Annotated in this window: 89 protein-coding genes and 4 pseudogenes (2 of these 93 running past the window's edge); 45 read left to right on the top strand and 48 right to left on the bottom strand. The window is 65.1% G+C overall.

From position 1 onward, the window contains the following. From ACDI39_RS04770 to ACDI39_RS04735, 8 genes are all read left to right on the top strand, one after another. Positions 1–905 carry the end of a phage tail protein gene (locus ACDI39_RS04770; RefSeq protein ID WP_486537818.1) on the top strand. 1423 nt of this gene lie to the left of the window's left edge, so the window shows 905 of its 2328 coding nt (coding positions 1424–2328); its start codon lies off the left edge, out of view; its stop codon occupies positions 903–905. After that, positions 886–1362 carry a hypothetical protein gene (locus ACDI39_RS04765; protein ID WP_486537816.1) on the top strand — a complete coding sequence of 159 codons (477 nt, stop codon included), beginning with the start codon at positions 886–888 and terminating at the stop codon, positions 1360–1362. Before ACDI39_RS04770 ends, ACDI39_RS04765 begins: the two co-directional genes overlap by 20 nt. Then, positions 1350–1823, top strand: a complete 474-nt coding sequence (locus ACDI39_RS04760; protein WP_368816394.1) for a virion core protein, T7 gp14 family — start codon at positions 1350–1352, stop codon at positions 1821–1823. Before ACDI39_RS04765 ends, ACDI39_RS04760 begins: the two co-directional genes overlap by 13 nt. A 2-nt stretch (positions 1824–1825) precedes the next feature. Further along, positions 1826–4252 carry a hypothetical protein gene (locus ACDI39_RS04755; RefSeq protein WP_486537814.1) on the top strand — a complete coding sequence of 809 codons (2427 nt, stop codon included), beginning with the start codon at positions 1826–1828 and terminating at the stop codon, positions 4250–4252. Further along, the gene (locus tag ACDI39_RS04750) at positions 4249–6003 is read left to right on the top strand and encodes a hypothetical protein (RefSeq protein ID WP_486537812.1); all 1755 of its coding nucleotides are present in this window, start codon (positions 4249–4251) and stop codon (positions 6001–6003) included. Before ACDI39_RS04755 ends, ACDI39_RS04750 begins: the two co-directional genes overlap by 4 nt. Further along, complete coding sequence (locus ACDI39_RS04745) at positions 6003–8570, top strand: hypothetical protein (RefSeq protein WP_486537810.1); 2568 nt, start codon at positions 6003–6005, stop codon at positions 8568–8570. The genes ACDI39_RS04750 and ACDI39_RS04745 overlap by 1 nt, the downstream gene beginning before the upstream one ends. 37 nt (positions 8571–8607) lie before the next feature. After that, positions 8608–9096 (top strand): hypothetical protein, encoded by a 489-nt coding sequence (locus ACDI39_RS04740; protein WP_486537808.1) that lies wholly within the window; start codon positions 8608–8610, stop codon positions 9094–9096. Between the two features lie 177 nt (positions 9097–9273). After that, the gene (locus ACDI39_RS04735; RefSeq protein WP_486537806.1) at positions 9274–12255 is read left to right on the top strand and encodes a tail fiber domain-containing protein; all 2982 of its coding nucleotides are present in this window, start codon (positions 9274–9276) and stop codon (positions 12253–12255) included. Positions 12256–12463: 208 nt separating this feature from the next. On the opposite strand, the gene ACDI39_RS04730 is transcribed toward ACDI39_RS04735, so the two are convergent. From ACDI39_RS04730 to ACDI39_RS04700, 7 genes are all read right to left on the bottom strand, one after another. Continuing rightward, a complete protein-coding gene (locus ACDI39_RS04730; protein WP_486538951.1) occupies positions 12464–13159 on the bottom strand; it encodes a site-specific integrase in 696 nt (231 codons plus the stop codon). Continuing rightward, complete coding sequence (locus ACDI39_RS04725) at positions 13107–13982, bottom strand: hypothetical protein (RefSeq protein WP_253081749.1); 876 nt, start codon at positions 13980–13982, stop codon at positions 13107–13109. The genes ACDI39_RS04730 and ACDI39_RS04725 overlap by 53 nt, the downstream gene beginning before the upstream one ends. Before the next feature lie 136 nt (positions 13983–14118). Further along, positions 14119–14259, bottom strand: a complete 141-nt coding sequence (locus ACDI39_RS04720) for a hypothetical protein (RefSeq protein ID WP_253081750.1) — start codon at positions 14257–14259, stop codon at positions 14119–14121. Between the two features lie 199 nt (positions 14260–14458). Then, positions 14459–14689 carry a hypothetical protein gene (locus tag ACDI39_RS04715; protein WP_253102640.1) on the bottom strand — a complete coding sequence of 77 codons (231 nt, stop codon included), beginning with the start codon at positions 14687–14689 and terminating at the stop codon, positions 14459–14461. Positions 14690–15079: 390 nt separating this feature from the next. Then, complete coding sequence (locus ACDI39_RS04710) at positions 15080–15250, bottom strand: hypothetical protein (RefSeq protein ID WP_253080519.1); 171 nt, start codon at positions 15248–15250, stop codon at positions 15080–15082. Positions 15251–15389: 139 nt separating this feature from the next. Continuing rightward, on the bottom strand, positions 15390–15692 hold the full coding sequence (locus tag ACDI39_RS04705; RefSeq protein ID WP_186663749.1) for an XRE family transcriptional regulator: 303 nt from the start codon (positions 15690–15692) through the stop codon (positions 15390–15392). Beyond that, positions 15689–16045, bottom strand: coding sequence for a type II toxin-antitoxin system RelE/ParE family toxin (locus ACDI39_RS04700; RefSeq protein WP_225787733.1), 357 nt, complete (start codon positions 16043–16045; stop codon positions 15689–15691). The genes ACDI39_RS04705 and ACDI39_RS04700 overlap by 4 nt, the downstream gene beginning before the upstream one ends. Positions 16046–16339: 294 nt before the next feature. On the opposite strand from ACDI39_RS04700, the gene ACDI39_RS04695 reads away from it, so the two are divergent. Both ACDI39_RS04695 and ACDI39_RS04690 read left to right on the top strand, forming a co-directional pair. Beyond that, a complete protein-coding gene (locus ACDI39_RS04695) occupies positions 16340–16576 on the top strand; it encodes a hypothetical protein (RefSeq protein WP_253080520.1) in 237 nt (78 codons plus the stop codon). A 580-nt stretch (positions 16577–17156) separates the two neighbouring features. Further along, the gene (locus tag ACDI39_RS04690; protein WP_225787734.1) at positions 17157–17387 is read left to right on the top strand and encodes a hypothetical protein; all 231 of its coding nucleotides are present in this window, start codon (positions 17157–17159) and stop codon (positions 17385–17387) included. Here ACDI39_RS04690 and ACDI39_RS04685 read toward each other — a convergent pair. Both ACDI39_RS04685 and ACDI39_RS04680 read right to left on the bottom strand, forming a co-directional pair. Then, positions 17384–17560: pseudogene (locus ACDI39_RS04685) on the bottom strand (transposase); the annotation flags it as partial. The gene ACDI39_RS04690 and the pseudogene ACDI39_RS04685 sit on opposite strands and share 4 nt — an antisense overlap. A gap of 173 nt (positions 17561–17733) precedes the next feature. Further along, complete coding sequence (locus ACDI39_RS04680) at positions 17734–18168, bottom strand: nuclear transport factor 2 family protein (RefSeq protein WP_253090760.1); 435 nt, start codon at positions 18166–18168, stop codon at positions 17734–17736. A gap of 202 nt (positions 18169–18370) precedes the next feature. Here ACDI39_RS04680 and ACDI39_RS04675 point away from each other — a divergent pair, with 202 nt between their 5' ends. Both ACDI39_RS04675 and ykgO read left to right on the top strand, forming a co-directional pair. After that, entirely contained in the window at positions 18371–19720 is a 1350-nt protein-coding gene (locus tag ACDI39_RS04675; RefSeq protein WP_486537801.1) for a dihydroorotase, read from the top strand. A gap of 245 nt (positions 19721–19965) precedes the next feature. Continuing rightward, complete coding sequence (gene ykgO / locus ACDI39_RS04670) at positions 19966–20112, top strand: type B 50S ribosomal protein L36 (protein ID WP_253102638.1); 147 nt, start codon at positions 19966–19968, stop codon at positions 20110–20112. Positions 20113–20235: 123 nt separating this feature from the next. Here the strand turns inward: ykgO and ACDI39_RS04665 are convergent, their stop codons facing one another. The 6 genes from ACDI39_RS04665 to ACDI39_RS04640 are packed head-to-tail and all read right to left on the bottom strand — an operon-like array spanning position 20236 to position 24945. Further along, positions 20236–20613 carry a termination factor Rho gene (locus ACDI39_RS04665; protein ID WP_225787737.1) on the bottom strand — a complete coding sequence of 126 codons (378 nt, stop codon included), beginning with the start codon at positions 20611–20613 and terminating at the stop codon, positions 20236–20238. A 17-nt stretch (positions 20614–20630) separates the two neighbouring features. Then, entirely contained in the window at positions 20631–21059 is a 429-nt protein-coding gene (locus ACDI39_RS04660) for a hypothetical protein (protein WP_225787738.1), read from the bottom strand. A 28-nt stretch (positions 21060–21087) separates the two neighbouring features. Beyond that, on the bottom strand, positions 21088–22047 hold the full coding sequence (locus ACDI39_RS04655; protein WP_253090761.1) for a lysylphosphatidylglycerol synthase domain-containing protein: 960 nt from the start codon (positions 22045–22047) through the stop codon (positions 21088–21090). Then, positions 22047–23249 (bottom strand): cardiolipin synthase ClsB, encoded by a 1203-nt coding sequence (clsB, locus tag ACDI39_RS04650; RefSeq protein ID WP_253090762.1) that lies wholly within the window; start codon positions 23247–23249, stop codon positions 22047–22049. Before clsB ends, ACDI39_RS04655 begins: the two co-directional genes overlap by 1 nt. Next, a complete protein-coding gene (locus ACDI39_RS04645; RefSeq protein WP_253080524.1) occupies positions 23246–24031 on the bottom strand; it encodes an endonuclease/exonuclease/phosphatase family protein in 786 nt (261 codons plus the stop codon). Before ACDI39_RS04645 ends, clsB begins: the two co-directional genes overlap by 4 nt. Beyond that, entirely contained in the window at positions 24028–24945 is a 918-nt protein-coding gene (locus ACDI39_RS04640) for a DUF72 domain-containing protein (protein WP_486537797.1), read from the bottom strand. Before ACDI39_RS04640 ends, ACDI39_RS04645 begins: the two co-directional genes overlap by 4 nt. A 269-nt stretch (positions 24946–25214) precedes the next feature. Here ACDI39_RS04640 and ACDI39_RS04635 point away from each other — a divergent pair, with 269 nt between their 5' ends. Genes ACDI39_RS04635 through ACDI39_RS04625 form a run of 3 tightly spaced genes read left to right on the top strand, consistent with a single transcriptional unit; the run spans position 25215 to position 26379 of the window. Beyond that, the gene (locus ACDI39_RS04635; RefSeq protein WP_225787743.1) at positions 25215–25355 is read left to right on the top strand and encodes a hypothetical protein; all 141 of its coding nucleotides are present in this window, start codon (positions 25215–25217) and stop codon (positions 25353–25355) included. Positions 25356–25384: 29 nt separating this feature from the next. Continuing rightward, positions 25385–25780 carry a low affinity iron permease family protein gene (locus ACDI39_RS04630; RefSeq protein ID WP_225787744.1) on the top strand — a complete coding sequence of 132 codons (396 nt, stop codon included), beginning with the start codon at positions 25385–25387 and terminating at the stop codon, positions 25778–25780. 47 nt (positions 25781–25827) lie between these two features. Further along, the gene (locus tag ACDI39_RS04625; RefSeq protein ID WP_225787745.1) at positions 25828–26379 is read left to right on the top strand and encodes an ATP-dependent Clp protease proteolytic subunit; all 552 of its coding nucleotides are present in this window, start codon (positions 25828–25830) and stop codon (positions 26377–26379) included. A gap of 152 nt (positions 26380–26531) precedes the next feature. Here ACDI39_RS04625 and ACDI39_RS04620 read toward each other — a convergent pair whose 3' ends face one another. Both ACDI39_RS04620 and ACDI39_RS04615 read right to left on the bottom strand, forming a co-directional pair. After that, positions 26532–30674 carry a CheR family methyltransferase gene (locus ACDI39_RS04620; protein ID WP_486537794.1) on the bottom strand — a complete coding sequence of 1381 codons (4143 nt, stop codon included), beginning with the start codon at positions 30672–30674 and terminating at the stop codon, positions 26532–26534. 86 nt (positions 30675–30760) lie between these two features. Next, positions 30761–31018 carry a hypothetical protein gene (locus ACDI39_RS04615; RefSeq protein ID WP_225787747.1) on the bottom strand — a complete coding sequence of 86 codons (258 nt, stop codon included), beginning with the start codon at positions 31016–31018 and terminating at the stop codon, positions 30761–30763. A gap of 341 nt (positions 31019–31359) precedes the next feature. Here ACDI39_RS04615 and ACDI39_RS04610 point away from each other — a divergent pair. The 3 genes and pseudogenes from ACDI39_RS04610 to ACDI39_RS04600 form a co-directional block, all read left to right on the top strand. After that, positions 31360–31515 (top strand): annotated as a pseudogene (locus ACDI39_RS04610) (con-10 family general stress protein); the annotation flags it as partial. A 225-nt stretch (positions 31516–31740) separates the two neighbouring features. After that, positions 31741–32067 (top strand): DUF6555 family protein, encoded by a 327-nt coding sequence (locus ACDI39_RS04605; protein WP_225787749.1) that lies wholly within the window; start codon positions 31741–31743, stop codon positions 32065–32067. 189 nt (positions 32068–32256) lie between these two features. Then, a complete protein-coding gene (locus tag ACDI39_RS04600) occupies positions 32257–33132 on the top strand; it encodes an AEC family transporter (protein ID WP_225787750.1) in 876 nt (291 codons plus the stop codon). 29 nt (positions 33133–33161) lie between these two features. Here the strand turns inward: ACDI39_RS04600 and ACDI39_RS04595 are convergent, their stop codons facing one another. The 5 genes from ACDI39_RS04595 to ACDI39_RS04575 form a co-directional block, all read right to left on the bottom strand. Beyond that, complete coding sequence (locus tag ACDI39_RS04595) at positions 33162–33794, bottom strand: hypothetical protein (RefSeq protein ID WP_225787751.1); 633 nt, start codon at positions 33792–33794, stop codon at positions 33162–33164. Positions 33795–33915: 121 nt separating this feature from the next. Next, the gene (locus tag ACDI39_RS04590) at positions 33916–35247 is read right to left on the bottom strand and encodes an MFS transporter (protein ID WP_225787752.1); all 1332 of its coding nucleotides are present in this window, start codon (positions 35245–35247) and stop codon (positions 33916–33918) included. A gap of 88 nt (positions 35248–35335) precedes the next feature. Further along, entirely contained in the window at positions 35336–36274 is a 939-nt protein-coding gene (locus tag ACDI39_RS04585; RefSeq protein ID WP_225787753.1) for a hydroxymethylglutaryl-CoA lyase, read from the bottom strand. Continuing rightward, on the bottom strand, positions 36271–37464 hold the full coding sequence (locus ACDI39_RS04580) for a CaiB/BaiF CoA transferase family protein (protein ID WP_225787754.1): 1194 nt from the start codon (positions 37462–37464) through the stop codon (positions 36271–36273). The genes ACDI39_RS04585 and ACDI39_RS04580 overlap by 4 nt, the downstream gene beginning before the upstream one ends. Positions 37465–37598: 134 nt before the next feature. Beyond that, positions 37599–38510: a LysR family transcriptional regulator gene (locus ACDI39_RS04575; protein ID WP_225787755.1), complete on the bottom strand. Its 912-nt coding sequence runs from the start codon at positions 38508–38510 to the stop codon at positions 37599–37601. A gap of 170 nt (positions 38511–38680) precedes the next feature. Between ACDI39_RS04575 and ACDI39_RS04570 the strand changes: the two genes are divergently transcribed. Then, positions 38681–40441: a SulP family inorganic anion transporter gene (locus tag ACDI39_RS04570; RefSeq protein ID WP_486537789.1), complete on the top strand. Its 1761-nt coding sequence runs from the start codon at positions 38681–38683 to the stop codon at positions 40439–40441. 38 nt (positions 40442–40479) lie between these two features. Here the strand turns inward: ACDI39_RS04570 and ACDI39_RS04565 are convergent, their stop codons facing one another. The 4 genes from ACDI39_RS04565 to ACDI39_RS04550 all read right to left on the bottom strand — a co-directional run bounded on the left by ACDI39_RS04565 (position 40480) and on the right by ACDI39_RS04550 (position 44847). Then, positions 40480–41610: an HlyD family secretion protein gene (locus ACDI39_RS04565; protein WP_486537787.1), complete on the bottom strand. Its 1131-nt coding sequence runs from the start codon at positions 41608–41610 to the stop codon at positions 40480–40482. Then, entirely contained in the window at positions 41607–43256 is a 1650-nt protein-coding gene (locus ACDI39_RS04560) for an MFS transporter (protein WP_486537785.1), read from the bottom strand. The genes ACDI39_RS04565 and ACDI39_RS04560 overlap by 4 nt, the downstream gene beginning before the upstream one ends. A gap of 85 nt (positions 43257–43341) precedes the next feature. Further along, positions 43342–43917 (bottom strand): antibiotic biosynthesis monooxygenase, encoded by a 576-nt coding sequence (locus ACDI39_RS04555; protein ID WP_225787759.1) that lies wholly within the window; start codon positions 43915–43917, stop codon positions 43342–43344. An 84-nt stretch (positions 43918–44001) separates the two neighbouring features. Further along, positions 44002–44847 carry a helix-turn-helix domain-containing protein gene (locus tag ACDI39_RS04550; protein WP_486537783.1) on the bottom strand — a complete coding sequence of 282 codons (846 nt, stop codon included), beginning with the start codon at positions 44845–44847 and terminating at the stop codon, positions 44002–44004. 199 nt (positions 44848–45046) lie between these two features. On the opposite strand from ACDI39_RS04550, the gene ACDI39_RS04545 reads away from it, so the two are divergent. From ACDI39_RS04545 to ACDI39_RS04525, 5 genes are all read left to right on the top strand, one after another. After that, positions 45047–45982, top strand: a complete 936-nt coding sequence (locus ACDI39_RS04545) for a LysR family transcriptional regulator (RefSeq protein ID WP_368816264.1) — start codon at positions 45047–45049, stop codon at positions 45980–45982. Positions 45983–46125: 143 nt separating this feature from the next. Next, the gene (locus tag ACDI39_RS04540) at positions 46126–46779 is read left to right on the top strand and encodes a hydrolase (RefSeq protein WP_225787762.1); all 654 of its coding nucleotides are present in this window, start codon (positions 46126–46128) and stop codon (positions 46777–46779) included. Positions 46780–46951: 172 nt separating this feature from the next. Next, a complete protein-coding gene (locus ACDI39_RS04535) occupies positions 46952–48931 on the top strand; it encodes an amidohydrolase (RefSeq protein WP_486537780.1) in 1980 nt (659 codons plus the stop codon). Positions 48932–48996: 65 nt separating this feature from the next. Further along, positions 48997–50292, top strand: coding sequence for an OprD family porin (locus ACDI39_RS04530; protein ID WP_368816274.1), 1296 nt, complete (start codon positions 48997–48999; stop codon positions 50290–50292). Between the two features lie 3 nt (positions 50293–50295). Next, positions 50296–51888 carry an MFS transporter gene (locus ACDI39_RS04525; protein WP_225787764.1) on the top strand — a complete coding sequence of 531 codons (1593 nt, stop codon included), beginning with the start codon at positions 50296–50298 and terminating at the stop codon, positions 51886–51888. Between the two features lie 88 nt (positions 51889–51976). Here the strand turns inward: ACDI39_RS04525 and ACDI39_RS04520 are convergent, their stop codons facing one another. The 12 genes from ACDI39_RS04520 to ACDI39_RS04465 all read right to left on the bottom strand — a co-directional run bounded on the left by ACDI39_RS04520 (position 51977) and on the right by ACDI39_RS04465 (position 76784). Then, positions 51977–52567: a hypothetical protein gene (locus ACDI39_RS04520; RefSeq protein ID WP_253080535.1), complete on the bottom strand. Its 591-nt coding sequence runs from the start codon at positions 52565–52567 to the stop codon at positions 51977–51979. A gap of 36 nt (positions 52568–52603) precedes the next feature. Then, positions 52604–53644, bottom strand: a complete 1041-nt coding sequence (locus ACDI39_RS04515) for an AraC family transcriptional regulator (RefSeq protein ID WP_486537777.1) — start codon at positions 53642–53644, stop codon at positions 52604–52606. A gap of 86 nt (positions 53645–53730) precedes the next feature. Further along, the gene (locus ACDI39_RS04510; protein WP_225787767.1) at positions 53731–54399 is read right to left on the bottom strand and encodes a DUF3313 domain-containing protein; all 669 of its coding nucleotides are present in this window, start codon (positions 54397–54399) and stop codon (positions 53731–53733) included. A 65-nt stretch (positions 54400–54464) separates the two neighbouring features. After that, positions 54465–55838: an OmpP1/FadL family transporter gene (locus ACDI39_RS04505; RefSeq protein WP_486537775.1), complete on the bottom strand. Its 1374-nt coding sequence runs from the start codon at positions 55836–55838 to the stop codon at positions 54465–54467. Positions 55839–55901: 63 nt separating this feature from the next. Further along, positions 55902–56696, bottom strand: coding sequence for a hypothetical protein (locus ACDI39_RS04500; RefSeq protein ID WP_486537773.1), 795 nt, complete (start codon positions 56694–56696; stop codon positions 55902–55904). A 572-nt stretch (positions 56697–57268) separates the two neighbouring features. Next, positions 57269–58288: an AraC family transcriptional regulator gene (locus ACDI39_RS04495; RefSeq protein WP_253080538.1), complete on the bottom strand. Its 1020-nt coding sequence runs from the start codon at positions 58286–58288 to the stop codon at positions 57269–57271. Between the two features lie 197 nt (positions 58289–58485). Next, positions 58486–60585, bottom strand: a complete 2100-nt coding sequence (locus tag ACDI39_RS04490) for a site-2 protease family protein (protein WP_253080539.1) — start codon at positions 60583–60585, stop codon at positions 58486–58488. Next, complete coding sequence (locus tag ACDI39_RS04485; protein WP_253080540.1) at positions 60585–61925, bottom strand: efflux RND transporter periplasmic adaptor subunit; 1341 nt, start codon at positions 61923–61925, stop codon at positions 60585–60587. Before ACDI39_RS04485 ends, ACDI39_RS04490 begins: the two co-directional genes overlap by 1 nt. Positions 61926–61931: 6 nt before the next feature. Continuing rightward, positions 61932–62711 (bottom strand): efflux RND transporter periplasmic adaptor subunit, encoded by a 780-nt coding sequence (locus ACDI39_RS04480; protein ID WP_253080541.1) that lies wholly within the window; start codon positions 62709–62711, stop codon positions 61932–61934. After that, on the bottom strand, positions 62695–64233 hold the full coding sequence (locus ACDI39_RS04475; protein WP_253080542.1) for a TolC family protein: 1539 nt from the start codon (positions 64231–64233) through the stop codon (positions 62695–62697). Before ACDI39_RS04475 ends, ACDI39_RS04480 begins: the two co-directional genes overlap by 17 nt. Positions 64234–64271: 38 nt before the next feature. Beyond that, the gene (locus tag ACDI39_RS04470; RefSeq protein WP_486537769.1) at positions 64272–75581 is read right to left on the bottom strand and encodes a VCBS domain-containing protein; all 11310 of its coding nucleotides are present in this window, start codon (positions 75579–75581) and stop codon (positions 64272–64274) included. Between the two features lie 66 nt (positions 75582–75647). Further along, a complete protein-coding gene (locus ACDI39_RS04465) occupies positions 75648–76784 on the bottom strand; it encodes an AI-2E family transporter (protein ID WP_253080544.1) in 1137 nt (378 codons plus the stop codon). 545 nt (positions 76785–77329) lie between these two features. On the opposite strand from ACDI39_RS04465, the gene ACDI39_RS04460 reads away from it, so the two are divergent. The 16 genes from ACDI39_RS04460 (at position 77330) to ACDI39_RS04385 (ending at position 98542) form a co-directional block, all read left to right on the top strand. After that, positions 77330–78946, top strand: coding sequence for a mechanosensitive ion channel family protein (locus ACDI39_RS04460; RefSeq protein ID WP_486537767.1), 1617 nt, complete (start codon positions 77330–77332; stop codon positions 78944–78946). 65 nt (positions 78947–79011) lie between these two features. Then, entirely contained in the window at positions 79012–81294 is a 2283-nt protein-coding gene (locus ACDI39_RS04455) for a tetratricopeptide repeat protein (protein ID WP_486537765.1), read from the top strand. Positions 81295–81490: 196 nt separating this feature from the next. After that, entirely contained in the window at positions 81491–82471 is a 981-nt protein-coding gene (locus tag ACDI39_RS04450; protein ID WP_225787770.1) for an AAA family ATPase, read from the top strand. 13 nt (positions 82472–82484) lie between these two features. After that, on the top strand, positions 82485–83426 hold the full coding sequence (locus tag ACDI39_RS04445) for a DUF58 domain-containing protein (protein WP_486537763.1): 942 nt from the start codon (positions 82485–82487) through the stop codon (positions 83424–83426). Further along, the gene (locus ACDI39_RS04440; protein WP_225787772.1) at positions 83423–83929 is read left to right on the top strand and encodes a DUF4381 domain-containing protein; all 507 of its coding nucleotides are present in this window, start codon (positions 83423–83425) and stop codon (positions 83927–83929) included. Before ACDI39_RS04445 ends, ACDI39_RS04440 begins: the two co-directional genes overlap by 4 nt. Next, the gene (locus ACDI39_RS04435; protein WP_486537760.1) at positions 83916–84911 is read left to right on the top strand and encodes a vWA domain-containing protein; all 996 of its coding nucleotides are present in this window, start codon (positions 83916–83918) and stop codon (positions 84909–84911) included. Before ACDI39_RS04440 ends, ACDI39_RS04435 begins: the two co-directional genes overlap by 14 nt. A gap of 1 nt (position 84912) precedes the next feature. Further along, complete coding sequence (locus ACDI39_RS04430) at positions 84913–86511, top strand: vWA domain-containing protein (protein ID WP_486537759.1); 1599 nt, start codon at positions 84913–84915, stop codon at positions 86509–86511. Continuing rightward, on the top strand, positions 86508–87815 hold the full coding sequence (locus ACDI39_RS04425) for a hypothetical protein (RefSeq protein ID WP_486537758.1): 1308 nt from the start codon (positions 86508–86510) through the stop codon (positions 87813–87815). The genes ACDI39_RS04430 and ACDI39_RS04425 overlap by 4 nt, the downstream gene beginning before the upstream one ends. A 36-nt stretch (positions 87816–87851) precedes the next feature. After that, positions 87852–88865, top strand: a complete 1014-nt coding sequence (locus ACDI39_RS04420) for an HAD family hydrolase (RefSeq protein ID WP_368815675.1) — start codon at positions 87852–87854, stop codon at positions 88863–88865. 101 nt (positions 88866–88966) lie between these two features. Next, positions 88967–90544 (top strand): arylsulfatase, encoded by a 1578-nt coding sequence (locus ACDI39_RS04415; protein ID WP_225787777.1) that lies wholly within the window; start codon positions 88967–88969, stop codon positions 90542–90544. A 166-nt stretch (positions 90545–90710) separates the two neighbouring features. Continuing rightward, on the top strand, positions 90711–93185 hold the full coding sequence (locus ACDI39_RS04410; protein WP_253080549.1) for a fused MFS/spermidine synthase: 2475 nt from the start codon (positions 90711–90713) through the stop codon (positions 93183–93185). Beyond that, positions 93182–93772 (top strand): paraquat-inducible protein A, encoded by a 591-nt coding sequence (locus ACDI39_RS04405; RefSeq protein WP_225787779.1) that lies wholly within the window; start codon positions 93182–93184, stop codon positions 93770–93772. Before ACDI39_RS04410 ends, ACDI39_RS04405 begins: the two co-directional genes overlap by 4 nt. Beyond that, positions 93769–94395 (top strand): paraquat-inducible protein A, encoded by a 627-nt coding sequence (locus ACDI39_RS04400; protein WP_225787780.1) that lies wholly within the window; start codon positions 93769–93771, stop codon positions 94393–94395. Before ACDI39_RS04405 ends, ACDI39_RS04400 begins: the two co-directional genes overlap by 4 nt. After that, entirely contained in the window at positions 94396–96030 is a 1635-nt protein-coding gene (locus ACDI39_RS04395; protein ID WP_253090777.1) for a PqiB family protein, read from the top strand. A gap of 18 nt (positions 96031–96048) precedes the next feature. After that, positions 96049–96606, top strand: a complete 558-nt coding sequence (locus ACDI39_RS04390) for a PqiC family protein (protein ID WP_253090778.1) — start codon at positions 96049–96051, stop codon at positions 96604–96606. A 28-nt stretch (positions 96607–96634) separates the two neighbouring features. Beyond that, positions 96635–98542 carry a diguanylate cyclase domain-containing protein gene (locus ACDI39_RS04385; protein ID WP_225787783.1) on the top strand — a complete coding sequence of 636 codons (1908 nt, stop codon included), beginning with the start codon at positions 96635–96637 and terminating at the stop codon, positions 98540–98542. Between the two features lie 407 nt (positions 98543–98949). Here ACDI39_RS04385 and ACDI39_RS04380 read toward each other — a convergent pair whose 3' ends face one another. The 10 genes and pseudogenes from ACDI39_RS04380 to ACDI39_RS04335 all read right to left on the bottom strand — a co-directional run bounded on the left by ACDI39_RS04380 (position 98950) and on the right by ACDI39_RS04335 (position 110666). Further along, entirely contained in the window at positions 98950–99303 is a 354-nt protein-coding gene (locus ACDI39_RS04380; protein WP_225787784.1) for a hypothetical protein, read from the bottom strand. Positions 99304–99349: 46 nt separating this feature from the next. After that, a complete protein-coding gene (locus ACDI39_RS04375; RefSeq protein ID WP_486537757.1) occupies positions 99350–100747 on the bottom strand; it encodes a TULIP family P47-like protein in 1398 nt (465 codons plus the stop codon). Positions 100748–100778: 31 nt separating this feature from the next. Next, positions 100779–102953, bottom strand: coding sequence for a TULIP family P47-like protein (locus tag ACDI39_RS04370; RefSeq protein WP_486537756.1), 2175 nt, complete (start codon positions 102951–102953; stop codon positions 100779–100781). Positions 102954–103017: 64 nt separating this feature from the next. Then, a complete protein-coding gene (locus tag ACDI39_RS04365) occupies positions 103018–104370 on the bottom strand; it encodes a TULIP family P47-like protein (protein WP_225787787.1) in 1353 nt (450 codons plus the stop codon). A gap of 458 nt (positions 104371–104828) precedes the next feature. After that, a pseudogene (locus ACDI39_RS04360) lies at positions 104829–104957 on the bottom strand (LysR family transcriptional regulator); the annotation flags it as partial. Positions 104958–105174: 217 nt separating this feature from the next. After that, positions 105175–106002, bottom strand: coding sequence for a phosphonoacetaldehyde hydrolase (gene phnX, locus ACDI39_RS04355; protein WP_253101494.1), 828 nt, complete (start codon positions 106000–106002; stop codon positions 105175–105177). Between the two features lie 80 nt (positions 106003–106082). Beyond that, positions 106083–106964: a LysR substrate-binding domain-containing protein gene (locus tag ACDI39_RS04350; protein WP_253080114.1), complete on the bottom strand. Its 882-nt coding sequence runs from the start codon at positions 106962–106964 to the stop codon at positions 106083–106085. Between the two features lie 65 nt (positions 106965–107029). Further along, positions 107030–108325: an MFS transporter gene (locus ACDI39_RS04345; protein ID WP_486537754.1), complete on the bottom strand. Its 1296-nt coding sequence runs from the start codon at positions 108323–108325 to the stop codon at positions 107030–107032. A 111-nt stretch (positions 108326–108436) separates the two neighbouring features. Continuing rightward, positions 108437–109525: an iron-containing alcohol dehydrogenase PsrA gene (gene psrA / locus ACDI39_RS04340; RefSeq protein ID WP_486537752.1), complete on the bottom strand. Its 1089-nt coding sequence runs from the start codon at positions 109523–109525 to the stop codon at positions 108437–108439. Between the two features lie 268 nt (positions 109526–109793). Continuing rightward, entirely contained in the window at positions 109794–110666 is an 873-nt protein-coding gene (locus tag ACDI39_RS04335; RefSeq protein WP_368815684.1) for a LysR substrate-binding domain-containing protein, read from the bottom strand. Between the two features lie 132 nt (positions 110667–110798). Here ACDI39_RS04335 and ACDI39_RS04330 point away from each other — a divergent pair, with 132 nt between their 5' ends. The 5 genes and pseudogenes from ACDI39_RS04330 to ACDI39_RS04310 all read left to right on the top strand — a co-directional run. Next, complete coding sequence (locus ACDI39_RS04330) at positions 110799–111857, top strand: agmatine deiminase family protein (RefSeq protein ID WP_486537749.1); 1059 nt, start codon at positions 110799–110801, stop codon at positions 111855–111857. Next, positions 111854–112762 carry an N-carbamoylputrescine amidase gene (aguB, locus tag ACDI39_RS04325; protein ID WP_225787794.1) on the top strand — a complete coding sequence of 303 codons (909 nt, stop codon included), beginning with the start codon at positions 111854–111856 and terminating at the stop codon, positions 112760–112762. Before ACDI39_RS04330 ends, aguB begins: the two co-directional genes overlap by 4 nt. A 2-nt stretch (positions 112763–112764) precedes the next feature. Next, complete coding sequence (locus tag ACDI39_RS04320) at positions 112765–113868, top strand: extracellular solute-binding protein (protein ID WP_225787795.1); 1104 nt, start codon at positions 112765–112767, stop codon at positions 113866–113868. Positions 113869–113966: 98 nt separating this feature from the next. Further along, positions 113967–115086 (top strand): annotated as a pseudogene (locus ACDI39_RS04315) (agmatine deiminase family protein). A 162-nt stretch (positions 115087–115248) separates the two neighbouring features. Then, positions 115249–115343, top strand: partial view of a GNAT family N-acetyltransferase gene (locus tag ACDI39_RS04310; protein WP_410045657.1) — the beginning only. The gene runs 385 nt beyond the window's last position; only the first 95 of its 480 coding nucleotides appear in the window; the start codon lies at positions 115249–115251; its stop codon lies beyond the right edge, outside the window.

Genomic DNA, 115343 nt, shown 5'->3' with positions numbered 1-115343 from the left:
CGGAAGGCGATGAGGATGCTGTCTATGCCATCGCGCGCCGGACCATCAATGGCGCGACTAAGCGCTACGTGGAGCGCCTGGCGTCCCGCGAACTGCGCCGCTTCGGTTCCGGCGAGTATTGGTTTGACCGAGCGTTCTTCGTCGACTCTGGGCTGACCTACGATGGCCGCCGGTCTGGCACTGCCGTGCTCACCGGCGGAACCGACTGGAAGTACCCGAACCCGCTGACGCTCACCGTCGGTACATCGACGTTCAACGCGGGCATGGTGGGGCGCAGCGTGATCCTGTACGGCGGCGGCACGCCCAGTCGCATTGGGGATCTGCTGACTGTGAAGATCCTTGCTTACACGTCGCCCACGGTGGTCACCGTTGAGCCACAGACGGTGGTGCCGGCGTCGTTGCGTGGAATCTCTGCCACCCGCTGGGGGTTGGCGGCCACGATGATCTCCGGCCTTGACCACCTGGAGGGCAAGACGGTCAGCATCCTGGCCGACGGCAACGTTGCGCCGCAGCAGGTGGTGAGCAGTGGCGCGATCCAGCTCGATGGACCATCCCTTGTGGTGCACGCCGGCCTGCCCATCGTGGCCGACTTCGAGACCCTGGACGTTGCGCTGCCGAACAATCCGGCGTTCCTGGGCAACCGCAAGCGGACCAACGAACTGACTGTCTTCTGTGAAGAGAGTCGCGGCTTCTGGGCCGGTTCAGACGCCGACCACCTGCGCCTGTACGAGTACAAGCAGCGATCAACCGAGAACTATGGCGAACCGATCGAGCTGCTCACTGGTAGGGCGCCGATGAAGATTCCTAGCCCGTGGGGCGACTCTGGGCGCGTCTTCATTCGCCAACTTGACCCTCTGCCGCTGTCCATCCTGGGAGTGATGACCAATGTCCAGGCTGGCGGCTGAACTCGTCCCCGTGCTGGAGGAGCACATTCAGGCCCTGCTGACCGACATGCGCGAGGCAGACCTGGTGGAGCTTCGAGCCATTCGCGGCTGGGCGCCAGAGCGCGAGGTGCGCCATGCCGTGTCCACCGCTTCGCATTGCGCGGCCTGTGTCGTCGGCGGGAAGGTTGTGGCGATCTTCGGTGACAGCCCGCATGACGCCGTGTATGGCCTGCCCTGGATGGCCAGCACGACCTGGATCAACCAGTACCGCCGTCAGTTCCTTGCCGAGTGCCCCCCGGTCATCGAGGGCATGCGCAGCCGGCACCAGGTGCTGCTGAACTTGGTGGATGTCCGCAACACCCTGGCCATCCGCTGGCTCAAGTGGCTGGGCTTCCAATTCCTGCCGGCGGTGCCCTACGGCATCAACGGCGAACTCTTCTACCCATTCCAGATGGAGGGCACTGCATGTGCGCAGTAGCTGCTATCCCGTTCATTGCCATGGGCGCCTCCGCGTTGATCGGCGCCCAGCAGGCGCAGCAGCAGGGCGCTGCTACCGCCGAGGCCAACCTGCAGAACGCCGCCTTTGCCGACGCGGCCGCCAGCGACGCCATCAAGCGCGGCGAGTTCGAGGCTGATCAGTCGCGAATCGACACCAGGGCCATGATCGGCGCCCAGCGTGCTGGTTTCGCTGCTAACGGCATCGACGTCAACAGCGGGTCGGCTGCTGATGTCCAGGACGATACGGCTGCCCTGGGCGAACAGGACGCCCTGACCATCAAGAACAATGCTGTGCGTGAGGCATGGGGTTATCGAACCCAGGCCCAGCAGAACCGGATGGCCGCGAGCAATGCTCGAAGGTCGGGCCAGGCCGGCATGTTCGGCTCCCTGCTCACCGCCGGCGCCCAAGGCGCCAGGGCATATGGCGCACTGAGGGGCTGACGATGGCTACCGTACCAACCTGGCAACGTCGGGTCGCCCAGCAGGGATTGCCGCAGGTCCGCGCCACGCCGCAGTTCGTCGACAACAGCGCGCTGCAGCAGGGCCTGCAGGATATTGGCAATGTCGCCGTCGACATTGCCGTGAAGCAGCGCGAGGAGGCGGACACCACCGCCGTGGTTGGCGCCGACACCAGCCTGTCGAAGTGGACCAATGACACGCTGTTCAACCAGCAGACGGGCGTCTACTCGCGCAAGGGCAAGAACGCCCTGGACGTCACCAACACGACGCTGGACGCTTATGACCAACAGGTGCAGGCAACGCTCGAGTCATTGACCAATGACACCCAGCGCAAGCGCTTCCAGGTCATCGCGGCCCAGCGCCGCGAGTCGCTCAACTCGAAGCTGAACCAGTACGAGTACGGCCAGATCCAGCAGTACCAGAACGACACGGACGAGGCTGCGCTCAGCACCGCAGTCGACACCGCCACGCTTAACTTCGCCGACCCAAACGAGATCGGCCGCCAGCGCCAGAAGGCTATGGCCATCGTCCAGTCGCAGGCCGAGCGCAATGGCTGGTCTCCTGAGCAACTCCAACAGGCCCAGACGCAGATCAGCAGCCGCATTCTTTCCGGCGCCATCACCCGTATGGCCGAGACGAACCCGGGGCAGGCCAAGCAGTATTACGAGGCATCCAAGGATGGGTTGGATGCCAGGGCGCAGATCGGCTTGAGTAGCACCATCGAACAGGCCTTCCGGCGCCAGGAGGCCGAGGCCAGGCAGCGCCAGATTGCAGCACGCCAGCTCCAGGCCATCGCCCGGGTTGAGCTCCAGTCCCGCGTGCAGGATGCTCAGGCCGCCTACCTGCAGGGGTATGAGTTCGACAACCCGCCGAACAAAGCCGAGTTCGAGGCTGCTATGGGTGCTGAAAAGGGCGCTCAGGCCTATGAGTCGTTTGCCAAGTACCAGGCCATGGCCCCAGCAATCCGTGAGTTCGCGACAGCTACCCCTGCCGAGCGCCAGGAGATTCTGGCCAGTTTCAATCCAGCCTCGGCACAGCAGCCGTCGCCCTTCTACGGCAAGCCCGCGCAGGGGATGCTGGAGCAGGGCAACATCGACCTGAACAGTCGTCCGCGCGTCAAGAATGAAGATGGCTCGATCAGCACCGTTCGCTCGATGTCAGCGAACTTCGATGGTCAGGAGGTCCTGATCCCCACCGTCAGCGATGACGGTCGGATCATGAGCGATCAGGAAGCGATCGACACCTACCTCAAGACCGGGCGCAACCTGGGCAAGTTCGACACGCCAGAGCACGCCACGGCCTACGCAGAAGCGCTGCACAGCGACCAGGCAAAGCAGTATGTCGACGGTGCGACAACGGTCGGGGCCGGCTTCAAGGAGGATGCGCAGCTTTACCGACACCTCGTCACAGTTGGCTCTGCGCTGATGAAACAGCAGCAGGAAGACCCTGCCGGCTACGTGGCCAAGTACAGTGCACCGGTGCGCGAGGCATTCGCCGCGGCCCAGCAAGCCGGAACGCCAGAAGCCTTCCAGGCCTATGCCGATGCTACGCTGGCCGAACAGCAGCGCCTGGGCGTGCAGTCGCCAAAGCTACTTCCTGATGCAGCGGCAGACCAGATCGCTGCCGGCTTCAACGCGCAAGTTGCTGGCGGGGAGAATGCCGCGACGTTGATCGAACAGCAGCAGGCTCAGTGGGGCAAGAACTTCCCGCTGATCGCTCAGCAGCTCGGCAAGAAACTGCCGCCCGAGGCCCAGGTTATCGCCACGTCCTTGCCCAAGGACCTTGCCGAGCGCATGGCTTCGGTTGCCAACTTGAGCGAGGCGGACCTTAAAAAGGGCCTGGACAAGGGTGTCGCATCTAGCGTGACAGAGGCAGTGCAAAGCGCCATGGGGCCTTTCGCGCAGTCGCTGCAAGGCCAGGCCGGCGGCATCAACACCTTCAACACCATGTTCGAGGCTGCCAACAAGGCGGCACTCTCCTATGTCCGCCAGGGCATGGATCCGCAGAAGGCCGCGCAGCGCGTGGTCGACGGGATGGTCAACGACAAGTACGACTTCTTCGATACATACCGCGTGCCGAAGGAGCTGAACACGGCCGCCATCAAGCGCGGCGCTGACTCAGCCCTGGAGAGCATTGGTGCCGCCGACCTGATGGCATTGCCTGGGCTGATCGGCGTAACCGATGAGACCAACTTGGAGCAGTTGCGCGAGGCGGTGGTATCTGGCGGTCAGTGGGTTCCGACCAATGATGAGTCCGGTTTGTCGCTGACGCTCAATGGCTACCGGGTCCTGGGCAGGGATGGCCGCCCGATCACCCGCACCTGGGATGAGCTGACCGCCGAGGGTCTTGCGCGGCGGGAAAGCAACGCTTCACGCATTGGTCGCGTGCGCGGCCTGGGGATCAACAATTGACCATCTACGCAGGCGACGCGCCGGCGCTTGACCGGCGCACGCTGCTCGATATCCCAGCCGACAGCGGGGATGTGTTCGGTGCAGCGTTCGACGAGGCCTTCTCGACCAACCCTAGTACCTCGGCCTTCCGCCTGGAAGAGCTTGCCCAGCAGCAAGAGGGGCGCGCCGTGGTCATGGGGCCCGAGTCTTATCTGGCACCCAATGCTGGCCGCCTGGAGCCTGAATCGCCACTGATCAGTGCCGAGCAGGCGCGCAACCAGGTGGCTGATGCTGGCCTCGACATCAAGATCCCCGACCAGGGTATCCGACAGGGAGCGCTCGATGTCCTGATCGAGCGTCACCGCGAACAGCTGGCGCGCCAGCAGATCATGGTCCGGGCAAACGGCGGCTCGCTCCCCACGAAGATCGCCGGCAGTCTGGCAGCTTCGCTGCTGGACCCGCTCAACATCGCATCGGCCTTCGTGCCGGTGATCGGCGAAGCGCGCTATGCGCGGTTGCTGGCGGGCGCGGCAACCCCTCTCGGACGTGCCGCGGTGCGTGGCGGGGTAGGGGCGCTGGAGGGTTCGGTAGGTGCCGCGATTCTGGAGCCGTTGCCGCTGCTGGCTGCCCAGGCCGACCAGACGGAGTACGGGTTGTCCGACTCCCTGGCCAACATCGCCTTGGGCGGCCTGCTCGGGGGAGGACTGCATTCCGTGGGTGGCGCGGTGACCGATGCGCTGCGCCGCCGGATAGCGACCGAAACACCCCAGGCCGAGACATCGCTGAACGCGGGAACAGCGGTGCGCGGGGCGGATCTTCCTCGCGATATTGATCTGGGCCGCCTGTTCGATGAGGACCCCGACGTGGCCTTGCGTGCCGGCATGGTCCGACAGCTGGAGGCTGACCAAGCCGCCCTGTATCGGTCGGCAGAGCAGCAGGCCCTGGACGAGATCCGCCCAGCCCTGACCGGCGAGCGAATCGGCAACATCGCAGACCTCAAGGCCGAGCGCATTGGCCTGGTTCAGCGGGTCATGGACCTGGACGGAGCATTTCGCGACCGCGCCAAGGCATTCCAGGCTCAGCGCATGACCCGCAAGCAGGCTGAGCGTGCCGCACGCGACTCGATCGCCGCCGAGCGCGAGCAGCTCCACGCACGCACGGCCGAGATCGACACGCTGATCGAGCGCAACCGCGCCGGCGAACTTGACCGGCGCGACCTTGGCCTGATCGAGCGCGGGCAGATTCCGGAGCGCTTGGCGCCACAGGTCCAGGCCCGGGCCCGACAGATCATGCAGGGCTACCAGCAGCGTCCGCTGGGCGCGGCCATTCGCACCGCTCGCGAAACCGCCGAGGGCGCCGACTGGACGATTCGCAATAACGCCCTGCGCGCCGCTGTGGCCCAAGCCATGACCGGGCGCGACATCGACGTGGCCAAGCTGTTCGAACTGGAAGAGCCGGCCAAGGCGGCCAGTGCATTGGAGTACCTGAAGCGCCCGCAGGCCCGCCGCGTTGATCCAGAGGGCCAGGCAGAGAGCCGGCGCATGGATGGTCAGGCCCAGATCGCAGACGACCTGGAGGAAGCCCGTGCAGCCCTGGCCGAGGATGAGGCGCTGTCCCGCGAGGTGCTGGATCAGTTGCCAGAGGACCAGCGCGCCCAGGTCATGGCCCTGGGCCGGGACGAAATGACCGCAGCCGATGCCGAGGCAGCGAAAGCCGAGCAATACGCCAAGGCCTACCGGGCTGCGGCCATCTGTGAACTGGGGAGAGGGTGATGGCACTTCCATCGGGTATCAGCCCATGTGCTGACGCGGTTCGTGCCGCAGCTGGCGACATGGAGTCGAGCGAGATTCAGGAGATCTTCCAACTGCTGCGCGGGCGAACCCAAGAGATCCTGGCCCGAGAGGGGGCGCTGAGTAGCGAGCAGGCCGCCCTGCGCGCCGCCGACGAACTGGCCAAGCAAGCCGAGCACGCCGCCATCATCGAGAAACGCAATGCGCTGCTGAACGTGCGCGCCCGCGCCCGCTTGGTGGCCTTTGTCCGCGACCAGTTCGCGGACCGCCCTGACCTGGGCGTCGAATCGTTCCTGGTAGGCACCAACCTGGCGCGGCAGGGCTCCCGGCTGTCGGTGGCCGCGGAGCAGAAAGCCTTGGGCGATGCCTACATTGGCGGCCTGCTGGCCGACCTGGACCGTGCCGACTTGACCGCCGTGCTTGCACGCGGCGATTCCGACCAGGACATTGCTGACGCCCTGTGGCGCATCGGCAAGGAGCTGGACACGAAAGACCTCAACCCGCAGGTCGTCGAGATCGCCAGGCTCATCCAGAAGTACCAGGAAGGCGCCCGCATCGACGCCAACCGTGCCGGGGCCAGCATCGGCAAGATACCTGGCTACATCACCCGTCAGAGCCACGACAGCGAGAAGATCGGCGCGGCCGGGTTCGACAGGTGGGCTCAGGAGATCATGCCGCGTCTTGATCCGGCTACCTTCCGGGGCGAGGGAGATCCAATGGTGTTCCTCAAGGGCGTGTACGACGGCCTGGTCTCGGGCGACCACCTGAAGTCGCAAACAGACGTGAAGCCCAGCGGCTTTCGCGGCCCGGCCAACTTGGCCAAGAAGCTGAGCCAGGAGCGCGTCCTGCACTTCCGCGATGGTGTGGCCTGGCACGAATACAACCAGCTGTTCGGTACCGGAAACCTACGCGAGGCAGTGCTGCGTGGTCTGGACCTGTCCGGGCAGAACACCGCCTTGATGCGCCGCCTTGGCACCAACCCGGAGGCCAACCTAAACATGGCACTGGACATCATCAAGGAAGATGTGCGCAAGAGCGGTGACCCGGCAGCCCTGGCCAACTTCAACACGGCGCGCCGAGGCGTGATCGACAACCGGTTCAAGGAGGTCAGCGGCCAGACCCGAATCCCTGGCAACGCCACCCAGGCCCGCGTGGCGGCGAACGTCCGTGCCTGGCAGTCGCTGTCCAAGCTGGGCGGCGCGCTGCTCTCCAGCTTCACCGACCTGCCGGTGGCGGCCAGCGAGATGAAGTACCAGGGGCGCAGCTTCCTGGGCAGCCTCGCTGAGATGGGCGCAGGCCTGTTGAAGGGCAGGGGTAGCGCCGAGCAGCGCCAGATCCTGTCGGCCTACGGCGTCTACGCCGACTCGATGCGGGGTGAGATCATGCGCCGCTTCTCGGCCGATGACTCGATCGGCGGCAAGATGTCGCGAGGCATGAGCCAGTTCTTCCGTCTCAACGGTCTTTCTTGGTGGACCGACGCCAACAAGGCCAGCGCCGGCCTGATGATGGCCCACCACCTGGCCCAGAACAAAGGCAGAGCCTGGAGCTCGCTGAATGCCGACTTCAAGCGCGCCTTGAGCCTGTACGACCTGGATGCGGGAAAGTGGGATCTGCTGCGCGAAATGGACATGCGCATGGCTGACGGCCGCGACTACATGACACCAGACGGCATTGCTGCGATCAGCGACGAACGCATCGGCCAGTACCTGGCAGAGCACAACCGACCGGTATCCGCTGGTGCGATCCGTGAAACGCGCCAGGACCTTGAGCGAAGCCTGCGTGCCTACGTCAACGACCGTGTGACCTATGCCGTGCTGGAGCCGGACGCGCGCACCCGCTCGATCATGAACCAGGGCACCCAGCCCGGAACCGTGCCGGGGGACCTGCTGCGCTTCATCACCCAGTTCAAGAGCTTCCCGGCAGCCTACATGCAGAAGACCCTGGGCCGCGAACTGTACGGCAGAGGCTACACGCCGACGGCGCTGGGCAACAGCTTCCGTGGCGGCCGCGACCTGATCCAGGCCCTGCGGAATGGCAATGGCGAGCGCTTGGCCTTGGCCCAGCTCATCCTGTGGACGACGGCTTTCGGCTACCTGTCGATGGCTTCGAAGGACGTGACCAAGGGGCGCGAGCCCCGCGACCCAGACGATTACAAGACCTGGCTTGCAGCCATGGTTCAGGGCGGCGGCCTCGGCATCTTCGGCGACTACCTGTTCGGCGAGGCCAATCGGTTCGGCAACACGGCGCTGGAGTCGGCAGCCGGCCCGGCCCTGGGCACCGCAGCAGACTTGATCAACCTGTGGGCCAGGGCAAAGGAGGGCGATGATACCGCTGCGTCGGCGCTGCGCCTGGCCCAGAACAACACGCCATTCATGAACCTGTTCTACACCAGGATCGCGCTTGACCACCTATTCCTATTCTCGGTTCAGGAGGCTTTGAATCCTGGCTCGCTACGCCGCACCGAGGAACGCATCAGGCAGCAAAATGGCCAGGAGTTCTTGGTTAGGCCGTCACAGAGTTACCAAGACCCGCTTGGAATTGCGCGCTAATCTAGCGTCCATTCAACCAATAGCAGGGAAGGGAATAATGAAGCTACTCGTGATTGTGGGGCTCACCATTATGGCGCTGGCAGGATGTGGGCATAAGCCAATCGATTACAGTCCTGCGCCACCGCTAGGAATGACCAGAGAGCAGGCGATGGAAACCGTTGAGCAGGTCTTCTATGAGGACTTCAGCAAAACCAAGCCTCAGTCTGTAGTAGTCACTGAAAAGTTCATCTGGTTGTCGCAGGGTCTGGTATCGAAAGGAACGACCGTTGCGACAGCGGATGTTATCGGCAACAGCGCTATCGGTCTCGGTACCTCGACTGTTGCCACCCGGGAAGTTGGGCAGCGCATCTACTTCAACTCCATCGGCAAAATCGGCGTGTTTCAGCGCAAGATGAAATCCGGTCAGTTCGCAGTGGTTGTTCGAGCTACAGATGGTAGTGAATTGCGAGCAGTCAGGATGCGCAGCCTGGAAAAAGCTCAGCGATTTGCAGATGCCCTTGAATACCTTCGAGCACATAGCTCATAGGGTACTCCTCAACCCAAATCAAAACCCCCGGACGCTCGCAACGTGCCGGGGGTTTTTGTTTCCACCCCATGCATAGCCCCATGAGGAAGACGTAAATGCAGTTTACCTAACCCAGCCGAAATCCCCCACAGAGAGCCCCGCACATGCGGGGTTTTCGCATTTCTGGAGCACAGAAAATTGACCGTCTCGACCATTGATAACGTTATCGAATACGTCTCCGGCGGCCCGGCGTTCCCGATCCCGTACCGGTTCCTGCAGAACTCCGATATCGAGGCCGTACTGGTCCGGCAGAGCGGCGTCTCGGAAACGCTGGTGCTGGGCACCCAGTACACGCTGACCGGCGCTGGCTCGCAAAGCGGAGGAACCCTCACCTCTGCCTACGCTGCTGGCGTGCTGGCTACGCCCGGCGCCACACTGACGATCTCCAGAGTCATGGATGCGGTCCAGCCAACGGACCTCCGCAACCAGGGGCGCTTCCTAGCTGAGACGCATGAAACGGTATTCGACCGCCTGACCATGCTGATCCAGCAGGCATTTGGCATCTTGCGCCGCGCCCTACTGATGCCGATCGGCAAGAATTACTACGACGCCAAGGGTCGACTGATCAAGAACCTGGGCGATGGCCAGGCCGATCAAGATGCGGTCAACATCCGGACCATGCGGGACTATGTCGATGCTGCCATCGCTGGAGTAGTTGGCGGCTTCGGATGGTTCATCCAGTCGGGTACCGGTGCGATCTACCGTACCTTCCAGAGCAAGATGCGCGATGTGGTGTCGGTGAAGGACTTTGGGGCCACGGGCAACGGGGTTACAGACGACACTACGGCATTCCTGCTGGCAGGGAAGGGGGCCTATGTCCCAGAAGGGACCTACGTGGTCGACACCCTGCAGCTCAACATCCAGGACTACACCGGCCCTGGAGTTCTGCACAGCAAGTTCGGCTCGGTGATCCGCCTTGATACCGATCCGGTCACTTGCCATTACGTGCAACGCAAGGTGATGGCCCCGCGCTTCGGCTGGGGCGACACCGAGATCTATCCCGGCGCACAGTTCGCCCCACAGGGTACGGCTTACTTCAGGCATCCGGTTACTGGTGAAGAGTCGATCTTCATCAATCAGTCCGTGGGCGATGGGGCCGATTGGGGGCCTGACGAGTACTGCCGAACTTCAAGAATCCCGCTCAGGGAGGACGGTGCCCAGCAGGAGGTCGCCGAGTTCACCCCGGAGATGCGTCAATCGCACGCGCACCTTTCGGTGCTCTATGAAAACGGCCAGATCTGGGCGTACTCATCGTATGTAGCGCCTATTGGCGCCCCTGACATCACCGTATCTACCGGCAAGGGCTGGTCAAAGTTTCCATGGAAAGGGGCGGCCAACACCTCATCGGACATCATCAACTATCAGGTGTGGGGAAACCCTGGGTCTGGCCACCGGTACGAGCGATTCGGTAAGGGGTGCGCACAGGTATCCCAGTGCGGGAAGTACATGATTCTGGTGGGCATCGATTATTCAGGGGCAGCGGGCGGCCGCACTCTGTTCGTGTACGACCGCCTCCAGGTAGAGTCTATGCTGAACCCCCTGGATGCTGAGCCGATCTTCACTAGCCGAACCCTCTCTGCCGCGAATATCGATGCCACGACGGGCTACCAGGGCGAAACTTGCGACGGTCGCTACATCTACATCCTGTGGGGATCGACCCCGGTGTACGGGAAGCGAGTGGTAACCGTGCACTCGCTGACCGGCGAAAAGCTGCGTGAGATCGCGTTCGAAGGGCCCGCTGCCGAGTACACGAACGCGCAGCTTCGCAACGGGCATCCGACTCTTGGCGACGCCCTGTCGTTCGAGCCGGAAGGAATAACTATCAGAGGGGATGAGATTTTCGTCACCTTCGTTGACTACTGGCGAGCTGGTGCTCAGGTCGTTTCGTACTACGGCACGAACTACGTGAATACGTTCACCAATAACGTGAACAGTCCGCCCGACCAGTACCCGGACCGCTGGCGCCCAACTGACCGGGCACCCACCCATGGGGCATGGAACAGTGGCACCACGTATGCGCTGGGTGCCATCACGCGACGCGAGAAGAAAATCTATTGCCTGACCCCGCCAAAAGGTAACCCGCTGGAGAGCCCGGCTATCAGCCGGTACACCTATGCGGATTCCGTTGCGCAGTATCCGGGAAAGATCGCCGACCTGATCCAGGTGTCGATTCCGCACGGGGACAATTGGCGCGCTTCGGTGCACCTGCCGGGATCGAATGAGTACCGGCCTGCAATGGAGTTCGCGTTTGGATATACCTTCAACGTCAGGGATACCCGAACGGGCTCCGACAATAGCGAGCGTGGAGGAATTCGCTACACCGCCATTGATGGCGGCGATCACCATACCCAGCTGTTCGCCGGAGACGGCACCGCGGCCACCAGCCCCAACATCACGATGTACCCAACTACCTCGAACGCCAATGCTGGCGATGTGTGGCTGACGTCCCGTGGCCCCAGCTCGATCTTGCGCCTCATGCAGGACGGGGCCACCAAATTCGCTGTGAACGACACATATTGCACGTTCTACCAGAACGCCCGATTCATCACGGACGCCAGCTACAACTTCGGCTCTGCGGCATTCAGGACGAACAACATCTACCTGGTCAACGCGCCGATCGTCACGTCTGACCTGCGGTACAAGATTTTGCGCGAGGGCGGCTTGGATGACGCGGTGCTCGATGTGATCGAGGATGTGGTCTACCGTCAGTACACGATGCTTGATGACATTTACTCTGTTGGCGCAACAGCCCAATGGCGATTCGGCGTCATCGCCCAAGAACTAGTGGCCGCTTTCGATGCTCATGGACTGGACTGGCGCCAATACGGCGTTATCCAATACCACGAATGGGATGCAGAGCCCGCGCAGTATGAGCGCAAGCTGATACAGCCAGAGGTCCTTGGCATTGATGATCTCGGCAAGGAAATTGTGATTCAGGATGCGGTGTATGAGGATGTGCTGATCCGTCCCGCAGTAGAGGCTGGGTACCGATACTTCGTGACTTATGACGAGCTATATGCCCTTGAGTGCGCCCTGATGCGGCGTGAGCGGAGCAAGCTGGCTGCTACGATTGTGGAGCTTTCCGGCCGAGTCGCAGCGCTTGAGGGAGCAGGCATCTGAAGTCGTTTAATATCGGAAGAGCGCTAGAGCGGGGGCATCCCTGGGACACTGGATGTCCCAACTAGACCAGAAAAATGCCATTGGTTGATTGTCTAACATGGTGTGATTGGGTGGATCGATATGCCGAACCGGCATGGATGAGGGGCGCAGACTGCCGGACCAATTTCCGAACCAGTCAATGCGTTTTGGTGGGGGATAGAGAGGAGTTTCAGCCAGTAAAACCTACACATCTCCACCCAATAACCCCCATTGCATAGCGCATGGTGATATTGGCGGTAGAAATCAAGTGCTTGTCCTGCGGGGGTTCCAGAGGTGTATTTAGGCCCCTCTCGTGCGTTTTGGGCCAATTTCGGGCCAATTCGACTCGGGGCGGCAGCTTCTCCAGCTCCCTCCAGTCCGAGGAGGAGCTGATCCATTTCGCGTAGGTAGAGAGCAACATCTCGACGCAGTGGCTGAGCGGGTTGGCGATGAACGCGAGGTTCATTCCAGCTATCAGGCACAGGGGTGCGTAGGTGTGGCGGGTGTCGTACTGCCGGCGTTCACGGATGTCCAGCGCCTTGGGCGCTGCTTTGAAGGGGCGGATTGTAACACTTGGCTCGTTGATCCACAGCCCACCTTTGCTTGGCTGGAAGACGAAGGGGCTGACCGGATTGGCCGATTTGGAAGCCATGCGCTTCAAGTTTGCCACTCGCCGGGCCTGGCTGACGGCATTGAGCGCCCGCTCGTTGAGCAGGATGGTTCGGTGATTCTTGGTCTTGGTGCGCTCTTGTGGCGCTCGATTGATGATGATCCGGCGTATGACTGCAGTTCGCTCCTCCAGATCGACGTCATCCCACTGAAGGCCCATTGCCTCACCAGGCCGAACCCCCGTGAAGAAGCAGAACTCGAAGAAGGCTGCGTAGATTTGGGAGTACTTGCGCAGGCTGCCGTAAAGGTGAGCAATGATCGCTTCCGCCTCGGTCCTGGTGTATGGATCGACGACCTTCTTTACGGCCTTTGGCTTGTCCAGGGAAGCAGTCGGGTTCTTGGCGATCAGCCCGTCCAGCACGGCCGTTTTGAATACGCTCGACAACTTGATGATCGCGTTTCGCTTCACACCTACTGAAGTCCACTGAATCTGCGAGATGACGCTGCGGAGCAGGGTCGTTGCCCTTTGGTCGCGTCCAGGCGGTCGGGCTGATGCCGAACTCCTGGATCTGCTTTGACGCGATGTGACCCTGCGAGCGCATCAAGGCGATCACCCGTAGCGCGGCCTCCTTCCAGGGTGTGAGGCTCACCGGCGAGGGGACTCCGGCCTGATGCGCGCCAACCACCATTGGCACTCGGCAACGTTCTGCCGGGTTCCAGTCGAACAGGTGCAGGTACTCTTCATTGACGAAGAAAGACATCCAGTCCCGGTTATTCAGGCAGCGGATATCGAACTCCCATCCGGACTTGTCGCCGCCACGATGCATCCAGCGGGGAAGCAAGACCGGAACACCGAGCAGGCCCAGCATGCGGCCGATACCGTGACTGGCATCGCTGGCCTTGCCGACGATCACCAGGCGGTGGTCAGGGCCTGGGCGGCCGTAGAAGTTTTCGTAGTCCTTCGGCAGGATCTGGTCGGCCACCTTCGCATTGAGGGTCATCTTCGCCTCGATGCCGATCTGCCGACCGCTGGTGTGCACGGCGAGGATGTCGAAGCCTGCAGCCTCGGGATAGCAAGTCCAATCGGCCTGCTTGTTCATCGACTGAAGGCCGCGCACAACTCGGCCTCCGTCTTGATCGGTGTCCTTTCGAGCATGTCGATTCCTTGGCCGCCATATCGCGGCAGTGAATGGAGGGGAGAGGGGCTACAGCAGAAAAGAGTACGGATGTACTCCTTCAGGGTTCGTCGTACTCAGCCAGCGGGGTGTGGACGATGCCGATCAGCTTTGTGTCGAGCGCTGGCTTGCGCTCCAGGGCGCCCCGGGCGTTCCACAGCTGGAGGGCCAGGTCGATGGGATCATCCCATCCGGTTTCCATGGCCTTCTGGAACGCGGCGTTGAAGGCGGCGAGGTCGGCGTCTTTGTCTGTTGTGCTCGGCCCCGCGCTGGTGGATAGGCCGCAGGAGAGTAGCCATGAAGCTTAAATTTGAAACTACCAAAAGTGGCCATGTTGTAGTCGTCGGCATCGGCCTGGGTGAGCAGGCGCCTGTTGCTGTCGCAACGGCGCCGATCAGAACTCAGAAAATTCGCGATTGCAAGAAGGTCAGCATGTCCAAGTAGTTGGCCTGATTACCGCCCTGAACCTGCGTTGCCTTATAGGATTCCAGATTTTCCCATAGGGATTGTCGGTCAATGGAGTCAAGCTTAGTAATTTCGTTAATGATCGCGCCGAGGGTATTGAGAGTCACCGCCGATACTGTGTTGGCAGCCTGCTCCAAAGCGGTGAGACGGTTTTCTATGTTTTGCATTTGACCTCCTAGGTCATCATGCCCCAGTCCATGGGCTTTCCGGCAACGGACTGGGGCGGTTCGTTGGAGGCACAACGCTACTGCGCCTGGATCCAATCATGTCAATGACGGTATGAATGTGAATCCTGACCGGACTAGAAACGTGTTGCCAGCTCAGGCGCCGAAGGCTCCGCCACCTGCTCCGAGCCCCAAGAAAGATTGATCGTTTGAAGCCCAGCCCCGCGCTGGGCTTTTTGCGTCTGGCGCCGGCCCGCGCCTAGCTGTCGCCGCGCCACGAGATGGCTTAGTCGAGGCTGTTCTCTCGCTCTGCTTCAGCGTCCTGTGCATCGAACATCGCAGCCATGGTCTCGGTGTGCTTCTTCTGAGTGGTCGAGTAAAACATGCATCGGTTTAAGAGAAATCTTTCATGCTTCGGGCCGAGACGAGGTGATCGGGCTCTACCTCCAGTACCTCAACTCGACCATTACGCGAGCTGGTCACCTCAATCGTGTAGCTCGCGATCGTGCCGTCGACGCGCTCAGTGTGGCCGAGGCATTTGAAGGTGAGGGTGGGTTCGGTCATGCTGGGCTCCAGAGGCTGCCGTAGGGCTGGCCGTGTATACACATGGACCCCATTCTATAAGCTATAGAATGGGGTCCATGTGTATAGGGCGAGTGGGAAAGATCCGGCGCTTGGCCGGGCTCACTGGAGCAGGGCGAGGTTATGCGTGAGCAGCCTCTTGCTCCGGCACCAGTCGCACCTCAACGCGTTGGCCCAGTGCACGAGCGGCGCTGGCTAGGGTCGCCAGCGTCATGCCTGGGTCGTCTTGGTCTAGTGCGCGGTCCACTGCGGTACGACTGGTGTGCATGCGCGCAGCCAGGGCTTTCTTTGTCACCTTCTGGCTTTTCATGGCTTCAGCGATTTGCCAAGAGATGACTCGCTTGAGGGCAGCAGCGGACACTTCCTCTGCGAGACCTTGCTCTGCAAGGAAATCGTCGAAATCGGAGCCGATGTGCTGGTTCATTGCTTGTTCCTCTCTAGTGTTGCTTTGCGTTGCCTGGCGGTTTCCAAGTCAGACGCGGGTGTTTTCTGGCTCTTCTTGATGAAGCCGTGAAGCAGAACCATGACGTTCCCGTCCACGGTGAAGAGCACGCGGGCGATGGTATCGACTAGGTTGACCCTGACCTCCCAGAGGCCTTTATCAAGCTTTCTGACAACTGGCATTCCGATTGGCCAGCCGATCTGGACCGTTTTGATTTCTGTTCCGATCATCCGCTTGTGATCGCGAGGCAGGTCGGTCAGCCATTCGCGCACCGGCTCATTGCCCGCTTCCGTGCGATAAAAACTGACGTGCAATGTTGGTGGGATTTCACTCATGTGTTGAGTGTACCAAAAATGGTGCGTTACGCAACGTTCGGCGGGAGTTCGTCAAGGATATGGGTGGATTCGGCAGGAGCAGGGCGGCCCGGCGCTTGGCCGGGCTTGGGGTTACCGGAAATTTCTCTCGACAATCAGGTCGTAACAGCGGCGAGCGACGGTCGCGAAGTACAGGCCGCTTAGCCAGAGCAGACCTACAAAGCCAGCGGCAAGCAATGCACCGAGGCTTTGTCCACCTCCGGTCCGAAAGGACGGCGGTGGCAGGCTCGGGTCGCTCCCGAAAGTGAACGCGACATGGCCAGCCCTAGCCAGGCCGATGCTGATCCGACCATCCAGCTGGCCGACGAGATCATGGCTCGCGTTGAGGATATTCGGCTGCCAACGGGGGCGCTGGACAATGAAGGACTGCCGGTCACTGTCTCTGCCCGCGAGCTGCTGGTCCAGGCCGACGAAAACATCAAGGCTGCCCAGCAGGATGCCCGAGGATTAGCCGCTGCCGCCGCCTGCTTCCTGCAGCGTGGTTTAGACTGAGCTCAATCTGCCACCACAATGAGAAGAAACCATCATGAAATGGCTTCCGCTGCTAATGCTCCCGCTCATGGTGTCCGGGTGCGCTACGACCGGTAAATATGAGAAGGTTCTACAAAGCTGGGTTGGCTCTAGTGAGCTGGATTTGGTGCGAAGCTGGGGGCCGCCGCAGCAAACATATGAAGCAAGTGACAGGAAATTTCTGATCTACTCGAGTAGCAATGACATGTATCTGCCAGGTAGTGCGCCTACGTACCAGACCACGGTCGTGGGCAACACCGCATACACCAACTCGTATGGCGGAACCCCCGCTATGAATATTCAGCTGTCCTGCACCACTACATTTGAGATCACCGCCGATGTCATTACCAGCTGGCAGTGGCGGGGTAACAATTGCGTATCCAGGTAGCTAAATAGTTGGGAAACCGTCTACTTCCGACCCATAGGCTTGCCCCATCCACAAAGGAGCAAGCCTATGCGTTTCGAATGCATCAAGGCTGTCGTTCAGGCAGCTGTACCACACTTTCTGACCCTTCTCTTGTCCGCGCCCCATCGCTGGGCGCCGCAGTAGGAGGCCGTTGATATGTTGACCGCACAACGCCTGCGCGAACTCCTGCACTACGACCCCATCACTGGCATTTTCACTAACATCGCTCCGCGCAAGAAGGTGGTGGTGGGCAGTGTTGCTGGATCAGGTGCGCTATTACCAGAGCGAAGCTGGGGGGCGCTGCGTCTCTCCCGGCCTGGTCAAGGGGATAGCCACGGTGACGGTGAGTTATCAGTGAAATTTGTCAAATGTCACTGGCAAGTTTAATAGGGCGATAGGCATGGATGGAGGAAGGCACTTGCCTGTCGTAGACACCGCCGCCAGCAGGCTAGCGTGACCATTGCGGCATAGCTTTTCGCAAGCTTGCAGTAACGGGTTGCTAGGCGGCGATGCTCCTTCAGCCAGCCGAACAGCCGCTCGATAACGTTCCGTTCCCTGTAACCGCTTCGTCCTGTTTTCTGCCACATCGGCACGAGACGAGGTGGTCGAACGTATCTATTGCGTTCGGCGCGTCGCCGGCTAGGCGTTGCAACGACGGCCCAGGCCATCACCATCGCCATTGGCAACGGGGATCTGGAGCGCTGAGCAGGCAAGCAGGGCTGCTGAGTCGCTTTCAGGCTTCGATGGAGGAATGATGGCCGGTAATCAGCCACTGCTGTTCGATCCGCTCGAAGGTGAAGAGAAAGCGGGCGGGCACGATCCGCTGCTCGCCCGCCTCGCGGAATACGAACGTGTACTGGCCGCCGACGACCACGGTGCCCAGCTTGCGGCTGACGCGTTTCTTGAAGAAGCGGATGTCGCAGACCAGCCCTTCGTTGGCGAAGAAACTTTCGAAATAACTGCGCCGGCTATCGTCGCAGTCGCGGACCTCGTTGGACAGGGTCGGTACAAGGATCGCGTCCGGGGCGTAAAGCGCCAGGACTTTGTCCACATCCCGCGAGGCCACGGTGGCAGCCCATCGATAGAGCGCAGCCTTGGCGCCTGCCAGGCAGGCCAGTTCGACGTCGGCGTAGGGCTGAGTGTTGGCTGAGGTTTGGGCTTCATTCATGGCGGATACCTGCACAGGCGGAAAGCGGTGGTCTATTTTTAATTTGTGTTACGTTATAACGAAATTATTCAGGACGCCATCCCATGTTTTCAATGCTCGAACAGGTAGCAGCAGGCCCCCGCTTTGTCGGCCATATCGGCCGTCGAAGCGGCTTTTACAACGTCATCCAGGCCGATCACGTTATGGGGAGCGGGGTGAAGGCATGAGTAGCGTCATCATTCGCAACGCTCGCCTGGTCAACGAAGGGGCGGTCGAGGATGCCGATGTACTGGTCGTCCACGGCTGGATCGAAAAGATCGGCCGCAGTATCGAAGGCATCAATGCATCCACTGAAATCGATGCCTGTGGCCAGTGGCTCGTGCCCGGCATGATCGATGATCAAGTGCATTTCCGCGAGCCTGGCGCTGCGCACAAGGGGACGATCGCCAGTGAATCGCGCGCAGCGGTCGCCGGAGGCATTACCAGTTTCATGGACATGCCCAACACCAGCCCACCCACCCTGGACCTTGCCGCGCTGCAGGAGAAAAAAGCGCGCGCCTCCGCGACCTCCGTTGCCAACTACGGTTTTCACTTCGGGGTAAGCAAGGACAACCTCGATATCGTGGCATCGCTCGATCCAGGTTCCGTGGCGGGGGTGAAGGTGTTCATGGGGGCATCCACCGGGGACATGCTGGTGGATGACCCGAGAACCCTCGAACGGCTGTTCGCCAACGTGCCGACGATCCTGTTGGCGCATTGCGAGCACACGCCGTCGATCCTGGCCAACGAGGCGCGACTGCGCGAGCGATACGGTGATTTCATCCCACCGGCCATGCACCCACTCATTCGGGACGCTGCCGCGTGCCTACGTTCCTCGACACTGGCCGTTCAACTTGCCAGGCAATTCGGCACCCGCTTGCACGTGCTGCACCTGACCACAGCACAGGAACTGCAACTGTTCGAACCTGGCCCCGTGGCAGGGAAGCGGATCACCGCGGAAGTGTGCGTGCATCATCTGCTGTTCGATGACCGCGACTATGCAAGCCTCGGGCACCTGATCAAATGCAACCCCGCCATCAAGACCCGGGCAGACCGCGATGCCCTGCGCCAGGCGCTGCAGTGCGACCGTATCGATGTCATCGGGACCGATCATGCACCGCACACACTGACGCAGAAGCAACGCTCCTACGCGTTGGCGCCCGCTGGATTGCCGCTGGTCCAGCATGCATTACCGGCACTGTTGGAGTTGGTCGAGGAGGGCGTGCTGTCGGTTGCCCAACTGGTGCGCAAGACCAGTCACTCGGTCGCTGACCTGTTCGCAATCCAGGGCAGGGGATATTTGCGCGAAGGCTACTGGGCAGACCTGGTCTTGATCGAACGCCTGCCCGAGCCTCGGGCCGTCACCCTCGATCCGGTGCTGGCCCACTGTCAGTGGACGCCGTTCATCCAGCATCGGTTTCATCATCGGGTGACCACCACCCTGGTGTCCGGTCAGCTTGCCTGGCATGGCGGCCGGGTGGTCGACAGCTGCCAGGGGTTGCCGTTGGTGTTCCACTCGCAACGGTCTGGTTGAGGTTGCACAAGGGACGGTCTTCCTCGAGGGCGCGAACATGGGCGAAGCCCGTGCCATACAGCTCGGTGTCCTCTTCGCGGGTAATTCAGATAAAAAATGCTTCTAAATCAATTAAGTATTCAAAGTTCTATAGAAAGTAGTTGAAGATTGGATCTTGCAATGGCAAAGGATGCGCTGTGACGGGGTGATTGCGAGATGGGAATGATTTGCGTTAATGTTATGTTATTACGTAATCGGAGACTCCCATGCAAGTACTGTCGTCACTCAAGCAAGCCAAGCGCCGTTATCGTGATTGCCAGGTAGTCAAACGCCGCGGAAGGATCTATGTGATCTGCAAATCCAATCCTCGTTTCAAGGCGCGACAGGGAGGAGTGAAGAAGAAGCGGGGCTAGCCGATGGGCCGCCCGTTTTGGCCCTGCAAACCGCATCATGCGTGATCGACTCAGACCCTGTGGGTCGCGATGGGCTGCAAAGCAGCCCCAATGCCGCTCGGCGGGCAGGCATTGGGGCCACCGTCACGCCGCACGGCGCAGCGCCTCGACCAGCGCCGCCTTGCGCATGGTCGAGCGTCCGGCGATGTTCTGCTTGCGCGCCCGGTCCATCAGCTCGGCCTTGCTCATGTCCTCCAGGCGCTGGCCGGGCCGTGGCACGCCGCGGCGGGTGGCGGCGGCGCGCTTGGCCGAGGACTCACGAGCCTTCTCCTTGGCCTGCGGGCTTTTCTTCTGCCCGGAGCCGCCCTTGCGCTCGCCACCGCCGGACTGCTTGTTGACCGTCGCCCAGGCCCGCGCCTCGGCTTCGTCCTTGGGCACGCCCTTGGCCTCGTAGCTTTCCTCGATGTGCTCGGCCTTGCGTTTTTGCTTGTCGGTGTACTTGTCTTTGTCTCCACGTGGCATGGTCGTTCTCCTTCGGTTCAATGGGTCTGCCAGATGCCGTCGTTGCGCTCGCAGTCGGTGCGGGCCTGAGCCAGGCTCGGGGTGTCGTAGTAGTAGGTGATGACCCGGGCGTCCTTGGGCACCGCCGGGTGGGTCGGGGGCTGGTCGCGACCGATGGATTTCGGGTTGGCCAGCGATTCCTGGGTCAAGGGCGCGATGCAACTGCCGACGCTGCCATCGGCGCAGCGCGAAACCGGGTGCTTGCGGGTATTGACCATCTCCTTGCTCTCGTTGCTGCACGACCAGGCGATGGCCTCGGCGGGCATGTCGCTGAAGCTGTAGCAGGTGCGCCGCTCCACGGGCGTCACCGCATCGCTGGAGGAGCGGGTGAAAACCTCGCAGGCCTCGGCCAGCACCTGGGTGCTGACCAGGCTGCCCAGCATCAGCAGCAGAACGGGAAAACGCATGGCACACCTCCTGGCCTCGCGGCCGTCGTCAGGTCTTGCGCAATGTCGCCTTGCCGCGCCGGCGCATGGCCTTGGCGCGCTTTTCCAGCACCAGGTAGACCAGCACCGCCAGCAACAGCGGAATCAGGTAGTACAACGTGCGGTAACCCAGCAACGCGGCCACCAGGCTGCCCTGGCCGAGCTGGCCGTGGAGCAGGGCGAGGAACACCGCCTCCAGCACCCCGAGCCCGGCGGGAATGTGCGCCACCACCCCGGCCACGCAACTGATCAGCAGGATGCCCAGGATCGATGGGAAGAACAGCTCTTGGGGCAGCAGCCAGTGGATCAACGCCGCCATCAGCGCCCAGTTGCTCGCGCCCAAGGTCACCTGGCAGAGCGCCAGGCGCAGCGACGGCAGGGTGATTTCATGCGCGCGCAGACGCCAGGTGCGCCGCTTGGCGAAACCGCAGGCCAGCAGGTAGCCCAGCGCCACGGCCAGCAACAGGAAACCGATGAGTTGCAGGCCGACGACGCCCACCGCCCAGTCGTCCGGAAGCTTGACCAGGCGCAGGGCGAACACCGTGCCCGCCAGCAGCATGTAGCCGACCCAGTTGGTCAACAGCCCCAGGGTCAGGATCCGCGTGATGGTCGGCGTGTCCAGGCCCAGGCGGCTGTACAGCCGGTAGCGCAGGGCCACGCCGCCGACCCAGGTGGTGAAGTTGAGGTTGAAGGCATAGCAGACGAACGCCACCGGCAATACCTGGCGCACGGGCAAATGGTGGCCGGTATAGGCACGGCCGAGCAGGTCGTAGCTGGCGAACACCAGGTAGCTGGCCAGGGCCAGGGCCAGGCCCACCGCCAGAGTCGCGGGCTTGTAGGCCAGCAGCGACTGGCGCACTTCGCTCCAGTCCAGGTTGCGCGCCAGCATGTACAGCAGCGCCGGCACCAGCACCAGGAACGCCAGGGTGAGCAGGCGCTTGCCCCAGGTCTGCCATGGTTTTCGCTCCATCAGGTCTTGCCCTCGTGGTAGGTGGACTCGTCTTCCTGGGTCGGGCGCAGCGATTGCAGTTCCTGGCGATGGGCCGGGAACCAGCCGGCGATCCGCGGGAAATGGCGGATGATGTGGAAGCACAGGAAGATCAGCGGCGCCCGCCACCAGTAGCCACGGATCATCCGCTCCAGGGTGACCGCCCTGCATTGCTGGCTGGCCAGTTCGCTCAGGCGCCGATACAGCTGCTGGTTGAACGCGCGGTCGCGGATCAGCAGGTTGGCCTCCAGGTTGAATGACAGGCTCAACGGGTCGAGGTTGCTCGAACCCACCGTGGCCCACTCTTCGTCCACCAGCGCGACCTTGCCGTGCAAGGGGCGCTGGCAATATTCGTGGATGCGCACGCCGTCGCGCAGCAGGTAGTTGTACAGCAATCGCGACAGGGCCCTGACCCAGCGCATGTCTGGCTGCCCCTGGAGGATCAAGGTCACCTCCACGCCCCGTCGGGCGGCATTGCGCAGTTCGCGCATCAACCGGTAGCCGGGGAAGAAGTAGGCGTTGGCCACCAGGATGCGCCGGCGCGCCAGGCGAAAGCCCTCCAGGTAATAGGCCTCGATGTCGTTGCGATGACGGCCGTTGTCGCGTTCGGCCAACACGGCGCTGGCCTGGCCGCAGGGCTGGGTGACCGGGCGCACCTGGCTCGGCGGCTGCAGTACTGGCGCCAACAGGCGGCGGCTGGAGGCATGCAACTGGGCGACCACCGGGCCGGTGACTTCCACGGCATAGTCCTGCTTGGCCATCGGGCCATAGTCGCCGAGGTGGTCGGCGCTGTAGTTGATGCCGCCGATGAATGCCCGCTTGCCGTCGATCACCACGATCTTGCGGTGCAGGCGGCGGAACAGGTTGGTGCGCATGCCCGCCAGGCGCGGGTGCGGGTCGAAGGCATGGAAGCGGATGCCGACCTCGGTCATGGCCGAGACGAAGCTATCCGGCAGGTCGGCGGTGCCGTAGCCGTCGGCGGCCACCTCGACCCGTACACCTCGCCGGGCGGCATCGATCAGCACCTGCTGCAGCTGTTGGCCGACCTTGTCGTCGTAGATGATGAAGGTTTCCAGCAGGATCTCTTCCCGCGCCTGGGCCATGGCCTCGAACACGCGCGGGTAGTACTGCTCGCCGTTGATCAGCAGCTCGACATGGTTGCCGTCCACCCAGGGTCTGTTCACAGGCTCACCTCTGCCGCCAAGGGCGCATGGTCGGAGAGGTGCGACCAGGGGTACTTGGACAGGACCTGGGCCGCGCACGGCATGGCGTTGCGCAGGTAGATGCGGTCCAGGCGCAGTAGCGGCAGGCGCGACGGGAAGCTGCGCGCCGGTGTGCCGAAGTGTTCCCCGAAGGCTTCCACCAGGCGCTGGGACAGCACTGCATCGGCCTTCAGCCGCCAGTCGTTGAAGTCACCGGCGACGATCACCGGGGCCTTGGGCGGCAGGCTGTCGAGCAGCTCCAGCAGCAGGCGTACCTGGCTCTGCCGGTGGGCCTCGCGCAAGCCCAGGTGCACGCAGACGGCATGCACTTGCTCGTGCCCGGGCACCTCCAGCCGGCAATGCAACAGGCCGCGCTGCTCGTTGCCTTGGATCGACACGTCGAGATTGTGGTACTCGGCGATGGGAAACTTCGACAGCAGGGCATTGCCGTGGTCGCCGTGGGGGTACACGGCGTTGCGCCCATAGGCGAACTGCGGCCACATGCTGTCGGCGAGGAACTCGTACTGGGGTGTGGCCGGCCAGGCCGGATGGCGCAGGGCGTGTTCCTGGTGGCTACCGTGTACCTCCTGGAGAAACACCAGGTCGGCGCCGGTGGCACGCACCGCCTCGCGCAGCTCGGGCAGGATGAAGCGTCGGTTGAACAGGGTGAAGCCCTTATGCACGTTGATGGTCAGCACGTTCAGCCGATGCACGGCGGTGACCCGGTCGATGATGCAGCGGGGGGCGGGCAGGGTCTTGTTCACAGCTCGACCTCCGGTTCCACGCCCGGCTCGGTGAGCAGCTCGCCGTCCAGCTTGAGCCTTTCCAGCAAGCGCCGGGCGTCGTAGGGCGCGTGGACTTTCTGGTCGTTGTCGAAATAGCAGTAGACGTCCCGCGAGGCCCGCTTGCGCGGGGCGCGCTGGACGACCAGCTGGGCATCGTCGGGCTGTCCGCCCCGGCTCCAGGCTTCGATGCGCGCCTTCCAGCGGCGCAGGGCACGGGCGGTATAGCCGCTGCTGTAGAGCTCGACGTCGCCGTGCAGGCGCAGGTAGACGAAATCGGCCGTCACATCCTCGACATAGGGCCACTTGCCTGCACTGTCGGCCACCACCAGGGCGACGTTGTGGCGGCGCAACAGCTCGACGAAGGCCGTACAGCAGAAGCTGTCGTGGCGGATCTCCACGGCATGGCGCAGGGCCCCGTCACCCTTGAGCGCGGTGGCGCCGTTGCCCTTCAGCTGTTCGCTGCACTGCTCGGCGCAAGCCCGTGCGGCCTTGCGCCGGTGCGGCAGCAACTCGAGGAAATGGCTGAAGCGCGCCTCGTCGTACCTGAGGCTCGGCGGAAACTGCCAGAGGATCGGCCCCAACTTGTCGCCCAGCAGCAGCGGCCCGGAGGCGAAGAAGTTGGCCAGCGGCTGCTCGATCTCCTTGAGCCGTCGCACATGGGTGATGTAGCGCGGCGCCTTGACCGAGAAGACGAAGCCCTCGGGTGTCTGGTCGTGCCAATTGCGGTAGCGCTCGGGTGTTTGCAGGGCGTAGAACGAGCCGTTGATCTCGATACTGTTGACCGCCCGCGAGGCGAACGCCAGTTCGTCGTCCTGGCGCAGGCCGGTGGGGTAGAAATCCTTGCGCCAGGGGCCATAGCGCCAACCGGAAATGCCAATGCGGATCTCGCTCACGGTGCCTTCCTTCGCTCGTGGAGGATATCGCCCGCGTCCTGGAAAACCTGGCCACGGATGCGGGCAGCTCTTGAATGTGCGACTGGGCAGGCATGGCCAGGTTCAGCAGGATTGACGAGTGGCCTTTCGGTCGTGGCTTGGGGTTGGGCTGCAAAGCAGCCCCTGGGTTTCAACCACGGCGCTCACAATTGGAACTTTGCCGTGGCCTGTCTCTCCACCGGATGCCGGGGCCGCGAAACCGCGCCTCGTCAGCCAGAGGAGAACCTGCGATGAAGACCGACGACGCTTTCGACGAACTGCACGAACTGCCCGGTACGACCCAGCCGCAGCCGATCGACGATGAGCCGGAGGTCCTGCCGGACGACCCCGACCTGCAAGGCCTGCCCGGCGAGGACAAGCTGCCGGGCTGAGGCCCAGGCAGCGCGGGAGGACCGCCAACATGAAATTCGACCGCTTCGCCCAATGGCTGGCCAACTGGTCCGGCCGCCCGCTGACCTTCGCCATCGCCCTCGTAGTGATCCTGGCCTGGGGCGTGAGCGGGCCGTTGTTCGACTTCAATGACACCTGGCAACTGGTGATCAACACCTCGACCACCATCGTCACCTTCCTCATGGTGTTCCTGATCCAGAACACCCAGAACCGCGACAACGACGAACTGCACATCAAGATCGACGAGCTGCTGCGCACCACCCGCAAGGCGCACAAGGCCTTGCTCGACCTGGAAGACATGGACCCGGCCCAGCTGCATGCACTGCGCAAGCAGTACCAGCGCCTGGGCGAGCAGGGCGAGCGAGACGATGCGGCCCACCCGCCTCGCGATGGCGAAGCGGGCTGAAGGCCAGCCCGTTCCACTGGAATGATCTGCCAACCCTGGAGGCACGCATGGCCAGACACATCATCCATTACACCGGCCCGATCAACTCATCCACCTGCGGCAACCTGATCAACACCTGTTCCCGTGCCCTGCAGCAGGGCGCCGAGGTGCTGCAGGTCAACATCGCCACCATGGGCGGGGAGTGCAGCTACGGTTTCACCCTGTACAACTTCCTGCGCTCGCTGCCGGTGCCGGTGCACACCCACAACCTGGGCACGGTGGAGTCCATGGGCAACATCCTGTTCCTGGCCGGCGAGCGCCGTACCGCCTGCGCCATGAGCAAGTTCCTGTTCCATCCGTTCCACTGGACCCTGCATGGTTCGGTGGACCATGCCCGGATGGCCGAATACGCCATGAGCCTGGACTACGACCTGCAGCTCTACGCGCAGATCGTCGCCGAGCGCACCCAGGGCGCCACCGAGGTGCTCGACGTGCCCCGCTACCTGATGGCCTATCCGCGTATCCTCGGGGCCAAGGAAGCGTTGCAGAGCGGGATGATCCATGCCATCGACGAGATGCCGATCGCAGCGGATGCCTGCCAGTGGAGCGTGCATGCCTAGGGGCCTCGGGAGTTCATTCTCGGGCCGCGCCCATCGCATCCTGTGCCTTGGGCTCGCGAACTCCGCTTGTGGGTTTTCTTGCCATGACGGCAGATGACGGTGGCGCGATGCCCTGAATGTCGTGCCCGATCCGCCACCGGCCGGATGAGCGGTCAGTAGGGCACCGAGCCGCTCAACGCCTCGATCGCCTCCACCAGTTCGTCATAACCCACCGGCTTGTTCAGGTGGCGGTCGAAGCCGGATTGCCGCGACTTGTACTGGTCGGCGCTGGCGCCATAGCCGGTCAGGGCGATGGCTGGCGTGTAGCGCAGGTGGGCATGGCCGCGTAGCGCCTTGATCAGGGCGTGGCCGTCCATGCCCGGCATGCCGATGTCAGAGAGGATGATGTCGTAGCGCTCGCCGCCGGCGGTTTCCAGCGCCGCGCGTGGGTCGCTGTAGGCCTGCACGTCGGCGCTCTCCATTTCCAGCAACTGCTGCATCACCTCCAGCACCTCGATCGAGTCGTCCACCAGCAGCACCCGGATACCGCTCAAGCGGCCCTCGGCCTGCTGCTCGCCGGCCGGGGCACAGGCGGGTTGGTCGGCGTCGCACAACGGCAGGCACACGACGAAGGTGCAGCCCTTGCCGAGCCCCGGCGAGCTGGCCTGGACGCTGCCGCCATGGGCCTGCACCAGCTGGCGCACCAGCGAAAGGCCAATCCCCAGCCCCTCGCGGCTGTGGCCGACCGGTTGCGGGACCCCCTGGTTGAACAGGTCGAAGATGCACTCCAGGCTCTGCTCGCTCAGGCCGATGCCCTGGTCGATCACCTGCAGGCAGGCCTGCTCGCCCTGGCGGCCCAGCACCAGGCGGATGTCGCTGCCAGTGGGGCTGAACTTCAAGGCATTGTTGAGCAGGTTCCAGATGATTTGTTCCAGGCGCGTGCTGTCGCCCTCGATGAACAGCGCCTGGTCATCGGCCGGCATCTCCAGCACCACGTTGCAGGGGTGCTGTTCGCTGACCACCACCGCATGGATGCCCCGCAGGATGGCGCACAGGTCCACCGGCTCGGTCTTGAGCTTGAGCTTGCCGGTGCGGATGCGTGCCACGTCGAGCAGGTCGTCGATGATCCGCGCCTGGCTGGACACCGCGTCGCAGATGGTGCCAACCGCCTTGCTGGCGGCGCTGGTGTGCTTCACCGACGGCAGGCGGCGGAGGATCTCGGCGTTGAGCTGGATCAGGTTCAGCGGGTGCTTGAGCTCATGGGACATGATGGCGAAGAACTCGTCCTTCATGTGGCTGGTGTTCTGCGACTCGGCCAGTTGCTTGCTCTGCTCGTCGTGCAGGCGCTTGTGCCCGGTCAGGTCGCGGGCGATCTTGACGTAGCCGCGCAAGCTGCTGCCCTTGAGCAGGGAGATCTCGCCGCTGCAGTAGAACCGGCTGCCATCCTTGCGCACCTGCCAGCGCTCGTCCTGGCCGCGACCGTTGAGCCGGGCCGCGCGCAGCTCACGCTCCGGCACGCCCTCGCGGCGGTCCTGCTCGGTGAAGATCAATGCGTAGTGGCGGCCGATCACCTCGGCCTTGGCGTAGCCGAAGATCAGCGTCGCGCCGGTGTTCCAGTCGGTGACCAGGCCGTGCTCGTCGAGCAGGATGATGGCGAAGTCATGGGTGCTCTCGGCCACCAGGCGCATGCGTTCCTCGCCCAGGCGCAACCGCTCCTCGGCGGCGCGGCCCTTGCTGATGTCGATGAAGGTCAGCACCGTGCCGTCGATCTTCTGCTCGCTGGAGCGGTAGGGCAGCAGGCGTGCCAGGTACCAGCGCTGGTTCTCGCCGCCCACCTCGCGCTCGATGGTGGTCTCGCCCTGGGCCACGGCGCGGGCGTCGTCGGCCAGCTCCGGGTAGTCCAGGCGGTGGGTGATGTCGAGCAGGGAGCGGCCGGTGTCGACCGGCAGCATGTTGAAGATGTCGGTGGCGCGTGGGGTGAACCAGCGGATGCGCAGGTTGCGGTCGACGAACACCGTGGCGATGGCGGTGGAGGCGATCAGGTTGCTCAGGTAGTCGTTGACCTTGTCGGTTTCCTCGACCTTGTTCTTGAGTTCGTAGTTGACCGTCAGCAGCTCTTCGTTGATCGACTGCAGCTCTTCCTTGCTGGTCTCCAACTCCTCGCTGGCCGAGCGCAACTCCTCGTTGATGGCTTGCATCTCTTCGTTGGAGGCGGTCAGCTCCTCGCTGGAGATCTCCGACTGCTCGATGGTTTCCTGCAATTGCAGGCGGGTGCGTTGCAGCTCGCGCTCCAGGTTGGCCAGGACCATGCTGTCGGTCTGGCGGATGCCGCTGGCCGGCAGCAGTGATGGGTCTGGCAGGCGCTCCTCGAAGACCACCAGCAGGTACTCGCTGGCACTGGGCTCGTCCTTGTGCGGCTGGACCACCACTTCCACCTGCAGCCTGCGCTCGCCCTCGACCAGCTCCACCGGCCGCGAGGTGACCGCCTGGGAGCCCTGGCGGGCCTGGAACAGCGTGCTGCGCAAGGCCAGGCGCAGGGGTGGCAGGACCAGGTTGAGCAGGTTGCGGCTGGGTTCGCCGCCTACCAGGTGCAGGAAACGGCCGACCCCTTCGCTCATGTGCAGGATGTTGCCGTCGCCGTCGACGATCAGGCTCGGAGGCGTGCGCCGGGCCAGGGCACGGTGGTGCACCTCGGCGTAGGACAGTTTGCGCCCAGGGCGGGCCTTGGTGCGGTTGTCCGGGATCGGTGCCTGCACCTCGGCGCCGGGCAACTCGCGCCCGGAGCGCCGGCTGGCGGGGTTGGTCGCACGGGCCCGGAAGATCCGGTTGCGCTTGTCCACCGGGGTGAACAGCTCGCCGACCACGTCGGCCGACTCGGACGAACCGAGGAACAGGTAACCGCCAGGGCGCAGGGCGAAATGGAACATCTGCAGGATGTCGTGCTGCACCTCGCGGTCCAGGTAGATCAGCAGGTTGCGGCAGACCACCAGGTCGATCTGCGAGAAGGGCGGGTCGGACAGCAGGTTGTGGCGGGCGAACAGGACCTTCTCGCGGATTTCCTTGCGTACCCGGTAGTGCTGGTCTTCCTTGACGAAGAACTGGCGCAGCCGTGCCGGCGGCACGTCGGTGACGATCGCCTCGGGGTAGCTGCCACTGCGGGCGAAGGTGATGGCGCGTTCGTCCAGGTCGGTGGCGAACACCTGCACTTTGGCCGCGCGCTGCTCCACGGCCAGTTGCTCGCAGACCAGCATGGCCAGGCTGTAGGCCTCTTCGCCGGTGGAGCAGCCAGCCGACCAGACGCGGATCTCGGCCGGGCCGTCGCCGCTTTCGCCGTCGCTGACCAGCTCGGGCAGCACATGGCGCTCCAGCGCCTCGAAGGCTTCGCGGTCGCGGAAGAAGTTGGTCACGCCGATCAGCATGTCGGCCAGCAGCGCCGCGGACTCCTCCGGGTGCTGCTCCAGGTAGCGGTAGTAGGCGGCAAGGTCGGCCTGGCCGGTGACGTGCAAGCGCCGCTCGAGGCGGCGCAGCACGGTGGCGCGCTTGTAGTGCTGGAAGTCGTGGCCGGTATTGGTGCGCAACAGCAGCAGGATCTCCTCCAGCAGCGGCTCGGCCTGACGCGCGTCGCCACGGCGGCTGCCCAGCGCCGGCGGCAGGGTGTCGTCCTCGATTTCCGGCAGCCGGACCTGGCGGGCGTTGTGCCACAGTTCCATGAGCTTCTGCGGCATGTCGGCCACCGGCAGCACCAGGTCGACCATGCCGGTCTCCAGCGCCGCGCGGGGCATGCCATCGTACTGGGCATCGTCCGGCGCCTGCACCAGGGTCACGCCGCCTTGCTCCTTGATCCGCGACAGGCCCACCGCGCCATCGGCACCGGTGCCCGAAAGCACCACGCAGAAGGCGTGGTCCTTGTGCACGTCGGCCAGGTCGCGGAAGAACAGGTCGATGGCCACATGGTCGCCACGTCGGCGGTTGGCCGGGCTGACCCGCAGGTAGCCGTCGTTGGTGGACAGGCGGTTGGCCGGGGAAATCACATAGACATGGTTGCGCTCGATGGGCACCGGCTCGCTGACCTGGCGCACCGGCATGGCGGTGGTTTCCTGGATGATGCGGTCGGCCACGCTCTGGTGGTCGGGAGACAGGTGCAGCACCACGACGAAGGCCATGCCGCAGTCGGCAGGCATCTGCCGGAAGAAGGTGCAGATGGCCTCGAGGCCACCTGCCGAGGCGCCGATGCCAACCACCGGGAAGTCCAGGTGGCTGGGGCTCAGCGCTGGGTTCTGCGGGGCGGCTGGGGACTGCTTGGAGGACGACTTCATGGAACGGAGCCTTGTACAGACCTGAAGGTTCGGCCCTTGGAAGCATCGCCGGGCGTGTGATGCGCGATTATAGGCCGCCCTTCGGCTCAGCGGCGAGCGATCGCCGGTGAACGCGCGCCAAAGCTCTGGTCGATCAGCGCCAGGTGCTCCAGGGCCTCCTCGTAGCGTTCGGCGGCCTTGCGCCGCAGCGACTGGTAGTGGTCGAAGCGACCGGCATCCAGGCCGGGGCGCTCGAGCAGGGCGAAGGCCGCGTGGTCGAGCTGGTAGGCCTGGGCGAACAGGCGCTGGTTCTGCTCCAGGGCGAGCTGGCGGCAGGCCTGGCGGGTGGCGTGGGTCGGTGTCATGACGGTCTTCCTGGTGTTGGGGGAACGGCATCCTGAGGTGTGACAGCGGCTGGGGCGGGGAAGTGCGAAAAAACTGCGGGCAAGCCATTCGGGGCCGCTGCGCGCCCCATCGCCGGCAAGCGTCCCTGCGCCAGACGCTGGCGCACAAGCTTTTGGCCAAGCGGGCGTTTGGCGCCACTCGTCAGCCCTGGGCCATGTCGATTGAGCAGAGGCCGCCAGCGCCGGTTCGGAAGTACTGCATGGCGCAATTCCGTGCCAAGCCAATTCCACTAGCAAGGAGAAACGACATGGCGCGTGACCAAGAGCGATCCGGCCAACGTGGCGGCACCAAGGAAACCAACCCGGGCAATTTCGCCAACGACCGCGAAAAAGCCTCCCGCGCCGGCCACAAAGGCGGCCAGAACTCCGGGGGCAACTTCGCCAATGACCGTGAGCGCGCTTCCGAGGCCGGCCGCAAGGGTGGCCAGCACAGCCACGGCGGCGGCCACAACCGGTGAAGGCCTGCGTTCGCTGAGGCCCGGCGCTGAACCGGCCGGGCAGCGATCCGGGGTGGTGGCCAGGGGCCGCCGCCCCGGATCGATCCATACCCTCCTGGCACAGGGATGCAGGCCGCGGCGAGGGTTTCAGCCCACTCATTCACATTGTTCGACAATCTTTTGAATCTTCACGGAAAACCCCGATCAATCAGGAAGTCATCCATGGAGAAGAGGAGGGCCCCTACGATGCCAACCCCACAGCTGTACATCATCGACTATCGACTGCATGGCGAGCAGCGCAGCTTCATCATTCGCCTGGAACGCATGGACAACGCCGAGGCCTGGCATTGGGCCAGCTGTGATGCCGGGGTCGGGATCATTCCGAAATTCGGGCGGGAGCGGATCAGGAAAGTGAGCCGGCCGATGGCCGAGCGCTACGGGATCACCGAGGTGAGTTGGCGCTTGTCGGGCAGCGGGGCGCAGTTCGTGCCGAAGTCCGGGCCCGGGGTGGCGGCAGCCTTGCCGGGCGATTCGCCGTTGCCAGGGGAGGGGGAAGCTGCGGTCATTGCCTGATCGTCGATGGTCTTGTTTGTCTGTACCAGCCCTATCCTCCCACAGGTACTCCATCGCGTCTGAGGGCAGTGGGAAACCTGTGGAAGCCGGCGCGAAGCGGCCGCAAAACTGGCAGCAAGGCTTGCCCGAGAAGGGGCCACCCCCCGCATAATGGCGGCTGCCTTCTCTAATCCGGTTCAGGGAGAACACATGCTGGCTTCGCTGTTCGCCGTCCTGGCGCCTGTCTTCATCGTCGCCGGCATCGGCTATGCCTGGGCCCGCCGCGGGCTCGACTACCCGACCGAGTTCATCGCCGGGATCGTCATGACGGTCGGCACTCCGTCCCTGGTGCTGTCGACCCTGAGCCGCACCGACCTCGACCCGACGGCTTTCGCCAGCATGGCCCTGGGCTGCGTGCTGTGCATGCTCGGCATGGCCCTGGCCGGCCTGTTGGTCTGCCGTGCGTCGGGCCAGCACTGGCGAGTGCTGCTGCCGGCCTTCATGTTCCCCAACACCGGCAACATGGGGCTGCCGATCAGCCTGTATGCCTTCGGCGAACACGGGCTGGCCCTGGCCGTGGCGTTCTTCCTGACCCTGTCGATCTTCCAGTTCACCGTGGGCCTGGCCATGTCCGGCAGCGCTGCGTCGTTCAAGGCGTTGCTGCGCAACCCGATCGTGATCAGCCTGGTCGGGGCCATGCCGATCATCTTCCTCGACCTGGAGCTGCCGCGCTGGCTGGCCAACACCGTCGACCTGCTGGGCGGCATGACCATCCCGCTGATGCTGCTGACCCTGGGCGTGTCACTGGCCAGCATCCGCCTGCGCCATGTAGGCAACGGCCTGCTGCTCGGCGGGCTGCGCATCGTGCTGGGGGCGGCGGTGGGTTGGGGCGTGGGCGCGGCGCTCGGCCTGGAGCCGCTGGAGCGGGCGGTGCTGGTGGTGCAGTCGTCGATGCCGGTGGCGGTGTTCAACTACCTGCTGGCGGTGCGGGCGAACCGTTCGCCGGAGCAGGTGGCCAACCTGGTGATGTGCTCGACGGTGCTGTCGTTCGCCTGGTTGCCGGCAGTGCTGGCCTGGTGGTTGTAGACGCAGGGCGGGCCCTGCGCCTCGGATGGCTACTTGCCGAACAGCCGCTCGTGCACCCAGCCCTTGTTGGTCAGGACCATGGCACGGGTTTCCTTCAGCGGCGTCTGGGCGCTGGCGACGATCTTGTCCAGGCCCGAGATGCCGGCCTTGACGTTGTCATCGCCGGCCCACGCGGGCAGGTCGGTGACCTTGTAGGCGTAGGTCACGCGGGAGATCTGCTGGCCCATCATCTCGCCCGGCTCGCTGAACCGCTCGATGGCGGTGACCTGGGCCTTGCCGAAGCACAGGCCGCCAGAGGTGGTGCCGTTCATCCTCTGCTGCGCATCGGCCTTGTAGTACTTGCGGCCTTCGTCGGTCAGGTCGTAGGCGTAGTAGATGTCGGTGCGGGCCGGCTGCCACAGGCGCTCGGGCACTTGCGTGCGGGAGATCTCCTTTTCGCTGACCACGCCGACCTGGGCCAGGGCATGCAGCGCCTTGTTGGTGCCGTTGAGGTCGAAGTCGCGGGTCTTGGTCGGGAACGAGGTGATCACGAAGCAGCGGGGGTACTGGGTGTCGAGGTAGGCCTGGGCGGCCTTCTGGAAATTGGCCTCGCTGGCATCCTTGGTATCCGAGCAGCCGGCCAAGGTGGCCAGCAGTGCCAGCGGTACGATCTTCCTGTGCATGGTAAAGCGTCCTTGATTGCGAAGGTAAGGCTCCGGCGTGGCCGGCGGGCAGAATTAGAACCCGCGGGCCAGAGGGTGCGCAATCATGGCAGGACGGCATCTGCGCAATCGGCGGGCCCCATCACTGATGGGGCACATCCCGCGTGCGCAGCTTCTGCGGCAGGGCGAACAGCACCAGGGCGACGGTGACCAGGCAGGTCAGGGCGATCAGGTACAGCGCCGGGGTGGTACTGCCGGTCAGGTCGCGGATGCGCCCCACCAGCACCGGGCTGACGATGCCGCCCAACTGGCCAAGGGTGTTGATCAGGGCGATACCACCGGCAGCCCCGGCGCCAGCGCCGGCCAGCAGTTTCGGCGGCAGCGCCCAGAAGCTCGGGATCGAGGCCACCACGCCAGCCCCGAGCAGGCCCAGGGAGAGGATCAGCAGCGGCGTGTTGTCATCGAACAGCCCGGCGCAGAGGAAACCCAGCGCCCCGAGGGCGACCAGCCCGGCGGTGAACCAGCGGCGTTCGCCGGTGGCGTCCGACAGCCTGCCGCAGATCACCATGGCAATGGCGCCGCAGATATAGGGCACCGCGGTGAGCAGGCCGATCATCGACGGGTTCTCGGTACCCGCGCTGCGGATCAGCTGTGGTGCCCAGAAGTTCAGACCATAGGAGGCAATCTGGATCAGGAAGTAGATCAGCCCCAAGGTCAGGAAGCCGGGAATACGGATCGCTTGCAGCAGCGAGCCCTGGCCGTGGGCGGCCTGGGGCGGGTCGATGCGCGAGAGCAGCAGTTGTTTCTCCCGGGCGTCCAGCCAGCCGGCATCCTCGACACGGTCCTTGAGCAGGGTCAGCACCAGCAGGCCGAGGCCGACGCAGGGCAGGCCGCCGAGCAGGAACAGCCAGTGCCAGCCGCGGATCTGCATCACCCCGTCGAGGTGGTCGAGCACGAGCCCCGAGAAGGGGGCGCCGAACAACCCGGCGAAGGCCGAGGCGAGAAACAGCAGCGAGGTGATGCGGCCCCGGTAGTGACGCGGGAACCACAGGGTCAGGTAGTACAGCACGCCCGGCGCGAAGCCGGCTTCCATGGCGCCGATGATGAAGCGCAGGGCATAGAACTGCCACTCGCTGGTGACGAACACCATGGCCGCGGTGGCCAGGCCCCAGGAGATCATGATGCGGGCGATCCAGCGGCGCGCGCCGACCTTGTACAGCATCAGGTTGCTGGGCACCTCGAACAGCACATAGCCGACCACGAACAGGCTGGCGCCCAGGCCGTAGGCGGTATCGCTGAAGCCAAGGTCGGTTTGCAACTGGAATTTGGCGAAGCTGATGTTGATGCGGTCGAAGAAGGCGAACAGGTAGCAGACCATGATCAGCGGCATCAGCCGCCAGGCGACCTTGCGCACCAGGGCTTTTTCGCTGTCGGCGCCATCGCTGGCGCCCAGTTGCAGGGCGGAAAGACTCATCGTTCATTCTCCAGTCGGCCGCACTACAGGCGGCCCTGTTGTTCTTGTTGTCTGGTGGGGGCCGGGGGCCCCCGGATGGCGCGGTGTTTCAGCCGGGCAGGTGCTCCGGCAACGGGTGCAGGTCGCAATTGCGTCCGGCCTTGGCCAGTTGCCCGGGCACCTCGTGGCCGAGCAGCGCCGGCAGGCTGCGTGACAGGCTCAGCAGGCCGTCCAGATCGATGCCGGTGGGGATGCCGGTTTCGGCGCACAGGTTGACCAGGTCCTCGCTGCAGATGTTGCCCGAGGCGCCTGGGGCGAAGGGGCAGCCACCGAGCCCGCCGAGGGCCGCGTCGAAACGCCGGGCCCCGGCTTCGTAGGCGGCCAGTACGTTGCACAGGCCCAGGCCACGGGTGTTATGAAAGTGCAGGGTGAGCATGGCCGCGGGCAGGCGTTCCAGGCTACGCCGCACCAGGCGCGCGACCTGGCGCGGGTTGGCCATGCCGGTGGTGTCGGCCAGGGTCACGCCTTGCACGCCCAGTTCGAGGTAGGCATCGAGCAGGCGCAGCACCAGGTCTTCGTCGATATGCCCTTCGAACGGGCAGCCGAAGGCGGTGGCGACCGTGGCATTGAGGCTGACCGAGCGCCCGTGCACCGCCTGGACGATGTCGCCGAAACCGGCCAGGGACTGCTCGCGGCGCATGCGCATGTTCGCCAGGTTGTGCGACTGGCTGGCCGAGAGCACCAGGTTCAGCTCGTCGGCGCCGGCGGCCAGGGCGCGTTCGGCGCCCTTGAGGTTGGGCACCAGGGCGACGTAGACCACCCCGGGCTGGCGGCGGATGCCTCGGAACACCTCGTCGCCGTCGCGCAGCGCCGGGATCGCCTTGGGCGAGACGAACGAGCCCGCCTCGATACGCGAGAACCCCAGGCCCGAGAGACCGTCGATGAGCTCGATCTTCTCTTCGGTGGGCACCCAGGTCGGTTCGATCTGCAGGCCGTCGCGGGGGGCGACTTCCTGGATCAGCATGAAGTCGGGATTGGCCGGGATCATTGCACCACCCCCTCGGTACGCAGGCGGGCGATGTCGTCCTCGCCCAGGCCGATGCCCGCGAGCAGGGCATCGGTGTGTTCACCCAGCGCCGGGCCTTGCCAGTCGACCCGCCCCGGGGTGGCGGACAGCTTGGGCACGATGCCCGGCATGCGCACCGGGGTACCGTCTGGCAGTTGGCTGTCGAGCAGCATGCCGCGCGCCTGGTAGTGCGGGTCGGCGACGATGTCGGCGACCGAGTAGATGCGCCCGGCAGGAACCTCGGCGGCCTCCAGCGCGGCCAGCACCTGCGCGATGGGATGGCGACGGGTCCAGCCCTCGATCGCCTCGTCGAGCAGCGCGGCCTGGGCGGCGCGGCCATCGTTGTGGGCGAACTCGGCGGCCTCGGCCAGGTCCGGACGGCCAATGGTGTGCATCAGGCGGCGGAAGATCGGGTCGCTGTTGCCGGCGATGACCACGAAGGCGCCGTCGGCGGTGCGGTAGGTGTTCGACGGTGCGATGCCGGGCAGGGCACCGCCGCTGCGCTCGCGTACATGGCCGAGCAGGTCGTATTCGGGGACCAGGCTCTCCATCAGGTTGAACACGCTTTCCACCAGCGACACATCCACCACCTGGCCTTCGCCACCGTTGGCGCGCACGTTGAACAGCGAGAGCAGGGCGCCCATGACGGCGTGCAGCGAGGCCAGCGAATCACCCAGGCTGACGCCGGCGCGGGCCGGGGCCGAGCCCGGTTCGCCGGTGGTGTAGCGGATGCCGCCCATGGCCTCGCCGATGGCGCCGAAGCCTGGGCGGTCGCGGTAGGGACCGCTCTGGCCGTAGCCAGAGATGCGCACCAGGGTCAGCCTGGGGTTCAGCGCGTGCAGCACGTCCCAGCCCAGGCCGAGTTTCTCCAGGGCGCCGGGGCGCAGGTTCTCGATCAGTACATCGGTGTCTTGCAACAGGCGCTTGACGATCTCCAGGCCTTCGGCGGCCTTGAGGTCGAGCGCCAGGGATTTCTTGTTGCGCGACTGCAGGTACCACCAGAGCGAGGTGCCCTGGTGCAGCTTTCGCCACTTGCGAAGGGGATCGCCCTGGCCGAGGGCTTCGATCTTGATTACTTCGGCACCGAACTCACCGAGCAGGCGAGCGGCGAACGGGGCGGCGATCAGTGTGCCTATTTCCAGGACCCTGATACCTTCGAGTGGAGCGGGCATGGTGCGTACCTCTTGTTCTTGGACTATGTGCCAGAGGCTACGGCGACGCGGGCGAGGGCACCAATCCTGTGTCGGCAACTACCGTTCGCCAAATGCGAACGGTCGAGGTGTCCGGTGAGCCTGTCAGCCCATTCTCAACCCCTGTCACCGCGCAAATGCTCGAACAGCAGCCGGCTGACCGGCGACAGCGAGTCGAGGTCGCGCGCCACCAGCAGCAGCTCGCGCTCGGCCCAGTCGTCGCTGAGCGCCACGGCCTGGAGCCCCAGCGCACCGCCGAACAGCTCGAAGGCCTGGCGCGGCAGGATGCCCACGCCCATGTCTGCCTGCACCATGCGGCACACGGCATCGAAGCTCGGCACATGGATACGCAGGCGCAGCACCTTGCCGGCACGGCGCGCCGCCTCATGGGTGCGCATGTTGATGGAACTGGCCGCGTGCAGGCCGACGAAGTCGTTGTCCAGGGCATCGACGAAGGCCACCTGGCCATGCCCTGCCAGCGGGTGCCCGGCGCGCAGCACCAGCACCAGCTGGTCGCGCTTGTAGCGCACCTTGAGCAGCTCGCGGGTGTCGCTGTCGCTGGAGCAGATCCCCAGGTCGGCGACCCCGTCGAGCAGGCCCTGGATCACGCCGTTGCTCGGCCGCTCCTCCAGGTCCACCTTGATCCGCTCGTGGTGCGCGCAGAACAGCGCCAGGTCCTCGGGCAGGAACTGGATGATCGCCGACAGGTTGGCGAGCATGCGCACGTAGCCGCGCACGCCCTGCAGGTGCTCACCCAGCTCCAGGCCGATCTTCTCCAGGTTGAACAGCATGCGCCGGGCATGGTGGAGCAGGGTCTCGCCGGCTGGGGTCAACTGCATGCCACGGGCCTGGCGGACGAACAGTGGCGAGCCCAGGGCCCCCTCGAGCTCGTTCAGGCGCTTGCTCGCCGCCGAGACCGCGATGGCCTCGCGGGTGGCGGCGCGGGTCAGGCTGCCTTCCTCGTGGATGGCCACGAACAGTTGCAGGGTGACCAGGTCGAGGCGGCGGATCAGGTTGTTCAGTTGCATGGGGACAACTCCGGCAGGCAGGGCGTGCGTGCGCGACAGTAAACGCTGGGGCGATGTTTGTCATGGCCTGTGCGTGAGCCGGCAAGGCGCCGTGCGTCATCCATACTGCAGTGATCGGCGGCCTGGAAGCTCTTCGGGGGGAGGGGCCGCGCTTCTGAGCCAGGGGGCCCATGGACAATCGCTCACCGACCCGGCTGGACCCGCCGCCACCGTACAAGGCCGCTGCGCCAGCCGGCGGCTGGCAGCGCTGGTTGCCCGGCCTGCGCCTGTTGCGCCACTACCCGCCGGGCTGCCTGCCCCGGGACCTGCTCGCCGGCCTGGTGCTGACGGCCATGCTGGTGCCGGTCGGTATCGCCTACGCACAGGCCGCGGGCGTGCCGGGCATCTACGGCCTGTACGCCACCATCGTCCCCTTGCTCGCCTATGCGCTGTTCGGGCCCAGCCGCATCCTGGTGCTGGGGCCGGACTCGGCGCTGGTGCCCATCATCCTGGCCGTCGTGCTGCCCTTGGCCGCCGGCGACCCGATGCGCGCGATCGCCCTGGCCAGTGCCATGGCCCTGGTGTCGGGGCTGATCTGCATCGCTGCCGGCCTGCTGCGGCTGGGGTTCGTCACCGAGTTGTTGTCCAAGCCGATCCGCTACGGCTACATGAACGGCATCGCCCTCACGGTACTGATCAGCCAGACGCCCAAGCTGTTCGGTATCTCCAGCCAGAGCAGCGGCCCGCTGGGCGATACCACGCAACTGCTGCGCGCCTTGCTCGATGGCGCGGCCAACTGGCACGCCTTCGCGTTGGGCGCCGCGACCCTGGCGATCATCCTCGCGTGCAAGCGCTACGAGCGGGTGCCGGGCGTTCTCATCGCCGTGCTGCTCGCGACCCTGGCCACTGGTGGACTGGGCCTGGAGGCCAGCCATGGGGTGGCGGTGGTCGGCGCGCTGCCCGAGGGGCTGCCGGGGTTCTCCCTGCCTTTGATCGGCCTGGATGACCTGGCCACCGTGCTGATCGGCGGTGCCGCGGTGGCGCTGGTGTCGTTCGCAGATACCAGCGTGCTGTCGCGTACCTACGCCGCCCGGACCCGCACCCAGGTCGACCCCAACCAGGAAATGCTCGGCCTGGGCCTGGCGAACCTCGCGACCGGGTTGTTCCAGGGCATTCCGGTCAGCAGCAGTTCGTCACGCACGCCGGTGGCCGAGGCGGCAGGGGCGAAGACCCAACTGGCCGGTGTGGTCGGTGCGCTGGGCGTGGCGCTGCTGCTGTTGCTGGCGCCCGACCTGCTGCACCACCTGCCGGAAAGCGCCCTGGCGGCGGTGGTCATCGCGGCGGCGATTGGCTTGTTCGAATTCAAGGACCTGCGGCGCATCTACCGCATTCAGCGCTGGGAGTTCTGGCTGTCGATCACCTGCTTCGTCGGCGTGGCGGTGTTCGGTGCGGTCCCAGGCATTGGCCTGGCGGTGGTCATCGCGGTGATCGAGTTCCTCTGGGATGGCTGGCGCCCGCACTATGCCGTGCTTGGCCGGGTCGCCGGCATTCGCGGCTACCACGACGTGTCGCGCTACCCCCATGCCCGACGGGTGCCGGGGCTGGTGCTGTTTCGCTGGGATGCGCCGTTGTTCTTCGCCAATGCCGAGCTGTTCCAGCGCTGCGTGCTGGACGCCGTCGCCGACGCCGGGGCCGGGGTGCGGCGGGTGGTGGTGGCGGCGGAGCCGGTCACCAGCGTGGACGTGACCTCGGCCGACATGCTCGTCGAGCTGGAGCAATTGCTGCGCAATGCAGGCATCGAGCTGCACCTGGCGGAGGTGGAAGACCCGGTGAAGGACAAGCTGCTGCGCCTGGAGGTGCTCAGCCATATCGGCACCGACATCTTCCACCCAACGGTGGGGGCGGCGGTGGATGACTACCTGGATGACCATGGCGTGGACTGGACGCCCTGAGTATTGGGGGCTGCAAAGCAGCCCCCAATGGCCAGCCGTCACTGCTCCCGCGTATCGATACTGACCACCACCGACATCCCCGGACGCAGCCGCCGTGCCTCGGGCTGGTCGGGGTCGACGGTGATCCGTACCGGGATCCGCTGGGCGATCTTGACGAAGTTGCCGGTGGCGTTGTCCGCCTGCAGCAGGGCGAACTCCGAGCCGGTGGCCGGCGAGATCTGCTGCACGTGGCCGCGCAACCGCAAATGATCGAGGGCATCGACGGTGAAGGTCGCCGGCTGGCCGATGCGCACGTTGGCCATCTGCGTTTCCTTCATGTTGGCGATCACCCACAGGGTATCGGGCACCAGCGCCATCAGTTGCGCGCCCGGGTTGACGTAGGCCCCCAGGCGGGTGCCGATCTGCCCCAGCTGGCCATCGCGCGGGGCCGTCACCCGGGTGTTGTCCAGGTCGATGCGGGCCAGCTCCACGGCGGCCTTGGCATTCTCCACCGCCGCTTCCAGGGCAGCGCGGTTGACGATCACCGTCTCCCGGTCCTGGCGGGCGATCTCCAGCGCCGCCCTGGCCCGGGCCAGGCTGGCGATCGCCGCGGCATGGCTGGCCCGGCTCAGGTCCAGTTCACGCTGGGACACCGAGCCATCGCTGACCAGCGCCTCGTTGCGCCGCAGGTCGGCCTGGGCCTTGGCGGCCTGCGCCGCAGCATCGTCGATGGCCGCCTGGCGCTGGGCGATGGTGGCCTCGGCGCTCTTGCGCTGCTGCAGGTTGTTGGCCAGTGCCGCCTGCTGCTGTTGCAACTGGGCGCTGGACTGGGCCAGGCGCTGCGTGTAGATGCGGTCGTCCAGGCGCACCAGCAGGTCGCCAGCCTTGACGAACTGGAAGTCGTGCACCGGCACCTCGACGATATAGCCGCCCAGCTGTGGGCCGATGATCGTCACCTGGCCACGCACCAGGGCGTTCTCGGTACTTTCGATGGCGCTGCTGAACGGCGGCAGGCGCCAGGCATAGAGCACCAGCAGGATGCCGGCCAGGGCCACGCAGGCGAAGCTGACCGACGAGAGGATGCGCACGCGCCGCGAGCGTACCGGGCTGCTCGGCTCGCTGGGTGGCGTAGTGCCTTCCGGGGTCTCGGCGATGGCGGTGGTGGTCGTGGACTGGGTCGGTTGGGTCATCGGGTCGAAGCGCCACTGGTGGTGTCGGGGGAGGGGGCCTGCCGGGTCGCGTACTTGACCCAGCTGCCGCGGATGAGGATCCAGATCATGGTCGCGACGGCAATGGCGCCGATCAGCATGAAGACATCGTTATAGGCGAGGATATTGGCCTCGCGGGTGGCCGCGTTGGCCAGCAGGCGCATGCCGACCTCGTTGCGCAGGGCCGGGTCATGGATGATGCCGGCGTAGCTGGCGCCGCCACCTTGGACCCGCGCCGTGACCAGCGGTTCGAGGGCGCTCAGCTGGTCGACCAGGTTGCTGGAGTGGAACTTCTCGCGCACGGTCTGGAAGGTGCCCAGCAGGGCCGAGCCGATCAAGCCGCCGAGGTTGTTGCAGATCCCGAACATCACCGAGAAGCTCACCAGATTGCGCGGGTTGGTGCGCACATGGCTGATGCCCAGGGCCATGGACGGGCCGAGGAAGAAGGTGCTGCCGAAGGCCAGCATGAACTGGCTCAGGTACATCTGCCCGGGGCGCGTCAGGTTGCTCGAGGCACTGTCCATGAAGGCCCCGGTGGCCATCGCCGCCAGCGAGATGAACAGCGGCGTGACCAGGTGCGCGGGGTTGATGGTCAGGGCGCTGGTGACCAGCCCGCAGACCGCGCCCAGCAGCATGATCGCGTACAGGGTGCGCATCTGCTCGCTGCCCATGTTCAACCCCTGCAGGAAGCCCACCGCGCCGGTGGACTGTTCCGAGGTGACCATGCGGATCAGGATCACGCACAGGGCCAGGCGGATCACCGCGGCGCTGCCCAGCCAGCGGGTCATCAGCAAGGGGTTGCGGCGGTTGTGCTCGATGGCCAGCCCCGAGCACACCAGGGCGATGGACGCAGCCAGGGCCACGCCGATCCACGGCGCGTCCAGCCACCAGTCGATGCGCCCCAGCGACAGCACGGCGCAGAGCAGGGCGGTGCCGCTGGCCATCAGCGAAAAGGTCAGGAAGTCCAGCGGCTCGAAGGTCTTGAAGCGGTCGCCCGGCGGCAGCTTGAGCAGCAGCACGCAGCCCAGCGCGGCCAGCGCCAGGCCCAGCTCGAACAGGTACAGGCCGCGCCACTCGGCGATCTGCAGCAGGTCCTCGGAGAACACCCGGGCCAGCGGTACCGCCAGTTGCGAGGCACCCAGGCCCAGCACCATGGCCTTCAGGCGCCACTGCGCGGGGAAGGCCTGGATCATGTAGTACAGGCCCAGCGAGCTCAGCGCCGCCCCGACCATGCCGTGGGCCGCGCGCACGGCGATGGCCGAGTTCAGGTCGTTGACGAACAGGTGGGCGAAGGTCACCAGGGCATAGAGCACCAGGAACACTTCGGTGAAGGCGCGCAGGCCGAACTCCTGGCGGAACTTCACCAGCAGCAGGTTCATCGACACGTTGGTCATCACGAAGGCGGCGGGCAGCCAGGCCATTTCCGCGCTGGTCGCGCCCAGGGCGCCTTGCAGGAACGGCAGGTTGGCGACCACCAGGGCGTTGCCCAAACCACCGGTGATGGCCACCAGCAGGCCGACCACGCCAAAGGCCAGGCGCTTGGCCGGGGCATGCAAAGGGGTCGATGGCGAGCCGGGCAGGCTGGGCTTTTCGTGGGGAAGCCACTGGCGTGGCGCGTATTTGTCCATGCGTGATGCGGTGCCTTGGTTCGCGTGGGGAAACTCTACGCGACAACCCAGGCCAAGGAAAACACCTACGCGACCACGGCCAGGGCTACGCCCCGCTGCGCTTGTTCTCCAACCAGGGGGCGAACCAGCGTGTGACCTGGGGCATGAAGATATACACCACCAGCAGCACGATGCTGAGCGTGATCAGCACGTTGCTGGCCACATAACCCCCCAGCCAGGGCCAGCGGGCGAACAGCGGCTGCCACAGCAGCGGCACGCCCAGGCTCAGGGGTAGGATCACCAGGAAGGTGACGCAGGCCTGCTTCCAGCGCACCGGCGCGCTGCCTTGCTCGGAGGGCGTGAACCAGAACTCGCGGTCGGCGTTCGCCTCGGTGCGGTCGCCATCGACCAGCAGCGGGGCCACTTGCGCGACCAGTTGGCGACGCTCGTCGGAGTCGAGCCAGCCCTGCAGTTGGGCAGTGCTGGCGAAGCGAATGACGGAGGTGAATTGATGCTGGCCGGCGTCGCGGTTACGCATCACATCGACGCCGAGGTGGCCCGGGTAGCGCTTGGCCGTGGCCACGGTGCGGCGCAGCCACTGCTCATAGTCCTGTTCCGCGCCTTGTTTCACACAGTGGCGTACCAGCAATGTCGCGACATCTTGAGACAGGTCATGGGTCATCGGGCCGCCCTCGGTTTGCGGTGCTGGTGACTACGCTAGCCTCGTCCGTGCGAGGTTTCTTGAATGAATGTGCCGGCTTTGCACCTATGTGCCCTGCTCGTCGTTGCCGTGTCGCTGGGCGCGACGCCAGCTGGCCGGCGCGACGCCAACCTGTTTGAGGAACACCCGGGAAAGGTGCGACTGGTCGGCGAAACCGCATTCCAGGCTGATCTGCGACAGGGGCAGGTGGCTCTGCGTCATCAGCGTCTTGGCCTTGTCGATACGCAGCTTCATCAGCCATTCATGGGGAGACAGGCCGGTGCTGCGCTTGAAGGCCCGGGTGAAATAGCTGCGCGACAGCGAGCATTCCTGCGCCAGGCGTTCGACCGAAAGGCCCTCGACCAAGTGGCTGGCGATCATCTCCTTGGCCCGGCGCAACTGCCAAGGGCACAGTCCCTTGCCGTTCTCGTTGGCCAGCACGGCCTTGCCGTAGCGATCGTCGAGGTGGGTGAGCAGGGCGAGCACCACCTGGTCGATGAACAGCTGGTTGGCTTCGCCGGGCTGGGTCATCGCTGGCAGCAAGGCTTGGGACAGGTAGTAGCTGACCGGATCGACCTGGCTCAGGACCCGCTCCAGCCCTTGGTCCGTCGGGCTGCCAGCTTCGTAGAACAACGAGCGGATCGTGTGGCGTGGCACGGTGAACCTGATGTTGTCGTAGGCCGCCAGGTGCTGGCAGCGCAACTCATCGCCCAGGTTGGCGATGGACACGCTCTGGCGTGCGTGGCCGCCGACAAAGGCCAGGTCGCGGCCACGCCACAGCTTGTGCGCGGCGAAATCCTGAAGCTGGACGATGACGGTGTAGGCGTCGGCACAGGGAATGTCCAAGCGAAGCTCGGGGTCGGGGTGATCTTCGCGATTGCGCACGATCGAGTAGTTCCCTGGTTGCGCCATATGAGAAGCCTTCCCCGGGTTCGTCGGGCGCTTGGCTGGCAACGTAAAGCGCATGGGCGTGCTCCTTCCCTTCAGAGTTCCACTCAGGGCCAAGGGGCTGGGTGGCAGCCTCGCTTGGCCAAGGCCTCCCAAGCATAGTATTGAGAACCGCCGATACGCTGAATAGAATGAATGGCATTTCATGCATGCCATTTTTTCGATGAAAAACCTTCCAGACTTGGAAGCCTGGGCGATCTTCGCCCAGGTCGCCAACAGTGGTTCATTCGCCGGTGCCGCGCAGGTGCTGGGCATCTCCCAGCCGACGGTGTCCAAGGCCATCGGCCGGCTGGAGCGGCGCCTGGGCGCCGCGCTGCTGCATCGCACCTCGCGCCGCCTGGAGCTGACCAGCACGGGCCAGCAGGCTTGGGAGCGTGCCCAGCGCATCCTGGAGGAGGGGCGCGCCGCCGAAGCGCAGGCCTCCCTGCAGGCCAACGTGGCGAAGGGGCGGATACGCCTGGCGGCGCCCATGTCGTTCGGCCTGAAGTACCTCGCGGCGTTGCTGCCGGTCTTTCAACAGCGCTACCCGCAGATCGAGCTCGACCTGTCCCTGGACGATCGCATCGTCGACGTGGTGGCTGGCCGTTACGATGTCGCGCTGCGCATCGCCGAGCTGCCGGACTCCACGCTCAGGTCTCGCCGGCTTTGCGCCGTGCGCCGCCCCTTGGTGGCCACGCCGGCCTACCTGGCGCGCCACGGGCGACCGCAGCACCCGCGGGACCTGGGGCAGCACCAGTGCCTGATCTACACCAACCTGCCCACGCCCGAGCGCTGGACGTTTCGCCATGCGACCCAGGGTGATTTCAGCGTGCCGGTGCAGGGGAGCCTGCGCAGCAACAATGCCGACCTGCTGGGGCCTGCCTTGCTCGCCAGCCAGGGCCTGGCCCTGCAGCCGGAGTTCATCGTCTGGGAGGCGCTGCAGGCGGGTGTGTTGGAAGAGGTGCTGCCCGACTGGCGATTCGCCGATATCGCCATCCACCTGGTCACACCGCCCGGCAGCTTCCGGCCCGCTCGTGTCACGCTGCTGCTGGAGTTTCTGGCGGCTCATCTGTCCATCGCGCCTTGGGCCCGGGCCGGGCAGTTGAGTGGCGATTTGTAGCCCTGGGGCGCGATGCGGCCCCCAGCGCTGGCCGACATTGCCACCAGGGCACAAACATACAAATCAGGATCATTCGTACAAGAAGCTGCCAAGGCACATGCCACACAGTCTGGGCTCGACAACACAACCAGAGGCTGTATCCCATGGCTATCGCAAAAGCTGCGCCTGGCAAGACCCTGCTCGATCCGAGCAACCACACCCTGATCATGATCGATCATCAGTCGCAGATGTCCTTCGCCACCAAGTCGATCGATGCGGTGACGCTGCGCAACAACGCCGCGCTGGTGTCCAAGGCCGCCAGGGAGTTCAAGGTGTCGACGATCCTCACCACCGTGGCGGAAAAAAGCTTCTCCGGGCCGATTTTCGATGAGATCCGCTCGGTATTCCCCGAACACAAGGTGATCGACCGCACCACCATGAATACCTGGGAAGATGAACGCATCGCCGTCGAGGTCAATGCATTCGGCAAGAACAAGATCGTTCTCGCCGGCCTGTGGACCTCGGTGTGCATCGTCGGTCCGGCCCTGTCGGCGCTGGACCAGGGCTTCGAGGTCTATGTCATCGCCGATGCCTGTGGCGATGTCTCCAACGAAGCGCACCAGCACGCCATGGAGCGCATGATCCAGCTGGGCGCGCGTCCCATGACGTCGCTGCAATACCTGCTCGAGCTGCAGCGCGACTGGGCCCGGGGCGAAACCTATAACGAGACCGTGCAGACCTCCATCGCCCATGGCGGCGCCTATGGCCTGGGCCTGATCTACGCCAAGACCATGTTCAACGCCTCCGAAGGCCACTGATCGGAACAGGCTCGCCGGTGGCGCCATGGGCGCTGCCGCGGGCCGTTCATTCCAGCGATGGCGGGCTATGCTGACTCCGACCTGTGCGGCCTGCGAACCGCTTGCCGTCTGCTTGGAGCGGCCGTGCCACGCCATCGGTGCCGACCTGTGTCGGCCTTGCGAGTAGAACGCCATGAACCAGGACCCACCCAACGACAGCCGTCGCCACTTCCTTGCCGCTACCACCGTACTCGGGGCCGCGGGCGCGCTCTGGTCCTCGTTGCCTTTCGCCAGCGCCAGCGACCCGGCCCATGCCAACCATTCAGGGGGTTCCATGACCGCCGATCTGATTCTTTTCAATGGCCGTTTGCATACCGTCGATCCCGAAAAACCCAGTGCCACGGCCGTGGCCATCAAGGATGGCCGCTTCATCGCGGTCGGCAGCGATGCCGAGGCGATGGCCTTGCGCGGCGCCGCGACCCGCACCATCGACCTTAACCGGCGCACCGTGGTTCCCGGCCTGAACGACTCCCACCTGCACCTGATCCGCGGGGGGCTCAACTACAACCTCGAGCTGCGCTGGGAGGGCGTGCCGTCCCTGGCCGATGCCCTGCGCATGCTCAAGGACCAGGCCGACCGCACCCCCGCACCGCAGTGGGTGAGGGTGGTCGGTGGCTGGACCGAGTTCCAGTTCGCCGAGAAACGCATGCCGACGCTGGAGGAACTGAACAAGGCAGCGCCCGACACGCCGGTGTTCGTCCTTCACCTGTACGACCGCGCCTTGCTCAACCGAGCGGCGCTCAAGGTCGTCGGCTACGACCGCAACACGCCGAACCCGCCCGGCGGCGAGATCCAGCGCGATGCCAGCGGCGAGCCGACCGGCATGCTGATCGCCCGCCCCAACGCGATGATCCTCTACGCCACCCTGGCCAAGGGGCCGAAGTTGCCATTGGAGTACCAGGTCAACTCCACCCGCCAGTTCATGCGCGAACTGAACCGTCTTGGCGTCACCAGCGCCATCGATGCCGGCGGTGGTTTCCAGAACTATCCCGACGACTACCAGGTCATCCAGGAACTGGCCGACCAAGGCCAGTTGACCGTGCGCATCGCCTACAACCTGTTCACCCAGAAGCCCAAGGAAGAACTGGCCGACTTCCAGAACTGGAGCAAGCTGGTCAAGCCCGGCGACGGCTCCGACTTCTTCCGCCACAACGGCGCAGGGGAGATGCTGGTGTTCTCCGCCGCCGACTTCGAGGACTTCCTCGAACCGCGCCCGGACCTGCCGGCGACCATGGAGCAGGAACTGGAGCCGGTGGTTCGCCACCTGGTGGAGCAGCGCTGGCCGTTCCGCCTGCACGCGACCTACGACGAGTCCATCTCGCGCATGCTCGATGTGTTCGAGAAGGTCGATCGCGATATCCCGTTCAATGGCCTGCCATGGTTCTTCGACCATGCCGAAACGGTCAGCCCGAGGAACATCGAGCGCATCCGGGCGCTGGGCGGCGGTATCGCCATCCAGCATCGCATGGCCTTCCAGGGCGAGTACTTCGTCGAGCGCTACGGCGCCAAGGCCGCCGAGACGACGCCGCCGATCCAGCGCATGCTCGCCGAAGGCGTGCCGGTGGGGGCGGGGACCGACGCCACCCGGGTGGCCAGCTACAACCCCTGGACCGCCCTGTACTGGCTGGTCAGCGGCAAGACCGTGGGTGGCCTTGAGTTGTACCCCCAGGGCCTTGGGCGCGATACCACCCTGCAGCTGTTCACCCAGGGCAGCGCCTGGTTCTCCAGCGAACAGGGCAAGAAGGGGCAGATCAAGGTCGGCCAGTTCGCCGACCTGATCGCGCTGTCCGCCGACTACTTCAGCGTCGAGGAAGAGGCGATCAAGTGGCTGGAGTCGGTGCTCACGGTGGTGGATGGCAAGGTCGTCCATGCCGCGGCGGAGTTCGACAAGCTGGCACCGCCGGCCCTGCCGGTGATGCCGGACTGGTCCCCGGTGAACAAGGTGCCAGGGCACTGGAAACCGGCGGCGCCGCTGACGGCGCAGGTGCACCAGTGCGTAGGCGCCTGCGCGGTGCATGCGCACCAGCACGACAGGGCGCGGCGCGCCAATGTACCGGTCAGCGACTACCAGGGCTTCTGGGGCGCGTTCGGCTGCTCTTGCTTCGCCTTCTGACCTTGCACCGCGGGCCGGGTCTCCGGCCCGCGTGTTTCCCTGGAGATCCTCTGCAAATGGCAATCATGGCCCGGCGCATGGCCAGCGGCGCGCTCGTGCTCGCGAGCCTGCACGCCAGCGCAGAACCTGCCGTGCCCGGCACGGAGCAGGGCACGTGGTCGCTGCTCAGCCGGAACTTCTTTCTTCACAACGACTTTCGCCATGCCCCAGGCGCGCCCCAGGGCTACCAGCGGGAATGGGCCCAAGGCTTCATCGCAACGCTCGAGTCCGGCTTCACGCCCGGGACGGTTGGCCTGGGCATCGATGCCCATGGCTTTCTCGGGATCAAGCTCGATGGCGGGCGAGGGCATGCCGGTACCGGTCTGCTGCCTCACGACAGCGGGGGAGACAATGCCGACGACTATGCCGATGCGGGGGCTGCAGTGAAGCTGCGCGTGGGCCAGAGCCTGCTCAGCTACGGCGAGATGACGGTGCAGACCCCCGTGCTCGATACCGGCGACAAGCGCCTGCAACCGGAATATGCCACCGGCGTGCTGCTCGATAGCCAAGAACGCGAAGGCCTGCGCTTGCAGGCCGGGCGTTTTACCCGCTTCAAGCGGCAGAACGGCAGTTCGGGGCATGATGACTTCGCCGGCTACGGGGCAACGACCGAAGGGGCCGCCCTCGGTTTTGCCGGGGCCACCTTCGCGCCTGGCAACGGCCTGGGCACGGCGGTCTACCTGGCGCAACTGGACGACACCTGGCGCCAGGGCTACCTGAACCTGAATCTCGCCCAGGGCCCGTGGAGCCTGGACGGCAATCTCTACAAGACCCTCGACCAAGGCCGCGCCCGGGCCGGGGCCATCGACACCCTGGCCTACAGCCTGCAGGCCCGCTATGCCTTCAGCGGCCAGGCGCTGTCGGTGGCGTACCAGCACATCCACGGCGACACGCCGTTCGACTTCATCGGTGGCGACTCGATCTACCTGGCCAACTCGATCAAGTACGCTGACTTCAACGGCCCGCACGAGCGCTCCTGGCAACTGCGCTACGACCTCGACCTGGCGGCATTCGCCATCCCTGGGCTGACCTTCATGGCCCGTTATGTCAGCGGCCGCAACATCGACGGCAGCCACGCCCCGGCGGGCGGCGCCTACAATCCCTGGGACCGGTCGAGCGACAGCTACCAGCCTTTGCAAGGCAAGGGCGGGCGCCACTGGGAGCGCGACCTCGACCTGCGCTACACCTTCAGTGCCGGCGTGGCGAAGGACCTGTCCCTGTCCGTGTCGCACGTCAGCCACCGGGGCAACCGGGCACAGGGCGGCGATGACATCGATCGCTTGTACCTGGTTGTCGAATATCCACTCAACGGTTGGTTCTGACCCATGAACGCACCTGTCCCGAGCGCCTGGAGCCCCTTGCGCCAAACCACCTTCCGCTGGCTATGGCTGGCCAGCATCGCCTCGAACATCGGCACCTGGATGCACGAAGTCGGTGCCGGCTGGCTGATGACGTCCCTGTCCGCCAACCCGCTGCATGTCGCCTTGGTCCAGGTCGCCGGCGCCTTGCCGATGTTCTTCCTGGCATTGCCGGCTGGCGCGTTGGCCGACATCGTCGACAAACGCAGGTATCTGTTGGGGGTGCAGCTGTGGATGGCGACCATCGCCGTGCTGCTGGCGGGGTTGAGCCTGTCGGGGTTGATCGGGGTCTGGCTGCTGTTGACGCTGACCCTGTGCATGGGCATCGGCACGGCGCTGATGATGCCCGCCTGGAGCGCGACGACGCCTGAGTTGGTGGACAAGGCCGACCTGCCGGCGGCCGTCGCGCTCTCCAGCGTGGGCGTCAACCTGGCACGAGCCATCGGCCCTGCCATCGCCGGCGCCTTGGTCAGCCTGGTTGGCCCTTGGCTGACCTTCGCACTCAATGGCGTGTCGTTCTTCGCGGTGATCCTGGTGTTGCTGACCTGGAAGCGCGAGCCGTCGCCCAGCGTCCTGCCGGCCGAACGGTTGTTCGGCGCGCTGCGCGCCGGCTGGCGTTACAGCCGCAGTTCGCGCCCGCTGCAGGCGGTCCTGGTACGGGCGTTCGCCTTCTTCGTCGGGGCCAGCGCCGGTACCTCGTTGTTGCCGCTGGTGGTGCGCACGCAGATGCAAGGCGATGCCACCGTGTTCGGCCTGCTGCTGGCCAGTGTCGGTGTCGGCGCCGTGCTGGGCGCGATGAAACTGCCCGACTTGCGCGCTCGTCTGGGCACCGAACGCCTGGTCATGCTGGCCACTGTGCTCTACGTCCTGGTGCTGCTGGCGCTGGCGACCTTCCGCAGCCTGTACGTGCTGGTGCCGGTGATGTTCCTCAGCGGCGTGGCGTGGATCGCCGTGTTGTCCAGCTTCCAGGTCGCGGCCCAGACCTCGGTGCCGGCCTGGGTACGTGCGCGGGGCCTGGCCGTGTACATCCTGGTGTTCTTCGGCAGCATGGCCGCCGGCGGCACGCTCTGGGGCGTCGTTGCCAGCCACGCGGGGATTTCCCTGGCACTGGTGGTCGCCGGTGGCGTCCTGCTGCTCGGGTTGCTGGCCAACCTCCGTTACCGGCTGCCGAGCACCGAGGCCGATGACGTGGCGCCTTCGCTGCACTGGCCCGCTCCGATCCTTGCGCAAGGGATGGACCAGGAGCGTGGCCCGGTCATGGTCACCCTCGACTATGACATCGACCCCGACCACGCGGCCGCCTTCCAGGCTGCGATGCAGGAGGTGCGCGGCATGCGCAAACGCAATGGCGCGGTGTCCTGGGGGCTGGTCCAGGACAGCGAGAACCCGCGCCATTGGCTGGAGTTCTTCGTCGACGAGTCCTGGCTCGAACACCTTCGGCATCACCAGCGGGTGACCCGCGCGGAGCTGAAGATCGAGGCGGCTGCCCGGCGGTTCCAGGCTGCCGGGGTCGAGGTGCGGATCCGGCATTTCATCCATGGGGCGGGGAAGGGGGATTGAGTGGGGCGCGAGCGGATCGTCTTTACGATGGGCGGCGCCTGATAGATCCTGAGGCTGCGCGGCAGCCATGGATGGCCGTTGAAATGGCCTATTCCTTCAGAACACCTGCCGACAGTTCCAGTGCCCCGCGCCCCCCTCGGCGCAGGCACGCAAGCAACCCAAGCCAGGGGATATCGGTGATCTGTACCAGCGCCTTGGGCATCACACGCACTTCGCCTGCCGTGCCCCCGGCAGGCCCACCGTCCGGCAGGTACACCAGCAGCCACTCGTCGAGGGCTTCGAGCACCAGGCAGAAACGGTAGCCATCGTTTTCCGCAAGCAACCCGACCTTCGCCCCGTCGATGTTCTCCATGCCAGTGAGGCGGGCCGTTGCATCCTTGAGCAACTGGTAGCCAGGCAGGTTACCCAGGACGCGGTTTTCCAGCCCTTGCAGGACCCTGGCGGCAAATGCGGTGCGCGCCAGCAGCCCGGCAACGAAGCACAGGCAGCCCAGGGCGATGACAGCGACGATCGAAACCGCGGTGACGCCCGCGATGCTGAAACCGGCGAAGAACGGCAGCACCTTCTGCAAGGGCGCGCTCAGCAAATGGATCGCCTTCTCGATCAGCACCACCACCAGCACCAGGGGGAGGATGAACAGTACGCCGCCCGCTATCGTGGTCTTGACGAATTGGAACATGGTGGCCTCCAGGGCAGGGTCCAGGGGAAAGCGGTATCAGTCTTCAGGCGCCTTTTCGTCGCCCACGAGCCTGGCGATCAGCGGGTCGCCATATTCCTTGCGATGTTCCGAAGGGGTCATGTCGAACCAGCGTTGATGGGCACGGCAGAACGAGGTGGTGCGCCGATAGCCCAGCTCGCTGGCGATCTGGCCGACGCTCAGGCTGGTCGTGCGCAGCATGTGCTCGGCCTGGCGGCGGCGGATACGGTCCAGGTGCGCCTCGAAGTCCACGCCATCGCGGGCCAGCCGTCGCTGGAGCGTGCGCGGGTGCAGGTCGAGCGCTTGCGCCACCTGCTCCAAGGTGCAGCGGTGGCTGGGCAACATTGTCTGGATCCGGCGCTCGACCTGTGCGCACAGGTCGTCGGCCTGGCTGTCGTGGGTCTCGAGGTAGAAGCGCACGATCGAATGCAGCACCGCGTCATGGCGTATGCACGGCTCACGCAGGATTTCCGGGGGCAAGAACAGGCAGTTGTGCTCCTGTTGGAACATCACCGGGCAGTCGAAGTAACGCTGGTAGCCGTCTGGTTCGCCCAGCGGCGCATGCCGGAAGGTCACCGCTCGCGGGCGGAACACCGTGCCGTGCAGCTCGCCGACCAGCAGCCGCGCCGCCAGCACCGATTTTTCGACGATCTGCGGCGTCTCTTCGGAGCCGGGCAGGGCGTTGTGGAAATACAGCAGGGCCTGGCCTGGGCGATGCTCGAGCCGATAGTGGATCGATGGGCTGTAGTTGCGCATGTAGCGGATCACGGCGACCAGGGCCTGGCCGATGGTAGGTGCCGAAGTGGCCAGGTGGCGGAGCGGCCCCATGAGCGTGGAGCCCTGGCGCTTGCCGAGCTCCAGGCCGAACTGGGGCAGGCTCAAGGCATGTGCGCTGCCTTCGAAGAGCTGCACCAGGTTTTTGTAGGGCAGGGTTTTCTCGTAGCTCCCGACGACGTCGAGGTCGATGCGCAGCGGACGCAGGAAGTCACGCTGCGACCTGCCGTATTCAGCCAGAAGCTCGCCAAATTGAAGCAGTGCGGTACCGCGGATGCTGTCCATGATTCATCACGCCTGAGTTGTCATTCCCTGGAGGAAGGCGAGGTGCCGGCCCGCTGCGACCACCGGCGCGCAGCGGGCTGCACAGTTTATTTCTTCAGGGCCTGGAAGGACTTGACCATGTCCTGTGCCCAGCCATCGAGCACGGCCCGTGCATCCTTGGCCTGCATGACCTGGGACGAGTTATCCAGGTCGGCCCCGGCGCCTTTGCGCACGACCTCGGCAACCACCTCGTTGGTGTTGCCGTCGAGGAACGCCGCCTCGGTGGCGATGCTGGTGTCCTGGTCACGAATGCCCGTCGCCGTGCTGATGCCCGCCGCCACCAGGGCGATCGGGATGACCTCGTAAGGACGCAGCCCTTTGGTGGAGGCACTGACCCCGGTGATCGCCGGGCGTACGACCAGCACGCCGTGACCCGGGCTCTGCGCCAGGGGCAGGACCTTGGAGAACTGGGTCTTCAGCGCCTGGTCGTAGTACTGGGTGATGCCCTGCAAGGTCGATTGCGGTATTTTCTCGGTCGGTTGTGGCCTCGGATAGAGCTGGCTGGGTTCGATGTAGATGCTGGTATAGCTGTTCACATCGACGCCTGGCTTGATCCAGCGCATGACCGGGGCGCCACTGGGCGATTTCTCTTCCTTCAGGATGCTGTAGTCCTTGAGGAAGCCAGAGTATTGATCGGGCTCCACGTACTTACTCGCGCAACCGGAAAGCAGTAACGAGGAAAGGCACAGGGTTGAAGCGATCGACTTGAGTTTCATGGGGTTTCTCCTGATGACAGTCAGCATTCTCTGCAGCCATGCGTAGTGCGTGTTGGGTCTCGCTCTCAAAAGCGCCAGGTCGCTCCACCTCCGATGATGTGCAAGGCACTGTTGTCGTAGCTGCCTGACAGCGTGTTGCCCGAGCGTGCCTTGGTTTGCTCCACGTCCATGTCGCCCAGCCAGATCAGGGTATAGGCCAGGTGCAGGTCGAGGCCTTCGTCGACCTGGTAGTTGATGCCGGTCGCCAGGCGCCAGGCCTTGCCCATGGGGTTGTCGACCGTGCGGTCGTCATCGTCCACCGCGGAGCTGTCGTACCCCAGCCCCAGGCTCCAGCGAACCCGGGGCGTGGCCTGGTACATGGCACCGATCGAGGCATGCCAGGTGTCCTTGTACTTGCGATCGACCGTACGGCTGACGCCACCGCCGTTGGCGTCCACGTCGACCCCGACATCGCCGAAGTCGCTCCAGTCCTGCCAGCCGAGGCTGCCGAGCAGTTTCCATTGCTCGTCGAGGTCGTGCGCCACGCTGAAGGTCACGGTCTGCGGCACGTTGAGGTCCAGCTCCAGGGAGTCGAGGCGACGCAAGCCGGCATTGAGGAGCGGGTTGCTGATGTTGCGCACATGAGGGCTGTCCTCGAACTCCAGCTTGATCTTGCTGGTGTAGGCCAGGCCCACGGTCGTGCGCGGGGACAGTTGGTAGAGCACGCCGAGGTTGACGCCGGTACCGACGTCGGTGTCCTGGTATTCCAGCTGGCCGTCCGGGCGGTTCCGCAGGCCCAGCAGGTTGTTGTTGATCGCCATTTCGGTGCGGTAGTAGCCATACATGATGCGTGGACCGATACCGACGGAAAGCTCGTCGGTGAACTTGTACGCCAGGGTCGGCTGGAACGAGACACCGATGACCGCAGCCTCCTGGGTGAAGTAGCGACCGGCCCAGTCATCATCGTAGTCCAGTGCCAGGCCGAAGTTCCCGTACATGCCGAAGCCGATCGCCGCCCGGTCGTCGAGCTGATGGCTGATGAACAGGCTTGCGCCGGGCAGGTACTCCAGGCCATTGCCCCCTTCGTTGCCCTCGAACTGATTGTCGCCACCGCGCGAGAAGCGCAGGTCGCCGAGGATCACCTGGGCGTTGGCACTGACCTGGGTGCCTTGCAGCTGGGTGATGCCTGCCGGGTTGTTCATCAATACGCTGGGATCGGTGGCCAGTGCGGCGGATCCGGCATTGGCCAGGCCGTTCCCTTCCTGCCCGGTTTCATAGATGAAGATGCCACCGGCGGACGCGTGGCTGGCGGTGAGCAGGAGTGCGCAGGCCAGTGCCCGGCGCAAGGCCGGGCAGGGCGATAGGGGGCCGGGAACCGGCGTGCAAGCAGCGTCCAGCGACGTGTCGTCCTTCGCGCTGTTGGCTACAGGTGCCCTGTGGGCTCGGTGCTTGTTCGTCATGTCGTTTCAGTGCTCTTGTCCGTAGTGAAATGACAGGGTCTCGTTGGGCAATGGCAGAAGAAATCAATCGAGAATCTGCAGGTTCAGGCCAAGGAATATCTGCCATCGTGGTTGCCCGGGGCCGTCATCGGCCACTGAAAACTGAGGTTCGATAAAGAAGTTGTAGACGGTCTTGTCTTTCTTGATGACCTGGCCAATGCCGATGCCCAGGGGAACGCTGTAGGCGTCGTTCTCGAAGTTGTACGACCAGATGGGTGTGGAACGCAGGTAGGTGCCCTTGCCCAACTGATAGAACGCAAAGGGCTGGAACGCTGCGGCATTGACGTCTTCACGGTTGTCATTGCCGGCGAAACTGTGTTGCCAGGACAGCAGGTAGCCATACTGGAAAACCGGGGAACTGGCATTGAACAAGACGTTGACCAGGCCGCCCGACCATCGCTCGCTGCCCAACTCGTCCTTGCCAGCCGTCGGTGCAGTGACTTGCGGCCCGACACCGAAGCTGACCGCTGGATTACCGACATCCAGCAGGTAGGCGGCGAACACGTTCAGGTCGCCGATGCCGGTTTCCTTGTGCCCGTTGGGCGGGGTTGGAAAGGTATTGACCGGCAGCGAGGCGCGCAGCAGCCATTTGCTATGGCCAAGGTCGAATGGCTTGGCAAAGCGAAACCAGGCCTGGTTGGCCGTTTCGTCCGACTCACTCAGGTCCCCGATGTAGTAGTTCTGGATATTGAAGGCCGTCATATTCGCCAATGGGTTGTTGGCCTGGGCAGCGCCGTCGCCCCCTTCGGCCGCATTCACGGCGCTGGCGGCAAGCAGTATCGAGCAATAGCCGCTCCAGCACGCTGCATCTCTGGACATGAACACCTCCCTGTCTTCCCATGGCCCTGCCAAGCCTAGTCGGGCACTTGAAAAAGGAGGCAGGGCATCGGCGGACGCCGCTGCCCTGCCTTGACGCCGGACTGCGTCAATGGAGCAATCAGGGCATTACACCGGGGAACCAGAATTCGAAGTTGTCCATGTCGTTCATCAACTCATCGAGTTTGCCTTGCGCACCCTCGATCCCAGGCAATAGTGTTCTTGTCTATTCAACGGTGTAGCGAGGGCGATCATGACAAGCTCCTTTTGCTAGGGGGCGCTCTACCGTTGTCGGTAATTGCCAGCGGTATGTTTCGTACTGCTGGGCAAGGGTAGCTGCATTTCCTGGCGTCCATGCAGGCCAGGGTTGTCTTTTCGCGACAGGGTCGGCGGAAGGCAAAAACGTTCAAAAAGATGAGTACGGACCATCACCTTTGGACGACAGGTCTTGCCACACCCCATTCGATGTAAAAACCAGCAAATACTCGGCAGACCACGTGGCGGGATGAATGGCACACGCCTGCCCATGGCGAAGTAGGTGTGTCGCAAGATGCACATGGGGGCACGCTGTTTTATCAGTGACCGACCGCCGCTTCTTTATCCTGGAGTTGCGACTGGCGATGTTCCAATGGCGTACAACCGTACCAACGCGCATGGGCCCGGCAGAATGAAGCGGTACGTCGATAGCCAAGTTCCTGGGCGATCTGCGTAACGCTCAACGCGGTGTTTTGCAACAAGGACCTGGCCTGTCGGCACCGCGTCTGCTCCACCAGGTACTCGAACTCGACCCCTTCGTTCGCCAGGCGTCGCTGCAGGGTCCTGGCATGCAGGCCGAGCATCTGCGCGACTTGCTCGAGGCTGCAGCGTTGCCTGGGCAGCAGTATCTGGATCTGCTGGCCGACCTTGGCCTGCAGGTCGTCTTCACCCATGCAGTGTGCCTCGAGATAGAACCGCAGGATGTCATGCAGCACGGGGTCGTACTGACTGCAAGGCTGTTGCAAGTCCTCCGGGGCCAGGGCCAGCGCGTTGTGCGCCTGGCGAAACAGCACCGGGCAGTCGAAATAACGCTGGTAGACCGCCCGCGTGGCCTGGGGTGGATGCCGAAAGAGCACGTTCTTGGGCTTGAACACAGTGCCAAGCAGTTCGCTGACCAGCAGGCTGCCGTGCAGTATCGACTTTTCGACGATCTGTGGCGTCTCCGCGCCGCACGGCAGGGCATTGTCAAAATACAGCAGGGCCTGGCCGGGCCGTCGCTCCAGGCTGTAGTGAATCGCTGGACTGTAGACGCGCATGTAGCGCAGGACAGCGACCAGCGCATCGCCCACGGTCGCCGCCGAACGGGCCAGGTGCTGCAACGGCCCGAGCAGCGAGGAGCCTTGGCGTGTCGCCAACTCCAGGCCGAACTCGGGCATCTGCAGGGCCTGAGCGCTGTCCTCGAAGATGCGCACCAGGCTCTTGTAGGAGAACTGCTTTTCGTAGTTGCCGACCACATCCAGGGGGACCTGGTGGGGCACCAGGAAGTCGCGCATCGAGGCGCCATGGCTGGCGAGCAACTCGCCGAACTGCAGGAATGCGGTACCGCGAATGCTGTCCATATCTTCGTCTTGTCTTTATATGACAGGGGTTCGAACGCAGCGCCTTGAGTATGGTCGCGGATACGCAGGCCTGCGGGAGGAACCGACGATCGTGCATTTGATCCGGCGCGGCGCGCCATTAAAGGCCAGGTCGTCGGCTAGCCACCAGCAGTGCGTGGAGCATTTGCGACAGGTGTCTCAGTGCACCAAGCAAAGGCTCAGAAACCACTTTCACGCATGAAGACCGCCGCCAGGTGCATCAGGCCATTGGCCAGCAGGCTGCGGCGCTGGCCTTCGATCTGCAGGTGGCCACGGGTCTCGTGGAGGGTGGGTGGCGGCGCATCGAGCTGCACCAGCAAGTGGAACAGCGGTGCGGCAGGTACCAGCGCATCGCCCTGGCCAACCACCTCCAGCGGCCCGCCGTGACGGGACGCCAGTGCCGACTGGGCCAGTTGGCTGATGCGCGTCGTGCCAATCTGCAGGACCCGGCCGCTGATGGCCTGGGGCACGCCTTCCGGATAGAACCGCACCGGGCTGCCCTCTTGCAGCCGTTGCAGGTCGTCCGGCCCGACATAGGCGTCCACCTGCCAACTGCGCGGGTCGATGAGCACTCCCAGCGCTTCACGGGTGCCGATCCACTGGCCGCTGTGCCAGTCGGGGTTGAGGTCCAGCCATCGCCCGGTGAACGGCGCTTTCAGGTTCAGGCGGGCGATCTCCGAGCGTGCGGCGCGCACCTCCTGGTACTGCACGCCGTAGCGCTGGCGGGTGGCGGCGGCCTCGGCGAGCCCGGCCGGGTCCGCGAGCAAGCCGGCCAGGCGCGCGCTGTAGCCGCGCATGCCAGCTTCGTTGCCGACCAGGCGGGTGGTGATGTCGGGCTGGCTCAGCACCACCAGGGTTTGCCCGGCTTGCACCGCTCCCGCCTCGCGCATCTCCTGCAGCATGGCCGGGAAGGGGGCGTACAAGCGAAGCTGATGCTCCGCGCGGGCCAGGCCCACGGCATGGATCTGGCTGCGCCAGGGCACGCCGACCAGCAGCAGGACCACGGCAAGCGCCCCCCAGAGCAGGTGCCGGCGGCTGGGACGCACGTCCTTGCGGTGTCGCCACCAGTGTTTGAGTTCGCGCCAGATCGGCTGCAGGATGAACCAGGCGATTTCCACGGCGAAAAGAAAGATCCCGAGCAGTTTGAAGAAGAACAGGTACACCGTGACCGCGATGCCGAGGAACAGCACCAGCCGGTATACCCAGGTCAACAAGGCAAAGGCCACCAGCAGCCTGCGGCGAGCGGCCGGAAACGGCTCCGGCCAGGGCTCGTCCAGGCCCAGCAAAGTGCGCCGCAGCGTCACCTTGGCCACGGCCGTGGCGCGTTCGTGCAGGTTGGGGAAGTCCAGCAGGTCCGAAAGAATGAAATAACCATCGAAACGCATGAACGGGCTGGCATTGAGCGCCAGGGACAGCGCCCAACTGGTGGTGGCCAGGTAGAGCAGGGCATTGCGCAGCGGGCCAGGGTCGCACAGCGCCCAACCCAGGGTGGCCAGACCCGCCAGGCCCAGCTCGGTGAGAATGCCCGCGCTGGAGATCGCCAGGCGCTGCCGGGGGCTGCGCAGCTTCCAGCTCTCGCCGGTATCGGTGTAGAGCATCGGCCACATCACCACGAAGGCGATGCCCATGTGCGCCACCTTCAGCCCCAGGCGCGTGGCGACCAGGGCGTGCCCGAGCTCGTGGAGGGTCTTGGCCACGACCAGGGCCAGGGCGAAGCTGAGCAGCCCCTCGGTGGAAAACGACTCCACCACGTCATGACGGAAGGTATCCCATTGGTGCGCCACCAGAACGATCCCCAGCAGGCCCAGGCTCACCACCAGCAAGCCCGTGACGGGATGGAACAGCCAGCCCAGGCCCTGCGCCAGGCGCCGCAGGTGGCGCTGCGGGTGCATCAGGGGAATGCGAAAGAACAGGTAGTGGTGCAACCACCACTTCCAGGTCAGCCATTGGCGGCCTTCGCTGGCCTGGCGCAGGCGCTCCAGCGCCTGCGCACCGGGGCGTACCAGTTGGTGGCGCTCGAGAAAGGCACGAAAACCCAGCACCTGTTCCGGATCGGGCTTGAGCGCGGTCTGCTCGGCGATCTGCTCGGCGATGCGCCGTGGTGTCTGTTCCCAGCGCAACAGGCATTCGAACTCCAGCCAGCCGATGCGGAAGAAGCGGTTGGTGACGCTGTCGTGAAGCACCCAGACCGGCTCGCCTTCGCTGTTGCAGTGGGTCTGGGCGATGTCGAGGTCGTCGCGCAGCGGTGGCGTGGGCAGGTCTTCGGCGTTCGTGTTCATCACCAACCGGTCCAGGCGCGGGCGGCGGCCAGGGGCCGGCGCAACAGGTAGTAACCCAGGGGCACGCGCTCGCCGTACAGCTTGGCCGTGCCATGCAGGCCCAGGCGTGCATGGGCCGGCGTACCCTCGACGCTGGCCAGCAGGCGGTAGGAGGCGACGCCATCGTCGCCCGGGCGCGCCTCGTAGCTGGTCTCCAGGATAGCGCCATGCAACGGCGAAAGTGGGTAGGCGGTGAGGAACAGGGTCACGGGGGCACCGCTGTCCAGGGCAATCGCATCGGCCACCGGCAGGTGGATACGCAAGCCCGGCTGGCGTGGGTCGGCGACCTGGAGAATGCGTTCGCCGATGACCACCGGTTTGCCCAGCCAATCATTGGGATCGCTGTACACGGCGACCCCGGCGCGCGGCGAGAGTACCGTCGTGCGCGCCAGTTGTGCCTGCACGGCGGCCAGTTCGGCACGGCGTTGCCGCAGCGTGCCGGTGAGGACTGCCAGCTCACCCTTGCTTTGCGGGTTGTCGAAGGCGCGCTGGTTGGCCGCCAGCAGTTCGGCGTCGGCCACCGCGACCTCCTTGGCCAGCACCTCGGCGCGGCTGCGCAAGGTGGTTTCGTCGAGCGCGAACAGCGGCGTGCCGACCTCGACCGGCTGGTTCGGCCGCACCAGCATGCGGGCAATGACCCCGTCGATCGGCGAGCTGATCACCTGGGCATTGCGCGATACCACTTCGGCCGGGGCCAGGGCGGTTTGCCGTACCGGTACCAGCAACAAGGCGGCCAGCACCCCCAGCCCGACCAGCGCTTGGCGTCGGCTCGGGCGCCAGAAGCGCAGCGGTCGGGGCTTGCCGAAGGCCGCCCAGCAGTGCGCCCAGGTCTGGAACACGCCCTGCAACAGGTTCACCAGCGAGGGCGCCGGCGCTTCGTCGAGCAAGAACAGCAGCAGCCCCAGGCGTTGGCCATGGCGGTCCTGCAGCGGGATGCACCACAACCCGCTGGGCCACCATTCGGCCCAGCCATCGGCGATGTCCTCGGGCAGCGCCAGGCCCTCGCGCGGCAGCCAGGTCGGCGTCGGCTCGCTCAGCCGCTGGTTGAGCCAGTGGCTCGCACGGCGTAGCCAGACCAGGTAGGGCGAGTCCTCGGTGGGGCGCGCCAGGCCGGAAATGCACAGCAACTCCAGGTGCCCACCATGCTGGGCAAGGACCAGGGCCTGGCGAAAACGCAGCAGGGCATAGAGATCGTTGGCCATGGAGAAGGCCAGGGCATTGACGCTTTCGGCGGCCAGCGCACGGTCCCGCAGGCTGGCCAGGCTCAGCAGCAGTTGCGGCGGCGGCAGTATTTCACTCATGGCGGCCTACTCGTGTGCTGCGGGAAAGCGTGCGATCCCGCTCATGCCCGCGATCAGCTCCGGGTAGGCCGCGTCGAGGCGGGCCTCCAGCTCGACGGTCTGGGCCACGGCATCGACCCGTGCGTTGATCGCGCTGACCTTGGCCGGGTAGCGCTTGCCGGTCTCGTGGATCTGCACCTCCAGGGGCATGTCGGCCTCGAGCTGGGGGAGCAGGGTGGAGGGTACGTTCAGGCGCACCTTGAGTGCGCTGTCGCTGACCAGGTCGAACAGCGGCGCGCCGGCCTGCACGGTCTGGTAGGGCTTGACGTAGACCTTGACCACGCGGCCGCCGAACGGGGCCTGCACCTGGCAATAGCCGGCCTGGGCCTTGGCCAGCGTCAGGGCGCCTTCGGCCTTGCTCACCTCGGTGTTGGCCATGGCCACCTCCAGGTCGCCGGCGGCATCGAGCTTGCGCAGGTTGCGCTTGGCGGCGAGGTTCTGTCGGGCCATGTTCAGCTCGGCGCCGGCCACCTTGGCCCGGGCCTGTACTTCGACGCATTGCAGCTGGGCCAGGGTGGCGTTCTTGTCGACGTGCTGGCCCAGGCTGGCCTTGAGCTCGCCCAGGGTGCCGTTCATCTGGCTGGACAAGGTGGTCTCCAGGTCCGAGGCCAGCAGCACGCGAATGGCGTTGGCATCGTCCTCGGGCAGCGGCGGGCGGGTATCGCCCGGCTCGTTGGCGAACGCCGGCGGCAAGCAGGCCAGGCACAGCAGCAGGGCCGACGACAGGGGCTTATGGCTTGGCGACATTGACGTTTCCTTGGTTGCTGGCGGTGAGCAGGTGGCTGCTGGTCTGTTGCTCCAGGGTGCGCTGGATCTGCTGGGCCAGTGTCTTGATGTCGTGGTCCTCCACCTTGTCTGGCAGTACGGCGAAGCCGACCGAGTTGTACAGCCGGCCCCAGGCGGCCTGGGCATCGGAATAGGCGGCCTCGCGCTGATAGCGCGAGAGCAGGTAACGGCCCTCGGCACGGATCAGCTCGAGCTCGGTGCCCAGGGCCGCGCTGCGGGCTTTCTGCGCATAGTCGAGCAGGCTCTTGTCGACCCGCAGGCTGTCATCGGCGAACTGCACCTCCTGGCTGGCCAGTTGATAGCGCAACAGGCCCACCCGCACCTGGGTGAGGATCGCCATGGACAGTGCGGTGCGGCGCATGTCGTCGGTCTTGGCCTGACTCTCCTCGGCGGTCTTGAGCGCCGGGTACTGCAGCAGGCGCAGCAGGTTCACCGAGACCTGCAGGCCGGTGTCGTTCCAGTGGTTGTTGTACAGGTACTTGTTGGAGTCGTAGGTGTAGCTGTAGTTGACGCTGACGTTGGGCCACAGCTGGGCCTTGGCGATCTTCAGGTCGTTCTGGTCGACCCGCTTGCGGTACCACTCCTCCATGATTTCCGGGCGGTTGCGCAAGGACATCTGCTCCAGTGCATCGACGCTCTGGGTCACCTGGGGCAGCGGTGCCTCGAGGGTATCGGCCAGTTCCATCCGCGAATTGGGCGGCAACGACATCAAGGCCGCCAGTTCGGCACGGGCGAACTCCAGATCCTGGCGGCGCACGGTGAGCATGTACACCGAGTCGAGCAGGGCTCGCTGGTAGGCGAGGATGTCCTGGCGTGGCAGCAAACCCTTGCTCTCGGCCTCGCGGGCGGCGGTCAGGGCGCGGTGGGTGCGCATCAGCAGGCTGTCCACCTCCGGCAGCAGGCGCTGGGCGCCGAGGGCGCGCCAGTAGGCATTGCGTACGTCCTGCAGGACGTTCTGGGCCACCCGCTCGCGGCGCTCCTCGGCCATGAGGATCTGGTCGGCCTTCTGCTGCGTGCGATAGTAGGCCACGCCGAAGTCCAGCAGGCTCCAGCTCAGCCCGAGGCTGTCGATGGTGCGGTAGCGCTCCTCGGAGGTGGACGGGCGCAAGCTGACCTCGCGGTCCTGAATGCCGATGGAGGTGCCACCGGAGTCGTTGTTGCGTCCGGCGTAGCCGGCCGAAGCCACCAGCCGCGGCAGCATCTCGTGGGCGGTGACGTCGCGCAGGTCCGAGGCCAAGGCACTCTCCAGCAGCTTCAGGCGGTAGTCGAGGTTGTACTTCAGGGCCCTGGCAGCGGCCTCGTAGAAGGTGATCGGCGTGGTGACCGGCTCCTGCTCCTGGTACATGCGCGCCTGGTCGTCGATGACCCGCTGGCGCATTTGCTGTTCATCGTAGGGCTCGGCTTCCTTCAGGGCCGAACAGGCGCCCAGCAGCAGGCTGGCGGTGATGAGTGCACTCAAGGCATTGACACGATATCCAGGCATAGACGGTCCTTGATTTACGCGTGGTCGTTTCGGGTTGTTCACTGGGGCTGTCCTCGGCGCTGTGCGGCCTCCTGCAACTGTGCGCGCAGGCCGGGAGCGGTTTGTGGACGGTCGGTCCTCGGCACCAGGTCGCTGGGCAGCGGGGCCCACAACGATGGGTCACTGAGCAAGCCGTCGGCACTCAGGTCGGTCACCCCATTGCGGCCCTGCACCCACAGGGCGTCGAACTCGCTCATCTGCCGGCTTTCGGCAACGGCGGCCGACACGAACTGCCCCGGCACCAGGCCCAGGTCGGCGGCGATGCTGGAGCTGATTTCCGGCGTGGCGAACAGGCTTGCGGCATTGCCGTTGGCACCACGGATGATCTGCTGGCGTACCAGTTCGATGCGGCGGATCTCCGGCTCCACGTACACGGCCGGCTCGAAGTCCAGCAACGGCTCGACGAAGGGTTGGCGCCCGGCGTCGAGGTCCCGATAGGGCCCTGGTGGAATGTAGGGCGAGGCGATGTCCAGGGTGATGGTCAGTTGCGCCTGGTCGGTGGCCCCGGCCCGGTCGGCGATGGTGTAGGTGAAGAAGTCCTGCAGGACCTGGCCCAGGCCTGCTGCGGCAAGAACCTGCGGGTTGCGCTGGTCGATGGTGTAGGTGTAGCTGCCATCGGCATTGAGCGTGAGGAAACCGTAGCGGCCGGCCAGCACCTGGCCGATGGTGCCCTGGGTACCGCTGGCCGCTTCGGCACCCGTGCGCACGCCGACCACGCTCAGGCGGTCGCCGTTGTCGACGTCGCTGTCGTTGGGTAGGACATTGCCACGGGTCTGCGGCGCCTGGACCTGGTCACTGGCGACATTGCTGTCGTCGCGCGCCACCGGGTTGTCATTGGCGCCCTGCACGGTCACGCTCAGCCGAGCCGAGGAGGTCGCGCCGGCGGTATCGCGCATCTGGTAGGTGAAGACCTCGCGCAGGGTTTCCCCAGCACTGCGCAGGGCCTGCACACGCGGGTCGGCATTGTTCACTTCGTAGCGGTAGCTGCCATCGGCGTTGAGCCGCAGGGTGCCGTAGCGCCCCTGCAGCAGTGCGCCAGCCGCCACCGATTGCCCGGTTTCGCTGCTCACGCGCAGGACCTGGCGGGTTTCGCCATTGGCCACGCTGTCCACGTCCTGGTCGTTGTCCAGGACGTTGCCGGTCGGATCGACCCCAGGGCGGGTGTTGGCCACGCCACCGGCCTCGACGGCGATGGCCGTGTCGTCTTGTGCGACGGGGGTGTCGTTGGCGCCGCGGATGACGATCACCAGTTGCGTGCTGGCCGTGGAGGTCCAGCGGTCCTCGACGACGTAGGTGAATACGTCCGTCAGGGTCTGGGCGCCGGTGCGCAGGGCCTGCACGGCCGGGTTGTCGTTGTCCAACTGGTAGTGCCAGCTGCCATCGGCATTGAGCACCAGGGTGCCGTACTGGCCCTTGAGCGGCTGCCCGGGCACGCCATCGGGGGCCCCGCTGGGGTCGGCGCCGGTGCGGATCTCGACCACTGTCATCGGGTCGTCTTCGGCGTCGATGTCGTTGCCCAGCACGCTGCCGCTGGGGTCGACCCCAGGGGTCGCGTTGTCAAGGCCGCCAGCCTCGAGCGCTTCGGCAGTGTCCGGGTTGGCATCGGGCGGCGAGTTCAGGGCGAAGACCACGACGTGGAGCTGCGCCAGGTCGACCAGGCCGCCGCCGTCGCGGACTTGGTAGGTGAAGTAGTCGTCGAGGGTTTCCAGCAGCCCCAGTGCCTGCACCACCGGGTTGTTATTGTCGACACGGTAGGTGAAGCTGCCATCTGCACCGATGATCAACTGCCCGTAGAGGCCATCGATGAGGGTGCCGTTGCTGTTGTCGGTGCCGGCATCGACCTCCGTCAGCGTGCCGCCGGTTTGCTCCTGGCCACTGCGGATGCCGCTGACCTGCTTGCTGTCGCCGGCGTCCACGTCGGTGTCGTTGCCCAGCACGTTGCCGCTGGGGTCGAAGCCATTGTTGATGTTCGGTTTGGCCGCCAGGGCCAGGGCCAGATCATCGTTGGCCACGGGCGCGTCGTAGGCACCGTGCAGGGTGATGGTGAGCTGGGCGATGTCGGTGGCCCCGGCGCTGTCGTGCATCCGGTAGGTGAAGGTCTCGACCAGCGTCTCGCCGGCCTTGAGGGCTTGCACCCGGGCATCGAGGTTGTTCACTTGGTAGCTGTAGTCGCCGTTGGCGTTGAGGGTCAGCACGCCATACTGGCCATTGACCACCTGGCTGCCGCTGACACCGGTGAAAATACCGCCGGCGGCCTCGGTGCCCGTGCGGATGGCATCGACCTGCTTGCTGTCGCCGGCGTCCACGTCGGTGTCGTTGCCCAGCACGTTGCCGCTGGGGTCGACCCCTGGCGTGCCGTTGGCGGTCCCCCCGCGCTCGGTGGCGTCGGCACGGTCATTCACGGCCACGGGGTTGTCGTTGCGACCTTGTAGGGTGATGGTCAGGGTGGCGGTGGCCGTGGCCCCGGAAAGGTCGCGAAGGGTATAGACGAACTGCTCCTGCAGCGTGTCGCCGGCGGTGCGCAGTGCCTGGACCAACGGATTGTCGTTGTCGAGGATATAGCTGAAGCTGCCGTCGGCGTTCAGCGTCAAGGTGCCATAGTTGGCGGTGAAGGCCTGGCCGACGGTACCAATGCCCAGGCCTTGGCGGAACCCGGTCACACTGAGCGCGTCGCCGGCGTCCACGTCGGTGTCGTTGCCCAGTACATTGCCGCTGGCGTTGCTGCCGGGGGTACCGTTGGCCACGCCACCGGCTTCGACGGCCGTGGCGCTGTCGTCGCGTGCCACCGGGGTGTCGTTGGCACCGGTGATGGTGATGCGCAGGGTGGCCTGGTCGGTGGCCAGGGCGGCATCGATCACGGTGTAGGTGAAGGTGTCGACCAGGGTATCGGCACTCGTGCGCAGTGCCTGCACGTTCGGGTTGTCGTTGTCCAGGCGGTAGCGGTAGCTGCCATCGGTATTGAGGGTCAGCCAGCCATAGGTACCGCGCAGCTCGACACCGAGGCTGCCGGCCGTGCCACTGCCGTTCTCGGCACCGGTGCGCACGGCGCTGACGGCGCTGGTTTCGCCGTTGGCGACGAAGTCCACATCCTGGTCATTGGTCAGCACGTTACCGCTTGGGTCGGTCCCGGGCTGGTTGTTCTGGCTGCCGCCGGCCTCTATCGCTGTTGCGCTGTCATCCGCGGCCACCGGATTGTCGTTCTGGCCGTCGATGAGGATGAACAGGAACGCCGGTGTGGAGAAACCGCCCTGGCCGTCGCTGAGGATGTAGCTGAAGGTGTCGATCAGGTGGTCGCTATCGCTGCGCAGCCCTTGCACCTCGGGGTTGTCGTTGTCGAGCACATAGTCGTAGGTGCCGTCGGGGTTGATGGTCAGGATGCCGTACTGGCCTTGCAGCGTGGTGGCGCCGTCGACCGGCGTGCCCGGCGGCGTCGTACCTGTGCCGATGAACGCCACGTCGATCGGGTCGCCATCGGGGTCTACCGCCGTGCGGGTCACGTCGCCGCTGGGGTCGATACCGGGCAACTGGTTGTTCACGCCGCCTTGTTCCACGGCACGGCCCACCACGATCTGCGCCACGGGTGGATCGTTGACGCCATGGATGGTGATGACCAGCTGGGCGCGGTCGGTGAGGCCTTCGCTGTCGGTGATCTCGTAGGTGTAGATCACTTGCAGGGTTTGCCCGGCGTTCAACCCCTGGATCGTGGCGTTGTCGCTGTTGACATCGAAGGTGAAGGCGCCGTTGGCACCGATGGTCAGGCTGCCGAAGGCGTTCGGGTCGGTGACCTGGATGCCATTCTGCTGCGCGTAGGTCGCCAGGATCACGGTGCCGTTGCTGGCGTCGGTGCCGGCCGCCACTGCGGTCATGCCGGGGTTGGAGAGTTCGGTCGCCGAACTGATGCCGGTGACGTGCAGCTCGGTGCTTGGGCGGTCGATACGGTCGACGTCGGTGTCCACGCCATTGCCGCCAGGCTGGTCGATGTTTCCCGGCCGGCTGGGAAAGAGGATCACGTTGCCGCTGGGGTTGCTTTCCAGGGTCGGGTCATTGGTGGCGCCGGCCTGGGCCACGGCCTGGTCGTCGCTGGCCACGGGGTTGTCGTAGGCGCCGTCGATGGTGATGCGCAGTTCGGCCAGGTCGCTGAGGTTGCCCGCGTCGGTGACCCGGTAGGTGAAGTATTCGAACAACTGGTCTTCGGCGCCAAGGCGCTGCACCGCTGTGTTGTCGTTGTTCACCACATAGGTGTAACTGCCATCGGCATTGATGGTCAGGCTGCCATAGGTGCCGTCGATGACCACCGGCGCGTCGCGGGTGACCTCGACGATGCTACCGCTGGCGCTTTCGCGCAGGGCGCGGACACCGGTGACCGCCCGGGTCTCGCCGAACTGGTCGACATCGCTGTCGTTGGCCAGGACGTTGCCGGTGGCGTCGCTGCCAGGCGTGCCGTTGTCGATGCCCCCGGCTTCGACCGCCTGGCCGACATCGTTCTCTGCCACCGGGGCGTCGTTGGCGCCTTGCAGGGTGATGGTGAGGGTGGCGATGCTGGTGGCGCCCGCCAGGTCGCCGATGGTGTAGGTGAAGACTTCCTGCAGGGTGTTGCCGGAAAGGCGCAAGGCCTGTACCTCGGGGTCGTCGTTGTCGACGATGTAGGTGGTACCGCCGGAGGCGGAAATGATCAGCACGCCATGGGCACCGACGATCTGTATCTCGCCGTCGTCCGGCACCGCCTGTTGCAGACCGCCCTGCAGCCCGGCACTGATCACCTTGATGACATCGTCGTTGGTGGCGATATCGACATCGCTGTCGTTGTTCAGCACGTTGCCGGTGGGGTTGTTGCCGGGCGTCTGGTTGTTCGTGCCACCTGCCTCGATGGCCGTGGCGACATCGGGGAGGGCGATGGGGGTATCGTTCACCGGGTCGATCACCAGCACTACCGAGTCGCTGTCGCTCAGCGCATCCTGCGGGTCCTGCCCGGGGATGCCGTCACCGTCGGCATCGCCCGCGTTGCCATGGTCGTTGGTGACCATGGTCAGGGTTTCGCTGGTACGGGCGCTGTTGAAGTCCTGGTTGCCCTTGTAATAGACCTGCGCCAGCCAGGTGTTGAGCTGTGACAGGGTGCCGGTGAGGGTCAGGCTGCTGCTGGCTCCGCCGGGAGGCGTGTCGTTCGGCCCGGGTGGGGTGGCGGTCTGCCACAGCACGCCGTGCTGGACCGTCAGCGTGACGGACAAGATGCCGCTGCCGGCATCCGGGTCGGTCACGGCCAGGCCGGCCAGGTGCAGCACGGTATCCTCCTGGCCACGTTGCTCGGGGAGGGTATTGATCGGTGCCTCGTTCAGGTGCACGTAACCAGCATCGGCCGTGCCGACGGCGCCCTCGGCCAGGGTGACGCTGACAGCGCCCAGGCCGCTGGCATTGGTGCCGGTGTCGCTGTCGATGCGCACCTGGAAACGGTTGTCGGCCGCGAGCTGGAACGCGGGCGGAACCACGACCAGGTAGTTGCCGGTTGGCAGCAGGGCGAACTGGTAGCGACCGGAGCTGTCGGTCAGGGTGGTGAAGATGCGGTCGTCGGCGCTACCGAAGAGGCCATCGGCACCGGCCCAGGTCAGTTGCACGCTCTGCCCGCCGAGGCCGGGGCCATCGGGGGTGATGCTGTCGGTCGCCGAGTCGGTGTCGTTCCACAGCGTGCCTTGCACCAGGCCCAGGCCGGCGCCTTCGCTGAGGATGTAGTTGTTCAGCCCCGCACCGCCATCCTGCCCGGTGCGCTCGCCGTCGGCGCTGCCGGCACTGCCGGGCAGCGAGCCGCCCCAGCCGCCGGTCTCGAAGCTGCTCGGCAGGCTGGTCCAGGTCAGGACCGCGGCACTGGCGGCGTTATCGGGCACCACGGTGTTGGGGACCGTGACGCGATAGATCACCTGCACCTGGTCGCCGACCGCCAGGCGATCGAAGTCGACCGACAGGGCGCCGCTGGTGCTGATGCCGATCCCGTCCGGCAGGTTGGCCAGGTCCACCGCCGTGCCATTGATCAGCAGGCTCTGTACCTGGTAGTCGCTGCCATCGGGGAACTGGTCCTGCAGGTGGACGTTGTAGGCCGGCACCTCGCCGTTCTGGGTGAAGCGCACGGAGACGGTGGCGGTGGTGCTGTCGGCACCGGGCTGGATGTCGATGACCTGCTTGTCCAGGCCGGTGAAGCCGGGTTCCACCACGTGCTCGAAAAGAATGTCGCTCTTGCCGCGATCGACGTCCTGGCCGGGCAGCCCCACATGCTCGAAGGCCTGTATGCCGAGGGCGGCGCCGTTCTGGTTGGCGGCCACGTTGGTGACGCGCACGTTGAATTCGAGGATCACGCCTTCGATGTTGTCGTCGGTGGTCTCGGTGTTGGTGAGGTTGCCCAGGTTGAAGGTCACCGTCTGGCTACCATCGGCATGGGTGACGATGTTCAGGTTGGTCGAATTGCCATCGAAGATGCCGCTGGGCGCGATGCCGCTGAGGTTGGCATCGAGGGGCTGGGCCACCGCGCTGTTCTGGTCGCCCGGCATCCAGATGCTGCCGCCGCTGATGAGGTCGGCATCGGTGGCAAGGCCATTGAGCGAGTCGGACACCAGGGCGATCAGGATGTTGTTGAGCTCGGCGGGGATGAACGCCAGCCCGGCGTCCAGTTCGATACGGATCTGGTAGTTGGGGTTGTCGCCAGTGGGCACCAGCACGGCCACGCGGTAGCGGATCACTTCGCCCACCGCGACATTCTCGTTGATGCCGGCGGTGTTCGTGGTGCCGGTGGTGTCGACCGGTGGCGGGGTGTCCGGCAGCCCCCCGACGTGGGAGATGCGGATGCCATTGCTGACCGGGAACAGCAGGGTGGAGTCCAGACGGTAGTCGTTCAGCGTGCCGCCGTTGAGCACGCCATCGGCCCCGCTGCGCTCACCGGCGTTGGCCCCATCGAGGCTGGTCCAGCGCACCTGGGCATCATTGGCGAAGGTTGCCTCGCCTGCTGCCGAGGCGTTCACGGTCCCGCGCAGGTGCAGGACGATGCTGCCGCCCTTGGCGATGTCGATGTTGGCACCGGAGGCGCTCAGCAGTTGGCCGCCCTGGATGATGAAGTCCGGGCCGCCGTTGTTGGTGGCGCCCTGGTAGAGGACGCTGGTCAAGCTCACGCCATCGAGCTCGCTGGGCAGGTTGTCGAGGAAGCTGATGTCGTAGGCGTTGTAGTCGTTGGCGCCATTGCCGTTGCGAAGGGTGATGGTGAAGTCGATCACGTCGCCTTCGTCGAAGCCGCCGAAGTCGGGCGTGGTGTCGATGGTCTGGGTGATCTGCAGGGTCGGTTCGCGAAGGGTGACGGTGGGCGCGCCACCGCTGAGGTTGACCTGGCGGTCCACGGCGGTTTCGCCGTTGGCTACGTCGCCGTCGATATCCTGGTAATGCAGGTTGGCGCTGTTCTGCAGCGAGCGGTTGGCCTGGTTGCCGATCTCGTTGCTGGCGACCAGGCGCACGCGGATGACGAAGGCGTTGTTGCCGGTGTCGTTGTCGGCGCTGGTGGCGAACACGCTGAAGGTGAAGCGCGCATCGACGCCATCGGCGCCCAGGGTCCCACCGACCCCGCTGATGCCGCTGATGACCACGTTGCCGGCGAAGTCCTGGCTCAGGCTGCCACCGCTTGCCGCCGCCGTGAGGATCTGCAGGTAGCCCAGGTTGTCGTTGAACGTGGTGTCCAGGCGCATGCCCGGGGGGATCAGGTCGTCGATGCTGAGGTTGTGCGTGCTGCCCTCCGGCAGCCAGACGATGATGTCGTAGAGCATGCTCTCGCCGACCACCAGGTCGCTGCCGCTGGTATGGCTGGCGCTGGAGTCGCCGTTGTCCAGGCTGCCGCCCGCGAAGGTCTTGCTGATCACCGGTGCGGCCACCTGCTGGTTGGCGATTTCGCTCAGGTCCACGGGGGTGAAGTCGGTGCCGCCCTCGACGCTGGCATAGTTGCTCAGCGTAGCCGTGCTGCTCAGGGTGCGGCTGGCGGCGACATTGGCGTTGACGGTGACGTCGTAGGTGATGACGACGATGTTCTGGCCACTGCTGTCGGCGGTCGTGCCCGTGCGCCCGGGCAGCAAGGTGGGCTGGGCATCGGCATCGAGGAAGGTGATCTGGTTGCCAGTGACGCTGTAGTCCACGCCCAGGCGCAACAGAGTGCCGTCGCCTCGGTAGATCTGCAGGTTGGCGGCCGCCAGGCTGCCGCCGACGAAGGCCAGGTCAGGGGGGAGGGTAATGCGGGTCACCACGTCGTAGGCGCCGCCGCCACCGCTGTTTTCGATGGCCGTGGCCAGGCGCAGCAGGTCACCGCCATCGATCCCGCTGACATTGCCATCGATGGCCGACAGGTCGCTGAGGGTGCCGGTGAAGGGTAGGCCGCTGCTGCCGGGCGGGGCCCAGCTGCCGCTGGTGCCGGTGACCGTACCGTTGCTGCTGGAGACCACGCCATGGCGGATGTCCAGCACTGGTTCAGCGACCGAGACCACCACGGCTACGTCCGAACTCAGCAGGGGCGTCTTGTCGAGGGTGGTGGTCTGGCTGGACTGGGCCAGCACATCCAGCGAGCGCTGGTCGGCGAAGGGCTGGTCGCCTACGCGCAGGGTGAAGGTCAGCTCGATGCGCCCACCGACGATCTGGTCGATGGCGTACTCACCGAAGTCGAACACCACCGAGTTGCCGGGTCCGCTGGACACCGTGACCGCCCGCGACGGGTCGCTGTCGCCAGGGCCGAAGCTCCACTGGCCGACACCATTGCCGATGCTCCAGGTCAGGCCACTGACATCCAGTAGCGGCAGGGGCAGGTAGGCCGTGAGCTGGAAGTTCTCGTAGTCGCCGGTGACCAGGTCGTAGGACAGCTGGAAGGTCACCAGGTCGCCGGGGCGTATCTCGCCGTTGCTCGGTGGCGTGGTGCCATTGACACGCCAGATATCGATATCGACCTGGCTGGTGGGCACCGTGCTGAGGCTACTGGAGCCGTCGCTCTGGTCGCTGCCCTGGTTCACCGCATCGAGCAGCACGGTAGCGGTCAGGGTGGCGTCGTTGCCGACGCTGTCGCCCTCGTTGATGTCAGGGTGTGGCGGGTGGTTGCCGACATAGGCCTGGCTGATCAGCGTGTTGTAGCTGATCACCGCGGTGGTGGCCGCGGTACGGGTGGTGTCGAAGGCCAGGTCGCCGAACAGGGCGCCGAAGGTATCGGAGGCCCGGCGCAGGGACTCGGCGATGTCGATCACCAGCGTGGTGGTGCCATCGGCGTTCGTCGTCTGGGTGTAGACGAGCTCGATTGTGCCACTGGCACCGTCCTGGCTCACCGTCATGGTCAGTGGGCCGCTGATCACCTGGCCGTCAGCGACGGTGTCGACGATGCTGAACTGACCGTTCTGCAGGATGTTGCTGCCGAAGGCGAAATAGTCAGACAGCGCCACGTCGAGCACATAGCGCAGGGTATCGCCCGGGCTCAGGCCGGTGGTGCCGGTGTCGGTCTGCAGCACCGCGTGCTTTTGCAGGGTGATGGACTTGGCGACGAACTGGGCACCGCTGCCGTCGCCGGTGGCGGTGAAGTCCACCTCGGTGGCCGGTGGCGTGATATCGCGAGGGTCCAGCGGGGTCCATTCCCCGGTGGCGGTGGGGGTACCGAAGTTGATGGTCACCGGGTTGCCGGTGTTCGGGTCGAGTACCGCAGTGCCCGCGCCGCCAATCTCGGGGACATAGAAGGTCACCGTGGACGTGGCGGGTACGCTGAGGGTGGCGTAGGTGACGCTGTAGGAGGTGATGAATACGCTATCGCTGTCGATCGCCGCGGCGATCAACGTCGGGTTGGTCAGCACGGTGCCGTTGCGCAAGGTGATGGAGGTCAGGGTTCCGCCTGGTCCGGGGGTGATCGCCGTGACCTGCACCTGGTCCGGTATGTCCTGGGTGACGACCACGTCATGCAGGGTCTGGCCGTTCGCTGGGGTGACGGTGACGGTCTGGTCGTGGGTGAAATTGGGGCCGGTGGCGGTTTCGCCTTCGGTCATGTCCAGGTTCTGGGTCAGTTCCACCAGGGTGGGGTTGATCACCAGGGCATGCAGGGCGGCCTCCTCCAGGCTGGGGTCGACGGTGGGGTTGTTCAGCGAGTCGTTGCCGTACTCGAAGCCTGCACGGGCATTGATGGTCAGGGTAGGGCTGCCATTGGTGTTGCTGGTGTCGGCCAGGTCGCTCAGGCGCGCAGTGACCTGCAGGGTGATGTCCGGCTGGTCCTGGGAGACGCTGGCATAAGGAATTTGCAGAACCACGAGCTGGTCGCCCGGGCGCATGCCCACGCTGGCGGCGCTGATCACCAGAGGTTGGCCGTCGGCGCCCTTGGCCAGCGGGTGGGTGGCGTTGCCGGCGGCGTCGAAGGTGATCACATGGCTGTTGATCGCCTGGCCCAGGTACGTGGCCCCGACGAAGCTGATGCCGTCGTCACCGTCCTTGCCGGTGCTCGGCAGGAACAGATCGACATAGGGGGCGTAGCCGACCTGGCTGGCGGCATTGCGCAGGCTCACCTCGAAGGTGAAGGTATCGCCGATCAGCACGTCGCTGCCGGGCATGCTGATGCTGGTTGTCGGCGCGGCATCGGCCAGCAGGCCCTGGAACTGCTCCAGGCTGGTGGCGGAAAGGGCGATGCGCTTGTCGATGTCGCCGTTGCGCACCTCCAGCGCCCAGTCGCCACCTGCGGCGCGGCTGCCGGTGGCATTGCTGGAGGCACCGACGTCGGCGCCGGTCCACTGCGCCAGGCGGTCCACCAGAGCCTGGCCGGCAGCGCCGGCACCGATGTCGCAGCCATAGAGCTGGATGTCGGCACCTGCGTTGAGCGTTGCCCGCCACTGGCCAAGGGTGCTGCCGAACGGGTCGAGGTTGGCGGCGCTGAAGGTCTGGTTGCCCAGGGTGAACTGCCCGGACGCGCCGTGGGAGAACACCTGGATCGAGTCGACCTTGCCCAGTTGGGCAAGCGCCGCACTGATGGCCGCCAGGGCATCCTGGCCGCTGTCGACCACCAGGGTGACGGTACCGGCGCCAAGGCCGGCGGTCAGTTGCTCGCGGTTTTCCACGCGGCTGTCGAGCACCACCAGGGTCTGCGCCGGGGCCGCTGCCTGGCCATTGGCCGCCCGCTGGCCGGCGGGCGCCGGGGTGGCGTCCACCTGCGGGGTGTCGCCGCTGTCATGGTGCTGCTGGTCGGCAGCGGCGCTTGCAGCGGCGCCATCGAACAGGATCCTGGGCTCCAGGGCCAAGACCTGGCTGTGCGGGCGGAAGACCTTTGCGTTGCGTCCAATGTCCATTTCGTAACCCATCCAGAAAGAAGGGGCGGCCTGTGCCGATGGCGAGCCCCAGGTGCTTCGGCCAGATCAGTGTTCGCTCGAGCGGGGCTCGGCCAGCTCGGCAGCCGGCGGGGTGGCGACAGTCGACGGGGAGACTGGCGTCTGCCCTACCCAGGAATTGAACAGTTCATAGCCGACGGCCAGGACCACGGGGCCGATGAACAGCCCGATGAAGCCGTTGCTGATCATGCCGCCCAAGGCGCCGATCAATACCACGGGCATGGGCACGGAAACGCCGCGGCCGAGCATCAAGGGCTTGAGCACGTTATCCGACAACCCCGCCGCGATGGTCCAGACGGTGAAGATGATGGTCGCGGCGCTGACCCCATCCTGGCTGATCACATAGATGACGATGGGCAGGGTGACCAGCAGCACCGGCAGTTGCATGATGCCGAGCAACAGCACCAGCAAGGCCAGCAGCCCGGCACCAGGGACGCCCATCACCACCAGGCCGACACCGACCAGCAGCATCTGGATGAACGCGATCCCGACCACGCCCTGAGCCACTGCACGGATGGTGGCGGCGCACAGGCTGGCCAGCTCGGCGCCGCGCTCGGGGGTGAACACCCGCTGGGAGATGGCCACGGCCCTGCGGGCGCTGTGCTCGCTGTTGGCCAGGAACAGGCCGGCGATGATCAGTGCCAGGACGAACACCAGGACCCCGCTGCCGACGCCGGCCAGCTTGAGCAGGACCAGGCGGCTCAGGTCCTTCAGGTGCGGGGCGGCTTGCTGGAAGGCCCACGACAGGTCCTCGGAGGCGTGCAACCAGATGCGAAACAGCGGCTCACCGATCAGTGGCCACGCCTGCACGCTCTCATTGGGTGGCGGGATGGCGAGGTTCCATTCGTGGACCGAGCGCAGGGCGGCCTGCACCGAGCTGGCCATGGATTCGCCGAGAAAACCCAAGGGGACCATGAGACACAGCAGGATCAGCAGTACCACCAGGATCGCGGCCTTGCCCAGGGAAACACCAAGCAGCCTGGCGAGGCGGGCATTGAGCGGGCTCAGCGTGACCGCCAGGATCACGGCCCAGAGCATGACGCTCAGGAAGGGGTGGAAGATCTGGTAGCAGAACACCGCCAGGACGACGATCAGGCCCGCCCGTATCAACACATCCAGGAGTTCCTTCGGGCTGGTGGTGCCGGTGTTTTTTTCGCTTGCCATGGTCCGCTTGGGTCCTGTGCCGGTCCGCTTGACGCTCCTAGTCTGGATCATGCGGGCACAGTGTTCTTTTGCGATGTTTTCCGATCGCGACAAATGATGCGTGGCATATTGCAATCAAGCCTTGCCCGGGCACATGCAACAAAACGTAACTCACTGATTGTGCGGGCCTTTGGGGAGCGCGAACGAGGGGCTGGCCCTGGCCATACAGCGGTGGTGTCAGGGCCGTTCGCGGGCAAGCCCGCTCCCACAGGGGCCTTGTGTCAACCGTATGTTCTCTGTGCGACAGCGCGGCCCGAAGGGCTGCATGACGCATGGTGGGCGAACGCCGCTGGCCCCTGTGGGAGCCGGCTTGCCGGCGATGGAGCGCGCAGCGGCCCCAGATGGCAGCAGGGCGGCACGAGAACGGCAGGCCAACATTGTCGCGTATTGGATATAGCCAGAATGCCAATGAGCGAAATTTGACTACGCTAGAGCCCATTCGATCGGTAAAACGCGAAGCAGATCACTGAGGGACGGGGAGCGTGGGGATGAGGTGCTGGACCAGCATGAGGTCGCTGCTGTTGCTCGGTGCGTTGTTGTCGATGTTCATTACCGTCCTGCCCCTTGCCGCTGCCGACGACGCGGTTTCGGTGGAAGGTGCGCCGGGGCAGCCTGCCGACTTGAAGATCGCCAACCGGTCGATCATGACCTTTCACGCCACCTTGCTGGGCGAGACACCTGCCGCCCGGGCCAGACGGGCCGCCGCGGTGATCGAGGAGGCGTTGCAGAGCGCCGACGACGCGCTGCCAGTGCGTGTGGAGCCCATCTTGCACAGCTACCTGGTCCTGCTGGGGGATCGGCGGGCATTCATCGTCGCCCCCCTGGATGTAGCCGGGGACGGCGGGGTGCGCGAAGCCGCCGAGCAGGCCGCGCGGAACCTGCGCACCGTGGTGGCGGAAACCGGCCAGGCGCGCAGCCTGCATTTCCTGCTGGTCGCCGCGGGCTATTCGGTGCTGGCGACCTTCCTCTACCTGTTGCTGCTCAAGGGCACTCGTGCCCTGCGGCGCAAGCTGTTGGGCCTGCTGCCACCGCTGATGGGCAAGCATTCGCAGATGTTCCGGGTCGGGCGCATGCCGTTGTTCGACCTGCAGAACCTCTACTACCTGGTCGACCGCCTGCTGTGGCTGCTGTACTGGCTGCTGTTGCTGCTGTTCAGCTACCAGTGGATGAGCTTCGTGCTGTCGCAGTTCCCCTATACCCGGCCATGGGGCGAAAGCCTCAATGTGTACCTGCTGCAACTGGTCCGCTATCTGCTCACCGGCATGCTCGACGCGATTCCGGGAATCGCCGTGGCGGTGGCGATCTTCTTCATCGCCCGCGGCGCCAGCGGCTTCTGCAAGCGTGCCCTGCAGCGCATGTCGCGCCCCGGCACGATCCGCTGGTTGACGGCCGAGACCCTGCAACCCACCACCCGCCTGGTGTCGCTGGCCATCTGGCTGTTCGCGCTGGTCATGGCCTACCCGTACCTGCCGGGATCGGACAGCGATGCGTTCAAGGGGGTGTCGGTGCTGCTGGGGCTGATGATCTCGCTGGGCGCTACCAGCGTGGTCGGCCAGGGGGTCGCCGGCCTGATCCTGACCTACACCCGTACCCTGCGGGCGGGAGAGTTCGTGCGCGTGGGCGACTACGAGGGCACGGTGATGCAGGTGGGCATGTTCACCACCACCATTCGCACCGGCCTGGGCGAGGTGCTGACGCTGCCCAACTCGATGATCACAGGCTCGGTCACCAAGAATTACTCACGCATCGTCCAGGGCCAGGGCTATGTCGTCGATACCGTGGTCACCATCGGCTACGACACACCCTGGCGTCAGGTTCACGCCATGCTGATCGAAGCCGCGCGGCGCACCCACGGAATTCTCGAGCAGCCCGCGCCGCAGGTGTTCCAGACGGCGCTCAGCGACTTCTATCCTGAGTACCGCCTGGTCGCCCAGGCGGTCCCCAGCGAGCCGCGGCCACGCGCCGAGTTGCTGAGCATGCTGCATGCCAATATCCAGGACGTGTTCAACGAGTATGGGGTGCAGATCATGTCGCCTCACTACCTGGCGGATCCGCCAGAGGCCAAGTGCGTCCCCAGGGAGCGCTGGCACATGGCGCCGGCAGCGCCAGGGCAGGATGAATGACGCCGCCTCGAACGCCATGCCGTACCGATTCATCACCCTCATCCCAGCATGAGTAAGGAAACCGTGTGTATTGTCGTCCCCTGATCGTGTCGTTGTGCCTGCTGATGTTCGCCCCCATCGCCAGTTGGGCGCAGCAGGCCGGGAAGTCGCCGGCCCAGGCGAAGGAAGCCGAGGGCTACGCCGAAGCCTCCAGTTGCCAGGGCTGCCACCAGGTGCAGGCAGGGCAATGGAAGGACTCGGACCATGCCTGGGCCATGCGTGTCGCCAATGCCGACAGCGTCCTGGGGGCCTTCGATGGGCGTACCTTCGACGATGCTGGGGTCCAGGCACGTTTTCACCGCAAGGGCGGCCGCTACTTCGTCCACACGGAAGGCGCCGACGGCAAGCCTGCGGATTTCCAGGTGCGCTACACGTTTGGCTATTACCCGTTGCAACAGTACCTGGTGGAGTTCCCCGGAGGGCGGTTGCAGGCGCTGACCATCGCGTGGGATAGCCGCACACGGGAGGAGGGCGGCCAGCGTTGGTTCTCCCTGTACCCCGGGCAGCGTTTCGCGCCCGATGATGCCCTGCACTGGACCGGACGCTACCAGAACTGGAACGCCATGTGCGCCGACTGCCACTCGACCCGCCTGCTCAAGCACTACGACGACCAGCACGACAGCTACGCCACCACCTGGCAGGAACAGACCGTCGGCTGCCAGGGCTGCCATGGCCCGGCGCAGGCCCATGTGGACTGGGCCAAGCAGGCCAAGGGCGAAGGCAAGGCCTCTGCCTCGGCCGCACAGATGGGCTTGAAGGTCGATTTCAAGGCCCTGGACAACAAGGGGTTGGTCGAGCAATGCGCCTTCTGCCACAGCCGCCGGCAATCCCTGGGTATGGGCCAGCAGCCCGGCAAACCGCAACTCGATGCCTCGCTGCCGGCCACCTTGCGTGAGGGCATGTACCACGCCGACGGCCAGATCGATGGCGAGGTGTACGTCTACGGGTCGTTCTCCCAGAGCAAGATGTTCGCCGCCGGGGTGGGTTGCACCGATTGTCACGACCCGCACACCACCCGCGTGAAGATCCAGGGCAATGCACTTTGCCAGCAATGCCACAACTCCCATCCGCCCACCAGCCGCTTCCCCAGCCTGCAAGGCAAGGACTACGACAGCCCGGAGCATCACCATCATGCCCAGGGCTCGGCCGGTGCGCAGTGCGTGAACTGCCACATGCCGAGCAAGACCTACATGGTCGTCGACCCCCGGCGCGACCACAGTTTGCGGGTGCCGCGGCCAGACCTTGCTGACAAGTCCGCCAGCCCGGATGCCTGCACGGCGTGCCACACCGACAAGCAACCCGCCTGGGCGGCCACGGCGATCCAGGACTGGTTCGGCACGCCCCAGCGTCCGTCCCATTACGGCGAGACATTCCATGCCGTGCGCAGCGGCCAGGGCGATCGGTTGAGCCTGCTGACCGCGATCATCGCCGATATCGGCAAGCCCCCGATCGTTCGGGCCACCGCCGCTCAACAACTGACCGAGCTCGGCGCCCCGGCCATCACACCGTTGAGCTGGGCGCTCAACTCCAAGGAAGGGATGGTGCGGGCCTACGCCGCCGCCGGCTTCGCCCGTGTACCTGAACAATCGCGCATCCAGCGATTGCTGCCATTGCTGGACGACCCTCTGCTGGCCGTGCGTGACGAGGCCCTGCGCGCCTTGGCCGACGTGCAACCGCAAGCACTTGCAGCCGAGCGCCGGGAGGCGTTCAAGGCGCAGTTGGCCGACTATGAGCGGCGTTTGCGCGACAACGCCGACCTGCCCGGCGGCAGGCTCAACCTGGCGGTGTTGCTGCAACGCCTCGGGCGGCAGCCGGAAGCCATCGAGCAATACCGCCAGGCCCTGCGCCTGGATGCGCATTTCTCTCCCGCTCGGGTCAACCTGGTGACGCTGTACAGCGGTGCAGGTCAGCTCGACGAGGCGCAGGCGCTGCTGCGCGAAGGCCTTGCGCTGAAGGACATGCCGGCCAGCGACCACGGGAACCTCGCCTACATGCTGGCCTTGCTGCTGGTCGAGCAGGGCAAGGCCGACGAAGGCCTGGAGTGGCTGGGCGTGGCCGCCCGGGAGATGCCCGGCAATGCCCGAGTGCACTACAACCAGGGGTTGCTGTTGGCCCAGATGAACCGGCATGACGAGGCGTTGCAGACGCTGCGCAAAGGCCTGGAGGGCTCGCCCGAAGACCCAGACCTGCTCTATGCGCTGGTTTACCTGCATGCGACGGCCGGCGAGGCGAGCCTGGCCGAACAGTATGCGCAGCGCATGCGCGCGGTGGCTCCGGACGATCCTCGTTTGCCTCCGGCGCGACAGTGACTCGAGGGCGCCCAGGGTGTTCTTTACACGACACGCCCTGGGTGACTTTTCGATGGCGAACAATGACCTGTGAGCTAGAGTTACCACGCATCTTCATCTGCACCGTGGCATGGGCAGTGTGCCGGTTGGTTTCGGCAGGTCGCTGGCAGGGAAGTCGGTTCACCGGGTGATTGACGCAACTCAAGGACAACGACGCATGAGCATTCGTGATGAGATCGCCGGCCTGCAGGCCCAGGTCGGGCTTCAGGTCCTCGGCCAGGAGCAGACCATTGGCCATATCATGCTGGGCCTTCTGGCCAATGGTCATGTACTGCTGGAGAGCCTGCCCGGCCTGGCCAAGACCCGTACGGTCAAGGCCCTGGCCACCCACCTGGATGCGCGCATGAGCCGTATCCAGTTCACCCCCGACCTGCTGCCCTCGGACATCACCGGCGGCGAGATCCTGCAGCAGACCGAGGCCGGCAACCAGCTCAGGTTCCAGCCAGGCCCGCTGTTCGGCAACGTGATCCTGGCCGACGAGATCAACCGGGCGCCGGCCAAGGTCCAGGCGGCGCTGCTGGAGGCCATGGAAGAGCGGCAGATCACCGTGTCCGGGCAGACCCACGCGATGCCGGGGCTGTTCATGGTCCTGGCGACGCAGAACCCCATCGAGCAAGAGGGGACTTACCCACTGCCCGAGGCGCAGATGGACCGCTTCCTGATGAAACTGCTCATCGACTACCCGAAGGTCGAGGATGAAGCCCACGTCCTGCGTCTGGTCCGCAGCGAAGACCAGCGCCAGCAGGCCGGGGTCGGCGGCGAGCCGGCAGCGCCCATGGCGCAGGAGACGATCTTCGCGGCACGGCGTGAAGTCGGTTCGGTGCACGTATCCGAGGCGATCGACCGCTACCTGGTCGACCTGATCAACGCGACCCGCCACCCGGCCGACTACGACGCCGACCTGCAGCGCTGGATCAAGGTCGGCGCCAGCCCGCGCGGCGGTATCGGCCTGGACCGCGTCGCCCGGGCCCACGCCTGGTTGTCCGGCAGCGACTATGTGACGCCCGACGATGTGCGCTCGGTGCTGCACCCGGTGCTGCGCCACCGCTTGCTGCTGTCGTATGACGCCGTGGCCGATGGTGTCAGTGCCGACCAGGTGCTGGACCGTCTGCTCGACACTGTTGCAATCCCTGCCTGAAGGGGAGGTCGCCATGCCCGTTGTCGCCGACGGCGCGGTCTACGCCTCGCTGGAGCAATTGATGCTGCTGGAGCACCGCGTGCGCGGCTTGAGCTTCCTGTCGCGCCAGCCATTGTCCAGCGTGCTCTCCGGCAACCATGCCGCACGCTTGCGTGGCCGTGGGCTGAGTTTCGACGAGCTGCGCCAGTACACGCCCGGCGACGACCTGCGCCACCTCGACTGGCGCGCCTCGTTGCGCTACAGCAAGCCGTTCGTGCGCAGCTACACCGAGGAGCGCGACCGCCCGACGCTGGTGCTGGTGGACCAGCGCATGAGCATGTATTTCGGCTCGCAGCGTGTGTTCAAATCGGTCACCGCCGCCGAACTGGGGGCGATCGGTGCCTGGATGGCCCTTCACGCAGGCGATCGGGTCGGGGGCCTGGTGTTCGGCGACAAGGACATCGAGTCGATCCGGCCATTGCGCAGCCGGGCCCGGGTCGAGGCCCTGTGCGCGGCGATCGTCCGGCATAACCACAGGCTTTATGCCATGCAGGCCGACGACGAGCAAGCGGGCCAGCTCGACCGGGTATTGCGCCACTGCCTGGGCATCGCAGGGCATGACCATCTGATCGTCATCATCAGCGATTTTGCCGGCGTGACGGAGCAGACCTTGCAGTTGCTGCGCCAACTGGCCGCTCATAACGACGTGCTGGCCCTGCAGGTGTTCGATCCCATTGCCTTGCAGGTGCCAGACCGTGGACGGTTGACCGTGACCCAAGGCCAGGTACAGGTCGAGCTGGAGATAGAGCGTCGCCAGGTCAACCGGCCGCTGGGCGATTTTCTCGCCGGGCGGCTGAAGGATGTCGCCACGCTGCTGCGGCGCAGCCAGGTGCCGTTGATGATGTTCAGCACCGGGCGCGACAGCCTCGAGCAGCTGCGCGCTGAACTGGGACGGCTGACGGCGGTGGCACGATGACCAAGGTGGCCGCGCCGAACATCGACCAGTTGCGCGAATTGGCCTTGCCGCCAATGCCCGTCAGCTACTGGCCGCAGACCTGGGGCTGGCTGGCCGTGTTGCTGGTCCTGCTGGCGATCGCCGCAGGGTTGGTCACTTGGCGCTACCTGCGCTGGCGCCGCAACCTCTATCGCCGCGAGGCGCTGGCGCGCCTGGAGGTGCTGGTGCAGACGTCGAACGATCCCTTGCAACGCCTGGCGGCACTGCGCGAGGTCCCGCAGTTGCTCAAGCGCGTGGCCCTGTCGATGCCCGCGCCGGAGGCCGTGGCCACGCTGCGTGGGCAAGACTGGCAGGCATTCTTGCAGCGCCACAGCCGCGCACCGCTGCCAGAGTGGTTCGCCGAACGCCTGGCGCTGCTGGCCTATGCGCCAGCCGAGCGGGTACTGGCTTTGCCCGAGGCGGATCTCCAGGCCTTGCTGGCGACCTCCCGACACTGGATCGAGGTGCACCGTGTGGCAGCTTGACTACCCCTGGTTGCTGCTGTTGCTGCCGTTGCCCTGGCTGGCCCGCCGTTACCTGGGCACCTACCGGGAATCACGCAGCGCCCTGCGGGTACCGTTCTTCGCCGCCATGAGCCGGGCCGTGGGCCAGGAACCCGGCAGTGCCCGTGCCGAGGGCGGTCGCTGGCAACTGCCGTTGAACCTGCTGGTCTGGGGCCTGGTGCTGCTGGCCTGCGCACGGCCGGTACTGGTGGAAAAACCCATCGAGCGCGAGCTGCCAGTGCGCGACCTGATGCTGGCGATCGACATTTCCCAGTCCATGGCCACCACCGACTACGACGACCCTTCCGGGCAACGGGTGGACCGCCTGCAGGCCGTCAAAGGGGTGGTACGCGCGTTCATCGACCGGCGCAAGGACGACCGTATCGGCCTGATCGTGTTCGGCACCGCGGCCTATCCGCAGGCGCCGCTGACGCTGGACCATGCCAGCCTGGGCATCCTGCTCGACGAAGTCGGCATCGGCATGGCCGGGCCGAACACCGCCCTGGGCGACGCCATCGGCCTGACCATCAAGTTGCTGGACAAGGCCAAGGAACAAGAAAAGGTGTTGATCGTGCTGACCGATGGCAACGACACCGGTAGCGCGATCACGCCCGACCATGCCGCGCGCATGGCTCGGGAGCGCGGCATCGTGGTGCACACCATCGGCATCGGCGACCCCGAGGCCAGCGGCGAGGCCAAGGTCGACCTGCAGGCCCTCCAGGCCATCGCCCAGCAGACAGGCGGGCGTTTTTTCCATGCCGGTGACCGTGCCGCGTTGCAGGAGGTCTATGCCACCCTCGACCGGATCACGCCCCATCGGGTCAAGACCTTCAGCCACCAGCCCAGGCGCGAGCTGTTCTGCTGGCCACTGGGCGCGGCGCTGCTGGCATTGTTGCTCGGCCATGGTATGGCGGCCCTGGCCACGGCACGCCGTGCAGGCAAAGGGCAAGCCACGGAGCGCTGACATGGATATCGACCTGAGCGCCTTTCATTTCCTTCGCCCCTTGTGGCTGTCGACCATCGTCGCGGGCCTGCTTTTGCCCTGGTTATGGACGCGCCGGCATGACCTGTTGCGGCGCCTGGACGGCATCATCGCGCCACACCTGGTCGAGCACCTGGTCATCACCCCCGAGGACAATCAGCGCCTGCGCCCGGTTCATCTGCTGGGCGCGATGCTGGTACTGGGGGGCATCGCCATGGCCGGGCCGACCTGGGAACAGGACACGCCGGCGTTCCTGGACAACAAGGCACCGCTGATCCTGGCCCTGGACCTGTCGCCCTCGATGGACGCCGACGATGTCCCGCCTTCGCGGTTGGCCGCGGCCCGCCACACGCTGCACGACCTCATCCAGCGCCGTGGCGGCAGCCGTACGGCGCTGATCGCCTATGCCGGCAGTGCCCATCTCGTGCTGCCCCCCACCGACGACCCGGCATTGCTCGACAGCTTCCTCCAGGCATTGTCCACCGCGCTCATCGACAGCCCCGGGAAGGACGCGCTCGGCGCGGTGCGACTGGCCAAGGGCCTGCTGGCCGCCGAGGGCTCCCCCGGCACCCTGGTGTTGGTCAGCGACGGCGCCGACGCCGGTCAATTCGAAGCCATCGGCACGCAACTGCGCGGCAGCGACCTGCAGGTGCTGGTGCTGGCGGTAGGCAGCCGGGACGTCGACGTCCTGCTGGATGCCAAGGGCCAGCCGCGTACCGATGGCAGCGGCCGAACGTTGCACGCACGCTTCGATGCCGAAGGGCTCAAGGGCCTCGCCGATGCCGCCGATGCCCCTTTGGGCAGCCTCACGCTGGACGACGATGACCTCGACTGGATCGAGCTGCATGCCCAGCGGCACTTCCAGGCGGCCCAGGCTGACGACCAGCCGTTGCACTGGAAGGACGCAGGCTACTGGCTGTGCTGGCCCTTGCTGGTGCTGGCGTTGCTCGGCCTGCGCCGGGGCTGGCGGGTGCATTGGCTGGGCGCCTGGCTACTCGCACTGTCTGTCGGCTATGCCCCGCAGCCGGTCCAGGCCGGCGCCTTGGCCGATGCCTTCTTCACCCCCGACCAACAAGGGCGCTGGGCATTCGAGCATGAGCATTACCCGCAGGCGGCGCAGCACTTTGCCGACCCTTACTGGAAGGGCGTGGCGGCTTACCGTGCGGCGGATTTCGACGCAGCCCTGGGCAGCTTCGCGCAACTGGACACGGCGGCCGCGTACTTCTACCAGGGCAATGCCTATGTGCGCCTTTCGAAGTTCGAGCAGGCCATCGCCGCCTACCAGCAAGCCCTGCGGCGCCAGGCGGCATTCCCCGAGGCCAGTGCCAACCTGGCCCTGGCCCAGGCCTTGCTGAAGGACCGCGAGGCCCAGCAGGAAGCGGGGCCGCCAGATGAAAAGGCCGACCAAGTGAAGTTCGACAACACCTCCGGCAAAGGCAAGGACGTCCAGCGCCCGGCAGGGCAGGCGAGCGCCGACCAGGCCTGGCTGGACAACCTGACCACCTCGCCCGCGCAATTTCTCAAGCGCAAGTTCCTGCTGCAGGATGCCGCTCGCCAGCAGGCCTCGGAGGCCACGCCATGAAACGCCTGTTGCTGCTGTTGCTGCTACCCCTGCTGGCGCAGGCGGCCGAACCCGAGGTGCGCGTGCGCAACCAACTGCTGCCGGCCGAGGGTGTACTGGTCGGTGGCACCCTGACCTTGCAGGTCGACCTGCTGGTGGACACCTGGTTCGACGCCGCGCCGAACCTGCCGCCCCTGAAGCTGGAAGGCGCAGTGGTGTCCGCACCCAGCAGCGAAGGCGCCCACCTGAATGAAAGGATCGATGGCAAGGCATTCTTCGGCTTGCGCCTGAGTTACCAGATCACGCCGCAACAGGCCAAGGCCTTCGACATCCCGGCCTTGGCCATTGAAGTCACACCGGGGCAGGGCAGTGGCCCCGTGAAGGTGTACAGCCAGGCCCAGCACTTCGTCGCCCGGCAGCCTGCCGGCGGCGGCCAGGGGCAGCATCTGGTGGCCCGGCAGGTGCGTTTCACCCAGCAGTTGGAGTACGCCCACCAGCCGCTACGGGTCGGCGACAGCGTCACCCGACGTGTGCAGGTGCAGGCCGAGGACGCCCAGGCCATGCTGATCCCCGCACCGACCTTCGCCGACATCGAGGGGCTGCGGCGTTACCTGCAGACGCCGGTTGTCGCCCCGCTGAGCGATGGCCGTGGAGGCGTCAGCGGCGGTCGTCGCGACGACGCCGTGACCTATGTAGTGACCGAGGCGGGGCACTATCGCTTGCCCGCCATCGAGCTGAAATGGTGGGACGCCGAGAGCGGCGAAGCCCGCACGGCGACGCTGCCGGCCCTGGAGCTGGAGGCATCCGGGCCGGCGGCCTACCAGGCGCCGTTTTCAATCCGCGACGATTTGCGCGCCCTCGGCCAGGGCGCCCGGGTACAGGTGGCCGGCCATTGGCTGCTCATCGTTACCGCAGCGCTGGTGGTGGGGGTGATAGGGTACCTGGGGCGGGGTTGGAGCCAAATGCCAAGGGACGCCTGGAGGCGCTGGCGCGCGCGGCGCAGGCAGGCCTGGCTCGCCTCGGCCGCCTACGCCTGGCGGCAGGTGCCGGGCCAGCTCGCCCAGCAACCGCCGCAGTTGGGCGCGCTGTACCTGTGGCTCAGGCGCGCGACGGGTTGTCGTGAAATGAGTACGGGCCTGGGCGCACTTCCCGTTGCTGTCAGTAAATGTTTGCTAGCGTTTCTGAGGGCGCGCTATGGCGTTTCGCCTCAGGACACGACGACGGCAAGCCAACTGATGGAGACGTTACCAGCGCTGCGACGTGCGGTCGACGAGCACACCCGGCCCGCGTCACCCCGACACGGCCTGAAGAGGCTCAACCCCTGACTTCGGCCCATTGCCTGCATTCATCAAGGAAGTCATATGCATCTGAACGCTGTTTCCCGCCCAGGGCGCTGGTTGTTCACACTTTTGCTGATCCTGCCGTTGCTGGCCCAGGCAGCGGATGCCTTGCCCTCCTGGAACGCCAGTGCATCCCGTGACGCGATCGTGGCCTTCGTCGAGGCGGTGACCGACGAGAAGGGCAAGGACTACGTGCCAGTGGCCGAGCGAATCGCCGTGTTCGACAATGACGGCACCTTGTGGAGCGAGCAGCCGATGTATTTCCAGGTGCTGTTCGCCCTGGCCGAGGTCAAGCGCCTGGCGCCGCAGCACCCGGAATGGAAAACCCAGCAACCGTTCAAGGCCGTGCTGGAGGATGACCAGAAGACCCTGGCGGCCAGTGGCATGCAAGGCCTGATGCAGATCGTCACGGCCACCCATACCGGCATCAGCACCGACACCTTCAGCCAGAACGCCCGCCGCTGGCTGGCCAGCAGCAAGCACCCGCGCAGCCAAAAACCCTACACCGAGATGGTCTTCCAGCCCATGTTGGAGTTGCTGGCGTACCTGCGCGCCAATGGCTTCAAGACCTACATCGTCTCTGGCGGTGAAGTGGCCTTCATGCGCACCTTCGCCGAAGAGGTCTATGGCATTCCCCCTGAACAGGTGATCGGGACCACCTTCGCCACGCGCTTCCAGGACCAGGATGGGACGTTGTCGATCCAGCGCCTGGCCCAGCTCACCCACAACGACGACGGCCCCGGCAAGCCGGAGAGCATCGAGGCCTACATCGGTCGTCGGCCGATCCTGGCGTTCGGCAACTCCGACGGCGACCTGCAGATGCTGCAGTGGACCATGGCTGGGGAAGGGCGGCGCCTGGCGGGGCTGGTACACCACACCGATGCCCAGCGGGAATGGGCCTACGACCGGCAGAGCCAGGTCGGTCGGCTGGACAAGGCGCTTGACCAAGCCCGGGACAAGGGCTGGGTGATCGTGGACATGGCCAAGGCGTGGAAACAGGTCTACCCCTTCGACCAGGACGCGAGCCAACACTGATAGATAGCCACAGGGAGTGCTGCGAGAGGTCCGTGCAGGCGTCGTCTCTCGATGCACAGGCAGTCGTGGATACGACAAGCAACCAGAACGGAGAAGCACCAATGAAACGCACAGGAAGGTGGTTATCGCAGTTCGCACTGGCGGCGACGGCGATAGTGGGATGCTCGATGGCCACGGCCGCGGACAAGCCGAACATCCTGGTGATATTCGGCGATGACATCGGCCAGACCAATATCAGTGCGTATTCGCACGGAGTGGTCGGCTACAAGACGCCGAACATCGACCGTATCGCCAAGGAAGGGCTGATGTTCACCGACTACTACGCCGAGAACAGCTGCACGGCGGGGCGCTCTACCTTCATCACCGGCCAGTCTGCCTTGCGCACCGGGCTGTCCAAGGTCGGCATGCCGGGCGTCAAGGTCGGCCTGCAGGATCGCGACGTGACCATCGCCCAGGCGCTCAAGGCACTGGGGTACGCCACGGGTCAATTCGGCAAGAACCACCTGGGTGATCGGGACGAATACCTGCCGACCAACCACGGCTTCGATGAGTTCTTCGGCAACCTCTACCACCTCAACGCCGAGGAGGAGCCCGAGCGCCCGTATTGGCCCAAGGACCCCAACGACCCCTTCGTCAAGGCCGCTTCGCCGCGTGGGGTGATCCGCTCCACCGCCGACGGCAAGATCGAGGACACCGGCGCGCTGAACAGCAAGCGCATGGAAACCATCGATGACGATACCACCCAGGCGGCCATCAACTTCATCGACAAGCAGGCCAAGGCCGACAAACCGTTCTTCGTGTGGATGAACACCACACGCATGCATGCCTTCACCCATGTACGCGAGTCGATGCAAGGGCAGAGTGGCATGGTAGGCAACGAATATGCCGACGGCATGCTCGAACACGACGGTGACGTCGGCAAGCTGCTCAAGACGTTGGACGACCTGAAGCTTACCGACAACACCATCGTCGTCTACACCACCGACAACGGGCCGAACCAGTGGTCGTGGCCGGATGCGGCGACCACGCCGTTTCGCAACGAGAAGAACTCCAACTGGGAGGGCGCCTACCGGGTGCCGGCCATGGTGCGCTGGCCGGGCAAGATCAAGGCGGGCGAAGTGACCACCCAGATGTTCTCCGGCCTGGACTGGTTCCCTACCTTGTTGGCGGCAGCTGGCAGTGCGGACATCAAGGAACGCTTGCTCAAAGGGGCTGATGTCGGTGGCAAGAACTTCAAGGTGCACCTGGACGGCTATAACCAGCTGGACTTCCTGACAGGCAAGACCGACAAGAGCGCACGCGAGGAATTCTATTATTTCAGCGACGATGGAGACCTGGTCGCCATGCGCTTCAAGGACTGGAAGCTGGTGTTCTGCGAACAGCGCGCCCCGGGTGGTTTCAAGGTCTGGAGCGAGCCGTTCACATGCCTGCGGGTACCGAAGCTGTTCCATCTGCGCATGGATCCATATGAGCGGGCAGACGTGGTGTCGGACCAGTACTACGACTGGCTCGCCAAGAACGACTACCTGATTTTCGAGGGCACCCGCAGGGCTGCCGCCTTCCTGCAGACCTTCGTCGACTATCCCCCCAGCCAGCGTCCGGCGAGCTTCAGCATCGACCAGATCCGTGCCGACGTAGACCGGCAGATCGAGGCCAAGATGAAGCAAGGCGCCAAATAAGCGCCGACTGGAAGCGGACGCAGGCCAGCGCCTGCGCCCGTCCCCTGGCCTGCGGCAGTCTTCCTGGCGCAGGCCTCCTTTCGTTCGATAAGGCTTTGCCATGTCATCAGCCGCCAGTCAGTCCCGTTCGCGCCCCCGTCGCGCGGTAGTCCAGGCAACCTCGGCCATGGCACGTTCCCAGCTGTCGATCACCGCGTTGCTGATGTTCCTTTCCGGCGGTGCGGCCCTGGTCTACCAGGTGCTCTGGGTCAAACAACTGTCCTTGGTGGTGGGGGTGGAGGTGTATGCCGTCACCACGGCCATCAGTGCTTTTTTCGCCGGCCTGGCGCTGGGGGGCCTGGCGTTCGGTCGGTGGGCCGACCGTCTGCGCCGTCCGGTCCTGTTGTATGCCGGGCTGGAGGTGTTGGTCGCGGTCCTCGGGGTCGCCGCAACCCTGGGGCTTGGCGCTGCCGCGGGCCTCTTCGCCCGGCTGGAGGCCAGCCTGGGGCCGCTGGCCTGGGTGCTGCCTTTCGTGCTGGTCGGCCTGCCGGCGTTCTTCATGGGCGGTACCCTGCCAGTGCTGGTGCGCGCCCTGTCCCCGGTCGAGGGCGAGCTCGGCCGGGCAGGTGGCGGCCTGTATGCCGCCAATACCGCGGGCGCCATCGCCGGTACCCTGGCGGCGGCGTTCGTGCTGTTGCCAACGCTCGGTGTGCTGGCCAGTGCCTATGCCGCCGCATTGCTGAACGTGCTGGCTGCTGTCGCCGCGCTGTGGGTAGCCCGCGCGCCCGTCGAACCGGCACACCAGGCCACTGCGGCCACCACCGCACGCAGTGCCTCGGCACGCCTGGCCATCGGCCTGTATTGCCTGGCCGGCGGGGTGGCGCTGGGGTACGAAGTGATCTGGACGCAGTCGATCGTGCAGTTCATGAGCACGCGGGCCTTCGCCTTCGCCGTGGTGCTGGCCACCTATCTCTGCGGCCTCGTGCTCGGTAGCGCCTTGTATGCGCGGCATGCGGACCGTATTCGCGACCCCTGGGGCGTGTTCGGCCTGCTGATCGCCAGTGCGGGGCTGCTGGCGATTCTCCAGGTCGCCGGGCTGGGGCAGTGGCTGGTCGGCGCGCAGAGCCTGGCCGAGCGCTGGGTGCTGACCCTCGGTGGCAGCGAACTGGCGGGCATGTCCGCACGCTTCGCCGTCGCGGCGCTCAGCGTGGTGTTCCTGCCCACGACCTTGCTGGGCGCGGCGTTTCCCCTGGCCTTGCGCCTGGCGGTAGACAGTGCCCATGTCGGCCGCGATGTGGGGATCGTGGTTGCCCTCAACACCCTGGGTGGCATCCTTGGCGTGATGCTGACAGGGTTCCTGCTGGTACCAGGGCTGGGCCTGGTGCGTGGCCTGGCGTTGCTCGCCGTGCTGGCTGCCGCCATTGGCGGTGTGGCGGTATGGCGAGGGACGCAGGTCAGCCGCCGGATGCGCGTGGGGGTGCTGCTCGTCGGCATCGCGACCCTTGCCTGTGGCCTGTTGACGTCGCCCCGGCACCTGGCGCAATTGATGCCTGCCACCCGCAGCGGGCAACTGAGCTTCTATGAGGAGGGGCGGGGCGGCACGGTGGCGGTGGTACAGCAAGGCAAGGGGCAACGGCAGTTCAGCCGCCTGTACATCCAGGGCGTGTCCAATACCGGCGATGCCATGCCGTCGCTGCGCTACATGCGCCTGCAGGCGTTGCTGCCGTTGTTGATTCACCGCGGCGAGCCCCGCTCGGCGTTGGTCATCGGTTTCGGTACCGGCATCACCGCCGGTGCCATGCTGCGCTACCGCGACGTGCAGCACCCGGTGGTGGCCGAGTTGCTGCCCGAGGTGCTGAGGGCCGCACCACACTTTCGTGGGACCTTCGAGGCCATCGACGATCCACGCCTGGACATTCGCCTGCGCGACGGCCGCCGTGAGCTGCTGCGCAGCGAGGCCCGCTACGACATGATCACCCTGGAGCCGCCGCCACCTTCGGCTGCCGGGGTGGTCAACCTGTATTCGCGCGACTTCTACCGCTTGGCCGCCAGCCGCCTGAACGAGCATGGCGTGGTTGCCCAGTGGTTGCCGTTGCCGACACAGAACGACGAGGACAGCCGCTCGCTGGTGCGCAGCTTCATCGACGTGTTTCCCCATGCCTCGCTGTGGACCACGGAGTTTCACGAGATGCTGCTGGTGGGCTCCCTGCAGCCGTTGCAACTGGACGTAGCGCGCATCCAGGAGCGCTTTTCGCAGCCCGAGGTGGCTGCCGTGCTGGGCGAGGTGGGCATCGACTCGGCGGCCGCGCTGCTGGCGACCTGGATCACCGATCGCCAAGGGCTACAGACCTATGCCGGCGATGCACCGGCGGTAACGGATGACCAGCCACGCATCGAGTACGCCCCGTGGGTTCGTGCCAAGGAGATCACCCGGGTACTGCCCGAGCTGCTGGCATTGCGCCGTGAGCCGCCCTTGGTCAACGTGCAGCCGTCGTTTCGCGCCCAGGTCAACGCGCAATGGGCGAGCTTGCGGCGTTTCTACGGCGTGGGCCTGCACGCCTACCGTGGCGAGCGCCAGGCCTGGGCACGGGAGGTGAGGACCGTGGTTCGCGAGGATGGCAGCAACCCTTACTACCGCTGGTTCATCGGTGACCCGCGATGAAGCAGGACGTGATCATCTGCGAATACTGCGACGCGGTGTATCAGCGCACGCCGCTGGCTCGCCACCAGCGCGCCGTGTGCGTACGTTGCGCGGGCGTGCTGGAGCGCCATGGCGCCTTGTCCGTGCAGCAACGCCTGGCCCTGGGCGTGACCGGCGCGGTGCTCCTGGCGTTCGCCCATCTCTACCCGGTCATGACCATCAACATGCAGGGCCTGAGCAATAGCGCGACGCTCTGGGACTCGGTGCTGATCCTCAGCCGCGGCAGCATCACCCTCATCGCCCTGGTGGTGGCGCTGGCCATCATCATCGCGCCCGTGATGCAGGTGGGCTTGCTGATCTGGGTACTGGCCTTCGCCTTGCGCCAACGCCGCGCGCCGGCCTTTGCCTGGTGCATGCGGGGGCTGGAGGCGCTGCGGCCCTGGAGCATGCTGGAGGTCTGCCTGCTGGGCGCCCTGGTGGCCGTGATCAAGCTCGCGGGCCTGCTCGATGTGATCCCGGGCATCGGCCTGTTGGCCATGGCCGCGCTCAGCGTCCTGTTGATCTATATCGCCGGGCGCGACATCCGCCAGCTCTGGGAGCAGGTATGAGCGTGCCGCCCACCGCCGCCGAACTGAAGCTGTGCCTGTGCCATGGCTGCGGCCATGCCAGCGACCTGACCCGCCACCCGCATCGCTGCGAGCGCTGCGCCGCGCCCCTGCATGCGCGCAAGACACAGGCCGTCACCCGTACCTGGGCCTACCTGCTCACGGCGCTGGTGTTCTACATCCCGGCCAACCTGCTGCCGGTGATGCATACCGAGATGCTCGGCCAGGGCACCGACAGCACCATCGGTGGCGGTGTACTGGAGTTCTGGGAGAGCGGGGCCTGGGACATCGCCTTGATCATCTTCATCGCCAGCATCGGCGTGCCGGCGATCAAGTTCATCGCCTTGCTGATGTTGCTGGTCACGGTGCAGCGGCGCAGCGACTGGGCATGCCGGCAACGCACCAAGCTCTACCGCTTCGTGGAACTGATCGGCTACTGGTCGATGCTCGATGTGCTGGTGGTCGCGCTGGTCGCGGCCCTGGTGCAGATGCGCGAGCTGGGCACCATCGAACCACGGGCCGGCATCCTGTTCTTTGGCCTGGTCGTGGTGTTCACCATGCTCTCGGCCATGAGTTTCGACCCGCGTCTCATCTGGGACAGCGCTTCACACAAGGAGGACGCCTGAATGGTGCAAGACAGCGAGCGGCAACCGGCCGCGGCACAGGTGCAGAGCAGGCGCTGGAACGTGTCCCTGGTCTGGATCGTCCCGATCATCGCGCTGTTGATCGGCGCCTCCCTGGTGGTGCGCAGCTGGATGCAGGAAGGGCCGGTAATCACCATTTCCTTCAAGACGGGCGAGGGGCTGGTGGCGCACAAGACACAGGTCAAGTACCGCAGCGTGGTGATCGGCGAAGTGGCCTCGGTGGAACTGGCCGACGACAAGAAAAGCGTGCTGGCCACCGTGCGGCTGTCCAAGGAGGCCGAATCGTTCGCCACCGAGGGCGCCCAGTACTGGGTCGTCAGACCGCGCATCGGGGCGGGCGGTGTCACCGGTGTCGATACCTTGCTCTCGGGCAACTTCATCGGCGCCGATGCTGGCCAGTCCACGACGCCGGCCAAGGCGTTCACCGGGCTGGAGTCGCCACCGCCGATCACCTATGGCGAGAAGGGCAAGCGCTTCACGCTACATGCCCAGGACCTGGGTTCGCTCGACATCGGCTCGCCGATCTACTTTCGCAAGATCCCCGTCGGGCAGGTGGTGTCCTACGCCTTGCAGGAGGATGGCAAGGGGGTGGACATCGGCATCTTCATCGAAGCGCCCAACGATGCCTTCGTCACCCGCAACACGCGCTTCTGGAATGCCAGCGGGATCGACCTCGACCTCGGCGCCAATGGCTTGAGGGTCAATACCGAATCGCTGTCGTCGATCCTGGTCGGCGGGCTGGTCTTCGGTGAACCCGAGTCGGCCACCGGGGCTGCGCTGGCCGAAGACCAGCAGGCGTTCGAACTGTATGCCGATCGCGACAGCGCCCTGGCACCGCCTACGGGCAAGGCATTGCCGCTGCGCCTGCGCTTCGACCAGTCCATGCGCGGCCTGGCCGTTGGCGCGCCGGTGGAGTTCATGGGGGTGGCGTTCGGCAAGGTCACGGCGGTCGAGCTCGACTTCGACGAACAGAAACAGAGCTTCCCAGTCATGGTGGACGCGGTGGTCTACCCGCAGCGCCTGGGGCCTGTCTACCTGAAGATGTTCGGGGCGCTCAAGCGAGCGCCAGGGGACGAGGAGGCCGGCAGCCAGCTGATCGGCAGTTTTGTCGCGCATGGCCTACGGGCGCAGGCGCGCACGGGTAACCTGCTCACGGGCCAGCTGTATGTGTCCCTGGACTTCTACCCCGACGCACAGAAAGTCGCCTTCGATGCCTCGGCACGCCCCCTGTGGATTCCCACGGTGCCCGGCAGCCTGGACAAACTGCAGGAGCAACTGCAGCAGATGGTCGCGCGCCTGAGCAAACTGCCCATCGAACGCATCGCCAACGACCTGGACGGCAACCTGCGCGAGCTGAAGGCCAGCCTCAAGCAGTTCAACACGCAGACCTTGCCGGGTGTCAGCCAGACTCTGGAAGCGCTGCGTGGCACGTTGCAGACCGCCAATGCCGCGCTGTCGGAGGGGTCTCCGCAGCGCGAGAGAATGAACGACACCCTCAACGAACTGGAGCGCATGTCGCGTTCGCTGCGTGACCTGTCCGACTACCTGGGCAGGCACCCCGAATCGCTGATACGCGGGCGGCCCAAGGCCGTCGATGCCGATGGCCTGCGGCCTTGAACCAAGGAGTGAACCCCTATGCACAAGCTGGCAAAGCAGCTGTTGGCCGCCGGGCTGGTCGTGACCTTGCAAGGTTGCAGCAGCGCCCCCATCCACTACCACACCTTGGTGCCGGCGCAGCCTGCCGAGCGGCCGGCGGGCGTCGATATCGCGATCCAGCAGGTCACCCTGCCGCCCCAGGTCGATCGTTCGCAGCTGGTCATACGCCAGGGCGACAGTGGGCTGGTGATCCTAGAGACCGAATGGTGGGGGGCCAACCTGGTCGACGAGTTCCGCAGCGCCCTGCAGGACCAGCTAGGGACGCCGACCGGGGCGGGCGACCGGGCGAGCTTGCGCGTGGAGGTGCAGCGCTTCGACTCGATCCCGGGCCAGCACGCCTTGCTCGATGTGAGCTGGCGGCTGGGATATGGCACGCCGCACAGCCAGCTGTCCTGCCACAGCACCTTGCAAAGCAGGGCGGACAACAGCATCTCCGGGTTGGTCGCGGCGCATCAGGACAACCTGCGCAGGTTCGCCCGTATGGTCGCACAGGCCAGCGCCGCCGGCACGACGCGCTGCCCGGCGCCGGCCCTCTAGTGGCTGGCCTTTGCCGCTGGAGCGCTCGATGACGCTACGCAAGCGACTGTTCTGGCTTTTCGCACCACCGCTGGTGGTGGTCCTGCTGGTGATCCATGGGCTGGCGCACACGCTGATCCTGGGCCGTCTGGACCATGAGGATGAGCAACTGCTGGTGGCCGAAGCCACGCATATCCGGGCCTTGGTCGGCAACCTGCTCGAACGCGACCATGACCGCCTGCGTAATTTCGTGCTCTCCTTGGCGCCTTCGGCAGCGGCAGGCGACATCCTGCCGCTGCCCTCCGCGAGCTTGAGCCGGATGAACTTCGATTTCCTGCTCCACCTGGATACGGCAGGGCAGGTGAGCGCCGCCCAGTGGCAACCCGTGGCGGCCCTCGACCTGGCGACCTTGGGCACGGCACCTGTGCGCAACACGCAGGCCTTGCGCGACGATATCCTCGCCCTGGCGCAGCGCCTGGAGCGTGATGGGCCGGCCCGGCAAGTGCCGGGGCGGCTGGTTGCGGTACAAGGTGTACCGATGATCCTGGTCGGCATGCAGACGGCACCACCGGCCTCGGGTACCCTGCTCGCCGGCCACTTCCTCGACAGCGAACGCACCACGGCCTTGCAGCGGCAACTCGAAGGCGTCCTACGGCTGCTCGCGCCCGAGCGGACGCCCCCACACTGGGCCCCGCTCGAAGGGAACGAAGACATCGCCATCAGCCCGCGCCAGGTCCTCGATGCCGACCGGCAGCGCATCTTCCTGCAGTTCGACCGTCGTCCGGACGAACCGCAGCTGGTGCTGGAGCTGCCCCGCGAGCGGCACCTGTACGTCGAGGGGCGCAAGCAGATCGATCTTTTCCTCGGCCTGTCGGCGCTGGTCGCGCTGCTGGCCTGGCTGCTGACCTACCTGGGCCTGGACGTTGTCCTGCTGCGCCGCATCTCGAGGATGCACCAGGAGCTGCTGCACATCGGGCCTGAGTCCGCCGGCCGTCGCCTCAGCGATCGCGCCACGGATGAACTGGGCCTGCTCGGGCAAGAGACCAACCACATGCTCGATCGCCTGGAGCGCAGCGAAGCGCGGGACCGGGCGATCCTCCAGGCCATGCAGGAAGGCTATTTCGAACTGGATGGCCAAGGCCATTTCCTGGCCATCAACCCGGCCCTGGCCACGCTGCTCGGCCACTCGCCAGAAACCGTGATCGGCCAGCCGGCCAGCCAATGGCTGGAGACATGCACCGAACAACGGCTCGGCGCGCTGGTCGAGGCGCACTCGGCGGGGGACCCACCGCTGCTGCATGGGCGCCTGCACCGGGCCGACGGTAGCCTGGGGTACTACGAAACGCACGTCTCGCCCATCTTCGATGGCCAGGGCCGGCCCAGCGGCTATCGCGGCATCCTGCACGACGTCAGCGGCCATGTCGAATACCAGAACCAGCTCTTCGACCTGGCCTATCGCGATGCCCTGACCGGGCTCGGCAACCGCAAGGCCTTCTACGAGCACCTCACGCGCAACCTGGCCGACGGGAAGGGTAGCCTGGCGCTGCTGTTCATCGACCTGGACCGTTTCAAGCAGGTCAACGACCGCTTCGGGCACGATATCGGCGACAGCCTGCTGGTGCAGATGGCCAACCGCCTGCGCGAGGCCGTGCGCAAACCGGACCGTGCCTATCGCCTGGGCGGCGACGAGTTCACGCTGATCCTGCCCGGCACCGGCGCAAGCGATGCCCAGCGCCTTGCCGAGCGCCTGTTGCAGGTATTGGGGGCACCTGTGCAGATCGAGACGCAGACCATCGATTTCGTCACCCCGAGCATCGGCGTCGCGCTCCATCCCTTGCATGCCCGTGATCCCGACACCTTGGTCAAGGCGGCCGACCAGGCCATGTACCAAGCCAAGCGCCAGCGCAACCGGGTGTGCCTGTTCACGGCCGACGTCGAGCCCGAGCCCGGGCCGTGACAGGGCGCTCAGGACATCGCTGGAAACCGGGGCCGCTTCGCGTCCCATCGCCGGCAAGCCGGCTCCCACACAGGCTGTGTGAAAACCCTCCGAGCAATCGGGCTGTTCAAAAAACAACCTAAACATCGCGCTTCTACGCGTATTCAGGGTGAGTTGAGCAGCCAAGCTTTTCCAGATTTCGCGTAGAAGCGCGATCCTGAAAAAGCATTGGAGGTTTTCACACAGCCTGCACAGGTTGGCGGTGCTGACTGTCATGCAGAGACCGCTGTGAGAGGGGGGGCAGCCCATCGCCGGTTTGAGATTGCTTTAGAGCCGCTCCCAGGTTCACCGCAATGCTCAGGGACGGCGGCGAACCCTGTGGGAGCCGGCTTGCCGGCGATGGGGCGCGAAGCGGCCCCAATGGCATTTCACCTGTTCGCGAACAGCTTCGGCAACGCGGCGAGCTCGTCGAAGAACGTCTGCGGTAGGTCGGGAATTGCCTGTTTCAGCGCCCCGACGGGGTCCTCCATGAAATACTCCATGCGTGAGGCATCGCCCCCCAGCCAGGCGAAGAAGCGCTGTTCATTCGCGGTCATCGCCTGGATCAGGCGCTCTACCGTGCTCGCTGCCGCGGCGTCGGTTTCCGCGAGCTTGCGGATGAGCGGATGATTCGCCCCGGTTACCGGTGCCCGTGGCCCTCGGGAAGAGAAGGTGACGTAGTGCTCGCTTGCGGCGCTGTCTTTGAGGCGGTACCTCACGAAGTGGGTCGACTGGCTGGCCATGGCAGGCCTCCTGTTGTTCCGTGTGTGTCGGTGAGTGCCACGCGGGCTAGACGAACAGCGGATCACCGCCCAGTTGCAAGGATATGTTCGGATGGACGTAGTCGAGCTTGAACGAGCCGCTGCCCGTCCACTTGATCGGGTCGACGGCATTGACCATGAGCAGGTCCACGGCAGGGGAGGTGTCCTTGTTGACCGATTCGATGGCCGCCGTGGCGATTTGCGATGCCCCCAGCAACAGCCCGATCACCAGGCCGCCCAAGACGATCGATGCGCCGTCGGTGAGCGGGGCGCAGATCAGCGACACCAGACCGATGATGATCGACAGGATGATCTCGGTGACGATCACGCCAGGGTCCTGGTGGACAGCGTACTGCTGGTCCGTGGGTTGGGTCTGGATGAAGGTGATGGTCTGCCCATTGTTCGACGTTCCGAGGTCGAGGGTGTACCAGTTGGTGGCTGTCGTCTCTGAGGTCACGCCGAAGGTAATGTAGGTGCTGGTGGTACTGGTGACGGTGAACGTCTCGCCATCGGTCTCTACCGTGAGCGCGGTGAGCTTCGGGTAGTAGGTCGAGCCATCATGCGTGATCGGCGGCATGTCGACGGACACACCTTGCACCAGGTAGAGGCGGGTCTTGTCGTCGCTCATCAGGAAGTTGTCGTCGGTCAGCCCCGGGTAGGCGACCATGATCGCCGGGCGCACCAGGTCGTAGAGGGTGCGTTCCTGGGAGACCAGGAACCCGGCTTCACTGCCCCCGGGAATCGCCGACGGCGATATCTGTTCGCTCAGGGATTCACCGTTGCGGTCCCCGGTCATGGTGAGCACGCCCAGCACGCTGTCCTCGAGGGTGCTGCCGTCGAGGTAGGCGTAGCTGGTGTAGTTGGGTGTCACGAACCCCCATTGTTGCTGGTCGATCATCCGGTTGAGGTCGACCACCGAGAAGATGTGGTTGAACGCCCCCAGGTTGCCGTTGACCCAGTCCAGCAGCGCCTGGCCAAAGACGGCGCTGGTGACGGTGCCAGGGTCGGGCGACAGGGTGACCTGGCCGACCAGGGCGGCCACGGGTGTCGAGGGGTCGTCCGAGGTGGTTTTCACCACCAGCGCAACCGGGTTGGAGGGGACATCGCCCGCTGCATCATGGGGAATGTAATGAAGGTTGATCTCGATGACCGCCGTGCCCGTCTCGCAGGTCACACGCTGGCCGTTGCTGTAGTCGACCACGATCCCGGTCATGGGGATGGAAAAACGTACGTTCTTGCCATCCCCACCCCTGCAGATCTGCCAATCGCAGAAGTTCGCCGAGACCGTGTAGGCATCCGCCGCCGTGACCGTGAACCCGGGCGGTGACGACTTCTGGTCGACAATGGTCTGGTTGACGTCCGGAATCGGGATGGCGAAGGCGGTATCCCAATTGTAGGTGTAGACCCCCTCGTTGCTGGTCGTCATGACGCCTCTCCTGTTCCGTACGCCGTTGCCTTCACTTGGTTTTCAGGCCGATCTGCAGCGAGTCGGCCAGCCACGCCGAGGTCAGGTCATAGCCAGTGACGCCGGGGAAGGTATACGGCTCTATGGCATCGTTGGCGAACTCATCGAAGCCGGGCACATTGTCCCATTCGTTGTTGTACACCGCCGCCATGATCGCCGAGACGGCGATCTCGATACCGGAAGCGGCCGCCACGGCACCGGTGATGCCGCCAAACACCTTCCAGCGGGTGGAGTTGAAGGCATTCTTGATGCGGGTCATCCGGCCGGCGGTCTGCTCGGCGCCATTGGCCAGGGCATCCTTCTCGTTGGCGAGGTTCTGCTCCTCTGCTTCATCGCTGCCACTGAGCTCTTCGACGAAGGTGGTTTCGTTGATGACCGCGCTGCCTTCCTCGACGCTCTCGACCGTCACTTCCGCCGCACTGGCCAGGCCGTCGACGATCGGGCCGAGCACGGCGACCAGGGCCAGGCTGGCGGTGACCGCCCCCATCACGATCTCGAAGGTGATTTCCGCCTGGGTCTTGGTGACATCGACGGTCATGTTGCGCACCGATTGGGTGAAATTGAAGATCTGCTTGGTCGCCCCCGTCGACGTGGTGACCGTCTTCAGGCCCAGGTTGACCTGCTCGGTGTAGTTGATGTGCACGTCGTACTGCCAGCTTTGCGAATAGGTCAGGTCGATGAATTTGATCTCGAGGAAGCTGTGCTCCAGGTTCATCTCGAACTGCCCGGCGGCGATGGTGACCTGGGTCGCGGTATAGAACTCGAGCTGGCCGTCGTTGAGGTCGACGATGTACTCCGAGCCGTTGCCGCTGAGGAACCACTGGCTGCCGGCGACATTGACCTTGACGGTATCGCCGCGCAGGTCAGGGTTGTAGTAATAGCCACCTTCGCCATCGGAGTGCTTGAAGGCATCGACCAGCCCCTGGGGCAGCGAGCCGCTGTCCAGCTCGGCGGAGTAGCCGTTGTCGGCGGTGGTGGCGTCGGGGTCGTCCTCCATCTTGAAGTAGCCGTAGGTCAGCGCGTTGACGTTCTGGATGGACAGCCCATCGTTGAATATCGAGAAATCCTCGTCGCTGGCATCGTCGAACAGGATCTTGGCGCCGCCGAGCATCATGTTCTTCATGAAGTTCTGCCCGCTGATCAGCAACCCCACGTTGGCGCCGTTCGCATCGCTACCGGTGGGAATGGCATTGGGCGATACCTGGTGGTTCGCGCCGGGTCGGTTGTTCTGGACCATGGTCAGCACCCCCATCACCGAGCTGGTCATGGTCTGCTCGTCGATGACGGCATAGCTGGTGGCCGTCGGGTCGATCCAGGTGTAGCTGGGCGATTGATCGAGCTGGGGGGTGAGGTCGATGACCGAGAAAACGAAGTTGAAATAGCTGATGTTGCTGTTGAACCACTCGCTCAGCAGCTCAGGGAGCACCGCGTTGCCGATGCTGCCGGCATTTGGCGGATTCAGCACGTTCATCACCACGACAGCTGGCGTTGCACCGGCTTCCTTGCTCAGGGCGCGAAGCTGGGTGGCGAAGGACTTGGTGTACTGGTACACGGACAGGAACTGGTTCTGGTCCTTGTCCTGGCTGAAGAACAGGTAATAGAAGGTGTTGTCGGCGGCGGCGATCAACCAGGCGGCGCCCTGATGGACCGTCGAGAGCTTCGACTCGCTGGTAATGGTGACGCCGTTGGCGGCGAAGTCGGCAATGAGGGCCGCATCGACGATGTCGTTGTCGAGGTCGGCGACGATGGCCGCCACCCCGCTGTTGATCACGAAGGACTTCTGGTCGGGGTCGGGGATCCAGTCCATGTTGATCTGGATGATTGCACTCATGCCCAGCCCATCCAGCGGATAGCTGTTGGCGCCAGCCTGGTAGACACCGCTGGCGATCGGCACGCTCATGTTGATGTTCTTGCCGTCACCGCCGATGGTCAGCTGCCAGGGGTCGAGGCTGGCCCGGATCTGGTAGGACGGGTCGTCGCTGGCGGCCTGGGTGAGGGTCTTGGCGCGGCTGTCGACGCTGCCCCAGTTGTCGGTGAGGGCTGTGTTGGTGGTGTCGAAATGCAGGGCCACCACCGTATCCCAGTCGTAGGTATCGGCCGTTGGACGGGTGGCGATTTCTGATACGGGCACAGGGGCGAGCGATGTGTTGTCGGTGGGGGTGGCCATTGGCTGTTCCTCCTGGGTGGATCGATTTCCCGGCCTGCACACCCGCGCCGGGCACCTGGAACGCTCAGGAAAGGTTTCCACGGAAGTAGAGGGCACCGTCGAGCCCACCGTCGGTCAGGGCGAACGATTGACCGTTGGCCTGCCAGTCGAGCAGGTCGGTGACGTTGACCGCATGGTTGCCGAGGGTGGATTGCACCGCGCCATTGATGTTCGACATGCCGACGTCGTTGACCTGGTCGCCGAAGCCGTTGACGGCGTCGGTGATGTCGGCGATCAGGCCGACCAGCGTCAGGCCCAGCCCCACCAGGATGATGTAGTCGTACCAGGGGATGTCCTGATCGTGGGTGGTCGTCGGGTTCGGGTCTTGCCGGAAGGTCATGCTGCCGCTTGCAACGTCCAGCGACAGTGGGTTGACCGTATGGGCACTCCAGCTGTAGGAGGCATCGGGGAGGTCGGCCAGGCCGAACAGGAAGGTCAGGGGGCCGCCGCCTGCGGAGGAGGTCTGCAATCCGTCCCCGGCATCGGAGGGCCATAGGGAGAAGCTGTTGGTGTTGATCGCGTCGCCACCAACCTGAACGGTGAAGGCGCCACTGTTGGAAATCAGCGAATGCTGGTTCGATTGGCTGACGGAAAAGGTCCCACCCGGGAAGGTGGCCTGGACACCAGGCAATAGCGTGTTCTTGAAAAAGGCGCTCTGCGAGATGAGGGCCACGGCGTTGGCGCCCGGCACCAGGGCCGTCGAATCGAAGGCGGGTGTGGGTGGGAACGGTGAGTCGTCGAGCATGGACAGGAAGCAGAGTGCCTCGATGTTGCCCGAGGCGATGTAGTACTGCCACTTGTACGGGCGCAGCCAGGTCGTCGCGCCGGCAGGCACCGGGACGACGCCGGCGAATACATACTGCAGGTTGCCCCGGTTCTCGTAGAAGGCCGCCTGGATGATCTGCTTGAGCATACCGATGGCGGCACTGGTCAAGGTGCCGGAAGGGTCGGTGACCGTCAGTATCGCAACGTAGCCGGGATCGTTGGGCGTCGCGTCTTGGGTGGGCGAGAACACCAACTGGGTCAGTGACCCTTCACCGTCGAGTGCCTGCTGGTTGCCGGGGCCCATCCAGCCCAGCGTTATCTCCAGCAGCAGGGAGACACCGGCCATGTTCCATTCGCCGTTGACACCGGGGAGATTGGAGATGCTCAGGCTGCCATCCTTGATGGGCACGTTGAGCTTCATCAGGCTGTTCTGGCCGCCGTCGGCCATGCTCCATACATCCAGGTGGACATCGAGCGTGGTGATGGCCCCGGTCATGGGGTCGTGGTCGGTGTAGGCGACGGGCATCGCGACGGATGCCAGGTTCCTGCGTAGGATGTCGTTGACTTTGTCCTGGCTCAACGCATAGGAATAATCATATTGATAGGTGTCCATAAGAGCATCCCTGTCTCTCCTGTTCCTTGTTGTTTCGCCCACTCGCTGAATAACAGCGAGTGGTATTTCAGGCTAGTCGCTTTCTTGTGCGGGTCAACGCGTTTCAATAATAAAAATGAAGCAGGCGAGGGCGGTATTGGGTTCGAGGCGGCAGGGTATGACGATCTTGCGAGGGCCTTGCAAGGCCTGGGCGCGATATGAGGGTTGGGCTTGACGCTTGTTAAAACAAGGCATTGAGCAGAGCAAGGGCATCGGAAGGAAACCCCGGAACTTGATATTTGATGAGGCCAAGTAAGATGTCCACTTATGAAGAATGTGAACATCAATGACATCATCTATTCGGATATAATTGGCTCGTCGTTTCAGGCCGATATATAAAACCTGAATCATCAGATGTCGATCAATTGATTTCTCTATGATGGCTTATGCAGCACACGCCCGGGCACGACCGAGGGCACGGAGATGGTGTTCATCGCCGGCTGTAGCTTACGAAGGATCGTCAAGGCTCGCAGGGTCGGTTCGTAGACCCTGCCGTTGCGTACCATCCGCGGGTCGCCGAACAGCTCCCGCAGGCGCGCCAACGCAGCGCAGCCGGTTGCCCGAGATGGGAGAACCACGGAGAGGGTGAATAAAGCTGCTTCGTCGTCCAGGACAAAGGGGCTGGCCAGCCTATTGCGGATAACGATAGCGAGCGCGTGCCATTCGAGGGAGTCTGCGAACCGACTTCAAACTGACGCAACGCTCGGGAAAGCGGCGCTCCCCAGGGGGAAAGCGCCGCGTTTCAAGCCTTTTGGGGCGGGAAAACTAGCAGCCTTGCGGCATCTCGCCCTGTGCCAGGCGGGCGTTGATGTCGGCGATCACCGCTGGAAGCTCGGCGATGGTGTCGATCAGGTAGTGCGGGCGTGAGCCTTCGAACATCTGGCCGATGCGCTGGCGCTCCTGCTCCAGCGTGTCTGCCGGCAGCGCCTTGTATTGCTCGTAGGTCAGGCCCAGGGCATTGCCTGAACACGTCAGCGCAACGGTCCACATGCCAGCACGGCGGCCTTCGAGGATGCCCGGCCAGGTGTCGTCGACCTTCACGCAGGCGGCGACGTCATCGATGCCAAGGGCAATCACATTGGCCAACGCCTGCGCGGGATGCGGACGGCCGTTGGGGACTTCATCGGTGGCTACCACATGGTCGGCGACGTAGCCGTTGCGCTCGGCCAGGGCGACGACCTTCTCCATCACCACCGCCGGGTAGCCGGAGCAGGACCCAATCTTCAGGCCGCTCTTGCGCAGGGTGGCGATGGCCTCCAACGCACCGGGGATCAGCGCGGAGTGCTCGGCGATCTTCTCGATCTGCAGCGGCATGAAGCGCTCGTAGATGGCGGTGACGTCATCATCCGTGGGCAGGCGGCCGAAGGCGGCGCGGTAGCGCTCGCCAATGGCCGGAATGTCGCACAGGGTGCGGATGTGGTCCCATTTGCCCATGCCCATCGGGCCGCGTGCCTCTTCCAGGCTGACCTGTACGCCGAACTCGGCGAAGGCCTCGACGAAGATCTGGGTCGGCGCGAACGAGCCGAAATCGACCACGGTGCCGGCCCAGTCGAGAATGGCGGCTTGCAGTTGCTGGGGTTGCTGGTAGTGCATGGCAGTACTCCGATGAAGGGAATTGCAGGGTGAGCGCAGCCTGCCCGACGATAGGGCAGGCTTGCAGGTTCTAGGGGACATCAAGGGTCGCTGTCGGTCGCTGCGGCAGCGGAGTCGAACAGCTCGGCGATGATCGGCCGCTTGCGGCGGATGCCCAGGCAGCACAGGTAGTAGCTGATGTGGAACGGGTCCTCGGCAAAGGCGATGGAGCGGGTGCCCGGCCTGTCGGCGTACTCCACCGCCGAGACGAAGCCCACGCCGATACCGTGTACCACCGCGTGGACGATGGCCTCGCGGCTGTTCAACTGCATCGCGCAATCCAGTTTCACGCCGTGGCGCCGACAACCTTCCTCTACCAGTTGGCGGGTGCGCGAGGCCGGCTCGCGCAGGACCACGCGCTGTTGCGCGATCGCCTGCACGCTGACGCCCTGCTGCCGCGCCCAGGGATGGTCGTCGCGCACCACCGCGAGGATCGGGCAGGTGCGATACAGCTGCGTACTCAGGCGCTGGTCGAACTCCGAAAGGGCGAGGATCGCCACGTCGATGTCGAAGTTGTACAGCCGCTCCAAGGTGCCGGCCTCGCTGGTGAAGGAGGTTTCCAGCTCGATGTGCGGGTAACGCTGCATCAGCGAATAGGTCAGGCTCATGGCGATCGGTGGCGAGACCGCGCCGATGCGCAGCATGCCCTGCTTGCGCTGCTGAAAGCTCTGCAGCAGCTGCAAGGCTTCGTCCTCCTGGCCGAACAGGCCTTGGGTGATGGCGTAGAGTTGCTCCCCGGCAGGGCTCAACTCGATGAAGCGGCCGCGGCGATGGAACAGCTCTACCGAGAAGCGCTTTTCCAGGCCGCCGACCTGCTCGCTGATGGTCGGCTGGCCGATGCTCAGCAACTCGGCCGCCTGGGTGAAGCTGCCGGTGCGGGCCACGGCATGAAAGGAGCGCAACCACTTGTGGTACTGGTACATGGAGCCTCTCGAACCAGGGGGCGTTGATCAATGGCGTGCCGGCAGCCAGCCACATGGCTGTGCCCTCAGCGCCGCACGAACAGGGCGACCAGGGCGCTGCACACGCAGGCCGTGGTGACCACGACGAAGATCAGTGAAGTATTGCCGGTCGTGTCCAACATGCGACCGATCAGGGGTTCGGCCAGGCCCGCGAAAAGATAGGACGAGAAGTTCATGATCCCGGTGGCGGTACCGGCACGGCGCGCGCCAACCAAGTCCGGGCACAGCGCCCAGAAACTGGAGGCCGGGCCATAGACGAAGAAGCCACAGAGGAACAGGGCGAGCAGGCCGATACTGCTGTGGGCCGGCAGGCTCCACATCCACAGGCTGGTCAGTGCGCCGAGGACCATGTAGAGCACGATCGCGTGGTAGCGTTTGCTGCCGAACAGACGGTCCGATACCCAACCGTTGCTCAGCGCGCCGACGGCCATGCCGACGGGCAGGGCGATGGTGATCCACTTCGGGTCGATGAAGCTCTGGCCTTTCTGCCAGTCGGCGCCGAGGAAATGCACCGGCACCCAGACGATCAGCCCATAGCGCGCGGCGTTCTGGAAACCCAGGGACAGCGCGGCCACCAGCAGGCGCGGGTTCTTCAACACCGCCAGGTAGCGTTGCAGCGAGGATTCCTCCTGACCATCAGCGGCCTCGCTGGCACGATCCTCGGCATTCGCCACGCCGGTGTCGGCCAGCGGCTCGAAGCCCATGTCCTGCGGGCGCTCCCGTGCCACCAGGTAGAACACGATGCCGCCAGCGAGCATCAGCAGCACGGGCAGGCGGAAGATCCAGCGCCATTCCAGGTGCAGTACATCGATCACGACGACCGAGGTGACGTACGACAATACCGAGGCACAGCCCGCGGCGAACACGTAGAAGCCATAGACCTTGCCACGCTCGGCGCTGCCCCACCAGTTCGACAGCAAGCGGCTGCCTGGCGCCCAGCCCAGGGCCTGGAAGTAGCCATTGACGCCCCAGGGCAAGATCAGGCTGGCGAAACCGCTGGCAAAACTGGTGACCCAGTTGGCGCCGCAGGACAGCACTGCGCCCAGGCTCATGATGCGGCGGCCGCCGAACTTGTCGGCAAGGTTGCCGTTGACGGCCTGGCCGATGGCGTACATCCAAAGCATGGCGCTCGACACCCAGCCGAGGGTTTCCTTGCTCAGGCCGAACTCGGCCTGGATGCCCGGGATGGCGAAGCCGAAGGTCTGGCGGCCGGTATAGAAAAACAGGTAGCAGAACATCGCGGCGAGCAGCATGCGCCACTGCGCCGCCCGGAAGGGAGACGTGGAGGAGTCGAGGCCAGGCAGGGTTTGTGCGCGGTTCATGGCAGTTTTCCTTCTTGTTCGCTCGCGCCGGCGCAAGGCTCGGCGTGTCGGCACTCTTGTTCGGTGCAACAGGAAAAGGCGGCCGCCTGGGCCACCCGGTCAAGGACAGCTTCAGGCGGCTTGCGAGCCGATGAAATTACGGCCTCGCGCACCCTGCATGGCAACGTCGATCATCGCCTCGGCTTCGGCGGCAGTCACCCCGTAGTCGCCGAATTCGGTCTTGACGCCCAGGCGATGGAGGAATTCACGCAGGCGCTTCTGTGCGTTATCCAGATCGCTGCCGAAGACACGTTGCAGGGTGCGGTCGCGGTCAGCGTCGTGGCCCCAGGCCAGGCCCAACACCAGTGGCAGGGTGAAGGAGCAGGCGATGCCGTGGGGTAGCCCGTGGCGCAGCGTCATCTCGTAGGAGATGGAGTGGGCCAGGGCGGTCTTGGTGTTGGAAAAGGCCATGCCGGCCTTCAGCGCCGCCAGCGCCATGCGCGAGCGCAGTTCGCGGTTGCCCAGGTCTTGCTGCAGGCGCGGCAGGCAGTCGAGGATGTCCTCGATGGCAGAGACGGCGAAGGTGTCGGAGATCGGGTTGGCATTGTGGTTCCAGATCGATTCCAGCGCGTGGGACAGTGCGTCCAGCCCGGTAGAGGTGGTCACACCGACGGGCACGCTGAGCATCAGGTCTGGGTCGATCAGCGCCACCTGCGGCCAGGTGCAGTCCAAGTGCAGCGAATACTTCTTTTGCCGCTGCGCGTCCCAGAGGGTGGCCCAGGGCGTCACTTCGCTGCCGGTACCGGCGGTCGTCGGCGCGGCGATCAGCGTCTTGTGCCGGGCCGGGACGAAGGGTTTGCCGGTGGCCAGCAGGTCGAGCAGCTCATCGAAGTGCCCGGACGCGGTGCCGACGATCAGTGCCTTGGCGGTATCGATGGCACTGCCACCGCCGAGGGCGAAGACGGTGGTGCAGTCCTCCGCCTCGAGCCAGAAGCGCTCGTGCACGTCGCGCAGCCAGGCCACGTCGGGGTTGGGCTGCACGTCATCGATCACGTGGACGAGGCGTTCGCCGAGCTGGGCGCGCACGCGGTCGATCAGCCCCAACTGCGCCGCTTCAGGGAAGGTCACCAGGGCGACCTTCCCTTCGCAGAGATCGGCGATGCGGTCCAGGCTGCCGCCACCGAAAACGGTGGCGACCGGGTTGTGGAAGTGAGCAGGCATGGGCGGTTCCTTGTTGTTGTGTGTTCGTGTGGCCATGCTCAGGTCATCGTCGTTTTCGTTCCAATCGATTGATCGCAGGTAGGTATTGGCTAGACCGATAACAGCCGGGAGGGCATCGTGACGGTCTGCAGGCGTGCAGGTAGCACCTCCATGTGGGTAAGGCTTGTCCTGCGGGGTGAGGGCGGGGGGATCCTGTGGCCCCGTCGCTGTCACGAGACCGTCATGTCGTGTGTAGTAGGAGGCGGGGCGCGGGGGGATCGATGGACGCTTATTCCAGCGCAACCCTTATCTGCAATGAGCGGCTCAGCCAGTCGCAAAAGCTTTTGCTCAGCGGGTCCGCCTCGCTGTCACGGTGCACCAGGCAGGCCCACTTGGGCCCTCGCACGCGCTGGTCATCGAGCGGTACCAGTAGCCCACGTTCGCGCGCTGGGGCTGCTAGAAGCTGGCTGACGAGGGCGATCCCCAGCCCCTGAGCCGCCGCATCCAGCAGCAGGCCCGGGTCAGAGAAGTTCAGGCCCTGGCTGTGCTGGCCGACGTCGCGACCGCCCTGTACTTGCCAGTGGCTCCAATCCATCTCGCGTTCGCCATGCAAGGTGGTGCGTCGATCCACCGGGGTGTCCAGCAGGTCAGGGTGACAGGCCGGATACAGGCGGTCTTCGAGCAGTACACGAAAACTGCATTCGGCCTGGGCGCTGAGGTCATCGCGCACCGCGATGTCGATGGTCTGAGTGGCCATGTCCGGCGTTTCGTCGGTGGTCAGTAGCCAGAGATCGACCTGGGGATGCTGCCGGTGGAAGTCAGCCAGGTGCGGTACCAGCCAATGGCGGGCAAAGGCCGGCGTGGTGTTGACCACCAGTTGGTTCGGTTTGCGGTACTGGTCCAGGCGACGGATGCCTACCGCCAGTTGCTGCAACAGCGACTGGGTGGTGCTGAGCAGGTCGAAACCCGCATCGGTCAGGGCCACCCTGCGGCCGTTGCGCAAGAACAGGGGCTGTTCGAGAAAGCCTTCCAGGCTGCGGATCTGCTGGCTGATGGCCGATTGCGTGAGGTGGAGTTCTTCCGCGGCCTTGTGGAAGCTGCCCAGACGGGCAGCGGCTTCGAAGCCACGCAGGGCGTTCAGTGGAGGCCAGTGTTTGAGCATGCCTGATAAGCTCTCCTAATCAAAATTGCGCAAAATCTATCGTTTGTTTCCGCGTTTTTACAGACCTAGCATACAAGTCATTACCGCAGTCGCAATTCCCACCAAAAGAAAAACTTAACTGAAGGCGCTTGTATGCAATTCAACGATTCGCAGAACGGTTGGCTCATGCCCGCCGAATGGGTACCCCATGTCGCTACCTGGATGGCATTTCCCCATAACCAGGCCCTGTGGGAAGCCAGCTGGGGCGTGACGCTGGCCCAGGTGCAGGTTGACTTCGCCCGGGTGGCCAACGCCATCGCTCGCTTCGAGCCGGTGAAGATGGTGGTCGATCCCACTGCGGTAGCTCGCGCCCGCGAGCTGTGCGGGCCGAACATCGAACTGATCGAGCTGGCGATCGACGACAGTTGGTGCCGCGACTCCGGCCCGAGCTTCGTCTGTCATCCGCAACTCGGCACTGCCGGCGTCAACTGGCGCTTCAACGCCTGGGGCGGCAAGTCGGCGCATGGCCTGGACGAGACCTTGGCGCAGCGCATTCTCAACACGCTGGGCCTGGAATGCTTCGATACACCGCTCACCAACGAGGGTGGCGCCATCCATGTGGATGGCCAGGGCACCCTGATCACCACCGAGTCGGTGCTGCTCAACCCCAATCGCAACCCCGGCATGAGCAAAGCCGAGATGGAAGCGATATTCAGCCGCCTGCTCGGCGTGAAGAAGACCATCTGGCTGCCGGGCGATCCTGACTACGTCACCGGCGACATGACCGATGGCCATGTCGATGGCGTGTGCGCCTTTGCCCGTCCCGGTGCTCTGTTGGTGGATGCCACCCGAGATCAGGGCTCGGTGTACGCCGAAGTGGTGCGCGAAAACCGCCGGGCCCTGGAGCTGGCCACCGATGCCCAGGGCCGCCGCTTCGAGATGCTCGAGCTGTTCGAGGCCAGCGAGGCGGTAGACACCGAGGCCGAGGTGTTCTGCGCCTCCTACACCAACTTCTACATCTGCAATGGCGCCATCATCATGCCGGCCTATGGCATTGCTGCCGACGACGAGGCGGCTGCCACGCTGCGCATGGCCTTCCCTGGCCGCGAAGTGGTGCCGGTACGGATCAACGAGCTGGCCCATGGCGGCGGTGGCGTGCACTGCATTACTCAACAGCAACCGGCCTGGCCGCTGAAAGGGGTAGGGCAATGAGCAAGCTGACCGTCGCTACGACCCAGTTCGCGTGCGGCTGGGACCTCAAGCAGAATCTCGACCAGGCCGAGCAATTGGTGCGCGACGCCGCTGCCCAGGGCGCTCGGCTGATCCTCCTGCAGGAGCTGTTCGCCACGCCGTACTTCTGTATCGAGCAAGATCACAAGCATCTGGACCTGGCCGAGGAGTATATCCAGAGCCGGCTGCTCAAGCGTTTTGCCGCGCTGGCCAAGGAACTGGGCGTGGTGCTGCCGCTGTCGTGGTTCGAGAAGGCCGGCAATGCCTATTTCAACTCGCTGGCGGTGGCCGATGCCGATGGTCGTTTGCTCGGGGTGTACCGCAAGACGCATATCCCCAACGCCATTGGTTACCAGGAGAAGGAATACTTCAGCCCGGGCGACACGGGGTTTCGCGTCTGGGATACCGCGTTCGGTCGCATCGGCGTGGGCATCTGCTGGGACCAGTGGTTCCCTGAAACCGCGCGTTGCCTCGCGCTGATGGGCGCCGAGGTGCTGCTCTATCCAACCGCCATCGGCTCCGAGCCGGGCGCTACGGCACTGGATTCGCGGGATCACTGGCAGCTGGTCCAGCGCGGCCATGCCGCCGCCAACATCCTCCCGGTGATCGCCGCCAACCGGGTCGGTCATGAAGTGGCAACGACCGATCCGCAGCTACGGATGAGCTTCTACGGCTCGTCCTTCATTAGCGACCACAAGGGCACGCTCCTGGCCGAAGCGGACCGCGACTCGACCGGGGTGCTGGTGCGCGAACTGGACCTCGCCCTCATGCGTGAGGAACGCCAGACCTGGGGCATCTACCGCGATCGTCGCCCGGAAATGTACGGCCCGCTGCTGGGCCTGGACGGCCGTCGAACGCATGTGCACTGGCAAACGCCTGGAGTCTGAAAATGAATGCGCTGAACAAGTTGCTGATCGGCTCATTGAGCCTGGCCCTGAGTTGTGCCGTATTGTCGGCCAACGCTGAACAGAAGACCTTGCGCCTGTACAACTGGGCGGACTATTTCGCCGAGGACACCATCGCCAGCTTCACCAAAGAGACTGGCATCCAAGTGATCTATGACGTCATGGACGGCAGTGAGACGCTGGAGGCCAAGATGATGTCCGGCCATAGCGGCTACGACCTCATTTTCCCCGGCGACACCGTGGCTGAGCGGCTGATGCGCGCCGGCGCCCTGCAGAAGCTGGACCCGGGCAGGCTCGAGCATCTGGACGACATCGAGCCTGGGCTGCGCACCTTGCATGCCAAGTATCCTCACTCACGGGACGCGACGGTGCCCTACACCTGGGGCACCATCGGCGTGACCGCCAATCAGGCGATGATCGAGCAACGCATGGCCAATGCCCCGGTCGACAGCCTGGACCTGATCTTCAAGCCCGAGCTGGCGGCGAAGTTCGCCGATTGCGGCATCTCCATCATCGACTCGCCCGACGAGGTGCTGGCCGTGGTGCTCAACTACTTAGGCCACGACCCGCGCAGTGCCAAACCGGCGGAGCTGGCCGAGGCGACGACGCTGCTCAAGCGCATCAAGCCATACATCCGTAAGTTCCAGTCGCAGCCGGTCACCCAACTGGTGAATGGCGATATCTGCCTGTCCCTGGGCTACAGCGGCGACATGACCCAAGCCCAGCGTGCTGCGGACGAAGCCGGCAAAAAGGTGCGCTTCCAATACCACATCCCGAAGGAGGGCACCACGGTGTGGATGGATACCATGGCCATCCCGGTCGACGCCCAGCGTCCGGATTACGCCTATGCCTTCATCAACTTCGTCATGCGCCCGGAGAACATGGCTGCGATCAGCAACTTCACCGGCTATCCCACCTCCAGCGCCAAGGCCAGGCCGATGGTGGCGGCCGACATGCTCAACAACCCGGATATCTACGTCGATGAGGCCACCTATGAGCGGCTGATTCCCGGCAGGGACATCCCACAGCGCGACATGCGGGCACGCATGCGTGCCTGGACCACCTTCAAGACAGTGAAGGTCGACTGAACCGCCGGTCGCTCGTAACACCGCTGCGGCAGTGCCCTGCCAGGGACGGCATGGCCGAGTGCAAGCGGCCAATCACCAGCAGATGAGAGTGCAACAACATGCCTACACGTCGTGATTTCATGAAACAACTGACAGCTGCCGCCGGCCTGGGTGTCGTCGCATCCATGGGCCTTGGCCTGAGCGCTCCGCGGGTGCGTGCCGCGACAGCCAGTAATTGGTACATGCCCGATGAGCATGCACCGCAGGAACGCGTATTCCTCGCCTTTGCGGCCTCTTCACGGGTATGGGAAGGCTGGGAAGACGCGGTGAACAACACCATCGCCATGTTGGCCAAGACCATCGCCAAGTATCAGCCAGTGACCGTGCTCTGTCGGCCGTCCCAGTTGTCATTGGCCAAAAGCAAGTGCGGCACCCGCAATATCCAGTATCTGACCATGCCTCTGGATGACGTCTGGATACGTGACTACGGCGGTTGTTTCGTGGTCGATGGCTCAGGTGGGCTGGGCCTGGTGGATTTCAACTTCAACGGTTGGGGCGACAAACAGACGTCGGCCAATGACACCCGTGTGGCCGACACCCTGAGCGATGAAACCGAGGCGACCTACATCGGCAGCCAACTTGTCGGCGAGGGCGGAGGCATCGAGGTCGATGGTCATGGCACCGCGATCATGACCGAGAGCTGCTGGGTCAACGACAACCGCAACCCTGGCATGAGCAGGGCGCAGATCGAGGCCGAGCTGAAGGCCAAGCTTGGGCTGCGCAAGATCATCTGGCTGCCGGGGATCAAGGACCAGGACATCACTGACGCGCATGTCGATTTCTATGCACGCTTCGTCAAGCCTGGGGTAGTGATCGCCAACCTGGACAACGACCCGGAGTCCTATGACTACGCGGTGACCCGAAAGCACCTGGATATCCGCAGCCACCGACGCTGATGGGCGCAAGCTGGTGGTGCATACCTTGCCGCCACCCTTGGCGATACGCCGCAACCAGTACACCAAGAACAATCCGGATTTCGCGCCGGGCTATATCAACTTCCTGCTGATCAATGACGCGGTGATCGCTCCCCAGTTCGGTGATACGCAGGCGGATAAGTATTGCAAGGAGCTGTTGAGCAAACTCTATCCGGGACGGGTGGTGGAACAGGTGAATATCGACCCGATTGCCGCGGGTGGGGGTGGGATTCACTGCGTCACCAAGAATATGCCGCGCTTTTAGACGTTGCTTGCTCCAGTGGGCCCCCTCTCCAGGCAAACGTTCAAATTCACAGGTGAGCGGGTAGGGGGCTTCAACTTCGAAGGCCGACCCCGGGTAGCACGTGAAAGCAAGATCCGTTTGCGGTGGGCTACGCTGTGATCGTTAAGGATTGGGGTTCCCATCATGAAGTGTCAGGTTCGCCCCGCAACCAGCGAAGATATAGAAGCGATCAGCCGTGTAGTGGTCAGCGCTCTGCGCGAGTCGAATTCACAGGATTA

Source organism: Pseudomonas sp. Tun-23181 (assembly GCF_057415455.1).
This window is presented reverse-complemented; position numbering and strand designations above follow the sequence as displayed.

Coding starts and splice junctions, on each gene's coding strand:
- ACDI39_RS04535 (WP_486537780.1), top strand. CDS start 46,952: ATGAACCAGGACCCACCCAACGACAGCCGTCGCCACTTCCTTGCCGCT.
- ACDI39_RS04595 (WP_225787751.1), bottom strand. CDS start 33,794: ATGCACAGGAAGATCGTACCGCTGGCACTGCTGGCCACCTTGGCCGGC.
- ACDI39_RS04745 (WP_486537810.1), top strand. CDS start 6,003: ATGGCACTTCCATCGGGTATCAGCCCATGTGCTGACGCGGTTCGTGCC.
- ACDI39_RS04505 (WP_486537775.1), bottom strand. CDS start 55,838: ATGACGAACAAGCACCGAGCCCACAGGGCACCTGTAGCCAACAGCGCG.
- ACDI39_RS04690 (WP_225787734.1), top strand. CDS start 17,157: ATGTTGACCGCACAACGCCTGCGCGAACTCCTGCACTACGACCCCATC.
- ACDI39_RS04470 (WP_486537769.1), bottom strand. CDS start 75,581: ATGGACATTGGACGCAACGCAAAGGTCTTCCGCCCGCACAGCCAGGTC.
- ACDI39_RS04545 (WP_368816264.1), top strand. CDS start 45,047: ATGAAAAACCTTCCAGACTTGGAAGCCTGGGCGATCTTCGCCCAGGTC.
- ACDI39_RS04395 (WP_253090777.1), top strand. CDS start 94,396: ATGGTGCAAGACAGCGAGCGGCAACCGGCCGCGGCACAGGTGCAGAGC.
- ACDI39_RS04440 (WP_225787772.1), top strand. CDS start 83,423: ATGACCAAGGTGGCCGCGCCGAACATCGACCAGTTGCGCGAATTGGCC.
- psrA (WP_486537752.1), bottom strand. CDS start 109,525: ATGCCTGCTCACTTCCACAACCCGGTCGCCACCGTTTTCGGTGGCGGC.
- ACDI39_RS04625 (WP_225787745.1), top strand. CDS start 25,828: ATGGCCAGACACATCATCCATTACACCGGCCCGATCAACTCATCCACC.
- ACDI39_RS04555 (WP_225787759.1), bottom strand. CDS start 43,917: ATGACCCATGACCTGTCTCAAGATGTCGCGACATTGCTGGTACGCCAC.
- ACDI39_RS04680 (WP_253090760.1), bottom strand. CDS start 18,168: ATGAATGAAGCCCAAACCTCAGCCAACACTCAGCCCTACGCCGACGTC.
- ACDI39_RS04530 (WP_368816274.1), top strand. CDS start 48,997: ATGGCCCGGCGCATGGCCAGCGGCGCGCTCGTGCTCGCGAGCCTGCAC.
- ACDI39_RS04600 (WP_225787750.1), top strand. CDS start 32,257: ATGCTGGCTTCGCTGTTCGCCGTCCTGGCGCCTGTCTTCATCGTCGCC.
- ACDI39_RS04490 (WP_253080539.1), bottom strand. CDS start 60,585: ATGAACACGAACGCCGAAGACCTGCCCACGCCACCGCTGCGCGACGAC.
- ACDI39_RS04605 (WP_225787749.1), top strand. CDS start 31,741: ATGCCAACCCCACAGCTGTACATCATCGACTATCGACTGCATGGCGAG.
- ACDI39_RS04410 (WP_253080549.1), top strand. CDS start 90,711: ATGGCACGTTCCCAGCTGTCGATCACCGCGTTGCTGATGTTCCTTTCC.
- ACDI39_RS04710 (WP_253080519.1), bottom strand. CDS start 15,250: ATGACCGAACCCACCCTCACCTTCAAATGCCTCGGCCACACTGAGCGC.
- ACDI39_RS04380 (WP_225787784.1), bottom strand. CDS start 99,303: ATGGCCAGCCAGTCGACCCACTTCGTGAGGTACCGCCTCAAAGACAGC.
- ACDI39_RS04385 (WP_225787783.1), top strand. CDS start 96,635: ATGACGCTACGCAAGCGACTGTTCTGGCTTTTCGCACCACCGCTGGTG.
- ACDI39_RS04695 (WP_253080520.1), top strand. CDS start 16,340: ATGGCCAGCCCTAGCCAGGCCGATGCTGATCCGACCATCCAGCTGGCC.
- ACDI39_RS04445 (WP_486537763.1), top strand. CDS start 82,485: ATGCCCGTTGTCGCCGACGGCGCGGTCTACGCCTCGCTGGAGCAATTG.
- ACDI39_RS04570 (WP_486537789.1), top strand. CDS start 38,681: ATGGACAATCGCTCACCGACCCGGCTGGACCCGCCGCCACCGTACAAG.
- ACDI39_RS04585 (WP_225787753.1), bottom strand. CDS start 36,274: ATGATCCCGGCCAATCCCGACTTCATGCTGATCCAGGAAGTCGCCCCC.
- ACDI39_RS04345 (WP_486537754.1), bottom strand. CDS start 108,325: ATGAACCGCGCACAAACCCTGCCTGGCCTCGACTCCTCCACGTCTCCC.
- ACDI39_RS04700 (WP_225787733.1), bottom strand. CDS start 16,045: ATGAGTGAAATCCCACCAACATTGCACGTCAGTTTTTATCGCACGGAA.
- ACDI39_RS04390 (WP_253090778.1), top strand. CDS start 96,049: ATGCACAAGCTGGCAAAGCAGCTGTTGGCCGCCGGGCTGGTCGTGACC.
- ACDI39_RS04420 (WP_368815675.1), top strand. CDS start 87,852: ATGCATCTGAACGCTGTTTCCCGCCCAGGGCGCTGGTTGTTCACACTT.
- ACDI39_RS04425 (WP_486537758.1), top strand. CDS start 86,508: ATGAAACGCCTGTTGCTGCTGTTGCTGCTACCCCTGCTGGCGCAGGCG.
- ACDI39_RS04675 (WP_486537801.1), top strand. CDS start 18,371: ATGAGTAGCGTCATCATTCGCAACGCTCGCCTGGTCAACGAAGGGGCG.
- ACDI39_RS04580 (WP_225787754.1), bottom strand. CDS start 37,464: ATGCCCGCTCCACTCGAAGGTATCAGGGTCCTGGAAATAGGCACACTG.
- ACDI39_RS04370 (WP_486537756.1), bottom strand. CDS start 102,953: ATGGCCACCCCCACCGACAACACATCGCTCGCCCCTGTGCCCGTATCA.
- ACDI39_RS04520 (WP_253080535.1), bottom strand. CDS start 52,567: ATGTTCCAATTCGTCAAGACCACGATAGCGGGCGGCGTACTGTTCATC.
- ACDI39_RS04495 (WP_253080538.1), bottom strand. CDS start 58,288: ATGGACAGCATTCGCGGTACCGCATTCCTGCAGTTCGGCGAGTTGCTC.
- ACDI39_RS04560 (WP_486537785.1), bottom strand. CDS start 43,256: ATGGACAAATACGCGCCACGCCAGTGGCTTCCCCACGAAAAGCCCAGC.
- ACDI39_RS04755 (WP_486537814.1), top strand. CDS start 1,826: ATGGCTACCGTACCAACCTGGCAACGTCGGGTCGCCCAGCAGGGATTG.
- ACDI39_RS04375 (WP_486537757.1), bottom strand. CDS start 100,747: ATGACGACCAGCAACGAGGGGGTCTACACCTACAATTGGGATACCGCC.
- ACDI39_RS04525 (WP_225787764.1), top strand. CDS start 50,296: ATGAACGCACCTGTCCCGAGCGCCTGGAGCCCCTTGCGCCAAACCACC.
- ACDI39_RS04365 (WP_225787787.1), bottom strand. CDS start 104,370: ATGGACACCTATCAATATGATTATTCCTATGCGTTGAGCCAGGACAAA.
- ACDI39_RS04715 (WP_253102640.1), bottom strand. CDS start 14,689: ATGCAAAACATAGAAAACCGTCTCACCGCTTTGGAGCAGGCTGCCAAC.
- ACDI39_RS04740 (WP_486537808.1), top strand. CDS start 8,608: ATGAAGCTACTCGTGATTGTGGGGCTCACCATTATGGCGCTGGCAGGA.
- ACDI39_RS04400 (WP_225787780.1), top strand. CDS start 93,769: ATGAGCGTGCCGCCCACCGCCGCCGAACTGAAGCTGTGCCTGTGCCAT.
- ACDI39_RS04500 (WP_486537773.1), bottom strand. CDS start 56,696: ATGTCCAGAGATGCAGCGTGCTGGAGCGGCTATTGCTCGATACTGCTT.
- ACDI39_RS04540 (WP_225787762.1), top strand. CDS start 46,126: ATGGCTATCGCAAAAGCTGCGCCTGGCAAGACCCTGCTCGATCCGAGC.
- ACDI39_RS04415 (WP_225787777.1), top strand. CDS start 88,967: ATGAAACGCACAGGAAGGTGGTTATCGCAGTTCGCACTGGCGGCGACG.
- ACDI39_RS04590 (WP_225787752.1), bottom strand. CDS start 35,247: ATGAGTCTTTCCGCCCTGCAACTGGGCGCCAGCGATGGCGCCGACAGC.
- ACDI39_RS04725 (WP_253081749.1), bottom strand. CDS start 13,982: ATGAACAAGCAGGCCGATTGGACTTGCTATCCCGAGGCTGCAGGCTTC.
- ACDI39_RS04565 (WP_486537787.1), bottom strand. CDS start 41,610: ATGACCCAACCGACCCAGTCCACGACCACCACCGCCATCGCCGAGACC.
- ACDI39_RS04515 (WP_486537777.1), bottom strand. CDS start 53,644: ATGGACAGCATCCGCGGTACCGCACTGCTTCAATTTGGCGAGCTTCTG.
- ACDI39_RS04485 (WP_253080540.1), bottom strand. CDS start 61,925: ATGAGTGAAATACTGCCGCCGCCGCAACTGCTGCTGAGCCTGGCCAGC.
- ykgO (WP_253102638.1), top strand. CDS start 19,966: ATGCAAGTACTGTCGTCACTCAAGCAAGCCAAGCGCCGTTATCGTGAT.
- ACDI39_RS04705 (WP_186663749.1), bottom strand. CDS start 15,692: ATGAACCAGCACATCGGCTCCGATTTCGACGATTTCCTTGCAGAGCAA.
- ACDI39_RS04720 (WP_253081750.1), bottom strand. CDS start 14,259: ATGGAAACCGGATGGGATGATCCCATCGACCTGGCCCTCCAGCTGTGG.
- ACDI39_RS04480 (WP_253080541.1), bottom strand. CDS start 62,711: ATGTCGCCAAGCCATAAGCCCCTGTCGTCGGCCCTGCTGCTGTGCCTG.
- ACDI39_RS04460 (WP_486537767.1), top strand. CDS start 77,330: ATGAGGTCGCTGCTGTTGCTCGGTGCGTTGTTGTCGATGTTCATTACC.
- ACDI39_RS04330 (WP_486537749.1), top strand. CDS start 110,799: ATGCAATTCAACGATTCGCAGAACGGTTGGCTCATGCCCGCCGAATGG.
- aguB (WP_225787794.1), top strand. CDS start 111,854: ATGAGCAAGCTGACCGTCGCTACGACCCAGTTCGCGTGCGGCTGGGAC.
- ACDI39_RS04475 (WP_253080542.1), bottom strand. CDS start 64,233: ATGCCTGGATATCGTGTCAATGCCTTGAGTGCACTCATCACCGCCAGC.
- ACDI39_RS04575 (WP_225787755.1), bottom strand. CDS start 38,510: ATGCAACTGAACAACCTGATCCGCCGCCTCGACCTGGTCACCCTGCAA.
- phnX (WP_253101494.1), bottom strand. CDS start 106,002: ATGCACTACCAGCAACCCCAGCAACTGCAAGCCGCCATTCTCGACTGG.
- ACDI39_RS04335 (WP_368815684.1), bottom strand. CDS start 110,666: ATGCTCAAACACTGGCCTCCACTGAACGCCCTGCGTGGCTTCGAAGCC.
- ACDI39_RS04450 (WP_225787770.1), top strand. CDS start 81,491: ATGAGCATTCGTGATGAGATCGCCGGCCTGCAGGCCCAGGTCGGGCTT.
- ACDI39_RS04350 (WP_253080114.1), bottom strand. CDS start 106,964: ATGTACCAGTACCACAAGTGGTTGCGCTCCTTTCATGCCGTGGCCCGC.
- ACDI39_RS04660 (WP_225787738.1), bottom strand. CDS start 21,059: ATGCGTTTTCCCGTTCTGCTGCTGATGCTGGGCAGCCTGGTCAGCACC.
- ACDI39_RS04430 (WP_486537759.1), top strand. CDS start 84,913: ATGGATATCGACCTGAGCGCCTTTCATTTCCTTCGCCCCTTGTGGCTG.
- ACDI39_RS04635 (WP_225787743.1), top strand. CDS start 25,215: ATGAAGACCGACGACGCTTTCGACGAACTGCACGAACTGCCCGGTACG.
- ACDI39_RS04630 (WP_225787744.1), top strand. CDS start 25,385: ATGAAATTCGACCGCTTCGCCCAATGGCTGGCCAACTGGTCCGGCCGC.
- ACDI39_RS04320 (WP_225787795.1), top strand. CDS start 112,765: ATGAATGCGCTGAACAAGTTGCTGATCGGCTCATTGAGCCTGGCCCTG.
- ACDI39_RS04655 (WP_253090761.1), bottom strand. CDS start 22,047: ATGGAGCGAAAACCATGGCAGACCTGGGGCAAGCGCCTGCTCACCCTG.
- ACDI39_RS04465 (WP_253080544.1), bottom strand. CDS start 76,784: ATGGCAAGCGAAAAAAACACCGGCACCACCAGCCCGAAGGAACTCCTG.
- ACDI39_RS04760 (WP_368816394.1), top strand. CDS start 1,350: ATGTGCGCAGTAGCTGCTATCCCGTTCATTGCCATGGGCGCCTCCGCG.
- ACDI39_RS04510 (WP_225787767.1), bottom strand. CDS start 54,399: ATGAAACTCAAGTCGATCGCTTCAACCCTGTGCCTTTCCTCGTTACTG.
- ACDI39_RS04620 (WP_486537794.1), bottom strand. CDS start 30,674: ATGAAGTCGTCCTCCAAGCAGTCCCCAGCCGCCCCGCAGAACCCAGCG.
- ACDI39_RS04615 (WP_225787747.1), bottom strand. CDS start 31,018: ATGACACCGACCCACGCCACCCGCCAGGCCTGCCGCCAGCTCGCCCTG.
- ACDI39_RS04405 (WP_225787779.1), top strand. CDS start 93,182: ATGAAGCAGGACGTGATCATCTGCGAATACTGCGACGCGGTGTATCAG.
- ACDI39_RS04550 (WP_486537783.1), bottom strand. CDS start 44,847: ATGGCGCAACCAGGGAACTACTCGATCGTGCGCAATCGCGAAGATCAC.
- ACDI39_RS04665 (WP_225787737.1), bottom strand. CDS start 20,613: ATGCCACGTGGAGACAAAGACAAGTACACCGACAAGCAAAAACGCAAG.
- ACDI39_RS04765 (WP_486537816.1), top strand. CDS start 886: ATGTCCAGGCTGGCGGCTGAACTCGTCCCCGTGCTGGAGGAGCACATT.